Annotated in this window: 104 protein-coding genes, 1 tRNA gene, 1 other RNA gene and 1 pseudogene (1 of these 107 only partly in view); 57 read left to right on the top strand and 50 right to left on the bottom strand. The window is 73.3% G+C overall.

Annotated elements, in window-relative coordinates; translation table 11 throughout:
- On the bottom strand, positions 1–434 hold the start of the coding sequence (pulA, locus tag ACZ6R9_RS21825) for a pullulanase-type alpha-1,6-glucosidase (protein WP_465539723.1). It extends 5,086 nt beyond the left edge of the window; 434 of the gene's 5,520 nt are visible here — the first part of the coding sequence; its start codon is at positions 432–434; its stop codon lies off the left edge, out of view.
- Positions 435–741: 307 nt separating this feature from the next.
- On the opposite strand from pulA, the gene ACZ6R9_RS21820 reads away from it, so the two are divergent.
- On the top strand, positions 742–1,689 hold the full coding sequence (locus ACZ6R9_RS21820; protein ID WP_465539721.1) for a phosphatase PAP2 family protein: 948 nt from the start codon (positions 742–744) through the stop codon (positions 1,687–1,689).
- Between the two features lie 34 nt (positions 1,690–1,723).
- Here the strand turns inward: ACZ6R9_RS21820 and ACZ6R9_RS21815 are convergent, their stop codons facing one another.
- The 3 genes from ACZ6R9_RS21815 to glnA all read right to left on the bottom strand — a co-directional run bounded on the left by ACZ6R9_RS21815 (position 1,724) and on the right by glnA (position 7,375).
- Positions 1,724–4,762 (bottom strand): bifunctional [glutamine synthetase] adenylyltransferase/[glutamine synthetase]-adenylyl-L-tyrosine phosphorylase, encoded by a 3,039-nt coding sequence (locus ACZ6R9_RS21815; RefSeq protein ID WP_465539719.1) that lies wholly within the window; start codon positions 4,760–4,762, stop codon positions 1,724–1,726.
- 319 nt (positions 4,763–5,081) lie between these two features.
- Positions 5,082–5,918 (bottom strand): DUF4231 domain-containing protein, encoded by an 837-nt coding sequence (locus ACZ6R9_RS21810; RefSeq protein ID WP_380481334.1) that lies wholly within the window; start codon positions 5,916–5,918, stop codon positions 5,082–5,084.
- 95 nt (positions 5,919–6,013) lie between these two features.
- Complete coding sequence (glnA, locus tag ACZ6R9_RS21805; protein ID WP_465539716.1) at positions 6,014–7,375, bottom strand: type I glutamate--ammonia ligase; 1,362 nt, start codon at positions 7,373–7,375, stop codon at positions 6,014–6,016.
- Positions 7,376–7,560: 185 nt separating this feature from the next.
- Between glnA and ACZ6R9_RS21800 the strand changes: the two genes are divergently transcribed.
- The gene (locus ACZ6R9_RS21800) at positions 7,561–9,306 is read left to right on the top strand and encodes an NAD+ synthase (RefSeq protein WP_465539715.1); all 1,746 of its coding nucleotides are present in this window, start codon (positions 7,561–7,563) and stop codon (positions 9,304–9,306) included.
- A gap of 195 nt (positions 9,307–9,501) precedes the next feature.
- Complete coding sequence (locus ACZ6R9_RS21795; RefSeq protein ID WP_465539713.1) at positions 9,502–10,296, top strand: putative protein N(5)-glutamine methyltransferase; 795 nt, start codon at positions 9,502–9,504, stop codon at positions 10,294–10,296.
- Between the two features lie 353 nt (positions 10,297–10,649).
- Here the strand turns inward: ACZ6R9_RS21795 and ACZ6R9_RS21790 are convergent, their stop codons facing one another.
- The 3 genes from ACZ6R9_RS21790 to ACZ6R9_RS21780 form a co-directional block, all read right to left on the bottom strand.
- Complete coding sequence (locus tag ACZ6R9_RS21790; RefSeq protein WP_465539711.1) at positions 10,650–11,669, bottom strand: endonuclease/exonuclease/phosphatase family protein; 1,020 nt, start codon at positions 11,667–11,669, stop codon at positions 10,650–10,652.
- Between the two features lie 140 nt (positions 11,670–11,809).
- Entirely contained in the window at positions 11,810–12,451 is a 642-nt protein-coding gene (locus tag ACZ6R9_RS21785; protein ID WP_380481347.1) for a TetR/AcrR family transcriptional regulator, read from the bottom strand.
- Between the two features lie 23 nt (positions 12,452–12,474).
- On the bottom strand, positions 12,475–14,088 hold the full coding sequence (locus ACZ6R9_RS21780) for an MFS transporter (protein ID WP_465539708.1): 1,614 nt from the start codon (positions 14,086–14,088) through the stop codon (positions 12,475–12,477).
- 212 nt (positions 14,089–14,300) lie between these two features.
- Here ACZ6R9_RS21780 and panB point away from each other — a divergent pair, with 212 nt between their 5' ends.
- The 3 genes from panB (at position 14,301) to ACZ6R9_RS21765 (ending at position 17,236) form a co-directional block, all read left to right on the top strand.
- On the top strand, positions 14,301–15,173 hold the full coding sequence (gene panB, locus ACZ6R9_RS21775) for a 3-methyl-2-oxobutanoate hydroxymethyltransferase (protein ID WP_380481351.1): 873 nt from the start codon (positions 14,301–14,303) through the stop codon (positions 15,171–15,173).
- Between the two features lie 252 nt (positions 15,174–15,425).
- Positions 15,426–16,406, top strand: a complete 981-nt coding sequence (locus ACZ6R9_RS21770; protein WP_380481353.1) for an ATP-binding cassette domain-containing protein — start codon at positions 15,426–15,428, stop codon at positions 16,404–16,406.
- Positions 16,403–17,236, top strand: a complete 834-nt coding sequence (locus ACZ6R9_RS21765; protein WP_465539705.1) for an ABC transporter permease — start codon at positions 16,403–16,405, stop codon at positions 17,234–17,236. The genes ACZ6R9_RS21770 and ACZ6R9_RS21765 overlap by 4 nt, the downstream gene beginning before the upstream one ends.
- A gap of 30 nt (positions 17,237–17,266) precedes the next feature.
- On the opposite strand, the gene ACZ6R9_RS21760 is transcribed toward ACZ6R9_RS21765, so the two are convergent.
- Complete coding sequence (locus ACZ6R9_RS21760) at positions 17,267–20,578, bottom strand: ATP-binding protein (protein WP_465539703.1); 3,312 nt, start codon at positions 20,576–20,578, stop codon at positions 17,267–17,269.
- Between the two features lie 158 nt (positions 20,579–20,736).
- On the opposite strand from ACZ6R9_RS21760, the gene ACZ6R9_RS21755 reads away from it, so the two are divergent.
- Entirely contained in the window at positions 20,737–21,552 is an 816-nt protein-coding gene (locus ACZ6R9_RS21755; RefSeq protein ID WP_465539702.1) for a site-2 protease family protein, read from the top strand.
- A 31-nt stretch (positions 21,553–21,583) separates the two neighbouring features.
- Here the strand turns inward: ACZ6R9_RS21755 and ACZ6R9_RS21750 are convergent, their stop codons facing one another.
- Together ACZ6R9_RS21750 and npdG are read right to left on the bottom strand one after the other, a co-directional pair.
- Positions 21,584–21,778 (bottom strand): hypothetical protein, encoded by a 195-nt coding sequence (locus ACZ6R9_RS21750; protein WP_380481361.1) that lies wholly within the window; start codon positions 21,776–21,778, stop codon positions 21,584–21,586.
- Between the two features lie 165 nt (positions 21,779–21,943).
- Positions 21,944–22,645, bottom strand: a complete 702-nt coding sequence (gene npdG, locus ACZ6R9_RS21745) for an NADPH-dependent F420 reductase (protein WP_380481362.1) — start codon at positions 22,643–22,645, stop codon at positions 21,944–21,946.
- Positions 22,646–22,692: 47 nt separating this feature from the next.
- Here npdG and ACZ6R9_RS21740 point away from each other — a divergent pair, with 47 nt between their 5' ends.
- Both ACZ6R9_RS21740 and ACZ6R9_RS21735 read left to right on the top strand, forming a co-directional pair.
- A complete protein-coding gene (locus ACZ6R9_RS21740) occupies positions 22,693–23,271 on the top strand; it encodes a hypothetical protein (RefSeq protein WP_380481364.1) in 579 nt (192 codons plus the stop codon).
- Positions 23,272–23,337: 66 nt separating this feature from the next.
- The gene (locus ACZ6R9_RS21735; RefSeq protein ID WP_465539699.1) at positions 23,338–24,642 is read left to right on the top strand and encodes an MFS transporter; all 1,305 of its coding nucleotides are present in this window, start codon (positions 23,338–23,340) and stop codon (positions 24,640–24,642) included.
- A 36-nt stretch (positions 24,643–24,678) separates the two neighbouring features.
- On the opposite strand, the gene ACZ6R9_RS21730 is transcribed toward ACZ6R9_RS21735, so the two are convergent.
- On the bottom strand, positions 24,679–24,903 hold the full coding sequence (locus ACZ6R9_RS21730) for a hypothetical protein (protein WP_465539697.1): 225 nt from the start codon (positions 24,901–24,903) through the stop codon (positions 24,679–24,681).
- Positions 24,904–25,028: 125 nt separating this feature from the next.
- On the opposite strand from ACZ6R9_RS21730, the gene map reads away from it, so the two are divergent.
- Positions 25,029–25,874 carry a type I methionyl aminopeptidase gene (map, locus tag ACZ6R9_RS21725; protein ID WP_380481370.1) on the top strand — a complete coding sequence of 282 codons (846 nt, stop codon included), beginning with the start codon at positions 25,029–25,031 and terminating at the stop codon, positions 25,872–25,874.
- A gap of 128 nt (positions 25,875–26,002) precedes the next feature.
- Here map and ACZ6R9_RS21720 read toward each other — a convergent pair whose 3' ends face one another.
- Positions 26,003–26,701 carry a bifunctional DNA primase/polymerase gene (locus ACZ6R9_RS21720; RefSeq protein WP_380481372.1) on the bottom strand — a complete coding sequence of 233 codons (699 nt, stop codon included), beginning with the start codon at positions 26,699–26,701 and terminating at the stop codon, positions 26,003–26,005.
- A gap of 404 nt (positions 26,702–27,105) precedes the next feature.
- On the opposite strand from ACZ6R9_RS21720, the gene ACZ6R9_RS21715 reads away from it, so the two are divergent.
- A complete protein-coding gene (locus tag ACZ6R9_RS21715) occupies positions 27,106–27,327 on the top strand; it encodes a hypothetical protein (RefSeq protein ID WP_380481373.1) in 222 nt (73 codons plus the stop codon).
- A gap of 59 nt (positions 27,328–27,386) precedes the next feature.
- Here ACZ6R9_RS21715 and ACZ6R9_RS21710 read toward each other — a convergent pair whose 3' ends face one another.
- Positions 27,387–28,052 carry a PadR family transcriptional regulator gene (locus ACZ6R9_RS21710; RefSeq protein ID WP_380481546.1) on the bottom strand — a complete coding sequence of 222 codons (666 nt, stop codon included), beginning with the start codon at positions 28,050–28,052 and terminating at the stop codon, positions 27,387–27,389.
- A 160-nt stretch (positions 28,053–28,212) separates the two neighbouring features.
- Between ACZ6R9_RS21710 and ACZ6R9_RS21705 the strand changes: the two genes are divergently transcribed.
- The 4 genes from ACZ6R9_RS21705 to ACZ6R9_RS21690 all read left to right on the top strand — a co-directional run bounded on the left by ACZ6R9_RS21705 (position 28,213) and on the right by ACZ6R9_RS21690 (position 30,878).
- Positions 28,213–28,746 (top strand): hypothetical protein, encoded by a 534-nt coding sequence (locus ACZ6R9_RS21705; RefSeq protein ID WP_465539693.1) that lies wholly within the window; start codon positions 28,213–28,215, stop codon positions 28,744–28,746.
- Between the two features lie 59 nt (positions 28,747–28,805).
- Entirely contained in the window at positions 28,806–29,204 is a 399-nt protein-coding gene (locus tag ACZ6R9_RS21700; protein WP_465539691.1) for an ACT domain-containing protein, read from the top strand.
- A gap of 6 nt (positions 29,205–29,210) precedes the next feature.
- Positions 29,211–29,369 (top strand): hypothetical protein, encoded by a 159-nt coding sequence (locus ACZ6R9_RS21695; RefSeq protein ID WP_465539689.1) that lies wholly within the window; start codon positions 29,211–29,213, stop codon positions 29,367–29,369.
- Between the two features lie 477 nt (positions 29,370–29,846).
- Entirely contained in the window at positions 29,847–30,878 is a 1,032-nt protein-coding gene (locus ACZ6R9_RS21690; protein ID WP_465539688.1) for a serine hydrolase domain-containing protein, read from the top strand.
- A gap of 42 nt (positions 30,879–30,920) precedes the next feature.
- Here the strand turns inward: ACZ6R9_RS21690 and ACZ6R9_RS21685 are convergent, their stop codons facing one another.
- Entirely contained in the window at positions 30,921–32,666 is a 1,746-nt protein-coding gene (locus tag ACZ6R9_RS21685) for a SpoIIE family protein phosphatase (protein ID WP_380481383.1), read from the bottom strand.
- A gap of 290 nt (positions 32,667–32,956) precedes the next feature.
- Between ACZ6R9_RS21685 and ACZ6R9_RS21680 the strand changes: the two genes are divergently transcribed.
- A complete protein-coding gene (locus ACZ6R9_RS21680) occupies positions 32,957–33,337 on the top strand; it encodes a DUF7144 family membrane protein (RefSeq protein ID WP_380481385.1) in 381 nt (126 codons plus the stop codon).
- Between the two features lie 69 nt (positions 33,338–33,406).
- On the opposite strand, the gene ACZ6R9_RS21675 is transcribed toward ACZ6R9_RS21680, so the two are convergent.
- On the bottom strand, positions 33,407–33,958 hold the full coding sequence (locus tag ACZ6R9_RS21675) for a GlcG/HbpS family heme-binding protein (RefSeq protein WP_465539685.1): 552 nt from the start codon (positions 33,956–33,958) through the stop codon (positions 33,407–33,409).
- Positions 33,959–34,195: 237 nt separating this feature from the next.
- Between ACZ6R9_RS21675 and ACZ6R9_RS21670 the strand changes: the two genes are divergently transcribed.
- The 6 genes from ACZ6R9_RS21670 to ACZ6R9_RS21645 all read left to right on the top strand — a co-directional run bounded on the left by ACZ6R9_RS21670 (position 34,196) and on the right by ACZ6R9_RS21645 (position 40,926).
- Entirely contained in the window at positions 34,196–35,521 is a 1,326-nt protein-coding gene (locus tag ACZ6R9_RS21670) for a sensor histidine kinase (RefSeq protein ID WP_465539683.1), read from the top strand.
- A gap of 52 nt (positions 35,522–35,573) precedes the next feature.
- Entirely contained in the window at positions 35,574–36,209 is a 636-nt protein-coding gene (locus tag ACZ6R9_RS21665) for a response regulator (RefSeq protein WP_465539682.1), read from the top strand.
- A gap of 303 nt (positions 36,210–36,512) precedes the next feature.
- Positions 36,513–37,424, top strand: a complete 912-nt coding sequence (locus tag ACZ6R9_RS21660; RefSeq protein WP_380481392.1) for a carbohydrate ABC transporter permease — start codon at positions 36,513–36,515, stop codon at positions 37,422–37,424.
- On the top strand, positions 37,421–38,305 hold the full coding sequence (locus tag ACZ6R9_RS21655) for a carbohydrate ABC transporter permease (protein WP_380481394.1): 885 nt from the start codon (positions 37,421–37,423) through the stop codon (positions 38,303–38,305). Before ACZ6R9_RS21660 ends, ACZ6R9_RS21655 begins: the two co-directional genes overlap by 4 nt.
- A 68-nt stretch (positions 38,306–38,373) precedes the next feature.
- The gene (locus tag ACZ6R9_RS21650) at positions 38,374–39,759 is read left to right on the top strand and encodes an ABC transporter substrate-binding protein (protein WP_380481396.1); all 1,386 of its coding nucleotides are present in this window, start codon (positions 38,374–38,376) and stop codon (positions 39,757–39,759) included.
- A gap of 201 nt (positions 39,760–39,960) precedes the next feature.
- Positions 39,961–40,926, top strand: a complete 966-nt coding sequence (locus ACZ6R9_RS21645) for a hypothetical protein (RefSeq protein WP_465539679.1) — start codon at positions 39,961–39,963, stop codon at positions 40,924–40,926.
- Positions 40,927–41,189: 263 nt separating this feature from the next.
- On the opposite strand, the gene rnpB is transcribed toward ACZ6R9_RS21645, so the two are convergent.
- From rnpB to ACZ6R9_RS21630, 3 genes are all read right to left on the bottom strand, one after another.
- An RNA gene (gene rnpB / locus ACZ6R9_RS21640) (RNase P RNA component class A) lies at positions 41,190–41,592 on the bottom strand.
- A 13-nt stretch (positions 41,593–41,605) separates the two neighbouring features.
- Positions 41,606–43,072, bottom strand: a complete 1,467-nt coding sequence (locus tag ACZ6R9_RS21635; RefSeq protein WP_465539678.1) for an MFS transporter — start codon at positions 43,070–43,072, stop codon at positions 41,606–41,608.
- Positions 43,069–44,568 (bottom strand): RNB domain-containing ribonuclease, encoded by a 1,500-nt coding sequence (locus ACZ6R9_RS21630; protein WP_380481402.1) that lies wholly within the window; start codon positions 44,566–44,568, stop codon positions 43,069–43,071. Before ACZ6R9_RS21630 ends, ACZ6R9_RS21635 begins: the two co-directional genes overlap by 4 nt.
- Positions 44,569–44,755: 187 nt before the next feature.
- On the opposite strand from ACZ6R9_RS21630, the gene ACZ6R9_RS21625 reads away from it, so the two are divergent.
- Together ACZ6R9_RS21625 and yaaA are read left to right on the top strand one after the other, a co-directional pair.
- The gene (locus tag ACZ6R9_RS21625) at positions 44,756–45,175 is read left to right on the top strand and encodes a DUF3995 domain-containing protein (protein ID WP_380481404.1); all 420 of its coding nucleotides are present in this window, start codon (positions 44,756–44,758) and stop codon (positions 45,173–45,175) included.
- Positions 45,176–45,301: 126 nt separating this feature from the next.
- Positions 45,302–46,099: a peroxide stress protein YaaA gene (gene yaaA / locus ACZ6R9_RS21620; protein ID WP_465539676.1), complete on the top strand. Its 798-nt coding sequence runs from the start codon at positions 45,302–45,304 to the stop codon at positions 46,097–46,099.
- A 27-nt stretch (positions 46,100–46,126) separates the two neighbouring features.
- Here the strand turns inward: yaaA and ACZ6R9_RS21615 are convergent, their stop codons facing one another.
- From ACZ6R9_RS21615 to ACZ6R9_RS21605, 3 genes are read right to left on the bottom strand one after another with little or no spacing between them, the layout of a single operon-like run.
- A complete protein-coding gene (locus ACZ6R9_RS21615; RefSeq protein ID WP_465539674.1) occupies positions 46,127–47,278 on the bottom strand; it encodes a bifunctional RNase H/acid phosphatase in 1,152 nt (383 codons plus the stop codon).
- 5 nt (positions 47,279–47,283) lie between these two features.
- A complete protein-coding gene (locus ACZ6R9_RS21610) occupies positions 47,284–48,027 on the bottom strand; it encodes a zinc ribbon domain-containing protein (protein ID WP_380481409.1) in 744 nt (247 codons plus the stop codon).
- A gap of 34 nt (positions 48,028–48,061) precedes the next feature.
- A complete protein-coding gene (locus ACZ6R9_RS21605; RefSeq protein WP_380481411.1) occupies positions 48,062–48,898 on the bottom strand; it encodes a Nif3-like dinuclear metal center hexameric protein in 837 nt (278 codons plus the stop codon).
- A 489-nt stretch (positions 48,899–49,387) separates the two neighbouring features.
- Between ACZ6R9_RS21605 and lanL the strand changes: the two genes are divergently transcribed.
- From lanL to ACZ6R9_RS21585, 4 genes are all read left to right on the top strand, one after another.
- The gene (gene lanL / locus ACZ6R9_RS21600; protein WP_465539671.1) at positions 49,388–52,177 is read left to right on the top strand and encodes a class IV lanthionine synthetase LanL; all 2,790 of its coding nucleotides are present in this window, start codon (positions 49,388–49,390) and stop codon (positions 52,175–52,177) included.
- Positions 52,178–52,280: 103 nt separating this feature from the next.
- The gene (locus ACZ6R9_RS21595) at positions 52,281–54,140 is read left to right on the top strand and encodes an alpha/beta fold hydrolase (RefSeq protein WP_465539669.1); all 1,860 of its coding nucleotides are present in this window, start codon (positions 52,281–52,283) and stop codon (positions 54,138–54,140) included.
- A gap of 169 nt (positions 54,141–54,309) precedes the next feature.
- A complete protein-coding gene (locus ACZ6R9_RS21590; RefSeq protein ID WP_380481415.1) occupies positions 54,310–54,453 on the top strand; it encodes a VenA family class IV lanthipeptide in 144 nt (47 codons plus the stop codon).
- An 851-nt stretch (positions 54,454–55,304) separates the two neighbouring features.
- Positions 55,305–55,457 carry a hypothetical protein gene (locus tag ACZ6R9_RS21585; RefSeq protein ID WP_380481417.1) on the top strand — a complete coding sequence of 51 codons (153 nt, stop codon included), beginning with the start codon at positions 55,305–55,307 and terminating at the stop codon, positions 55,455–55,457.
- A 128-nt stretch (positions 55,458–55,585) separates the two neighbouring features.
- On the opposite strand, the gene ACZ6R9_RS21580 is transcribed toward ACZ6R9_RS21585, so the two are convergent.
- Entirely contained in the window at positions 55,586–56,662 is a 1,077-nt protein-coding gene (locus ACZ6R9_RS21580) for an alcohol dehydrogenase catalytic domain-containing protein (protein WP_380481419.1), read from the bottom strand.
- A 228-nt stretch (positions 56,663–56,890) separates the two neighbouring features.
- On the opposite strand from ACZ6R9_RS21580, the gene ACZ6R9_RS21575 reads away from it, so the two are divergent.
- From ACZ6R9_RS21575 to ACZ6R9_RS21560, 4 genes are all read left to right on the top strand, one after another.
- Complete coding sequence (locus ACZ6R9_RS21575; protein ID WP_380481420.1) at positions 56,891–57,562, top strand: class I SAM-dependent methyltransferase; 672 nt, start codon at positions 56,891–56,893, stop codon at positions 57,560–57,562.
- Between the two features lie 221 nt (positions 57,563–57,783).
- Positions 57,784–59,223 (top strand): hypothetical protein, encoded by a 1,440-nt coding sequence (locus tag ACZ6R9_RS21570; protein ID WP_465539666.1) that lies wholly within the window; start codon positions 57,784–57,786, stop codon positions 59,221–59,223.
- Positions 59,224–59,230: 7 nt separating this feature from the next.
- Positions 59,231–60,223 carry an N-acetylmuramoyl-L-alanine amidase gene (locus ACZ6R9_RS21565; RefSeq protein ID WP_465539664.1) on the top strand — a complete coding sequence of 331 codons (993 nt, stop codon included), beginning with the start codon at positions 59,231–59,233 and terminating at the stop codon, positions 60,221–60,223.
- A 205-nt stretch (positions 60,224–60,428) separates the two neighbouring features.
- Positions 60,429–61,403, top strand: a complete 975-nt coding sequence (locus tag ACZ6R9_RS21560) for a hypothetical protein (RefSeq protein WP_380481425.1) — start codon at positions 60,429–60,431, stop codon at positions 61,401–61,403.
- Between the two features lie 109 nt (positions 61,404–61,512).
- On the opposite strand, the gene ACZ6R9_RS21555 is transcribed toward ACZ6R9_RS21560, so the two are convergent.
- The 3 genes from ACZ6R9_RS21555 to ACZ6R9_RS21545 all read right to left on the bottom strand — a co-directional run bounded on the left by ACZ6R9_RS21555 (position 61,513) and on the right by ACZ6R9_RS21545 (position 64,719).
- Positions 61,513–62,592 (bottom strand): prenyltransferase/squalene oxidase repeat-containing protein, encoded by a 1,080-nt coding sequence (locus ACZ6R9_RS21555; protein WP_380481427.1) that lies wholly within the window; start codon positions 62,590–62,592, stop codon positions 61,513–61,515.
- The gene (locus tag ACZ6R9_RS21550) at positions 62,589–63,329 is read right to left on the bottom strand and encodes a class I SAM-dependent methyltransferase (RefSeq protein WP_380481429.1); all 741 of its coding nucleotides are present in this window, start codon (positions 63,327–63,329) and stop codon (positions 62,589–62,591) included. The genes ACZ6R9_RS21555 and ACZ6R9_RS21550 overlap by 4 nt, the downstream gene beginning before the upstream one ends.
- Positions 63,330–63,399: 70 nt before the next feature.
- Positions 63,400–64,719, bottom strand: a complete 1,320-nt coding sequence (locus ACZ6R9_RS21545; protein ID WP_380481430.1) for a glycosyltransferase family 4 protein — start codon at positions 64,717–64,719, stop codon at positions 63,400–63,402.
- Between the two features lie 235 nt (positions 64,720–64,954).
- Here ACZ6R9_RS21545 and ACZ6R9_RS21540 point away from each other — a divergent pair, with 235 nt between their 5' ends.
- The 6 genes from ACZ6R9_RS21540 (at position 64,955) to ACZ6R9_RS21515 (ending at position 71,717) form a co-directional block, all read left to right on the top strand.
- Positions 64,955–65,620 carry a TetR family transcriptional regulator gene (locus ACZ6R9_RS21540; RefSeq protein WP_380481432.1) on the top strand — a complete coding sequence of 222 codons (666 nt, stop codon included), beginning with the start codon at positions 64,955–64,957 and terminating at the stop codon, positions 65,618–65,620.
- Between the two features lie 234 nt (positions 65,621–65,854).
- A complete protein-coding gene (locus ACZ6R9_RS21535) occupies positions 65,855–67,387 on the top strand; it encodes a prenyltransferase/squalene oxidase repeat-containing protein (RefSeq protein WP_465539662.1) in 1,533 nt (510 codons plus the stop codon).
- Complete coding sequence (locus ACZ6R9_RS21530; RefSeq protein WP_465539660.1) at positions 67,384–68,061, top strand: SCO2322 family protein; 678 nt, start codon at positions 67,384–67,386, stop codon at positions 68,059–68,061. The genes ACZ6R9_RS21535 and ACZ6R9_RS21530 overlap by 4 nt, the downstream gene beginning before the upstream one ends.
- 2 nt (positions 68,062–68,063) lie before the next feature.
- Positions 68,064–69,212, top strand: coding sequence for an energy-coupling factor transporter transmembrane component T (locus tag ACZ6R9_RS21525; RefSeq protein WP_465539658.1), 1,149 nt, complete (start codon positions 68,064–68,066; stop codon positions 69,210–69,212).
- A complete protein-coding gene (locus ACZ6R9_RS21520; protein WP_465539656.1) occupies positions 69,209–70,813 on the top strand; it encodes an ABC transporter ATP-binding protein in 1,605 nt (534 codons plus the stop codon). The genes ACZ6R9_RS21525 and ACZ6R9_RS21520 overlap by 4 nt, the downstream gene beginning before the upstream one ends.
- Positions 70,814–70,892: 79 nt before the next feature.
- Entirely contained in the window at positions 70,893–71,717 is an 825-nt protein-coding gene (locus ACZ6R9_RS21515) for an ECF transporter S component (RefSeq protein ID WP_465539655.1), read from the top strand.
- A 259-nt stretch (positions 71,718–71,976) separates the two neighbouring features.
- Here the strand turns inward: ACZ6R9_RS21515 and ACZ6R9_RS21510 are convergent, their stop codons facing one another.
- The 4 genes from ACZ6R9_RS21510 to ACZ6R9_RS21495 form a co-directional block, all read right to left on the bottom strand.
- Positions 71,977–72,291, bottom strand: a complete 315-nt coding sequence (locus ACZ6R9_RS21510) for an antibiotic biosynthesis monooxygenase family protein (RefSeq protein ID WP_380481442.1) — start codon at positions 72,289–72,291, stop codon at positions 71,977–71,979.
- 19 nt (positions 72,292–72,310) lie between these two features.
- On the bottom strand, positions 72,311–72,841 hold the full coding sequence (locus ACZ6R9_RS21505) for a GNAT family N-acetyltransferase (RefSeq protein WP_465539653.1): 531 nt from the start codon (positions 72,839–72,841) through the stop codon (positions 72,311–72,313).
- Positions 72,842–72,999: 158 nt separating this feature from the next.
- Positions 73,000–74,061, bottom strand: a complete 1,062-nt coding sequence (locus ACZ6R9_RS21500) for a CU044_5270 family protein (RefSeq protein ID WP_380481446.1) — start codon at positions 74,059–74,061, stop codon at positions 73,000–73,002.
- Positions 74,058–74,690, bottom strand: a complete 633-nt coding sequence (locus ACZ6R9_RS21495) for an RNA polymerase sigma factor (protein WP_465539651.1) — start codon at positions 74,688–74,690, stop codon at positions 74,058–74,060. The genes ACZ6R9_RS21500 and ACZ6R9_RS21495 overlap by 4 nt, the downstream gene beginning before the upstream one ends.
- 160 nt (positions 74,691–74,850) lie before the next feature.
- On the opposite strand from ACZ6R9_RS21495, the gene ACZ6R9_RS21490 reads away from it, so the two are divergent.
- The 4 genes from ACZ6R9_RS21490 to ACZ6R9_RS21475 all read left to right on the top strand — a co-directional run bounded on the left by ACZ6R9_RS21490 (position 74,851) and on the right by ACZ6R9_RS21475 (position 77,897).
- Positions 74,851–75,603, top strand: a complete 753-nt coding sequence (locus tag ACZ6R9_RS21490; protein ID WP_465539649.1) for a DUF6879 family protein — start codon at positions 74,851–74,853, stop codon at positions 75,601–75,603.
- The gene (locus ACZ6R9_RS21485) at positions 75,600–76,442 is read left to right on the top strand and encodes a helix-turn-helix domain-containing protein (protein WP_465539647.1); all 843 of its coding nucleotides are present in this window, start codon (positions 75,600–75,602) and stop codon (positions 76,440–76,442) included. Before ACZ6R9_RS21490 ends, ACZ6R9_RS21485 begins: the two co-directional genes overlap by 4 nt.
- Positions 76,443–76,588: 146 nt before the next feature.
- Positions 76,589–76,744 carry a hypothetical protein gene (locus ACZ6R9_RS21480; protein WP_380481453.1) on the top strand — a complete coding sequence of 52 codons (156 nt, stop codon included), beginning with the start codon at positions 76,589–76,591 and terminating at the stop codon, positions 76,742–76,744.
- 4 nt (positions 76,745–76,748) lie between these two features.
- On the top strand, positions 76,749–77,897 hold the full coding sequence (locus tag ACZ6R9_RS21475) for a methyltransferase domain-containing protein (protein WP_465539645.1): 1,149 nt from the start codon (positions 76,749–76,751) through the stop codon (positions 77,895–77,897).
- 5 nt (positions 77,898–77,902) lie between these two features.
- Here the strand turns inward: ACZ6R9_RS21475 and ACZ6R9_RS21470 are convergent, their stop codons facing one another.
- Complete coding sequence (locus ACZ6R9_RS21470) at positions 77,903–78,400, bottom strand: anthrone oxygenase family protein (protein ID WP_465539643.1); 498 nt, start codon at positions 78,398–78,400, stop codon at positions 77,903–77,905.
- A gap of 133 nt (positions 78,401–78,533) precedes the next feature.
- Between ACZ6R9_RS21470 and ACZ6R9_RS21465 the strand changes: the two genes are divergently transcribed.
- Together ACZ6R9_RS21465 and ACZ6R9_RS21460 are read left to right on the top strand one after the other, a co-directional pair.
- Entirely contained in the window at positions 78,534–79,481 is a 948-nt protein-coding gene (locus tag ACZ6R9_RS21465) for an AraC family transcriptional regulator (protein WP_380481459.1), read from the top strand.
- A gap of 118 nt (positions 79,482–79,599) precedes the next feature.
- Positions 79,600–80,901 carry a peptidoglycan-binding domain-containing protein gene (locus tag ACZ6R9_RS21460; protein WP_465539641.1) on the top strand — a complete coding sequence of 434 codons (1,302 nt, stop codon included), beginning with the start codon at positions 79,600–79,602 and terminating at the stop codon, positions 80,899–80,901.
- A 24-nt stretch (positions 80,902–80,925) separates the two neighbouring features.
- Here ACZ6R9_RS21460 and ACZ6R9_RS21455 read toward each other — a convergent pair whose 3' ends face one another.
- From ACZ6R9_RS21455 to ACZ6R9_RS21445, 3 genes are read right to left on the bottom strand one after another with little or no spacing between them, the layout of a single operon-like run.
- On the bottom strand, positions 80,926–81,513 hold the full coding sequence (locus ACZ6R9_RS21455; RefSeq protein ID WP_465539639.1) for a TMEM165/GDT1 family protein: 588 nt from the start codon (positions 81,511–81,513) through the stop codon (positions 80,926–80,928).
- Positions 81,510–82,145: an ABC transporter permease gene (locus ACZ6R9_RS21450; protein ID WP_465539637.1), complete on the bottom strand. Its 636-nt coding sequence runs from the start codon at positions 82,143–82,145 to the stop codon at positions 81,510–81,512. The genes ACZ6R9_RS21455 and ACZ6R9_RS21450 overlap by 4 nt, the downstream gene beginning before the upstream one ends.
- A gap of 1 nt (position 82,146) precedes the next feature.
- On the bottom strand, positions 82,147–83,730 hold the full coding sequence (locus ACZ6R9_RS21445; protein ID WP_465539635.1) for a dolichyl-phosphate-mannose--protein mannosyltransferase: 1,584 nt from the start codon (positions 83,728–83,730) through the stop codon (positions 82,147–82,149).
- A gap of 201 nt (positions 83,731–83,931) precedes the next feature.
- On the opposite strand from ACZ6R9_RS21445, the gene ACZ6R9_RS21440 reads away from it, so the two are divergent.
- On the top strand, positions 83,932–84,960 hold the full coding sequence (locus ACZ6R9_RS21440; protein ID WP_380481466.1) for a DNA polymerase III subunit beta family protein: 1,029 nt from the start codon (positions 83,932–83,934) through the stop codon (positions 84,958–84,960).
- 70 nt (positions 84,961–85,030) lie between these two features.
- Here ACZ6R9_RS21440 and ACZ6R9_RS21435 read toward each other — a convergent pair whose 3' ends face one another.
- Positions 85,031–86,308 carry an MFS transporter gene (locus tag ACZ6R9_RS21435; protein ID WP_465539633.1) on the bottom strand — a complete coding sequence of 426 codons (1,278 nt, stop codon included), beginning with the start codon at positions 86,306–86,308 and terminating at the stop codon, positions 85,031–85,033.
- A 141-nt stretch (positions 86,309–86,449) separates the two neighbouring features.
- On the opposite strand from ACZ6R9_RS21435, the gene ACZ6R9_RS21430 reads away from it, so the two are divergent.
- A complete protein-coding gene (locus ACZ6R9_RS21430; protein ID WP_380481470.1) occupies positions 86,450–87,013 on the top strand; it encodes a MarR family winged helix-turn-helix transcriptional regulator in 564 nt (187 codons plus the stop codon).
- Positions 87,014–87,098: 85 nt separating this feature from the next.
- Here ACZ6R9_RS21430 and ACZ6R9_RS21425 read toward each other — a convergent pair whose 3' ends face one another.
- The 3 genes from ACZ6R9_RS21425 to ACZ6R9_RS21415 form a co-directional block, all read right to left on the bottom strand.
- Positions 87,099–88,886: a glycosyl hydrolase family 18 protein gene (locus tag ACZ6R9_RS21425; protein WP_465539631.1), complete on the bottom strand. Its 1,788-nt coding sequence runs from the start codon at positions 88,884–88,886 to the stop codon at positions 87,099–87,101.
- 271 nt (positions 88,887–89,157) lie between these two features.
- Positions 89,158–89,667 (bottom strand): hypothetical protein, encoded by a 510-nt coding sequence (locus ACZ6R9_RS21420; protein ID WP_465539629.1) that lies wholly within the window; start codon positions 89,665–89,667, stop codon positions 89,158–89,160.
- 29 nt (positions 89,668–89,696) lie between these two features.
- Positions 89,697–90,260: a DoxX family protein gene (locus tag ACZ6R9_RS21415; protein ID WP_380481475.1), complete on the bottom strand. Its 564-nt coding sequence runs from the start codon at positions 90,258–90,260 to the stop codon at positions 89,697–89,699.
- Positions 90,261–90,378: 118 nt separating this feature from the next.
- Here ACZ6R9_RS21415 and ACZ6R9_RS21410 point away from each other — a divergent pair, with 118 nt between their 5' ends.
- Positions 90,379–90,696 carry a barstar family protein gene (locus ACZ6R9_RS21410; protein WP_380481477.1) on the top strand — a complete coding sequence of 106 codons (318 nt, stop codon included), beginning with the start codon at positions 90,379–90,381 and terminating at the stop codon, positions 90,694–90,696.
- A 17-nt stretch (positions 90,697–90,713) separates the two neighbouring features.
- Positions 90,714–91,352, top strand: coding sequence for a MarC family protein (locus tag ACZ6R9_RS21405; RefSeq protein ID WP_465539628.1), 639 nt, complete (start codon positions 90,714–90,716; stop codon positions 91,350–91,352).
- A 6-nt stretch (positions 91,353–91,358) separates the two neighbouring features.
- Here ACZ6R9_RS21405 and ACZ6R9_RS21400 read toward each other — a convergent pair whose 3' ends face one another.
- Positions 91,359–91,793 (bottom strand): Lrp/AsnC family transcriptional regulator, encoded by a 435-nt coding sequence (locus tag ACZ6R9_RS21400; protein ID WP_380481480.1) that lies wholly within the window; start codon positions 91,791–91,793, stop codon positions 91,359–91,361.
- Between the two features lie 165 nt (positions 91,794–91,958).
- Here ACZ6R9_RS21400 and ACZ6R9_RS21395 point away from each other — a divergent pair, with 165 nt between their 5' ends.
- Together ACZ6R9_RS21395 and kynU are read left to right on the top strand one after the other, a co-directional pair.
- Positions 91,959–92,786 (top strand): tryptophan 2,3-dioxygenase, encoded by an 828-nt coding sequence (locus ACZ6R9_RS21395; protein ID WP_465539626.1) that lies wholly within the window; start codon positions 91,959–91,961, stop codon positions 92,784–92,786.
- A gap of 17 nt (positions 92,787–92,803) precedes the next feature.
- A complete protein-coding gene (kynU, locus tag ACZ6R9_RS21390) occupies positions 92,804–94,033 on the top strand; it encodes a kynureninase (RefSeq protein ID WP_465539768.1) in 1,230 nt (409 codons plus the stop codon).
- A gap of 73 nt (positions 94,034–94,106) precedes the next feature.
- Here the strand turns inward: kynU and ACZ6R9_RS21385 are convergent, their stop codons facing one another.
- On the bottom strand, positions 94,107–95,456 hold the full coding sequence (locus ACZ6R9_RS21385; protein ID WP_465539624.1) for a choice-of-anchor A family protein: 1,350 nt from the start codon (positions 95,454–95,456) through the stop codon (positions 94,107–94,109).
- A 167-nt stretch (positions 95,457–95,623) separates the two neighbouring features.
- Between ACZ6R9_RS21385 and ACZ6R9_RS21380 the strand changes: the two genes are divergently transcribed.
- Positions 95,624–96,283: a 4'-phosphopantetheinyl transferase family protein gene (locus ACZ6R9_RS21380; RefSeq protein ID WP_380481486.1), complete on the top strand. Its 660-nt coding sequence runs from the start codon at positions 95,624–95,626 to the stop codon at positions 96,281–96,283.
- 1 nt (position 96,284) lies between these two features.
- Here the strand turns inward: ACZ6R9_RS21380 and ACZ6R9_RS21375 are convergent, their stop codons facing one another.
- A complete protein-coding gene (locus tag ACZ6R9_RS21375) occupies positions 96,285–97,208 on the bottom strand; it encodes an SDR family oxidoreductase (protein ID WP_380481487.1) in 924 nt (307 codons plus the stop codon).
- A gap of 264 nt (positions 97,209–97,472) precedes the next feature.
- On the opposite strand from ACZ6R9_RS21375, the gene ACZ6R9_RS21370 reads away from it, so the two are divergent.
- Positions 97,473–97,709, top strand: coding sequence for a DUF2277 domain-containing protein (locus ACZ6R9_RS21370; RefSeq protein ID WP_380481489.1), 237 nt, complete (start codon positions 97,473–97,475; stop codon positions 97,707–97,709).
- On the opposite strand, the gene ACZ6R9_RS21365 is transcribed toward ACZ6R9_RS21370, so the two are convergent.
- The 3 genes from ACZ6R9_RS21365 to ACZ6R9_RS21355 form a co-directional block, all read right to left on the bottom strand.
- Positions 97,678–98,163, bottom strand: coding sequence for a hypothetical protein (locus tag ACZ6R9_RS21365; RefSeq protein ID WP_380481491.1), 486 nt, complete (start codon positions 98,161–98,163; stop codon positions 97,678–97,680). The two genes, ACZ6R9_RS21370 and ACZ6R9_RS21365, sit on opposite strands and share 32 nt — an antisense overlap.
- A gap of 96 nt (positions 98,164–98,259) precedes the next feature.
- Positions 98,260–99,900, bottom strand: coding sequence for an isovaleryl-CoA dehydrogenase (locus tag ACZ6R9_RS21360; protein ID WP_465539621.1), 1,641 nt, complete (start codon positions 99,898–99,900; stop codon positions 98,260–98,262).
- Positions 99,900–100,496 (bottom strand): TetR/AcrR family transcriptional regulator, encoded by a 597-nt coding sequence (locus ACZ6R9_RS21355; RefSeq protein ID WP_380481495.1) that lies wholly within the window; start codon positions 100,494–100,496, stop codon positions 99,900–99,902. Before ACZ6R9_RS21355 ends, ACZ6R9_RS21360 begins: the two co-directional genes overlap by 1 nt.
- Positions 100,497–100,546: 50 nt before the next feature.
- On the opposite strand from ACZ6R9_RS21355, the pseudogene ACZ6R9_RS21350 reads away from it, so the two are divergent.
- Positions 100,547–100,717 (top strand): annotated as a pseudogene (locus ACZ6R9_RS21350) (epimerase); the annotation flags it as partial.
- An 80-nt stretch (positions 100,718–100,797) separates the two neighbouring features.
- Here ACZ6R9_RS21350 and ACZ6R9_RS21345 read toward each other — a convergent pair.
- Entirely contained in the window at positions 100,798–101,478 is a 681-nt protein-coding gene (locus ACZ6R9_RS21345; RefSeq protein WP_465539619.1) for a TetR/AcrR family transcriptional regulator, read from the bottom strand.
- A 65-nt stretch (positions 101,479–101,543) separates the two neighbouring features.
- Here ACZ6R9_RS21345 and ACZ6R9_RS21340 point away from each other — a divergent pair, with 65 nt between their 5' ends.
- The gene (locus ACZ6R9_RS21340) at positions 101,544–102,962 is read left to right on the top strand and encodes an aldehyde dehydrogenase family protein (RefSeq protein WP_465539617.1); all 1,419 of its coding nucleotides are present in this window, start codon (positions 101,544–101,546) and stop codon (positions 102,960–102,962) included.
- A 65-nt stretch (positions 102,963–103,027) separates the two neighbouring features.
- Here ACZ6R9_RS21340 and ACZ6R9_RS21335 read toward each other — a convergent pair whose 3' ends face one another.
- Complete coding sequence (locus tag ACZ6R9_RS21335) at positions 103,028–103,843, bottom strand: S1 family peptidase (protein WP_465539615.1); 816 nt, start codon at positions 103,841–103,843, stop codon at positions 103,028–103,030.
- 313 nt (positions 103,844–104,156) lie between these two features.
- Between ACZ6R9_RS21335 and ACZ6R9_RS21330 the strand changes: the two genes are divergently transcribed.
- Entirely contained in the window at positions 104,157–104,807 is a 651-nt protein-coding gene (locus ACZ6R9_RS21330; protein WP_380481503.1) for an NAD(P)-dependent oxidoreductase, read from the top strand.
- A 71-nt stretch (positions 104,808–104,878) separates the two neighbouring features.
- Here the strand turns inward: ACZ6R9_RS21330 and ACZ6R9_RS21325 are convergent, their stop codons facing one another.
- Positions 104,879–106,444, bottom strand: coding sequence for an APC family permease (locus ACZ6R9_RS21325; protein ID WP_380481505.1), 1,566 nt, complete (start codon positions 106,442–106,444; stop codon positions 104,879–104,881).
- A gap of 292 nt (positions 106,445–106,736) precedes the next feature.
- Here ACZ6R9_RS21325 and ACZ6R9_RS21320 point away from each other — a divergent pair, with 292 nt between their 5' ends.
- A complete protein-coding gene (locus ACZ6R9_RS21320; RefSeq protein ID WP_465539766.1) occupies positions 106,737–107,672 on the top strand; it encodes an acyltransferase in 936 nt (311 codons plus the stop codon).
- Positions 107,673–107,677: 5 nt separating this feature from the next.
- On the opposite strand, the gene ACZ6R9_RS21315 is transcribed toward ACZ6R9_RS21320, so the two are convergent.
- The 4 genes from ACZ6R9_RS21315 to ACZ6R9_RS21300 form a co-directional block, all read right to left on the bottom strand.
- Complete coding sequence (locus tag ACZ6R9_RS21315) at positions 107,678–108,250, bottom strand: class IV adenylate cyclase (RefSeq protein ID WP_465539613.1); 573 nt, start codon at positions 108,248–108,250, stop codon at positions 107,678–107,680.
- Entirely contained in the window at positions 108,247–109,149 is a 903-nt protein-coding gene (locus ACZ6R9_RS21310) for a flavoprotein (protein WP_465539611.1), read from the bottom strand. Before ACZ6R9_RS21310 ends, ACZ6R9_RS21315 begins: the two co-directional genes overlap by 4 nt.
- A 74-nt stretch (positions 109,150–109,223) precedes the next feature.
- Positions 109,224–109,568, bottom strand: a complete 345-nt coding sequence (locus ACZ6R9_RS21305; RefSeq protein WP_465539609.1) for a hypothetical protein — start codon at positions 109,566–109,568, stop codon at positions 109,224–109,226.
- A 106-nt stretch (positions 109,569–109,674) separates the two neighbouring features.
- Positions 109,675–109,746 (bottom strand) — tRNA-Val (locus ACZ6R9_RS21300).
- Positions 109,747–109,925: 179 nt separating this feature from the next.
- On the opposite strand from ACZ6R9_RS21300, the gene ACZ6R9_RS21295 reads away from it, so the two are divergent.
- Positions 109,926–111,179, top strand: coding sequence for a hypothetical protein (locus ACZ6R9_RS21295; protein WP_465539764.1), 1,254 nt, complete (start codon positions 109,926–109,928; stop codon positions 111,177–111,179).
- The last annotated feature ends 66 nt before the right edge of the window (positions 111,180–111,245 follow it).

Here is a 111,245-nt window from a genome sequence, read left to right as displayed (position 1 = left end):
GAGGCGTCCGCCCCCGTGCCCTGCACCGGCTTGTTCTTGAAGATCGGCGCCATCCAGATCGCGGTGGTGCCGAGGTCCTGGATGTAGTCCAGCTTGTCGATCAGGCCCTGCAGATCGCCACCGTGGTAGAAGCCCTTGTCGGCCGGGTCGAAGCCGTTGTCCAGCCGCCCGCCGGTGATCCCCCCGGTGTCGTTGCCGGTGCTGCCGTTGGCGAACCGGTCCGGCAGCACGAAGTAGAACTGCTCCCGGGTCAGGTCGTGCCGGGCCGCGGTCGCCGCCAGCGCCGCGTCCGAGGGCGCGGACGGGGCGGCCGACGCGAGCGGGACGGCGCCCAGCGTCGCGGCGATCAGCGAGGCCGCCACCAGGACGGAGGCCCGTCCGGGACGGCGGTACGGGGTGGTGCGGCGCGGGGAACGGGCTTGGGCGTCGGCCACGGCAGGGCTCTCCCTCTGGGGCGCTCGGGCAGGGTGGGTGGCGTGGAACCTAGCGTCCTGCAAGATGTTTCAGCAAGATGCGAAAGCCCTTTCGGGGACGAGTCATACCGAGTCGTGACCTGCCCCCACTTGGGGTCCGGGCCCCGAACGAGACCCCGGTTCGACCCCCGGTAACCCGCGCGCCACAATGGACCGCATGCGCCTCGAGAACCGATCGACCCCTACCCCCGTAGGGGGACAGTCGGTGAAGAATCCCCGACCAGAGGATGAGCAAGCGGCCACACCTCGTCTGGCAGACTTCTCCTCCATGGGGGAACCGACCGAGATCCACGCAGCCGGCGCCGACCGCGCCGAGCGGAGCGCACGCGACGGTTCCGACCCGGGCACGGACCACACCGCCCACCAGCCCGGCGGAGCCACCCGCGTCGCCCAGCCACCCGCCACCGGCCTCCGCGCCCGCCTGCGCGAGCAGCGGCGCGCCCCGCGCCGGCCGCACCTGTTCTTCGAACTCGCCCTGATCGGCATCAGCTACTGGCTGTACTCGCTGATCCGCAACGCCGTTCCCGAGCAGGCCGCGATAGCGCACAAGCACGCCGACTGGGTCTGGAACTTCGAGCAGACCCTCGGCATCGCCGTCGAGCGCTCGATCAACCACGCCGTCGACTCGGTGACCTGGCTGATCGTCGGGATGAACTACTACTACGCCACCCTGCACTTCATCGTCACCATCGGCGTACTGGTCTGGCTCTACCGCTCCCACCCCGGCCGCTACGCCGCCGCCCGCACGGTGCTCTTCGTCACCACCGGGATCGCGCTCGTCGGCTTCTACTTCTTCCCCCTCGCCCCACCCCGCCTGATGGACGCCGGTTTCATCGACACCGTCACCGTCCACCACACCTGGGGCTCCATGGCCTCCGGCGCCGGCGCGCAGGTCTCCAACCAGTTCGCGGCCATGCCCTCCATGCACATCGGCTGGTCCATGTGGTGCGGCCTGACCATCTTCTTCCTGGCCCGCCGCACCTGGGTCCGCGTCCTCGGCCTCGCCTACCCCCTGGTCACCCTCAGCGTGATCATCTCCACCGCGAACCACTTCTGGCTGGACGCGGTCGGCGGCGAAGCCTGTCTGGTCGTCGGCTTCGTCGCGGCGCGGCTCATCTACCACAACTGGGTCTACCGCCTCCCGCGCAACCCGGACGACATCGCGGATCACGCACTGACGGTTCCGGTCTCCTGGGACACCAAGGTCTCCGCGTAGGGCTCACGCAGGTGTGCTCGCGCCCCTGGTTGCCCTAACTGGTCCCGTAGAACAGCCGCTCCATCGCGTGCCGGGCCCGTCGCGTGACCCGACGGTAGTCGTCCAGCAACTCGCCGGAGTGCCCGGCCCCGTAGCCCAGGTAGCGCGCCACACCCGCCAGTTCCCTCGCGTCGCCCGGAAAGCTGTCCCCGGCCCGGCCGCGCACCAGCATCACGGCGGCCCGCACGCGCGAGGCCAGGACCCACGCGGCGTCCAGCACCTCCGCGTCCTCCCGTTCCACCAACCCGGCCGCCGTCGCGGCGGCCAGGGCCGCCCGGGTCCGGGTGGTGCGCAGGCCCGGGATTTCGTGGCCGTGGCGGAGCTGGAGGAGCTGGACCGTCCACTCCACGTCCGCCAGGCCGCCGCGGCCGATCTTCGTGTGGGTGGTGGGGTCGGCGCCGCGGGGCAGGCGCTCCGCCTCGATCCGTGCCTTGATGCGGCGGATCTCCGTCAGGTCGCGCTCGGAGACGCCCCCGCCGGGGTAGCGGAGGGGGTCGATCAGGTCCCGGAACCGGGCGCCGAGTGCGAGGTCGCCGGCCATCGGTTCGGCCCGCAGCAGCGCCTGGCTCTCCCAGGCGTGCGACCAGCGCGCGTAGTACCCGGCGTACGAGGCCAGGGTGCGCACCAGTGGACCGTTGCGCCCCTCGGGGCGGAGGTCGGCGTCGACCTCCAGCGGCGGTTCGACCGAGGGCGCGGCCAGGAGTGTCCGCATCTCGCCGATCACGGCCTTGGCCGCTTCCGCCGCGTCGTCGTCCAGCACGCCGAGTCGCGGCTCGTGGACGAACAGCACGTCCGCGTCGGAGCCGTAGCCGAGTTCGTGGCCGCCGAACCGTCCCATGCCGATGACCGCGATCCGGGTGGGCAGTTCGCCGTTGCGGTCCTCCCAGCCGGCGGTCGCGGCGCGCAGCGCGCCCTGCAGGGTGGCGGCGGTGATCGAGGTGAGCGCCTCGCCGGCGGCGTCCAGTGCCTTCGCGGGGTCCTCGTCGAGGCGGCCGAGCAGGTCGGCGGCGGCGGTGCGGAACAGTTCGCGGCGGCGCACCGACCGTACCGCGGCCACCCCGGCCGAGGGGCTGTCGGCGCGGCCGACCGCGGCGAGGATCTCCGACTCCAGGGCGGCCCGGCCACGCGGCGTCACCCCGGTGGAGTCGCCCAGCATCGCGACCGCCTCGGGCGCGCGCATCAGCAGATCGGGGGCGAACCGCCCCGCCGACAGCACCCGGGCCAGCTGTTCGGCGGCCGCGCCCTCGTCGCGCAGCAGCCGCAGGTACCAGGGGGTGCCGCCGAGCGCGTCGGAGACCTGCCGGAAGTTGAGCAGGCCGGCGTCCGGGTCGGCGGAGTCGGCGAACCAGCCGAGCAGCACCGGCAGCAGGGTGCGCTGGATGGCGGCCTTGCGGCTGACGCCGGAGGCGAGTGCGGAGATGTGCCGCAGCGCGGCGGCCGGGTCGGCGTAGCCGAGTGCGGCGAGGCGCTGCCGGGCGCCCTCGGGGGTGAGCCCGGCGGCGCCGGGGCGGGTGACCCGCAGTTCGGCGACCGGCAGTTCGGCGACGGCGTCCAGCAGCGGGCGGTAGAACAGCCGCTCGTGCAGCCGGCGCACCTCCAGGGCGTGCCGCTTCCACTCCCGTTGCAGCGCGGTGACCGGGTCGTCCCGGGTGTCGCCGTTGATCAGCGGGGCCATGGTGCGGGCCAGTCGGCGCAGGTCGGCCGGATCGGTGGGCATCAGGTGGGTGCGGCGCAGCCGGTGCAGTTGGATGCGGTGTTCGAGGGTGCGCAGGAAGCGGTACGCGCCGTCCAGCGAGGCGGCGTCGGCGCGGCCGACGTAACCCCCGGCGGAGAGCGCGGAAAGCGCTTCCAGGGTGTTGCCGCTGCGCAGGCCCTCGTCGGTCCGGCCGTGCACGAGCTGCAGCAGCTGGACGGCGAACTCGACGTCCCGCAGCCCGCCCGGGCCGAGTTTCAGCTGGCGCTCCAGCTGGCCCGCCGGGATCGTGTCGACCACCCGGCGGCGCATCTGCTGGACATCGGCCACGAAGTGCTCGCGGGCGGCGGCCTCCCACACCAGCGGGGCCACCGCCTCGGTGTACGCCCGGCCGAGCTCGGCGTCCCCCGCGACCGGGCGCGCCTTCAGCAGCGCCTGGAACTCCCAGGTCTTGGCCCAGCGCCGGTAGTAGGCGAGATGGCTGGCCAGGGTGCGCACCAGCGGACCGTTGCGGCCCTCCGGACGCAGATTGGCGTCCACCGGCCAGATCACGCCCTCGCCGGTGGTCTCCGAGCACAGCCGCATCAACCGCGCGGCCAGCCGGGTCGCCGCCTGCGTCGCCCGCTGCTCGTCCACGCCGTCATGCGGCTCCGCGACGAAGATCACGTCCACGTCGGAGACGTAGTTGAGCTCCCGGCCGCCGCACTTGCCCATCCCGATCACCGCCAGCCGGCACGCCTCGGCCGCCCCCGGGTCCCGGGCGGCGGCCAGCTCCAGCGCCGTCTGCAACGTGGCCCCCGCCAGGTCGGCCAGCTCGGCCGCCGCCTGCGGCAGATCCGTCGTCCCGGACAGGTCCCGCGCGGCGATCGCCAACAGGCACCGCCGGTACGCGGCCCGCAACGCGTCCTCCTCACCGTCTCCCGCCTGCACGCGACGGGCCAGCTCGGCGAGGAAGTCCCCGCTCCCGGGGTGGATGTCCCGCAGCTCGAAACTGACCAGGGCGTGCCAGTCCCTCGGATGCCGGGCCAGATGATCACCGAGCGCGGCCGACGCCCCCAGCACCCCCAGCAGCCGGTCACGCAGCGGCTTCGACGTGGTGAGCGTGTCCCGCAAGGTGTGCCGCTCGTGCGGATCCAGCGCCTCCAGCAACCGCGCCAACCCGAACAGCGCCTGATCCGGATCGGCCGCCCCACCGAGCGCGTCCAGCAGCACCGGATCCCCCGCCAGCCCCTGCAACGCCGGTTCGTCGAGCAGCCGCACCGCCTGGTCGGGGTCGGAGAACCCCCGCCGCACCAGTCGAGTCTCCAGCCGGCTGACCCGGCTCCCGGACCGCTCCTCCACCGCTCCGCCTCCCATGGCTACCCCCAGGTACCCCCTGCCCGAAGCGTACGTTCCCCCCGGGCCCGGGCACCGCCCGTGACGCACCGTCCTCCCCCTCTCATTGGCCCGGACCCTCCCGCACCGGGCTGCGCTTCCCGGCCACCGTACTGGTGGTACGGGACGCCACATGAAGGAAGTGGCGCTGCTCCGGGACGCAGGCGGCGCGTCTGCCGCAGCACCTCGGTGAACGCGGCCAGTTCACTGCGCCGCCCGACGAACCCACTGCGCCGTCGGCGCCGGATCAGCTCCTGCCGCGAGGGCCCCCGCGCGGCGCCGCCGCTCACTGCGCCAGCCCGCCCGCCGGGGCGGTGTCGCGCTGCTGGACCTCGGGCGGCTGCTCCAACTGGAGCTCCTTCTTCCGCTGTTCCTCCTTCAGCCGCTCCACCTCCTCGGCGAAGCACGCCGCCGCCTCCTCGGGCGGCAGCCGCTTGTAGCGCCGGATCCCGAGGTTCAGCGACTGGATCTCCATGTCGAGCGCGTCGGCCGTCTGCTGAAGGTTCATGCTCCGCTCGCGGAACTTGAAGTAGGAGATGACGCCGGCCGAGATGCTCACCGTCGCACTCAGCGCCACCGCGAACCAGCGCCAGCCGCCCTCCTCGGCCGAGGCGGTGGTGGAGACCGAGGCGGTGGTGGAGACCGAGGTCAGAATCGACCCCACCAGCACCGAGACCTGGAAGAAGTTGTGCCGGTTCCGGTACTTCCCGGCTCCCCGCCGGTAGCTGTCCCGGATCTCCACGACCGATTCCCGGTACTCATGGAACGAACTCGCCACGGCCCGGTTCTGCTTCGCCAGGATCGACCTGCGCTCGGACTCCAGCTTCTTCAGCTTGGTCCGGGCCGTGAGGACGGCCCCCCGCAGGTCGAACCACCTCACCGGGGCCCCGACGAGCGAGGCCGCGAGCGGAAGTCCCAGCAGCAGGTTCAGGCCCAACCGCCCCTGCCCGGGCCGCGAGTAGTCGACGAAGACGTTGATCGCGACGATCCCGAGCACGAGCACCGGTACGCCGCCGAACCCCCACAGGATCGACAGCCGCTTCCAGAACATCAGCCGATCGATCTCCGCCTCGGCGTCGATCACCTCGTGCTCCACCACCAGCAACTCACGTGTCCCGGCCACGATCACCCCCGGCGCGGAAGCCTAGCAAGCAGGCCCCGGCCCGGCGCGAAGTCGCAACCGGACCGGGGCCCCAGGTCCCGTCAAAACAAGCCGGGCTACAGCACCTGAAGAATCTTCCGCAGCTCGAACGGAGTGACCTCCGAGCGGTACTCCTCCCACTCCTGCCGCTTGTTGCGCAGGAAGAAGTCGAAGACGTGCTCGCCCAGCGTCTCGGCGACGAGTTCGCTGCGCTGCATGAGGTCGATCGCTTCGCCGAGGTTCTGGGGCATGGGCTGGATGCCGAGGGCGCGGCGTTCGGCGTCGGTGAGGGCCCAGACGTCGTCGTCCGCGCCGGGGGGGAGTTCGAGGTTGTCCTCGATGCCCTTGAGGCCGGCGGCGAGGGTGACGGCGTAGGCGAGGTAGGGGTTGCAGCCGGTGTCGAGGGAGCGGACCTCGATGCGGGTGGAGCCCTGCTTGCCGGGCTTGTACATGGGGACGCGGATCAGGGCGGAGCGGTTGTTGTGGCCCCAGCAGATGTAGGAGGGGGCTTCGCCGCCGGCGCCGGCGGTGCGCTGGGAGCCGCCCCAGATGCGCTTGTAGGAGTTGACCCACTGGTTGGTGACGGCGGCGGTCTCGGCGGCGTACTTGAGCAGGCCGGCGATGAAGGAGCGGCCGACCTTGGAGAGCTGGTACTCGGCGCCGGATTCGTGGAACGCGTTGCGGTCGCCCTCGAAGAGGGAGACGTGGGTGTGCATGCCGGAGCCGGGGAAGTTGGAGAACGGCTTGGGCATGAAGCTGGCGTGGACGCCCTGTTCGAGCGCGACCTCCTTCATGACCAGGCGGAAGGTCATGATGTTGTCGGCGGTGGAGAGCGCGTCGGCGTAGCGCAGGTCGATCTCCTGCTGGCCGGGGGCGCCCTCGTGGTGGCTGAACTCGACCGAGATGCCCATGGATTCGAGCATGGTGATGGCCTGGCGGCGGAAGTCGTGGCCGATGCCGCGCGGGGTGTGGTCGAAGTAGCCGGACTGGTCGGCGGGGGTGGGCGGGGTGCCGTCGCCGGGGAGGTCCTTGAGCAGGAAGAACTCGATCTCGGGGTGGGTGTAGAAGGTGAATCCCTGGTCGGAGGCCTTCTCCAGGGTCCGCTTGAGGACGTAGCGCGGGTCGGCGTAGGACGGGGAGCCGTCGGGCATCAGGATGTCGCAGAACATCCGGGCGGTGCCGGGGTTCTCGGAGCGCCACGGCAGTATCTGGAAGGTGGTGGGGTCCGGCTTGGCGATCATGTCGGACTCGTACACCCGGGCGAAGCCCTCGATCGCGGAGCCGTCGAAGCCGATGCCCTCCTCGAAGGCCTGCTCCAGTTCCGCGGGGGCGACCGCCACGGACTTGAGGAAACCGAGGACGTCGGTGAACCACAGCCGGACGAACCGGATGTCACGCTCTTCGAGTGCGCGAAGCACGAACTCCTGCTGCTTGCCCATGGGGACAGTCTCACCTCTGCTCTTTACGCCCGTGTTACGCCTGACACGCCCTGAACCGGACGCATCGCGCCGTCACCCATCATGGCGGATACCCGCCCGCTTGCCGACCGCGCGAAGACAGCGGCAGCACCCTCGGGGGCCACCCCTCGCCACATAACGTCAGTTAGACGATTACACTCGTGCTCATGCCGAATCTGCGTCTCGCCCTGTGCCAGATCGACCCCTGGGTCGGTGACCTCGCCCGCAACAGCGAGGAGGTGCTGCGCTGGTCGAAGCGGGCCGCCGAGTCCGGCGCGGATCTGATCGCGTTCCCGGAGATGGTGCTCACGGGCTACCCGGTCGAGGACCTGGCGTTCCGCAGCTCTTTCGTGGAGGGCTCGCGCGCCGCCCTGGTGGACCTGGCAGCCAAGCTGCAGGCCGAGGGCCTGGGCGACACCCCGGTGCTGATCGGCTACCTGGGCCGCGGCGAGCCGGGCAGCAGGTACGCGGGCAAGCCGCAGAACTGCGCGGCGGTGCTGCGCGGCGGCGAGGTGGTCACCCGGTTCGCCAAGCACTTCCTGCCGAACTACGGCGTGTTCGACGAGTACCGCTACTTCGTGCCGGGCGACCAGCTGACGGTCCTTCGGCTGCACGGCGTGGACGTCGCGCTGGCGATCTGCGAGGACATCTGGCAGGAGGGCGGCCGGGTCACCGCCACCGGTCAGGCCGGCGCGGGGCTGCTGCTGTCGATCAACGGCTCTCCGTACGAGCGGGACAAGGACGACGTCCGGCTGGAGCTGGTCAAGCGCCGCGCGGCCGAGGCCGGTTGCCCGCTGGTGTACCTGAACATGGTCGGCGCGCAGGACGAGCTGGTCTTCGACGGCGAGTCGCTGGTGGTCGGCACGGACGGTGAACTGCTCGCCCGCGGACCGCAGTTCGAGGAGGCGCTGCTGGTCATGGACCTCGACCTGCCGGCCGCGTCCGAGCCCGGTCTGCCGGACGGCACGGTACTCGCCGACGGCCTGCGCCTGACCCGGGTCGACCTCGGCGGCGAGCCGAAGCCCGCCCCGGCCGAGCCCGTACTGCCGCAGATCGGCGAGCGGCTGGACGACGAGGCCGAGGTGTACGCGGCCCTGGTCGAGGGCACCCGGGCGTACGTCCGCAAGAACGGCATGCGCTCGGTGCTGATCGGCCTGTCCGGCGGCATCGACTCGGCGCTGGTCGCGGCGATCGCGGTGGACGCGATCGGCGCGGAGCACGTGTACGGCGTCTCGATGCCCTCGCGCTACTCCTCGCAGCACTCCCGCGACGACGCCGCCGAGCTGGCCCGCCGCACCGGCCTGCACTTCCGCACCGTCCCGATCGCCCCGATGTTCGACGCGTACATGGGCGCCACCGAGCTGACCGGCCTGGCGGAGGAGAACCTGCAGTCCCGGCTGCGCGGCACCCTGCTGATGGCGATCTCCAACCAGGAGGGGCAGATCGTCCTCGCCCCGGGCAACAAGAGCGAACTCGCGGTCGGCTACTCCACGTTGTACGGCGACTCGGTCGGCGCGTACGGCCCGATCAAGGACGTCTACAAGTCGCTGATCTTCCGGCTGGCCCGCTGGCGCAACGCGCAGGCCGAGGCGCGCGGCGAGGTGCCGCCGATCCCGGAGAACACCATCAGCAAGCCGCCGTCCGCCGAGCTGCGCCCCGACCAGGTGGACACCGACTCGCTGCCGGACTACGACCTGCTGGACGCCGTCCTGGACCGCTACGTCGAGGGCGACCAGGGCCGGGACGCGATCGTCGCCGAAGGATTCCCCGCCGAGGTCGTCGACCGGGTGGTGCGCCTGGTCGACACCGCCGAGTACAAGCGCCGGCAGTACCCGCCGGGCCCGAAGGTCTCGCCGAAGAACTTCGGCCGCGACCGCCGACTGCCCATCACCAACCGCTGGCGGCAGGGCTGACAAAGGGCTGCCGATGGGCTGACAGGACGGGCGCCAGGGGTTTAGGGTGAGCGCCGCGATACGTGCCCGATCATGGACGGCGCGCCGACCGAAGGAGGTGGGAGAGATCACCGTGCAGGTTGTCGAGGTGCTCCCCCGCCGTCGGGCCGCGGTCTGACCGGACGGGGAGCCCGCAAGGCTTTCCGAGAGGTCCCCGTGTCACTCCCCCTTTCCCCCGCCCACCTGGCCGACCAGCTCACCGAGCGGCTGCGGGCAGCCGGCTGCGTCTTCGCCGAGGACGAGGCCCGGCTGCTGCTGTCCGCCGCCGACCGTCCCGACCGGCTCGCCGAGATGCTCGAACTCCGGTGCGCAGGGCACCCGTTGGAGCAGGTGGTGGGCTTCGCCGAGTTCGCCGGGCTGCGCATCGCACTGGCCCCGGGGGTGTTCGTGCCGCGCCGCCGCAGCGAGTTCCTGGTCGAGCGGGCCCTCGCGCTGGGCGCGCCCGGCACGGTGGTGCTGGACCTGTGCTGCGGCTCCGGCGCGATCGCCGCGGCGCTGGCCGACCGGCTCGGCGCGATCGAACTGCACGCCGCCGACGTCGACCCGGCCGCCGTCGCCTGCGCCCGCCGCAACCTGGCCCCGTACGGCGGCGCGGTGCACCTGGGCGACCTGGACGCCCCGCTGCCCGCCGCCCTGCGCGGCCGGGTCGGGCTGCTGGTGGCCAACGCCCCGTACGTGCCGACCGACGAAATACCGCTACTGCCGCCGGAGGCCCGCGACCACGAGCCGCCGGTGGCACTGGACGGCGGCGCCGACGGACTGGCGGTACAGCGCCGGGTGGCGGCCGCCGCGCCGCACTGGCTGGCGCCGGGCGGTCACCTGCTGATCGAGACCAGCGAACGCCAGGCCCCGGCGACGGCCACGCTGATGGCCCACCAAGGCCTGGCGGTCCGGATCGAGCAGGACGAGGAGCGCGACGCCACCGTGGTGATCGGCAGGCACCCCGGCTGACAGCCGGCCGGCAACGGCGCACAAACCGGCCCGCCGCCCGGCCAGCAACAGCACGCGGCGCGGCCGACCGCACGTCAACAACCCCACCCGAGCGGTCGGCCCGCCAGCAACACCCCCGCAAGCCGGACCGCAGCTCAACAACGGGCACGCGGCGCGGCCGACCGCCGGTCAACAACGGCACCCGCGCGGTCGGCTGAAAGCAACACCCCCGCAAGGCCGACCGCAGGTCAACAACGCCACGCAACGCGGCCGACCGCAGGTCAACCACCCCACGCAGCGCCGCCGACCGCAGGTCAACAGCAGCACCCCACCACCGACCGCCAGCGACACCCCGCAGCCCGCCGGCCGCCGTGTCAGTACCGGTACGCGGCGACCAGCGCCAGGTGGTCGCTCGCGTCCGGCGGCAGGGTGCGGGAGTCGGTGGGGACCAGCCCGCCCTTGCTGAGGATCTGGTCGATCCGGGCCATCGGGAAGGACGCCGGCCAGGAGAAGCCGAAGCCGTCGCCGGCCGCGCCCTGCGCGGAGCGCAGTTGCGAGGTGATCGGGGCCAGGCTGCGGTCGTTCATGGTGCCGTTGAGGTCGCCGAGCAGCAGCACCTTGCGCAGCGGTTCGTGTGCGATGGCGTCGCCGAGGGCGTGCGCGCTGACGTCCCGGCGGCCGGCGGTGAAGCCGCTGTCGAACTTGACCCGCACCGAGGGCAGATGGGCGACGTACACGGCGAGCGGGCCCTTGGGGGTGGTGACCTGGGCGCGGAAGGCCCTGGTCCAGCCCATCTTGATGTCGACCACGGTGACGTCGTCGATCGGGTAGCTGGACCACAGGCCGACGGTGCCCTCGACCGCGTGGTACGGGAACGCCTGCGCCAGCCCGGCGGCGTACACGGGGGCGGCGGCGGAGGAGAGTTCCTGCAGGGCGACGATCTGCGCGCCGGAGCCGGTGAGCATCCGGATGGTGCCCTGCGGGTCGTCGTTGGCGGCGGCCACGTTGTGGGTGAGCACGGTGAAGTCGCCGGGGCCGCTGCTCTTGTCGACCAGTAGCGCGCCGAACAGGTTCAGCCACACCGCGGCGGGCAGCAGCGCGGCCAGCACGGCGGTGCCGGACCGCCGCCACAGGGCGAGTACCAGCAGCACCGGCACCGTCACGCCCAGCCAGGGCAGGAAGGTCTCCAGCAGGCTGCCGAGGTTGCCGACGGCGTTCGGCACCTGGGCGTGCGCCACCAGCAGCACCGTGACCAGCACGCCGAGCAGGGTGAGCGGCCATCCGCGCCGCCAGTCGAACCAGCGCCGCAGCCGCTCGCGCCGGGTCGGCGCCTGCTCGTCCGCCGCTGCCACCGGGCCGTCCGCCGCTGCCGCCGGGCCGTCCGCCCGCACCATGCCCGCTCCTCGCCGCCGTGCCTGTCGGCTCCCCGCCGCCCGGTCCGACCTGCTCCGATCAGATTCTCGGCTCAGCCTATGACGGGAGGGACGCAACAAAGTGTGCGAGGAGTTCCACCCCGGACAGGTCTACCGGAGGTCTACCGGGCGGCGAGGCCCTCCAGTGCGGCGGTGACCATCTGCCGGGGCAGGTCCGGGTCCTCCAGCGGCGCGTCGTCCCACAGGACGGTGCGCAGCAGGATCGGTCCCATCAGCATCTCGCAGAGCAGTTCGACGTCCAGGTCGGAGCGGAGTTCGCCCGCCTCGACGCCGCGGCGGACGATCTGCCGGATCAGCTCGCGGCGCGGGTGGACCACTCGTTCGTGGTACGTCTGCTTGAGCTCGGGCCAGCTGTTCATCTGTCCGAGCGCGGACTTGACGATCCACCGGGAGCGCTTGATCAGGCCGCGCCGGCGCATGTAGTCGACGGCGCTGATCAGGTCTTCCCGGTAGGTCGGGCCGACCAGCGGGGGCATCGGCTCCTCCAGCCGGTCCACCACGTCCACCAGCAGGGCTTCCTTGTTGGGCCAGCGCCGGTAGATGGTGGCCTTGCCGACGCCCGCCTCGGCGGCGATCCGTTCCATGGACAGCTCGGCCAGGCCGACGCCGTCCTCCATCAGCTTCTCGACGGCGCCGTAGATCGCCTGCTCGGCGGCCTCGCTGCGCGGGCGGCCCCGCCGCGGAGCGTCCTGCTCCGCGGCGGGGCCGTGGCACGGCTTGAGCGGAGTGTCGGCGCTTGTCATGGCCTTATTCTCCACCCTGGCGGTCAAACCTTGGCAGGACTCGCGTCGGAGCCCGCCCGGCCCTGCGCCTCGGCCCGGCCGGCCGGGCCGCCGGGGGCGGTGGGGAGCTTGCCGGGCAGCAGCACCATCGCGAGCACCGCGCCGAGCACGGTGACGCCGGCCGAGACCGCGGAGACCACGTGCATGGCGTGGATGAACGCGTCCTTGGCCGGGTCCACCAGATCCGGCAGGTGCAGCTTCTCGGCCACCCCGAGGGTGGACTCGATCGACTCGCCGGCCCGTCCGCGGAGCTGCTCCTGCACGGTGCCGAGGTGGTCCTCCATGCCGTTGCGGTACACGGTGGACAGCAGCGCGCCCAGCACCGCGATGCCCAGCGAGCCGCCGACCTGGCGGAAGGTGTTGTTCAGCGCGGAGCCCGCGCCGGCCTTCTCGCGCGGCAGCGCGCCCATGATGGCGACCGTCACCGGCGGCATCACGTGCGCCATGCCGGTGCCCATCACGAAGCCGAGCACGATCAGCAGCCAGATCGGGCTGGTCGCGGTCAGGAACACGTAACCGAGGAAGCCGATGGTGACCAGCAGCATGCCGCCGGCGCAGGTCAGCCGGACGCCGATCCGGTCGACCACCAGCCGGGCCCGGGGCGCGAAGATCAGCTGGGCGACGGCCAGCGGCAGCATCAGCTCACCGGCCTGCAGGGCGCTGTAGCCGCGCACGCTCTGGATGTAGAACACGCCGAAGAACGAGACGCCCATCAGCGCGAAGAACACGATGCCGACCACGCCGATCGACGCGGAGAACACCTTGTTGCGGAACCAGGTGACGTCCAGCGCGGGGTGGCTGGTGTGCTTCTCGAACAGCACGAATCCGGCCAGCGCGGCCACGCCGATCAGGGTCGGCACCCAGGCCTCGGGGGCGGTGAAGTCGGCGAGTTCGCCGCCCTTGATGATGCCGTAGATCAGCGCCACCAGGCCGACCACGGACAGCAGCACGCCGACCGGGTCGAGCTTGCCCGGGTTGGGGTCCTTGGAGTCCGGGACCAGCCAGCCCATCAGGCCGAGCGCCAGGATCACGATGGGAACGTTCACCAGGAAGACCGAGCCCCACCAGAAGTGCTCGATCAGCAGACCGCCGGTGATCGGGCCGATGGCGATCGCCAGGCCCACCGCGCCGGCCCAGATGCCGATCGCCTTGGGCTGCTCGTGCCGCTCGAAGACGTTCATGATGATGGCCAGCGTCGCCGGCATCACGAACGCGGCGCCGATGCCCATCACGGCGCGGTAGCCGATGAGTTCGCCCGGGCTGGCGGCGATCGCGGACAGCAGCGAGCCGAGGCCGAAGACCACCATGCCGGACAGCAGCGTCCACTTTCGGCCGTACCGGTCGCCCAGCAGACCGGCGGTGAACAGCAGGCCCGCGAAGACCAGCGTGTAGGAGTTGATCGCCCATTCCAGGTCGCTCTGGCTCGCGCCGAGGCCCACCGGGGCGGGGGTGGCGATGGTCTTCATCGCCACGTTGAGGATCGAGTTGTCGAGCACGACGACGAGCAGGGCGAGCACCAGGGTGCCCAGGATCCACCAGCGTCGGCGGTGTACGGCTTCCGGCACCCGAGGTGCCGGCGGCGCGGTCGGCGAGGTCATACGAGCAGACTAGCTGCGCTTTCGATACGAGACGGTCCCGTATCGTAACGGTCGGGACACCGTACGGCAAAGACCTCCCCAAGAACCCCTTCGACGGCCGGACACCACTGGACTCCCGCCCCTTTGCTGACGGGCCGTGGCGTGCAAGCATGGAGCCAGATCCGGGGACGCCGCACGGCGCCACGAGACGACACACACCAGGAGTCTGTTCGATGAACGCCTCTCCGCTTCAGCCTGCCCAACCGCAGGACGCGCCCGCCAACACGCTCTACGGCGGGGTCACCAGCCGCCGGGTCACCGTCCGGGACCTCGCCAAGGCCAAGCGCAACGGCGAACGGTGGGCCATGCTCACCGCCTACGACGCCCTCACCGCCGGCGTCTTCGACGAAGCCGGCATCCCCGTCCTGCTGGTCGGCGACTCCGCCGGCAACTGCCACCTCGGCTACGAAACCACCGTGCCGGTGACCATGGACCAGATGGTGATGCTCTCCGCCGCCGTCGTCCGAGGCACCCAGCGCGCCCTGATCGTCGCCGACCTGCCCTTCGGCTCCTACCAGGAGTCCCCCGCCCAGGCCATGCACAACGCGGCCCGCCTGATGAAGGAGGCCGGCGTCCACGCGGTCAAGCTCGAAGGCGGCGAACGCAGCGCCCGCACCATCGAACTCCTCGTCGAGGCCGGCATCCCCGTCATGGCCCACATCGGCCTCACCCCCCAGTCCGTGCACGCCTACGGCGGCTACCCCGTCCAGGGCCGCGGCGACGAGGCCGCCCACCAACTGCTGCGCGACGCGAAGGCCGTCCAGCAGGCCGGCGCGTTCTCCGTCGTCCTCGAAGCCGTCCCCGCCGAACTCGCCGCCGAGGTCACCACCCACTCCGCGATCCCGACCGTCGGCATCGGCGGCGGCCCCGGCACCGACGCGCAGGTCCTCGTCTGGACCGACTTCGCCGGCATGACGGCCGGCCGCGTCCCCAAGTTCGTCAAGCAGTACGCCAACCTGCGCCAGACGCTGGCGCAGGCCGCGAGCGAATTCGCCTCGGACGTCCGCGAAGGCACCTTCCCGGGGCCGGAGCACAGCTTCCAGTAAGGGTTCGAAATCCGGCGCGGGGAACTGCGCGACAAGCGCAAGCCCGTCCGCAAGGTCGCGATCAAGTGCAAGTGACTGTCCCGCGTCGCGATCTTGCGGTTGGGGGCCTTCCGCTTCGCGCAGTTCTCCCCCAGCCCTAGCGGGCCGGGAGGTACCCCCACGCGCCCCTGTCTTCGCACCCACGGTCCGCTGTCATCCAGCCTGACAGCGGACTGACAGTCCCGTGACAGGCGGCTCCCGCACGGTGGTCCCATGACACGAATCGCGGGGAACGCCGTGGAGGTCCACGGCATTGTGAAGCACTACGGGGAGACGAAGGCCCTCGACGGCGTCGATCTGACGGTGCGTGAGGGGACGGTGCTGGGGCTGCTCGGGCCGAACGGGGCCGGGAAGACCACGCTGGTGCGGGTGCTGTCGACGCTGATCAAGCCGGACGCGGGCACGGCGTTCGTGGGCGGGTACGACGTGTTGCGGCAGCCCAAGCAGTTGCGGCGGACGATCGGCCTGACCGGCCAGTACGCCTCGGTGGACGAGCTGCTGTCGGGCTACGAGAACCTCTACCTGATCGGGCGTCTGCTGGACCTGTCCGCCAGGGACGCCAAGGCCCGGGCGGCCGAGTTGCTGGAGCGGTTCTCGCTGACCGACGCGGCCAGGCGCCCGGCCAAGGGCTATTCGGGCGGGATGCGGCGCCGCCTGGACCTCGCGGCGTCGATGATCGGCCGCCCGAAGGTGCTGTACCTGGACGAGCCCACCACCGGCCTGGACCCGCGGACCCGCAACGAGGTGTGGGACGAGGTGCAGCGGATGGTCGGCGAGGGTTCGACGGTGCTGCTGACCACCCAGTACATGGAGGAGGCGGAGCAGCTCGCCGGCTCGCTGACCGTGATCGACAAGGGGCGGGTGATCGCCAGCGGCGGCATCCAGGAGCTGAAGACGCAGGTCGGCGGCCGGAGTCTGCAGGTGCGTCCGCTGCGCCCGGCGGAGCTGCCGGAGATGGCCCGCTGTCTGCGGGAGGCCGGTGTCCCGGCGACGTTCTCCGAGGAGTCGGAGCTGCTCTCGGTGCATCTCACCGCGGAGGATCAACTGACGGTGGTCATAGGGGTGTTGGGCACCCGAGGGTTCGGGATCGCCGGTATCGACACCAAGCTTCCCAGCCTGGACGAGGTCTTCCTGACCATCACCGGCAAGCCGTCCGTCCCCGCCCCGGCCCGTGACAAGGAGCCCGTCGCATGAGCACCGCCGCCCTGACGCCCGCCCCCGCTCCCGCCGCGCCCGCGGGCTCCGCCGACGACGCCCGGATCGGCCTGCGCGCGAGCCTGCGCCACGTGGGCGCGCTGACCCGTCGCAATCTGATGCGGATCAAGGCCGACCCGGAGTCCATGCTGGACGCCCTGCTGGTGCCGGTCATCATGATCCTGCTGTTCGTCTACGTGTTCGGCGGCGCGATGGCCGGCAACCAGCACGACTATCTCCAGTACATGGTGCCGGGCCTGCTGGGCACCACCGGCCTGAACCTGGCGATGGCGCTGGGCACCGGCCTGAACACCGACTTCCAGACCGGCGTGATGGACCGTTTCCGCACCCTGCCGATCGGGCGCTCGACGGTGCTGATGTCGAAGATGATCGCGGAGACTCTGCGGGCCCTGGTCGCGTTCACGGTGCTGATCGGCTTCGCGCTGGTCCTCGGCCTGGAGATCAGAACGGGCCCGCTGGAGCTGCTGGCCGCGGTCGGCCTGTCGCTGGTGTTCGGTTCCTCGCTGATGTGGGTGTCGATGCTGCTGGGCATGGCGATGCGCAGCGCCCAGGCGGTGCAGGGCATGGCGATGATCGTGATGATGCCCCTGCAGTTCGGCAGCTCGATCTTCGCGCAGCCGAGCACCATGCCGGGCTGGCTGCAGGCGTTCACCACGCACAACCCGCTGTCCGCGCTGGCCGACGCCTGCCGCGCGCTGATCAACGGCGGCCCGGTCGGCGGTTCGGTGGTGACGGTGCTGATCTGGTCGGCGGGGATCACCGTGGTGACGGCGCCGCTGGCGGTGGCCCGCTTCCGCAAGCGCACCTGAGCACCCGTCACCGGCTTCGGGGAGCCGGCCTCAGAACTCCCCCGGATCGTTCATCAGGGCGGACGCCTCGTGCAGGGTGAGGCGCCCGCCCTGCTGGTGTGCCGTCGCATAGCCTTCCTCGCCGAGCAGTTCGCGCAGCGCCGCCTCGCAGCGGGCGCGTTCGGCGCGTTCCATGAAGGAGCCGGAGGCGCCGCTGAGGCCGTCGTGCGCGCCGACCAGTTCCGCGCCGCGCCGGGCGGCCGCCAAGGTGCCTTCCTGCCGGGCGAGTTCGGCGAGGACGGCGGCCAGCGGGATGAGCAGCATCATCGCCATGTGTTCGACGAAGACGGTGGCCCGGCCCTCCACCTCGGCCATCGCGCGGCGGCCCTGGCGGATCATCTCCAGGCCGGTGCGCGGGTCGCCTGCGCGGGCCGTCACCCAGCCCCGGATGCAGGTGACGATGCCGGCGAACACCCACGGCAGCGGGCCGCGGGTGGGTGCTTCGGAGGCCAGTTCGTCCAGCGCGGCCAGCGCCTCGGCGTACTGGCCGCGCTGCACGCACAGGTTGCACAGCACCAGCCGGCCGTACAGTCGCGCGCCGTCGGCGTCCCGGGCGTCCACGGCGGCCTCGGCGACGGCGTCGCGGATCATTCGCTCGCCGGCCTCCGGGTCCGACTCGGCGATCACCTCGCCGAGCCGGGCGCGCAGCAGCGGCACCTCCTGGCGGGCGTCGAGCCGGGTGGCCAGTTCGATCGCCTCCCGGAAGGCCCGTTCGGCGAGCGCGCTGTCACCGGACTTGGTGGCGTTCTCGGCCTTCGCGGCCAGCGCGTCGGAGCTGCCCCACAGGTCGCCCGCCGCGGTGTACAGGGCGAGCGCCTCCTCGCTGTCGGCGACCGCCTGCGGCAGGCCGCCGGCCAGGTCGTTGAGCAGCCGGGCGCGCAGCTGCAGGGCGTAGGCCAGGTCGCTGGGGGCGCCGTGGCGGCGGGCGCCGGCCACCGCGTCGTCCAGCACCTCCCGGGTGCGGTCCATCTCGCCGGTGAGGAAGACCGCGAACACCCGGCTGAGCGCCGGGACCCGGTAGGCCTGCGGCAGGTCGGGGGTGTAGACCTCCAGGATCCGGCGGGCGGTGTTCAGCGCGTGGGGGTCGTCGAGCATCCCCAGGTCGCCGGAGAACATGCCGATCAGCCGGTGCAGCCCGAGCTGGCGGCGGCCCTCCTGGAGTTGCTCGGGCGGCAGCGGCGGCGGCTGGTCGAGCGGGCCGGTGGTGAGTGGGACGGGCGTCGGGGCGCCGTCGGCATACGGGTCGGGGCCGAGCGCGGCGACCGTCTCGTACCAGCCGCGGGACTCGGTGCGGTAGTCGCGCAGCGCCCAGTAGCCGGCCATCGACAGCGCCAGCACCAGGGCCTCCTGCTCCTGTTCGGCGTCCACGGCACGGCGCAGCGCGGCCCGGATGTTCTCCTGTTCGCGGTCCAGCCGGGCGAGTTCGTCGAGCTGGCCGGGTCCGCGCAGGCGGAGGGCGGTGGTCCGGGCGAGTTCCCGGTAGTGCCGGGTGTGCCGGTCGGCGGCCCCGGTTTCGGCGGCCTCGGCCAGTCGCTCGGCCGCGTACTCGTGGATGGTCTCCAGCATCCAGTAGCGGGGCTGTTCGCCGAGCCCGGCCACCAGCAGGGACTTGTCGACCAGCGAGAGCAGCAGGTCAGCGACCTCCGTACGGGGCACTTCGGTGTCCGCGAGTACGGCCTCGGCGGCCTCCAGGGTGCAGCCGCCGGCGAACACCGACAGCCGTCGCAGCACGGCGTGTTCGCGCGGGCCGAGCAGGTCCCAGGACCAGTCGACGACGGCGCGAAGGGTCTGCTGGCGGGGCAGCAGGGTGCGGGAGCCGGCGGTGAGCAGGGCGAACCTGGAGTCCAGCCGGTCGGCGAGCTGGCGGGGCGTGAGTCCGCGCAGCCGGGCGGCGGCGAGTTCGATGGCCAGCGGCAGGCCGTCCAGGCGGCGGCAGAGTTCGGCGCATGCCTCCGGGTCCTCGTCGGTGCGGAAGCCGGGGCGGGCGGCGGCACCGCGTTCGGCGAGCAGGCGCAGCGCGGCGGGGTCGGGCAGCGGTTCGACCGGCAGCACGGTCTCTCCGGGGACGCCGAGCGGTTCGCGGCTGGTGGCGAGGACGGTGACGCCGGGGCAGTCGGCGAGCAGCCGGTCGGCGAGGTCGGCGGCGGCCTGGACGAGGTGTTCGCAGTTGTCGAGCAGCAGCAGGATGCGGCGGCGGCCGAGGTGGTCGACCACCCGGCGCACCGGGTCCTTGCGGCCGCCCTCGATCACCTCGGCGACGGTGCCGCCGGTGTGCAGCACGGTCTCCCGCAGGCCGAGCGCGGCGGCGACGGCGTCGGGGACGGCGGCGGGGTCGTCCAGCGGGGCGAGTTCGACCTGCCAGACGCCGCCGGGCCAGTTGGCGGTGTCCTGTTCGCGGCGGCCGGCCTCGACGGACAGCCGGGTCTTTCCGGAGCCACCGGGGCCGGTCAGGGTGGTCAGTCGGCCGGTCGTCAACGCGCCTGCCACGGTGGCGAGTTCGCCCTCGCGGCCGACGAAGCTGGTGCGGCCGGGGCGAAGGTTGCCAGTAGTAGCCGCGACCGGCGGGGCGGGGACGCGCGGGGGTTCGGGCGTGATGGTGAGCAACTCGCGGTGCAGGGCGCGCAGTTCGGGGCCGGGGTCGGTGCCGAGCCGGTCGGCGAGGGTGCGGCGGATCTCCTCGTAGCGGGAGAGCGCCTCGGCGGTGCGCCCGGCTGCGCGCAGGGCGCGCAGTTGGAGGGCCTGGAGCTGCTCGTCCAGCGGGTGGTCGCGGCAGAGTTCGGCGAGTTCGGCGGTGACCTCGGCGGCCCGGCCGAGGGCCAGTTGGGCGGTCAGCCGGTGCCGGCGGGCGTCCTCGCGCTGGGCCTCCAGGCGGGCGGCGGGGGCGGTGCGGTCGGGCAGGTCGGCGAGCGCGGGGCCGCGCCACAGGGCCAGGGCGGCGGTGAGCCGGTCGGCGGCGGCGGCCGGGTCGCCGTCGGCGAGGGCGCGGACGCCGTCGGCGGCCAGGCGCTGGAACTCGGCCACGTCGGTGTGCGGGCCGGTCAGCCAGTAGCCGGCCGGCCCGGAGCCGATCTCGGCCCGGCCGACGGTGCGGCGCAGCCGGCCGACCAGGGTCTGCAGCGCGGCGGCGGCGTCCTGCGGCGGTTCCTGGGCCCACACCTCGTCGGCGAGCAGCTCGGCCGGGACGGGTCGGCCCTGGCGCAGCGCGAGCGCGGCGAGCAGGGCGCGCAGCCGGGCGCCGCCGAGCGCGATCGGCGTGCCGTCGTCGTGGTGGGCGGTGGTGGTGCCGAGGATCCCGTAATGCACCCGCCCATTCTGCGGGACGCGCCCGGAGCCCCGGGCGCACATCCGTACGGAACGCCCGGCCGCTGCCGTGCGTTCATCCTGAGCCGCTTGTCCGGTGCGCCCGGCGCCCGGCATCATCGGACGTCCGCCCGACCCCCATGTTCCGGAGCCTTCTCGCCATGACCTACGCCAGCACCGGCCAGCGCAGCGCGGAGAGCCGGGTCAGCCCGATCTTCCTGGCGCTGGCCGGCACCTTCGTCGCCGCCGGTTTCGCGCTGGCCACCGGCTGGGGCAACGACCGGTTCGGGATCTTCCTGTTCGTGGTGGCGGGCTGGATGGTCTCGCTCTGCCTGCACGAGTACGCGCACGCGCGCACCGCGCTGGCGGGCGGCGACATCACGGTCGGCATGAAGGGCTACCTGACGCTGAACCCGCTGAAGTACGGGCATGTGGTGCTGAGCTTCGTGCTGCCGGTGGTGTTCGTGCTGATGGGTGGCATCGGCCTTCCCGGCGGCGCGGTCTACATCGAGCGGGACCGGATCTCCGGCCGGCTCAAGCACAGCCTGATCTCGGCGGCCGGTCCGCTGGTGAACGCGCTGTTCGGCATCCTGCTGCTGGTGGCGGTCAGCCAGGGCTGGTTCGACAACCCGAACGTGCCGGCCCACTACGACGGCGAGGAACTGTCGTTCTCCCCGCTGCCGGCCGCCCTCGGCTTCCTCGCCTACCTCCAGGTGACCGCGGCGATCCTGAACCTGCTGCCGGTGCCCGGCCTGGACGGCTACGGCATCATCGAGCCCTGGCTGTCGCACCGGACCCGGCGGGCGATCGCCCCGTACGCGCCCTACGGCATGCTGCTGCTGTTCGCGCTGGTGTGGCAGAGCCAGGTCGGCCAGTGGCTGTACGACCTCACCACGGGGATCTTCGACGTGTTCGGCGCGGACTCGCAGTACGCGACGGTCGGCCGGCTGCTGTTCAGCTTCTGGAAGACCTACTGAGCGAGGAGCCGCCGGGCCCGCGCCGCGACGCCTACTGGGCCTGCGGCTGCTGGGCCCGGGCCCGCTCCGCGCGGTCCTTGCGCAGGTAGAACCAGGCGATGTTGCTGGCCACGCCGGCCATCAGGACCCACACCACGCCGAGCCAGTTGCCCTCGACGAACGAGACCACCGCGGCGGTCACCGCCAGGACCAGGACGATCGTGGCGTACAGGGCGTTGCGGGGCATGGCGGGACTCCTCGGGCGGGCGGTGTGGCTCCGCCATTCTCGCCGACCGAACAGCCCGCACCGGCCGGGGGTGGCCGGTGCGCACCGCGGCGTGGGTCACACCGCGGCGCGCGGGGCTCACCCGTCGGCTCGGACGTCGGCTCACCCGTCGGCTCAGAGGTCGGCTCAGACGTCGGTGATCCGCAGGCCGGCGTGCGCCTTGTAGCGGCGGTTGACCGAGATCAGGTTGGCCACCAGCGCCTCCACCTGGTGGGCGTTGCGCAGCCGTCCGGCGAAGATGCCGCGCATGCCGGGGATCCGGCCGGCCAGGGCCTGCACGGTCTCGGTGGCGGCGCGGTCCTCGCCGAGCACCATCACGTCGGTGTCGATCATCTCCACCGACTCGTCCTGCAGCAGCACCGCCGACAGGTGGTGGAAGGCCGCGGTGACGGTGGAGTCCGGCAGCAGTGCGGCGGCCTGCTGGGCGGCCGAGCCCTCCGGGACCTGCAGCGGGTAGGCGCCCTGCTTGTCGAAGCCCAGCGGGTTGACGCAGTCCACCACGATCTTCCCGGCGAGTTCGGCGCGCAGCGAGGTCAGCGTCTCGGCGTGGCCGTCCCACGGCACCGCGACGATCACCACGTCGCTCTCCCGGGCGCACCGCGCGTTGTCGGCGCCGCGGACACCGAGGCCGAGTTGTGTGGCGCAGTCCTCGGCGCGCTCGGCGCTGCGGGAGCCGATGATCACCTGCTGGCCGGCCTTGGCGAGCCGGTAGGCCAGGCCGCGGCCCTGGTCACCGGTGCCGCCGAGGACTCCGACCACGAGCTCGGAGACGTCGGGGAGCTGTCGGCCCGGCGCGGCGGGCGCGTTCACTGAATCGGGTTGCGTCATGCGGAAGATCCTGCCAAACGGCCCGTCCGGGCGGCATTCTGTCGCGCATGGACGCGGTGAGAGTTTCCGCACTCCGGCAGTCGCTGTCCGGCACCGGCTGGCCCGAGCGGGCAGGCGCCTTCGCCTCCGCGCTGCGCGGCTCGGTCACCCGGCGCAGCGCCACCGGCCTGCTGCTGGTCGGCACCCCCCTCTACGAGCCGTGGCACCTGGCCGCGCACCTGAGCGACGAGGCCGCGTACGGCGGGGTACCGGAGCTCGTCCCGACCCTGCTGCGGCACACCGTGCCGGCCGGCGCACCGGACCACCTGGCGTGCGGGCTGCCCCGGCTCGCGGAGGCGCGGGCCGGCGCGACGGTGCTGCTGGTCGCCCCCGCGCCCGCCGACGCGCCCCTGCTGGAACGGCTGGACGGCGCCCGCCGGGCCGGCGCGGTGCTGCTCACCCTGGACGACGGCGACCCCGAACTGACGGCGCTGGCGCACGAACGGCTGACCGTGCCGGACGCCGAGCCGGAACCGTTCGAGCTGGTCCAGCACCTGGTCAGCTCGGCCACCTCGACGGTGCCGCCGCGCTCCCGGCTGGCCCGGCTGGCGGAGCGGCTGACCGCCTCCCCGGTGCTGCGATGGTGACGATCTGACGGGCGGGCAGAAAAACCTGTTGCCCCGTTCCGTCCGCTTCCCGCAGCATCTGACCATGTGACCTCCGACGCCCGGTTCCTCCACAAGTTGATCCCGGACTTGACGCCCTGGCGCGCCTCCCGGGACTTCCGGCTGCTCTGGACGTCGGGCTGCGTCTCCGTCTTCGGCAGCCTGCTCACCTACGTCGCGGTGCCGATCCAGATCAAGCAGCTGACCGACTCGACCTTCGCGGTCGGCCTGGTCGGCGCGTTCGAGCTGGTGCCACTGGTGGTGTTCGGCCTGTGGGGCGGCGCCCTGGCGGACGCACTGGACCGCCGCCGCCTGGTGCTGCTCAGCGAGGTCGGGCTGGCGCTGATGGCCACGCTGCTGCTGGCCAACTCGCTGCTGCCGCACCCCATGCTGTGGCCGATCTACCTGGTGGGGGCCCTGACCGCCGCGCTGGACGGCGTGCAGCGACCAGCACTGGACGCGATGATCCCCCGCGTCGTCCCGCACGAGCACCTGCCCGCCGCGTTCACCCTCATCTCGCTGTACCGCAACGCCGGTTCGGTGGCCGGCCCGGCCCTCGCGGGCGTGGTCGTCGCGGTGGCCGGGGCGCACAGCGCCTACGCGCTGGACGTCCTAACCTTCCTGGTCTCGCTGACGATGATCGTCCGGATGCGCCCGGTCCCTCCCGCCGAGAGCGCCGACCGGCCTTCGCTGCGCAGCCTCGGGCAGGGCCTGAGCTACGCGTGGAGCCGCAAGGACCTGCTGGGCACCTACGCGATCGACACCGTGGCGATGCTGTTCGCGTTCCCCGTCGCGGTGTTCCCGTTCCTGGCGGCCTCGTTGGACGCCGAGTGGGCGCTGGGCCTGCTGTACGCGGCGACGGCGGTCGGCGCGCTGGCGGTGTCGGCGACCGGCGGCTGGCTGTCGCGCATCCACCGGCACGGCCGGATGCTGCTGTTCGCGGCGCTCGGCTGGGGCGTGTCGATGACGCTGGCGGGCCTGGTCGGGAACATCTGGCTGGTGCTGCTGTGCCTGGCGCTGGCCGGCGCGGCCGACCAGATCAGCGGGGTGGCCCGGTCGACGATCTGGAACCAGTCCATCCCCGACGAGCTGCGCGGCCGGCTCGCCGGGGTGGAGGTCCTGTCGTACTCGGTCGGCCCGCAGCTCGGCCAGGTGCGGGCCGGCGGCATGGCCGCGCTGGTCGGCGTGCGGGCCTCGATCTGGGCCGGTGGCGTGATGTGCGTGCTGGGCGTCCTCGCGCTGACGGCGTCCATCCCGAAGCTGCTGGCCTGGGACGCCCGCACCGACCCGCACGCGCTGGCGGTGCGGGCCCAGCACGAACGGCAGGCCGCCGAGGCCGAGGCCGGGGTGTGACGCGGGCCGGGGCCGAGGCCGGGGTGTGACGCGGCGTCAGCCCTCGTTCTCGGGCTCCTCGTCGTTCCAGCGCGGGTCCTGCTTCCACTCCTGGTTGCGCTCGGCGGCGGTCTCCAGGGCGCGCGCGGCCTCCTCGCGGGTGGCGTACGGGCCGAGCCGGTCCTTGGCGGGGCACTCCGGGCCTTCCTCGACCTTGCCGTGCTTGATGCAGTAGAACCACTCCCCCGGCTGCCCGGTGGGCTTGCTGCGGCCGAACACCATCGTCTCGTCTCCCGTTCCGGTGGGCCCCGCGGCGGCGGCCGCGGCAGTCAGCAGTGATCATTCCCGGCGGCCCTGCCGCGCACACGGCCGGGGGCGGCCGGAAGGCGGCCGATACACTCGCGGTCATGGCTCTGGTACCCGGCACCCTGTCCCCCACCCGCAAGGTCCCCGCGCACATCGCGCGTCCGGAGTACGTCGGCAAGCCCGCGCCGACCCCGTACACCGGCCCCGAGGTGCAGACCGCGGAGACCGTCGAGAAGATGCGGATCGCCGGCCGGATCGCGGCGCAGGCGATGGCCGAGGCCGCGAAGCTGATCGCCCCCGGCGTCACCACCGACGCACTCGACGCCGTCGCCCACGAGTACATGTGCGACCACGGCGCGTACCCGTCCGACCTCGGCTACCGGGGCTTCCCGAAGTCGGTCTGCACCTCGATCAACGAGGTGATCTGCCACGGCATCCCGGACTCGACGGTGCTGCAGGACGGCGACATCGTCAACATCGACGCCACCGCGTACATCCACGGGGTGCACGGCGACCTGAACGCCACCTACCTGTGCGGCGACGTGGACGAGGAGTCCCGGCTGCTGGTGGAGCGCACCCGGGAATCCCTCGCCCGGGCGATCAAGGCGGTCAAGCCGGGCCGGCAGATCAACGTGATCGGGCGGGTCATCGAGTCCTACGCCAAGCGGTTCGGCTACGGCGTGGTCCGCGACTTCACCGGCCACGGCATCAACACCTCGTTCCACTCCGGCCTGATCATCCCGCACTACGACAGCGAGCGGGCCACCCAGGTGATCAAGCCGGGCATGACCTTCACCATCGAGCCGATGCTCACCCTGGGCACCTACGACTACGAGATCTGGCCGGACGGCTGGACGGTGGTCACCAAGGACCGCAAGCGCACCGCCCAGTTCGAGCACACCCTGCTGGTCACCGCGGACGGCGCGGAGATCCTCACCCTGCCCTGACCGTTCGGAACGCCGAAGCGGCCCGCCACCCCACCTGGGGGGACGGGCCGCTCTGTCGTTCCTGCGCCTTGTCGTTGCTGCGCCGTGTCGGCTCTGCGCCCGGACCTGCGCCGGGGGCCTGCGGCGGCTCAGCCGATCAGCCACTGCTCCTCGGCGACCGCGCCGACCTCGGTGCACGCGTCGGTCAGGACGTCCAGCACCCGCAGCGGGTCCGGCAGCGGCTGGTCGGGGCCGCGCAGCCAGCGCACCCGGGAGCCGTCGGTCAGCGCGGCCGGCGGGACCAGGGTGTACGAGCCTCGGCAGTGCCAGCGCAGCCCCGGGTGCTCGGAGACCGTCTCGGGGGTGGAGTCCAGCGCGCTGGGCCACCACTCGTCCTCGTCCTGCGGGGTGCCGCGGGTGGCGGTGAAGAACAGGTACCGGTCGCCGCCGACCGCTGCCACCGGGCCGCCCACACCGAGCACGTCCAGCCGCCGCAGCGCCAGCACCCCGGCCTCGGCCGGCACGTCCAGCACGTCGTGCGCGCGGCCCGTCGCGGTGACGAAGTTCGCCTCCGGGTCACGCGTCAGCCAGTGGGCCAACTGCTCGGCGTCCACGGTGGCCTGGGACTGCCAGGCGAACGAGACCGGGTGCTGGGCCGGGGCCGGACAGCCGACCCGGTCGCACGAACACCGGTACCCCTCCGGGTGCGCCGCCGGCGCCACCGGGAACCCCGCCCGGACCGCCCCCAGCAGCAGATCCAGCTTCGCAGCCGTGTCCTCTCCGGCGCCCGGGTCGTCCTGCTTCCGGTCCCGCCGCCACCAGGACGTCCACCTGCTGCTGGCTTCCATCTGGCCCCTTCCGCACCCGCTGAGCTGCCGCGCCTGGTACGGCACGGCCACCTACGCAACAAACGACGCCAACACACGGAGCCGCTCGCTGCTTCCCGAATCGGTGCACCACGTGCGGGGGCGTCTGCCGTCGACCGGGGCCGGGTTCTCCGGCCGGCCGACGTCCGGGGGCGGGTACGGAGTACGAGAGTCGCGCTCGGCGGGCGGGCGCACCTCGGCGCACCTCACCCGGCCCGTACGGGCCCGCGGACCCGGGGCAACCCCCGGGGGCGTACGTAGCAGGATAAGGGTCCCGGAGCCCTCCGAATGACCGTTGGCGGTGCCGTCCCCGTCACACCTGCCGCCGCCGCGACGGACACACCCGCCCGCACCGGGCATCCCGCCCGTCGCCCTACCCTGGAGCGGTGAGAAGCGCCGACACCGCATTCCTCGGCGGCCCGCTGGACGGCAGGGTGCTGCCGATCCTGCTGAGCCCGCTGCAGTCCGTACCGAAGGTCTACCGGGTGCCCGTCCCCGCGCACGGGGACACCCCGGCCGTCACGCTGGTCTACCGGCGGGCCAAGGAGTACAACGCCAAGGGCCGGTTCCGCTGGCGCTACGAGTACGACGAGGCCGCCAGCGGCTGACCTCTACCGCCTCCTGCTGCCGCCTGCTGCCCGCCTGCCGGTTCAGGCCTCCTGCCGGTTCAGGCCTCCTCGGCCAGGATCAGGTACAGCTTCTTCTTCGCCTCGGCCAGCACCGCCAGGCCCTTGGCCCGCTGCTCCTCGGTGCCCGTCATCATCACCTGGCGCACCGCGTGGTCCACCGCCGCGAGCGCGGCGCCGACCTCCTGCACGGCCTCCCAGTCGCCCTGCCGGCCGGCCTCGTCCCACGGGGACTCGGGGCCCTGCTCGGCCTCGGCCCGGCCCTGCTCGGTCAGTTCGAACAGCTTCTTGCCGGACTCCTCGTTGGCCTTGATCAGCCCCTCCTCCTCCAGCAACTGGAGGGTCGGGTACACCGAACCCGGGCTGGGCCGCCAGATCCCGCCGGTGCGCTCGCCGATCTCGGTGATCATCTCGTAGCCGTGCATCGGGCGCTCCCGCAGCAGCGCGAGCAGCGAGGCCCGCACATCACCCCGCCGGGCCCGCCCACCGCGCCGACCGCCGTGCCCGCGCATCCCGTGGCCACCGAAACCACGCCCGCGCGGCCCGAACCCCGGACCGAACGGCGGCATCGGCCGCCCCGGCGCCCCGAACGGCCCGAACGCCGCCCGCACCTCGAACCCCTCACCCTCCCCGGTCACACCCGGCCGCCCCAGGCCCTCGGCCCAGCGACGCCGGCCCTCTTCGCCGTAGCGCTTGTCGTACCTCATGACGGACACCTGCTCTCCATGGTTGTCGGACACTCCGATCGTCGAAGCATCTCGATAACTCGACGATATATCGGTAACTGTCGTTCGACAACCCCTTCCCGACAGTCGGCCGCCGAATAACCGGTCGAGCGGAGCGCCCGTGTGCGCCTAACCTCGCTCCGTGACGAACGCGATGACGAACACGGTCGAGACCGGCGAAGACTTCACCGCCCTGCTGCGGCGCCTCTCCGGACACCTCGCGAACCTCGGCCCGGACGCGCCCGACGTGAACGACGTGCTGCTCCGGTGGGCCGCCACCCTCCCCGACCGGGCCCCGGCCCCCGGCTGGACCGGCCTGGCCGACCAGTTGCTCGGCGCACTCGCCGCACCGCCGGCCGGGCCCGCCGACCCCGCCCCGCTCGGCGACGAGCCGCCGGTGGCCACCCCCGGCGAACTGCGAGCCCGGCTGCGCGCCCTGGCCGCCGACTACGCCCGGGACCGCGCCTGGACGGCGGACCGGCAGGCCCGCGGCCTGTGGGCCGGGGACGGCGGGGGCTGGGCGAGCGGCTCGCTGGCCGGGTTCCTTGAGTCCTGGGAGAGCTGGCTGGGCTCCTCCCTCGGCCGGCCACCGGTCCTTCCCGGCATCCCGCCCCTCGAACCGGTGACCTGGACGTCGATCGCCCGGCAGCTCGGCGCGGCCCGCGTCCACGAGTGACACCGACACGCCCCCGCAGCACTCCCGCCGCGCCGTCCGCAGCCACTACGGTGACGGCCATGGCAGGCGAACGCGATCTTCGACAGCTGCTCTCCGGCTTGAGCCCCATCCTCAACCCGGGCCGCTACGTGTACTGCACACTGCCCGGCCGGGTCCCCGCCGGACTGCGGCCGGTCGTCACGGTGGCCGAACCCGAGGGCGTCACCTTCGTCGTCCTCGAGGAGGAGGCCGAGTCACTCGGCCTGCCGCACGCCTTCACCGCCGCCTGGATCACCCTGCGGGTGCACTCCGCGCTGGACGCCGTCGGCCTCACCGCCGCCGTCGCCGGCGCGCTCGCCGAACACGGCATCAGCTGCAACGTGGTGGCGGGCTTCCACCACGACCACCTGTTCGTCCCGGCCGCCGACGCCGACCGCGCGCTGGCCGTCCTCAATACCCTGGCCACGCAGCACGCCTGACGACCCATGGACTCCACCGTGCGCCACGGGCGACAGCTCGACACTTCGGCCGCACGGCACGCCCAAGGCCCGCCCGCCACCCGGATTCCGCCGACCGGCACCGGCACCGGCACCGGCACCGGCACCGGCACCGAAGCGGGGCGCCGAACCGAGCAGCACCCATGACGCGCCGTCGGCCGGATGTCCTCCGCCGTCCCGCGCGGGCGGGCAACACCCCCCTCGGCGCTCCGCCCGCCACCCGGATTCCGGCGGCCGGCCCGGGCGAAGCCCGATGCGCCAAGCACGCAAGACGCCCGGCGCCTCCGTGACAGCCTGGCCTCCGCCGTCCCGCGCAGGCAGGCAACTCAACGCGACACTCCGCCCGCCACCCGAACCCCACCGACCGACCCGGCAACAGCCCCACGCTCCAAGCACGCAAGACACCCGGCGCCTCCGTGACAGCCTGGCCTCCGCCGTCCCGCGCAGGCAGGCAACTCAACGCGACACCCCGCCCGCCACCCGAACCCCACCGACCGACCCGGGCGAAGCCCGATGCGCCAAGCACGCAAGACGCCCAGCGCCCCGCCCACAGCCTGGCCTCCGCCGTCCCGCGCGGGCGAGAATGCGAACGAAGTCCCCGCCGGTCCGGACGAGAGGGATGCCGTGCCACCCGTTCCGCCGCCGTCCTCCTGGGTGGCCGCCGCTGCTGCTGCCCTCGCCGCCTGCCTCGCCGAGTCCGTGGATGCCGGGCTGTTCCCCGGCGGGGTGCTGATCGTCGGGGAGGCGGGGGCCGGCCGGGTCACCGTCGGGCAGGGCCTGGTTGCCCCCGAGTGCGGCGACGCCCGGCCCGGCGCGCACACCCGCTACGACCTGGCCTCGCTAACCAAGGTGCTCGCCACCTGGCCGCTGGTCGGCGTCGCCGTCCGCACCGGCCGGCTCGACCTGGACGCCCCGCTGCGCGAGCACCTTCCCGAACTGCCGTCCCCTGGCGGGGATTTGACCGCGCGGCAGTTGCTCTGCCACACCTCCGGCCTGCTCCCCTGGACCGGCCTGGCCGGCTACGAGCACACCGGCCGCCCGCTGATCGAGCACCTGTGCGCGGAGCCGCTGGTCAGCCCGCCCGGCAGCCGGTACCGCTACATCGACCGCGGCTTCATCCTGCTCGGCCTGCTGTTGCCCGCCCTGCTGGGCCGCCCGTTGCACCTGCTCGCCGACGAACTGTGGCGCGACCTCGGGCTGACCGCCACCGCCTACGGACCGCTGCCGCGCGACCCGCAGCTCGCCCCGACCGAGCAGCGCCTGCGCGACGCTCCCCGCACCTGGGGTGCCCCGCACGACCCGAGCGCCGCGCTGCTCGGCGGGGTGGCCGGCCACGCCGGGGTGTTCTCCACCGCCGCCGACCTGGCCGTCTACGCCGAGCACCTGCTGGCCGGGGCGAGCCCGCTGGCGGACTGGTTCGCCGAGAGCCGCCGCCCCTGCGCCGCCGTCGAACCCGGACTGCACCGCGGGCTCACCTGGCTGGTCACCGCCGACGACTCGGTGGCCTACCACCACGGTTTCACCGGCACCAGTCTCTTCCTCGCCCCGCACACCGGCCGTTACGTGGTGCTCTGCACCAACGCCGTCTACCACGGCTTCGACCGGACCCGGATGGCCGGCCTGCGCACGCTCGCGCTCCGCTCGCTCACCTCGTGACGGCCGTCATCGGCGCAGCGGCTGCCACCGGCGCAGCGGCCGTCATCGGCGCAGCGGCTGCCACCGGCCGCCGGTCAGCGCGGTCAGCACCTCCTGGCTGCCCGCCTGCCCTGGGCGCGGCCGGGCGGCGGCGGCGAGCAGCGCGATGTCGTCCTCGGCGGGGTCGGGGGCGCCGGCCAGCACCGCGTCCAGGAGCCGTTCCGGGCCGGCCCCGGCGGGAAGCCGCCGGTCGGTGAGTCGTTCCAGCGAGCGGTCGATGTCCTCGCCGCGGCGCTCGACCAGGCCGTCGGTGAACAGCAGCAGGGTGTGGTCGGGCGGGACGGCCGCGTAGCTCGGGACGTAGCCGTTGTGGCCGGTGCCGAGCGGCGGGCCGGGTGCCACCGGCAGCAGCGCTACCTCGCCGTTGGGCCGGACCACGGCGGGCGGCAGGTGGCCGGCGCTGGCGAAGCAGTAGCGGCCGCGGGCGGGCTCGGCGTACACCGCGAGGCAAGTGGAGGGGCGGTAGTCGTGCACATCGCCGGCCAGGCCGTCCATCCGGGCCAGCAGCCGGTCGGCGGAGGGCTCCAGCAGGGCCATCGCGCGCAGCATCGCCTGGTAGTGGCTCATGTCGGCGGCGGCCTCGATGCCGTGGCCCATCACGTCGCCGATGGCCAGCACGGTGCGGCCGTCGGGCAGCGCCACCGTCTCGTACCAGTCGCCGCCGATCAGTGCGCTGGTGCCGGCGGGGCGGTAGCGGAAGGCGACGGTGATGTCGGGGTGCGGGCTGCCGGGTTCGGCGAGCATGGCGCGCTGCAGGTCGACGGCGACGGCGTGTTCGCGGCTGTAGCGGCGGGCGTTGTCGAGGTTGATCGCGGCGCGCACGGCGAGGTCCTGGGCGGCGACCGCCTCGTTCTCGCCGAAGCCCGGGGAGGGGTCGGTGCGCAGCAGGGTGGCGGTGCCGATCCGGTGGCCGCGGGCGATGAGCGGCACCACCATCGCGGAGTGGACGCCGAGCGTCCGGAAGTCGGCGACCCGCTCCGCGTTGGGGGCGGTGCGGCGCGCGTCGGCCTCGGTCAGCCGGTTCTCGATCACCGGGCGGCCCTCGGCCAGGCAGCGCGGGACGGCGGCGTCGGGCCCGTAGTCGACGTACTCGCCGCGTTCGCCGAGCACCCGGACCCGCTCCAGCAGGTCGGGCCGGGCGGTGATGGCGGTGCGCAGCAGTCGGCGGCCGCCGTCGGGGAGGGGGCGGGCGTGCTGGCTGTCGGGGTGCGGCAGCAGTTCGACGGTGGCGGCGTCGGCGAGGTGGTCGGTGAGGAAGGCGGCGAGTTCGCCGCAGGTGGTCTCCACGTCGAGGGTGGTGCCGATCCGGGTGGCGGCGGTGTCGAGCAGGGCGAGCCGGGCCCGGGCCTGTTCGAGTTCGTGCTGCTGCCGGTGACTGGCGGTGACCTCCAGCAGGATGCCGACCAGGCCGACGGGCTGCCCGGCGGTCTCCAGCCGGTGGTAGGCGCCGTACCAGTAGCGGCGGTGCTGCGGGGAGCCGGCCCGGGTGTGGCCGCTGGAGGTGATCTCGCGGGGGCGGCCGTCGGTGAGCACCTCGCGCAGCAGGTCCTCGCGGGCGTCGAGGCCGGGGAACAGTTCGGCGACGGTGTGGCCGAGGTGCTGCTCGGCGGGGAGGCCGTTCATGGCGGCCAGCGCCGGGTTGACGTAGCGGAAGCGCAGCTGGGTGTCGAGGACGGCGACGGCGGCGGGCGTGCCGTCCAGCACGCGGCGCAGCGGCTGCGGCAGGTCGTTCCAGCTGGTGGCGGCCATGGCTTCGGCACCTCCTTGCCGGGCGCCCGGGCACTGTGACCAGTAAACACAGCGCGCGGGGCCGGGGCGATCCGGTACGCGGCGGGGCCGGGACGGGTGGGCCGGGACGGGGGTGCGGGCGGTGCCGGGGTCACCCGAATGGGGTCGTCCGGGTGCCCCGGCGGGTGGACGGGCCGAGGGTCGTCACAGGTCAACTTCGGCCAAGGAGGTTTCCCATGAGCTCGTCCGTCGGCCCGACCCCGGCATCGTCCGGGTCGCTCGGGACACCGGCCCCCGGGAACAGACCCTGGGTGTCCGGGACTGTGCTGTTCGCCGGTGTGGTGATGCTGGTGAGCGGTCTGCTGGAGGTGTTCCGCGGGATCATGGCGATCGCCGAGGACGACATCTTCGTGACCACACCCCGGTACGTCTTCCGGTTCGACCTCACCTCGTGGGGCTGGATCCACCTGGTGATCGGCGCGCTGGTCGCGCTGACCGGCGTGTTCGTGCTCAGAGGCCTGGCCTGGGCCCGGATCGCCGGTGTGTTCTTCGCCGCGCTGAGCCTGGTGGACAACTTCCTCGACATTCCCTACTACCCGCTGTGGTCGCTGGTGCTGATCGCACTGGACATCTTCGTGATCTGGGCGCTGTGCGCCTACCACGCATCCGACCGACCGCTCCGCGAGGTCTGAACCGCCTCGCACCGCTGGGGCCGGTGGCCCGCTCCTCCGGGAGCGGGCCACCGGCTCGTCCGCCGGGCGTCACTTGCTCAACGCGGCGACCCCCGCCTGGGCGAACTGCTCGTCCTGGTCGGCGCTGGGGGCGCCGGCCACGCCGACGGCCGCGATCGGGGCGCCCTTCAGCTGGACCGGGGCGCCGCCGCCGAGGAACAGCGTGCCGGGTATGTCCTTCAGGTTCGGCGCCTGGGCCAGGCGCTTGACCAGCTCGGAGGTCGGGGCGTTCCAGGACACCGCGGTGTAGGCCTTGCGCTGGGCGGACTCGAAGGACTGCGGGCCGGCGCCGTCGCCACGCAGTTCGACGATCACATTGCCGTTCCGGTCGACGACCGCGACGGAGATCTTCTGGCCGGCCTTGGCCGCGGCGTCCAGGCTGGCCTGGGCGGCCTTGGTGGCGGCCTCGACCGTCAGGTGCGAGGTCTCGAAGGTGTTCTTGTTCTGGACGTCGGACGCGGCGGCGGGGGCGACCTGCGGCGTCTCGGCGCTGGCGGAGACGGCGCCGACCACGCTCGCCCCGACCGCGGCCACCGCGACGGCACCGGTGACAACGCGGGTACGAGTGCTCAGCTTCTTCATCTTCGGCTCCTGGATCGGTGGTTCGGTGCCGGACTGCTGGGGTGCTCCGGCCTCGCTCTCCATGGTTCGCGGCCGGACCCCTGCCGCGGATCGGCGAACCGGCTGGACCGGCGGAGCATGATGGACGACAGCCGTGTCAGCCGATCGGTTGATGTGCGAACCGTGATCCGCGGGCACCATCCAAGTGCCGGCACGTACCCGCCGGTGCCGACAGCGTGCGAAAGGAGGTCGGCCGTGATGCGTCTCCCCCTGTCCCGGGCGGCCGACCCGGACGCGGGCTGGCTCGCGATGGTCATGCGGCTGGTGTTCGTGCTGCTGCTCGGCACCTCGCTGACGCGCTACCTGACACACCATCTGGCCAGCCCGCTGACGCCGTGGGTGATCGCGCTGAGCGTCGCCCTCGCCGTCGGGCACCTGTCCGGCCTGTCCGAGCGCCGCCAGGCCTGGCTGGCCGCAGTGCTGGGCAGTTGGGCGGTGCTGGTGCTGATGGCGCCCAGCTTCGCCTGGTGCGCCGTCCCACTGGTGTACACGGTGCTCCGGGCCTTCCCGCCACGGACGGCGATCCCGCTGGTGTCGGCGCTCACCGCGCTGGTGATGGTGTCCCAACTGCGGCTGCCCGGCGCCGATCCGACGCTGGTGCTGCTGCCGCCGGCGGTCGCCGCGCTGGCCACCGCGGTGTTCCTGTACATGCAGCGGCAGGGTGCCCGGCAGCACAAGCTGATCATCGACCTGATCCGGGCCCGCCGGGAGCTGGCCGCCGTGGAGCGCCGGCAGGGCGTGCTGTCCGAGCGGGAGCGGCTGTCCGTCGAGATCCACGACACCCTCGCCCAGGGCCTGTCCAGCCAGCACATGCTGTTGCAGGCAGCCGAGTTGGCCTGGGAGCAGGATGCGGCAACCGCCCGCGGCCACGTCCGGACGGCCGCCGCGATCACCGCCCGGAACCTCGCCGAGGCCCGCCGTTTCGTGCACGACCTCGCCCCGGCCGATCTCGCCGAACAGGGCACGCTGGAGGCCGCGTTGGCCGCCCTCGCCGAGCGGGAGGCCGCGGAGAGCGGCCTGCCGGTCCGCTTCCAACTGGACGGCAGCCCGGCGCCGATGCCCGCCGCCGCGCAGTCCGCGCTGCTGCGGATCGCCCAGGGCGCGCTGGCCAACGTCCGGGAGCACGCCCGGGCCGGCCGGGCCTCGATCACGCTGTCCTACCTGGGCGACCAGGCGGTGCTGGACGTCGCGGACGACGGCCGCGGCTTCACCCCGCCGCCCGGCGGTGCGAGCGGCCCCGGTGCCGGTCCGGCCGGCGGGCGCGGCGGGCGCGGCGGGCCAGTCGACGGACGGGGCGGGCCAGTCGGCGGACGCGGAGGTCCGGTCGGCGGTCCGGCCGGCGGGCGCGGCGGGCGCGGGCACGGGCTGCCGGCGATGCGGGCCCGGCTGCGGCAGTTGGGCGGCACGCTCACCGTCGAGTCGGCCCCGGGCGAGGGCACCGTGGTCTCGGCCGCCATCCCCCTGGAGAGCCCACCCGCCAGCCCACCCGGCAGCCCACCCGCCAGCCCACCGGAGGTCCGCTGACACCACGTCCCAACTGCTCGCACCAGCCCGCACCGCACCGCACGGAGGGTCCATGAACGACAACGACACCGTCAGGCTGCTCATCTGCGACGACCACGCGATGGTCCGAGCCGGGCTGCTCGCGCTGCTGGCCGGTGACGGCGCGATCGAGGTGGTCGGCGAGGCCAGCACCGGCGAGGAGGCGGTGACGCTTGCCGCCCGCCTGCGGCCGGACGTGGTGCTGATGGACCTTCAACTGGGCGCCGGAACAGACGGGGTGGAGGCCACCCGGCGGATCCTGGCCGGCCCGGGCGACAGCCACGTCCTGGTGCTGACCACCTTCGACACCGACGCCGACATCACGCGGGCCATCAACGCGGGCGCAACGGGGTATCTGTTGAAGGCGGAGCGCCCGGCCGAGCTGTTCGCGGCGATCCGCTCGGCCGCGGCGGGCCGGCCGGCGCTGTCCCCGCCGGTCGCGTCCCGGGTGATGGCCCAGATGCGTTCCCCCCTGCCCCAACTCACCGACCGTGAACAGGACATCCTCGACCAGCTCGGCCAGGGCCTCGGAAACCGGGAGATCGCCCGGGCGCTGTTCATCAGCGAGGCCACCGTCAAGACCCACCTCGGCCGGATCTACGCCAAGCTCGGCGTGGACACCCGCTCCGGCGCGGTCGCGATCGCCAAGGAGCGGCGCCTGCTGCGCTGAGCAGACCGGGCAGCGGCCCGGCCCCGGCCCCCACGACAACTGAAGATCAATCGGACGCGTCCGAAGCCTTGCCACGCACAGTGATCGGAAGTCAGTATTCCTACCGGCCGGTAGACCTGACGGAACAACGGCTCCCGGAGGGCGCGGAACGGACGGTAACGGGGTGGCGGCAGCCCTCCTGTCGGATGTGACGCGAACGCGTAATATGCGCGAAACCCTCCGCTCACCCTCTCCTTGCCGACCCGTCGTTCAAGGACGACACGGTTTGGCCGGAACCGACGTCATGAAAGGCGGACGCGCACCATGCCGACCGCATCAAGCCCACCCGAGCCGCGGCGCCGTCTCGGCGAGCACGGGCTCGCCTGGGCCTTCCTGCTGCCCTCGGTAGTGGTCTTCACGCTCTTCATCGTGTATCCGCTGGGGCGCACCTTCTACCTGAGCGCGCACGCCAATGACCTCTTCGGCGCGCCCTCCAAGTACGTCGGGATGAAGCACTACACCGACCTGCTCTCCTCGGCGGACTTCCGCACCACGCTGGTCACCACCGCGCTGTTCGTGCTGTTCACGGTGGTCCCGGGGGTGCTCGGGGCGTTGCTGCTGGTGCTGCTGATGGAGGGTCGGATCCGCGGCGTGCGGCTGCTGCGATCCGCCTTCGCCCTGCCGTTCGCCTTCTCGGTGGCGAGCGCCTCGGTGGTCTTCTCGGTGTTCTACAACCCCGCCAGCGGGGTGCTCAACGGGCTGCTGTCGCACCTCGGTCTGGGCCCGGTGGGCTGGCTGACCGACTCCGACTGGGCGCTGGTGTCCATCGCGATCTCCACGATCTGGATGAACCTCGGCTACAACGTGCTGGTGCTTTCCGCGGGCATCGGCTCGATCCCCGGCGAGATCACCGAGGCCGCCCGGCTGGACGGCGCCTCCGGCCTGCGGCTGGCCCGGTCGATCACCGTCCCGATGCTCGGCCCGAGCCTGTTCTTCCTGGTGGTGATCTCCACCGTGAACGCGCTGCAGAGCTTCGGCCAGATCCACATCCTCACCAAGGGCGGCCCGGACGGCTCCACCCGGACCCTGGTCTACTCCGTGTACGAGAAGGCGTTCGCCTACGGCTCCAGCGACTTCGGCACCGCCAGCGCGCAGGCCGTGGTGCTGATGGTGGTCGTGCTGTGCTGCACCGCCGTGCAGTTCGGAGTCCTGGAGCGGAAGGTGCACTACGCATGACCACCCTCACCAAGACGCCCGCCGTCACCGAGCCCGCCCGCACCGCCCGCCCGCCGCTGCGGGTCCGTGACACGCTGGGCCGGGTCGGGGTCTGGGCGGTGCTCGCCGTGGCCGTGCTGACGGTAGCCTTCCCGGTCTACTACGTCTTCGCCGGCGCCTTCATGCGCCCGGACGAGATCGCCAGCTACCCGCCCGCGATGGTGCCGCACTCGATCACCGGGGAGAACTTCACCGGCGCCGTGCACGCCATCCCACTGGTGCGCCAGTACGGCAACTCGCTGCTGGTGGCGGGCCTGATCACGCTGGCCCAGCTGTTCACCTCGGTGCTCGCCGCATACGCCTTCGTGTTCCTGCCGATGCGCGGCCGGGCTGTGGTGTTCGGCCTGTTCCTGGCCACCCTGATGGTGCCGTGGGAGGCCATCATCATCCCCAACTACCTGACGCTGTCCGGCTGGGGGATGGGGAACACCTACTTCGGACTGGTGCTGCCGTTCCTGGCCTCCGGGTTCGGGACGTTCCTGCTGCGGCAGTCGTTCCGTCAGTTCCCGGGCGAGCTGCGGGACGCCGCCCGGATCGACGGCGCCGGCCACTGGCGGTTCCTGTGGCGGATCCTGGTGCCGCTGAACAAGCCGTCCCTGGCCGCACTGGCCATCTACGTCTTCCTGTCGGCCTGGAACCAGTACTTCTGGCCGCTGATCATCACCCGCACCGCCAACATGCAGACCCTGCAGATCGGTCTGTCCTCGCTGCGGGACTCCGAGATGGCCGACCCCGGCCTGATCCTGGCCGGTGTGGTGCTGTCGCTGCTGCCCACGCTGGCGCTGGTGCTGTTCGGCCAGCGGTTCATCGTCCGCGGTCTGACCGCCGGCGCCGTCCGCTGACGACCACTCAGTTCGCCGTGCCCGTACCACCGCTCCCGGTACCCACCCTCGCAGAAGAGAGAGAACCCGTGAAGAGAAGTGCCCGCGCGCTCGCCGCGCTGCTGGTGTCCGGCCTGGCCCTGACCGCCTGCAGCTCGACCGGCTCCGGCGGCTCCTCCGAGGAGGCCGGCGCCCCGGCCGCCTCCGCCCTGGACCAGGCGTCCGGCGTGACCAGCATCGAGTTCTGGCACTCGATGACCGGCAAGAACGCCGAGCAGCTGACCGCCCTGGTGAACCAGTTCAACGCCGCGCACCAGGGCAAGATCGAGGTCAAGCCGCTGTTCCAGGGCACCTACGACGACCTGATCGCCAAGTACAAGGCCTCGGTGCAGCAGAAGGCCACGCCCGCGGTGGTGCAGGTCTACGACATCGGCACCCGCTTCATGATCGACTCCAAGCAGACCGTCCCGGCGCAGGCGTTCGCCGACAAGGACGGCTTCTCGCTGGACGACCTGCAGGCCAACATCCGCAACTACTACTCGGTCGGCGGCAAGCTGCAGTCGATGCCGTTCAACTCCTCGATGCCGCTGCTGTACCTGAACGACGACGCGTTCAAGGAGGCCGGCCTCGACCCGGCCAAGCCGCCCACGTCGCTCGCCGAACTCGGCGAGATGGCCAAGCAGTTGACCAAGAAGGACGACAGCGGCAAGACCGTCCGGTACGGCTTCGGCGCGGCCATCTACGGCTGGTTCGTCGAGCAGCTGCTGGCCGAGAACGGCGCGCTGTACTGCGACGCCGACAACGGCCGCAGCGGCAAGGCCGGCAAGGTCGCCTTCGACTCCGCCAAGGGCGCCGAGATCGTCCAGTGGTGGGCCGACCTGGTCAAGGGCGGCTACGCGGCCAACACCGGCCGGCAGACCCCCGACGCGCAGGCCGCGTTCAAGGCCGGCACGGTCGCCATGCACCTGGAGTCCACCGGTGTGCTGCGCGGCTACACCGAGGCCGCCAAGTTCACCGTCGGCACCGCGCCGTTCCCGAAGACCGCGGCCGGCGACCAGGGCGGCCCGATCATCGGCGGTGCCTCGCTGTGGATCTCCGGCCCCGGCCACTCCGACGCCCAGAAGCGCGCCTCCTGGGAGTTCGAGAAGTTCCTCACCGCCCCCGAGCAGCAGGCCGTCTGGCACACCGGCACCGGCTACTTCCCGGTCAACTCCAAGGCGCTGGACCTGCCCGCCGACAAGGAGTGGGTGGGCAAGTTCCCGCAGTTCCAGACCGCGATCGACCAGCTGAAGGCCACCAAGCCCACCACGGCCACGGCCGGCTGCCTGCTCGGCGTCATGCCGCAGGCCCGCAAGGGCGTGGAGACCGCGATCGAGCAGACCATCGCGGGCACCAAGACCGCCCAGCAGGCGCTCTCCGACGCCGCCAAGGAGCTCCAGCCCGCCATCGAGAGCTACAACTCCTCGGTGGGCTGACGCCCCGCCAGTACGCCCCGAAGGGCCCGGCCGCCGTCGTGCGGCCGGGCCCTTCGGGGCTTCGGGGCACGGCCGCTGACAGTTCGTGGGAATTCGCGTCGCGCGATGACCACCCCGGCTGCAACACTGTCCGCGGCCGGGTGTATGAATTCTCCGCTGGATTCATCACGGCTCCAGCCATTTCTCTTCGAGGGGGGACCCATGCGTAAGAGCACGTTCAAGCGTGCCGCCGCGCTGCTGATTGCGGCCGGCGCCATGACCGCCGTCACGGTTCCGGCGGCTTCCGCCGCTCCGGCACCCAAGGGCAAGGTCAACACCAAGGTCGCGCCGATCGCGCGGACCATGCCGAAGATCACGCAGAGCAAGGCGGCCCAGGCCGCTCCGGGCGCCGTCATCACCCCGACCTACGCCCTGCTGAACCCGGGCGACACCCTGAAGCCGGGCGACAGCCTCAAGGTCGGCTACAGCACCCTGTCGATGCAGACCGACGGCAACCTGGTGCTCTACTTGACCGCTGACAACGGCAAGCAGCTCCAGGCCCTGTGGTCCAGCAAGACCTGGGGCAACAACGGCGCCTACGCCGTCATGCAGGCCGACGGCAACTTCGTCGTCTACAAGCAGGGTGGCGGCGACGGCCTCGGTGGCGCCCTGTGGTCCACCGGCACCTGGGGCAAGGCGAACCCCGTGTTCGCGCTGGACGGCGGCGAGCTGCTGGTCGGCGCCGCGACCGGCGGCACCCCGTACTGGCGGACCAACACCGGCTTCTTCCCGGCCTTCGTCAACGGCCAGTGGGTCGACCAGCCGGCCGACAGCCTCCAGGGCACCCCGCAGGTCCAGGGCCTGGTGCAGAACACCTGGCTGGAGTCCAGCACCACCATCCTGATCGAGCAGGGTGACGGCAACCTGGTGCTCTACCGCAAGAAGGACGGCGGCGTCATCTGGGCGTCCGGCACCTACGGGCACCCGGACGCGGTCGCGGTCCAGACCGGGGACGGTGCCCTGGCCGTGGCCGACAACAACTACCTGTACTGGGACTCCGGCACCTGGAACAACCCGGGCGCCTACACCAAGGTCCAGTCCGACGGCAACCTCGTCGTCTACCGCCAGGGTGGCGGCCCGGCCAACGGTGGCTCGCTCTGGTCCTCCGGCACCTGGGGCAAGGCCTGACCGTCCCGCGGGTCCTCGGGCCCTGAGGCAGTCCGGTAATCAGTGAGGGGCAGTCGCCGAAAGGCGGCTGCCCCTTCGCCGTCCTTCGGACCCAAAGGGCCGACGAGAACGACTTCAACAGCAGTTGACGGTACGCCGACGAATCATCAGCGGACAGCCCGTTCCTCATTCCGGAATACGGGCCGGGAAATCACGGAGAGTTGGCACACGATCACGCGAGCGCGTATTGCGCGCAATGGGCATGGCGGAGAACCCGAAGGCGGCGGACGAGTCGGCCTGTACGCCGGGTTCTGTCTCCCGGGTTGCTTGCGCGGCCCGGGGAGGCGGCCATCCATCTAGGGCTGCCGTTGCCGACAGCCTCGTGCGGTCTACCCGCGAGCTCGGGCGAGCAGCCCTCGAACACCCGCGCACGACACCCGAGGGTGTCGATCTTGACCTTGCTCCGAGTGGGGTTTACCGAGCCGGCCGAGTCACCTCGGTCGCTGGTGGTCTCTTACACCACCGTTTCACCCTTACCCACCGCCGAAGCGGTGGGCGGTCTGCTTTCTGTGGCACTGTCCCGCGGGTCACCCCGGGTGGGCGTTACCCACCACCCTGCTCTGTGGAGCCCGGACGTTCCTCGGCGGGCCCCCAGAAGGGACCCGACGCGACCGCCCGGCCGGCTCGTCCGCCGTAATGGTCATGGTAGCCGCTCCGCGGACGCTCCCCGTACGCCGCCCGGCACCTGGTGGTCGAAGCGGGCCGCCACCCGGGCCGCCGTGGCGGCCGCCCAGGGGGTGGTGGTGACCAGGCCGAGGACGAACACCGTCAGGCCCAGGCCGGCCACGATCCACCAGCCGGCGTGCGTGGCGGGCGTGAAGCCGCCGGCCGAGGCGACCGCGCCGGCCACCACCGAGCCGATCACCGCGACGCCCAGCGACTGGCCGACCTGGCGGCTGGTGGAGGCCACCGCGGCCGCCACCCCGGCCTGGGCCAGCGGCATGCCGGAGACCGCCGAGTTGGTGATCGGCGCGTTCACCATGCCGAAGCCCAGCCCGAACAGCGCGTACGCCGGCAGCAGCAGGAGGGCCGAGGAGTCGGCCGTCAGCCCCGTCAGCAGCACCCCGCTGGCGGCGATCGCCGCGCCGGCCACCAGCAGCGGCAGACGTGGGCCCCGGCTGCCGACGATCCGGCCGGACAGCGGGGCGGTCAGCAGGGTCAGCCCGGCCATCGGCAGCGTCCACAGACCGGCCACCACCGGGCTGTAGTGCCGCACGTTCTGCAGGTACAGGGTGTTCAGGAACAGGAACCCGGCGAGCGCGGCGAACGCGCACACCGCGGTGACGGTGGCCCCGGTGAACGGGGCGCTGCGGAAGAACCGCGGGTCGATCAGCGGCTCCGGCACCCGCCGCTCCCAGAACGGGAACACCAGCAGCGCGGCGAGCGCGACCGCGGCCAGCGCCAGGATGCCCGGCGAGGTCCAGCCGTGGCCCGGCCCCTCGATGATCGCGGCGGTGCCGCAGCCCAGCAGCAGCACCATCAGCAGCTGGCCGACCGGGTCCAGCCGCCGGGGGCGCGGCGCGCGGGACTCCGGGACGTAGCGTTGCGTCAGCAGCCAGGCCGCCAGCCCGACCGGAATGTTGATCAGGAAGATCGACGGCCAGCCGGCGCTGTCCACCAGGAACCCGCCGATCAGCGGCCCGAGCGCCATGCTGACACCGACCACGCCGCCCCACACGCCGATCGCCCGCGCTCGCTCCTTCCGGTCGGTGAAGGTGTTGGTGATGATCGACATCGCCACCGGGTTGAGCATCGACCCGCCCACCGCCTGCACCGCCCGGAAGGCGATCAGCCAGCCCAGGCCCGGGGCCAGGCTGCACAGCAGCGAGCCGAGCACGAACAGCAGCAGCCCGGTCCGGAACACCCGCTTGCGGCCGATCCGGTCCGCGACCGACCCGGACAGCATCAGCAGCGAGGCCAGCACCAGCGTGTAGGCGTCGATCACCCACTGCAACCCGGACGCGGGCGCGCCCAGGTCGCGCTGGATCGCGGGCAGCGCGATGTTCACCACGGTGTTGTCCAGGCCGACGATGAACAGGCTCAGACAGCAGATGGCCAGGACGATCAGCCGGTGGCGGCGGTCGGGCACAGCGATCGATCGACTCACCCTCCGATCATCGCACCGGCTCCCGAGGCCCCCGCAGGCCTTTGCGCGTCGGGCACCAACGCGAACCGGACGGTGCGGGTCGCCGGGTCGGCCACGGTGAGCCGGACAGTCACCCGGCGGCCCAGCGGCAGCCGGTCGGCCGCGTCGCACTTGGCGACCACGGCGGGACGGCGCAGCTGCACCGTGCCGACGGTGGGCCGGCGCTCGTCCACCTCGACCACCACCGCCCGGAACTCCTCGCCCACCCGGCCGCGCATCAGCTCCGCCTCGACCAGGGCCACGCAGGCGCGCTCCACCTCGTGCGCCCGGCGGTCGCCGCCGCCCATCAGCGCGGGCACCAGCGGCAGGGCGTCCCGCACCCAGGCCGGGACGTCGGTGCCGCCCGCCACCGCGAGGCACACCTCCAGCGCGTACCGGTCGGCGAGCCGGCGCAGCGGCGCGGTGCAGTGGGTGTAGGGCGCGGCCAGCGCGGCATGACCGGGGTCGGCGGGCGGGACGGTGCCACGGGCGGTGTCGAACGCGTGGTAGCCCGCGCCGCGCAGCAGGCCGGTGCACTCGTTCAGGAACGCGGCGTCGGCGGTGCGGGCCGGATCGAGGGAGCGGATCAGCTGCGGGTAGGACAGCCCGTCCGGCCAGGGCACCTCCAGCGCGGCGGCGACCCGGCGCAGCCGCGCGTAGGCCGACTCCGAGGCGGCGGGCAGGGTGCGCAGCAGCCCGATCCCGGCGTCCAGCATCAGCTCGGCGGCGGCCATGCCGGTGAGCAGCGAGAGTTGGGCGTTCCAGCCGTCGGCGGGCCGGGGCGCGCGGTAGCCGAGCCGGTAGCCCCCGTTCACGGCCTCCACCTCCTGCTCGGGGATCGGCAGGCTGACCCCGCCGCGGGCCTGCTCCTGCGCCTCGCGGAGCCGGCCGATCTCGGCGAGCAGGGCGAGCTGCTCGTCGGCGGTGCCCGCGTCGATCCGGCCCTGGACGGTGGCGTAGTCCAGCCGTCGGCGCGAGCGCACCCTGGCCCGGCGCACGTCGGCCAGTAGCAGCGCGCCGTCGGCGTCCAGGTCGAGCTGCCACAGCAGGGCGGGCCGCAACTCGCCCGGCAGCAGGCTGGCCGCGCCCTCGGAGAGCCGGGCCGGGTGCAGCGGCACGTTGCCGTCCGGGAAGTACAGCGTCTGGACGCGGCGGCCGGCCTCGGTGTCGATCGCGCCGCCCGGCGAGACGTAGGCGGCGACGTCGGCGATCGCGTAGTGCACCCGGTAGCCGCCGTTGCGGCGGGCCAGGTGCATGGCCTGGTCGAGGTCGCGGGAGCCCGGCGGGTCGAGGGTGAACAGGTCGAGGTCGGTGGCGTCGAACTCGGGCAGGCGAGGCAGTGCGGCTGCCCGGTCGGCCTCCGCGAGCACCTCCGGCGGCCAGTCGGTGCGGATCTCCAGGTGGCTTCTGAGGTCGGCGAGTTCGGTGTTGATCCTGGCGGTCTGGGCGGCCCGGACGCTGAGATGTCGGCGCGGCATGGTCGCAGCGTAAGGCGCAGTAGCGTGGTTGGTGCACCGGACCGGCCGTGAAACCGGTGGTGGTGCACGGGGATTGGTCGTGGGAAGGGGCGGGGCTGTGACAGATCGGGCGGCCATCAGGCAGACGGAAGCAGCGCAGTGCCGGTGCTGCGGGAGCGAGGCGGACGCGACCGGGGACGGGCGTGGCGTGCGGGTCACGGCGGCGGCCGTCGCGGGCACGCTGGCCGCCTTGGGCGGGCTGCACGCGGTGTGGTCCCGTTCGCCCTGGCCGTGCCGCGACCGCGAGCAGTTCGCCGACCTGGTGGTCGGCGTGGCCCCGGACCAACTCCCGTCCGCGCAGGCCTGCCTGGGCGTGGCCGGACTGCTCGGCGCCGCCGCCTACCTGGTCGCCGCCCGTGGCGGAGCACTCCCCCCGGCCGGCCCGCGCCGCCTCCGCACCGCCGGAACCGCAGCCGTCGCCGGCGTCCTGCTGACCCGCGGCCTGGCCGGCCCCCTCGCCTTCGCCCGCCACACCCCCGCCTTCGTCCGCCTGGACCGCCGCGTCTACGCCCCGCTCTGCCTGGCCCTCGGCACGGGCGCGGCGGTGGTCGCCGCCCGCGGGCGGTAACGCGGACCGGGCAGCAACCGCACCGAGCGGCCGACCGGCGAAAACGTCGGCGGAGGGATTCGAGGTGCACGTGGGCCGGTCGTTAGGGTTGGGCGGGTCTGTCGTGGGTCGTTGAGAGGTGTTGCCGTGCTGGTTCTGCTGCCGCCGTCGGAGGGGAAGGCCGCGCCGGAGGTGGGGGTGCCGGTGGAGGTGGCGGGGCTTTCATTGGCGGGGCTGGCCGGGGCGCGGGAGAAGGTGCTGGCGGCGCTGGTGGAGTTGTGCGCGGGGGACGAGGAGCGGGCGGCCGAGGTGCTCGGGCTGAGCAAGGGGCTGCGCGGGGAGGTGGCCAAGAACGCGGGGCTGCTGACGGCGGGGGCGCGGCCGGCCGGGGAGGTGTACACCGGGGTGCTGTTCGACAACCTGGGTCTGGCGAAGCTGGACGAGGCCGCGTACGCCCTGGCGGAACGTTCGCTGCTGGTGTTCTCGGGGCTGTGGGGCGCGGTGCGGATCAGTGACCGGATCCCGTCGTACCGCTGTGCGATGGGCGTGAAGCTGCCGCCGCTGGGCGCGCTCGGCCCGTACTGGCGGACGGTGATGGACGGCGTGCTCCCGGAGGTCGCGGACGGGCTGGTGCTGGATCTGCGCAGTTCGGCGTACGCGGCGGCGTGGAAGCCGGCCGGTGAGGTGGTGGGCCGGACGGTGACGGTGCGGGTGTTGCAGGAGCGCGAGGTGGACGGGGTGCTGAAGCGTTCCGTGGTCAGCCACTTCAACAAGGCGACCAAGGGCCGTCTGGTGCGCGATCTGCTGGCCGCGGGTCTGGAGCCGTCCTCGCCGGGCGAGTTGGTGGACGCGCTGGCGCAGCTGGGCTACCGGGTGGAGGTCGCGGCGCGTGGCACGGCCCGCAAGCCGTGGCAGCTGGACGTCGTGGTGACGGAGGTGCACTGACCGTCCGCCACCACGACCGAGGCCGTCTCAGCGCAGGTGCGAGGTGTCGTTGAGCAGCCGCAGCGACGCGTTGCCGTCGCTGTAGTACTGGACGGCGCACAGCGAGGCCGCGGAGAGTTCCATCCGGTGGACGGCGTCCGGCGGGGCGCCGAGGGCGAGCCGGACCAGGGTCTTGATCGGGCTGACGTGCGAGACCACCAGGACGGTCCTGCCGGGGTAGCGGGCGAGGATCCTGTCGCGGGCCTGCCCGGCCCGGTGGGCGAGCGTGGTGAGCGATTCGGCGCTGCCGGTGGGCTTGGCCTTGGCGGAGCCGAAGAAGGCGGTCAGGTCCTCGGGGTGGCGTTCCATCACCTCGGCGAAAGTGAGGCCCTCCCAGGCGCCGAAGTCGAGTTCCCGCAGGCCCTCTTCGATCCGCACGTCCAGGCCGAGGCGGCGGGCGACGGCCTCGGCGGTCTGCCGGGTGCGCAGCATCGGCGAGGAGACCACGGCCTGCACGGTGCCGCGGGCGGCGAGCGCCTCGGCGGTGCGTTCGGCCTGCCAGACGCCCTTCTCGGACAGGCCGGGGTCGCTGCCGGTGCTGCCGGAGAACTGCCGGAGCGGGGTGAGCGGGGTCTCGCCGTGCCGCAGCAGCACCAGCGTGGTGGGGGTGCCGAGGTCGGCGGGCCCGGCCCAGCCGACCCGGGGTGCGGGCGCGGCGGGCAGCGGCTCGTCCATGGCGGGGGCGGGAGCGGCGGCCCGGGCGGCCCTGGGCTCCCACTGGCGGCCCTGCCGGCCGGCGTCCATCGCCTCGTTGGCGAGCCGGTCGGCCTCCTTGTTCTTCTCCCGTGGGATCCACTGGTACTCGACCTTGCCGCGCCCGGCGATGCTGCGGGCCTCGGCGGCGAGCGGCTGCATGTCGGGGTGCTTGATCTTCCAGCGGCCGGACATCTGCTCGACGACCAGCTTGGAGTCCATCTCGACCAGGACCGGGGCGTCCGGGTCGAGTTCGCGGGCGGCCTTCAGCCCGGCGATCAGGCCCTTGTACTCGGCGACGTTGTTGGTGGCCCGCCCGATGTACTCGGCGGCCTCGGCGAGGATCTCGCCGGTGCGGGCGTCGAGGACCACCGCGCCGTAGCCGGCCGGCCCCGGGTTGCCCCGGGAGCCGCCGTCGGCCTGGACGATGAACCGGGCTCCGGCCACCGGGGTCAGACGCCCGACTCGCCGGTGCGGACCAGGATCCGGCCGCAGTTCTCGCAGCGCAGCACCTTGTCGGCCGGCTCGGCCTTGATCGCGTTGAACTCGGTGATGGAGAACTCGGTGCGGCAGCCCTCGCAGCGGCGCTGGTACAGGCGGGCCGCGCCGACGCCGCCCTGCTGCTCGCGCAGGCGCAGGTAGGTCTTCATCAGGTCGGCGGGGATGACGGCCGCGACGGCCTCGCGGTCGCGGCGGACCTTCTCGGCCTCGGCGTCGATCTCGGCGAACTTGGCGTCGCGGCGGCCCTCGGCCTCGGCGACCACGACGGCGGAGTGCTCCAGGCGGGCGGTGAGCTCGGTGACCCGGGTCTGCGCGGACTCCAGGCGCTCCATCACCTCCAGCACCACGTCCTCCAGGGCGCCCTGGCGCTTGGCCAGCGAGGCGTTCTCGTGCTGGAGGTTCTCCAGGTCCTTCGGCGAGGTGACCGCGCCGGAGTCCATCCGCTGCTGGTTGCGGGCGGCGCGGGCACGGACCTGCTCGACGTCCGCCTCGGCCTTGGCCTGCTCGCGGGTGGTGTCGCCGAGCTGGGCCTGGGCGGCGACCACCAGGTCCTTGAGGGCGGTGTGGTCGGCGGTGGCCTTGTCGATCTCGGCGTGCTCGGGCAGGGTGCGGCGCCGGTGGGCCAGCTGGTCGAGACGGGAGTCGATGGCCTGCAGGTCGAGCAGGCGGATCTGGTCGGCGGGCGCGGCGTTCACGCGGGATGGCTCCTGTGTGTGGTTCGGCGGGGTGTCAGGGGGTGTACGGCATCGGCGCGTGCGCCGTCCACGGGTCGGTGACCCGGGTGGAGATACGGGTCTCCAGCGGCCAGCCCCGGTCGTTGGCGCGGCTGGTGAGCTCGCGGGCGGCGAGGGTGAGCCAGGGCCACTCGGTGGCCCAGTGCGCGGCGTCGACCAGGGCGACGGGCGCCGCCTCGGTGGCCTCGGACGCGGGGTGGTGACGCAGGTCGGCGGTGAGGTAGGCGTCCACACCGGCCTTGCGGGCCTCGGCGAGGAAGGAGTCGCCGGAGCCACCGCAGACCGCGACCCGGCGCACCGACTGCTCCGGGTCGCCGGCGGCCCGGACGCCCGCCGCGGTGGCGGGCAGTCCGACGGCGACCTGGGCGGCGAACGCGCTCAGCGTCATCGGCTGCGGGAGTTCACCGATCCGGCCGCTGCCGCGGCGTCCCGTCGGGTCGGTCGGGTCGGCCACCAGCGGACCGGTGACCTTCAGTCCGACGGCCTCGGCGAGAGCGTCGGAGACACCCGGGTCGGCGTGGTCGGCGTTGGTGTGCGCGACGTGCAGCGCGATGTCGTGCTTGATCAGGGTGTGCACCACCCGGCCCTTGAAGCCGGTCGCGGCGACCGTGGTGGTGCCGCGCAGGTAGAGCGGGTGGTGGGTGATCAGCAGGTCGGCGCCCCACTCGACGGCCTCGTCCACCACGGCCTGCACGGGGTCGACGGCGAACAGCACCCGGCCCACCTCGGCCTCGGGATCGCCGCAGACCAGGCCCACCGCGTCCCAGGACTCCGCCCACTGCGGGGGGTAGATCTCTTCGAGCACGGCGATGACGTCGGACAGTTTCGGCACCTGTCGAGACTACCGCGTGCCACGGCCCCGCCCGGCCGGGCCCGTCCACCACCCGCGCTGTGGACGGCCCGCACACCTGCGCGTCAACCCGGTGGCGGGCGGCGGGCCGGGCCGCAGGCGGGCACTTCCGGTGGTCGGCGGCGCCGTCCGGGCGGTGGGCGCGTGGAACGCCCTGCCCACACTCGCCGGGCCGAACATATTCGAAAACCAAAACTGATCACCCTTAAGAGTGAAGTGACTCGCCCGGTGTTGAGTCACCCCCGCCCCGAAAGTAACTTCAGTCCTGCGAACGAGAGTTGCCTCGACCGGGGGGTCGAAAGGGCGACCGGCCGAAATTCCCGGTGGAATTCGACCGGCGCGGGCGAGCCTCTCGTGACTTCCGCAGGCCGTGACCGGTCGAGTCCACCGTGAAGGGGTGTGAAGCAGATGGGGGCGGGCACACCGCTGCGCAGGACAGGGGGGCCGGTACCGGCCGACGACGAGCCGGGCGTGGACGGCACGTTGGTGGAGGTGGCGCGGGCGGCCGTGACCGGCAGCCGGGCCCGGGGAGGAGACGGCGACTGGACGGTCGCGGTCGAGGGCTTCTGGTGCACGGTCCGGCCGCCCGGCCGTGAACTGCCCGAGCAGGGGTGGAAGCTGCACGTCGCCGCCGCCTCGCCGGTCGGGGCCGAGGTGCTGGCCGCGGTCGCCGGGGTGCTCGCCGGAGACCCGTGCACCTTCAAGTTCGCCGCCGACCGGGAACGCCTGCACGAAATCAATTCCCGCAACAGCGACCGGGCTTCGGCAGGGAAATTCATCACCGTCTATCCGGACGGCGAGGAACAATTCCGCCGGCTCGCCGAGGAGCTCCACCGGGCCACCGCCCACCTGCCCGGACCGGCGATTCTCTCCGACCGCCCGTACCGCCCCGGCAGCCTGGTGTACTACCGCTACGGCGGCTTCACCGGCCGCGCGCTGCTGGGCCACGACGGCGCGTACCGCGCGATGCTGCGCGACCCGGCCGGCCGGCCGGTCGAGGACGTCCGCACCGCGTCCTACCGCTGCCCGCCGTGGGTGGCCGACCCCGTCGAGGGGGCGGGATCGACCACCCGGGCCGGGTCCGCCCCGGCCGGGCAACGGCAGCGGGCCGGCGTGCTGCTGGACGGCCGCTGGGCCCTCACCGCCGCGCTGCGGCACAGCGCCAAGGGCGGCGTGTTCCTGGGCACCGAGCCCGCCACCGGCGCCGAGGTGGTGGTCAAGCAGGCCCGCGCCCACATCGAGGTGGACCGGGCCGGCACCGACGCCCGCACCGCGCTGCGGCACGAGGCCGAGCTGCTCGGCCGACTGGCCGACACCGGGTTGACACCTCGGGTGCACGCCCTGGTCGAGCAACAGGACTCACTGTTCCTGGTGCAGGAGCGCATCCCCGGCCAGGCGCTCGGCAGCTGGGTGGCCGCCCGGCTGCGGCGCGACGGCACCCCCGACGTCCCGTGGGCCGAGGCCGGTCCGCTGGCGCTGGCGCTGCTCGACCTGGTGGAGCGCGTCCACGGACACGGGCTGGTGCTGCGCGACCTCTCCCCCGGCAACGTGCTGGTCCGCCCGGACGGCACCCTCTGCCTGGTGGACCTCGAACTGGCCGTCCCCGCCGGGACGCCGGCGGGCACCGCCGGAACCCCCGGTTACCGCGCCCCCGAGCACTCCGGCCCGCACCGCACCGTCCGGGCCACCCCCGGTGCCGACCTGTACGCGCTCGGCGGCCTCTACTTCCTGCTCGCCACCGGCCACGACCCGCTGCAGCCCGAGGACCGGCCACTCGCCCGCCCCGTCGCCGAACGCCTCGGCCGCCGGCTGGCACCGGCCGCCCGCGAGGGCCTCACCGCACGCAGGCTCGCACCGCTGGTGCTCGGGCTGCGCGCCGAGGAGGCCGACCGGCGGTGGAGCCTGGCCCGGGCCCGGAAGGAACTCACCGCACCCACGGGGCACCCGCGCGGCGCCGCCCCGGCCACCCCGCCCCCACTGGACCGGCTGCTGCACGACGGACTGCGGCACCTGGCGGCCACCGCCACCCCGGAGCGGCCCGACCGGCTGTGGCCGACCGTCCCCAGCGGGCAGCTCACCGACCCGTGCAACGTGCAGCACGGCGCCGCCGGCGTCCTCGCCGTCCTGGCCCGGGCGGGCCTCGCCCCGCTGCCCGAACCCGTCCGGGCCCAGGCCCTGGCCACCGTCGCGACGGCCGCCCAGTGGATCGAACGGCGCTGCGCCGCCGAGCCGGTGGTGCTGCCCGGCCTGCACTTCGGCCGCTCCGGCGCCGCCTGGGCCCTGTTCGACGCCGCCGACGCCCTCGACCATCCCGGCCTCGCCGAACGGGCCGCCGCAATGGCGATGAGGATCCCGTCGGCCTGGCCCAACCCGGACGTCTGCCACGGCGCCGCCGGGGCCGGCTTCCTCCTGCTGCGCGCCCACCGCGCCACCGGGGCCCGCCAGTTCCTCGACCGCGCCGCGCACTGCGCCCGCACCCTGCTGGCCGCCGCCCGCACCGAGCCGTACGGGACGGTCTGGCCGGTGCCCGCCGACTTCGACTCGGCGCTCGCCGGGGCGGTGCACCTCGGGCACGCCCACGGGGTGGCCGGGGTGGGCGCCTTCCTGCTGGCCTGCGCGAACCGGATCGCCGCCGAGCCAGAACTCTCGGATTCTGCACGGGAGTTGATGTCCGGGGCGGAGCTGGCCGTGCAGACCCTGGCCGCGACCGCGCGGTGGGACGGCGAGGCCGCGTGGTGGCCGCAGAGCCACGGCGACCCGGCGCACGTCCGGCTGGCGCACTGGTGCAGCGGCTCCTCCGGCGTCGGCAGCTTCCTGATCCGGTTCTGGCGGACCACCGGCGACGACCGGGCCCGCCACCTGGCGCAGGCCGCCGGCCGGGCCGTCCTGGACGGCCGCTGGCACAGCGGGGTCTCCGCCTGCCACGGCCTGGCCGGCAACGGCGAATACTTGCTCGACCTGGCCCGGAGCACCGGCGAGGAACGCTTCCGGCGCGGCGCCCACGAGCTTGCCCGCCTGATCGCCGACCGCGCCGCCCTCCGCGACGGCCTGCTCGTCCTCCCCGACGAGACCGGCACCGGCTGCACCCCCGCGTACGGCACCGGCACCGCCGGCCCGCTCGCCTTCCTGCTCCGCCTGCGCCACCCGGGGCCGCGTCTGTGGTCCGACCCGGAGCCGTACCGCGCGGGCGGTTCGGAAACACCTCAACCCGGCCTGTCGGAACCGGAGTTGAGCGAGACCGCGACGGGAGGGCGGCGATGAAGAGGTGCACCGCGCAGCGGCTCACCCCGCGCCGGCGCTGCCCGGGCCGCCGACTCCCGCCCGTGGAACGCCCGTTGCCCCACCGTCCGGCAGGAGGACCCCTATGAGCACGGCGACTGTGCGCACCGCGCCGCAGGCGTTGCGGCGGCTGAGTTTCACCTTCGCAGGGGACGGCTCGCACGCGGCCTGCCTGGCGTCCGGGGCCGACGACGGCTGGTACGTGGAGAGTTGGCGACTGCCGGAGCACGGCGAAGCGGCGCCGGTGGCACTGGCGCCGTCGGACGGGCGGGCGGAGAGCCTGCGCTCGCAGCTGGTCGCGCTGCCGGACGGGCGGGTGCTGGTGTGTCGGCACGACGGCGACCGGCACGCACTGGTGGTGCTGTCCGCCGAGCGGCCCGAACTCCCGCTTGCCGCAATGCGGTTGCCGGGTCTGCGGATGCTGGCGATGCCTGGTCCGGCCGGGGCGGCACACGCACCGGTCGCGGTGCTGCTCGGCACCGACCTCCGCCCGGCGACCACGGTGTGGCTGCTGGCGGCGGACGGTTCGGCGCCGCGCGAGGTGGTCGAGCTGCCGGGGCTGCACGGCGGCGGGGTGTGGCTGGACGCGGCCGGGCGGCTGCTGGCACTGGACCGGGTGGCCGACGGAATGGTCAAGACCGTCGTGCTGGATCTCGAACTCGGCACCGTCACACCCCTGTTGGAGCTGGGCGGGAGCAGCAACGACCGGCTGGTGCTGTTCGACCCGGCGACGGGTTTCGGGATGCTGCGCAGCGACGCGCCGGGCGTGGACCGGCTGGGCTGGGCGCTGATCGGTGGCGCCGAGCCGGTGCGCTTCCCCGACTGCCTGCACCGGCCGGGCCGCCTGCTGCGGCCGATCGCGCTCGCCCCGGACGGGCCGGGCACGGAGCCCCGGGTGGTGCTCCAGGTCGATCACGGCGCGGCGTCCTCGCTGGTGCTGTGGCAGCCGGGCAGCGGGCGGCTCGACGGCTTGGCGGTGCCGCCCGGGCGGCTCGGCGCGATCGGGCACTGGTCCCCGGCGGGCCTGCGGATGCCGTACTCGGCGCCGGACCGCCCGACCGCGCTCGCCACCCTCGACGTGGACGCGCTGCTGACCGGCCCTTCGCCGCTCTCCGGCTGGCGGCTGGACGGTTCGGCCGCGCGCGGCGACGGCGGCCGGTGGCAGTCGGCGCGGTGCCTGGAGCTGGCAGGTCCGGCCGGGCCGGTCGAGGCGGTGGTGTACGGCGGCGAGCAGTGGCTGTCCGCCCCGCACCTGGTGCTGGCGCTGCACGGCGGCCCGGCGGACGCCTGGCGGCTGGAGTTCGACCCGGCGCTCCAGCGGATGGCCGCACAGGGCCTGACCGTCCTCGCCCCGAACCAGCGCGGTTCGGTGGGCTACGGCGCGGAGTTCGCCATGGCGATCCGTGGCGCGTGGGGCGGCCCCGACCTGGACGACGTCCTGGCGCTGCTGGCGGGCGTGGCCGGGCAGCGGGCCGCGCTGGGCCTGGAACCGCCGGCCCTGTTCGGCGTCAGCTACGGCGCGTTCCTGGCGCTGCTGGCAGCGGCGCACGCCCCCGCGGGGACGGTGTCGCGGTGCGCGGTGGTGGCGCCGTTCCTGTCCGGCGCCCGCCTGCTCGCGGAGTCCTCGGCCCCCGTACGGGCGCTCACCACCCGGCTCGGCGGCGACCGGCCGATCGACGACGCCCGGGGCCCGCGCGACGTCCTGCACCTCGCACATCGGCTGCGCACCCCACTGCTGCTGGTGCACGGGGACCGCGACGAGGTGGTGCCGGTCAGTCAGTCCCGGCTGCTGCGGCACGAGTTGCTGCGCCTCGGCCGGACCGAGGGCGCCGACTTCCGCTACGTCGAGGCGGCGGGCGCGGGGCACGAGCTGCTCGCCGAGGAGGGTGCGGCCGTGCTGCACGAACTGCTCGCGGGGTTCCTGCGCACCGGCAGACCCGCCTGACCTTTGCCTTCTTCAGAAGACTTCCCGCCGCGCGCGGGAGCCCGCCGGCCTGCCCGGCTGCGGCCCGGAGCGCGATCGGCGGGGCCGGAACCTGCAACGGGAAACCGCTTTCCGTTTGCAGTCCTCGGACACGCCCGTGCCCGAGGGAGCCCATAGGGGAGGAAACACCATGGAGAACATCACCGCGTTCGAGACCGACCTCGCGGCCCTGCAGGAGCTGCCGGAGCTGGAGTCGGTCGAGCTGAGCGGCCACGGCGCCGGGTGCCAGTTCACCTGCCTGCTGCTGACCTGCCTGGTCTTCACCATCAGCTGACGTCGGGACGCCCGGCCGGGGTCGTGTCCGCCCTCCTTCGCGGGGGCGGGCACGGCCCCACCCGTCCGGTTCCCCTGCACCTGCCCGGAGTTGACTCGCGCGAGGCCGGCGGCCGGTCGCGCCGACGGTGTCGGTACCGCTGGAGGCGGCGACGGCACCGGCCCCGCCCGGGTCGGCAGGTGTGGTCCCGGCCACCGCGGTGGCGGGACGTCCGGGGGCCGGGCGATCGCCGGACCGGCAGCCCCGCTGGTGCTCGGTGCGGCCGCGCCGACACTGGTCCGAGGCGGCCGGTCCGGCGAAGCTGTTGCGCGAACTACCGTACGCGTCACGGCCTTTGGCGTCGGCGGGAGTGCGACGCACTCGACCGCCCGGCCCCGGCGGGCACCCCGGGCCGCATCGCATCCGCATCGCATCCGCATCGCATCCGCATCGGAGAACGTCGGCACCGCCCTGGTCACGGTGCTGTGCATGCGTGGCAGCCCGCGACCTCGCGCGTCCGGGGGCGCGCGCTCGGCGGTGCAGGGCGGGCGGGTGCCCGGACAGGACAAGACGCACCGCGATGCCGAACTGACAGACGCGGCACCGAAGATGGGATCCGACCGGGTGCGGAAGCGGCGCGGGGGCCCGGAGGGCGGGTCGTGGCGGTCGGCGGTGGTGCGGATCACGGGGCGCGACGCGCAGGGATTTGGGTAGGCTCCGGTTCGATTCGGCCGTTATCGTGGCCCCCGCGCGGGCCGACCACGAGGACGGCCTGTTTCCTGCTGTCCGGGTCCCGGGCACACCGGAGCGCTGCGGCGCACCGGTGCACCTTTCCGCAGAGACCGCTCATTCGCACGGAGAAAACTGACCAGATGTCCGAGTCCATCGACGACACCACCGAGCACGACCACCGCGCGCCCGGCGCCGACGAGACCGCCGACGGCGTAACTCACGGCCGGCACCGGGGCACCACCGCCAGCGACGACAGCGCCGACGCGGACCCGCACGGCCGCCACCGCCGCTGACGTTCTGGCCGCCGCGGGCCCGACGGCCCGCCGCACGACCACATCGCACCGCCGACGCCCCCGGCCCGTCACCGTCCTGACGAGCCGGGGGCGTCGGCCGTTCTCCCCCGACGCGAACCGTCAGACCGTCAGACCGTGAGCACGGTCCGCAGGGCCTCGCCGCTGTGCATCTGCCGGATCGCCTCGTTGACCTCGGTGAGCGGCAGGCGGTGGGTGATCATTCCGGCCAGGTCGAGCCGGCCGGCCCGCCACAGGTCGATCGCCCGGTCCGCGGTGCGGCGGACGTCGCCGCCGCCGTACATCGACGGCAGCAGGCGCTTCTCGTTGAAGAACAGTTCGCCCAGGCTGAAGGAGACCCGGTCGTCCGCCGCGCCGGCGCCGATCACCACCACCGCGCCGCCGCGCCGGGCGGCGTCGTATCCGGCCCGAACGGTCTCGGAGCGGCCGACCGCCTCGAAGACGTGGTCGAAGCCTCCGCCGGGGACGCCGCGGGCGGCGGACTTGAGGTCCTCGGGGGCGATCGCCTCGGTGGCGCCGAAAGCGAGTGCCCGCTCGCGGCGGGAGGCCACCGGGTCGACCACGGTGATCCGGGCCGCGCCGCAGATCCGGGCGCCCTGGACGGCGGCGATGCCGACGCCGCCCGCGCCGATCACGGCGACGGCCGAACCGGGCTCCACCTCGGCGGTGTTGATGGCGGCGCCGAGTCCGGTGGTGACGCCGCAGCCGATCAGCGCGGCCAGGTCGTACGGCAGGTCGGCGGGCACCGGCAGCAGGGCGTCCGCCGTGACCACCAGTTCCTCGGCGAAGCTGCCGGTGCTGTAGAAGCCGTACGCGTCGGTGTCGCCGCCGATCCGGAACGTCGGGGTGGAGAGCCGGCGGAGCGAGGCCACGCACAGGTGGCTCCGGCCGCCTCGGCAGGCGGGGCAGCTGCCGCAGGGCGGCATCCAGCACAGCACCACCCGGTCGCCGGCCGCGAGTCCGGTCACGCCCTCGCCGACCTCGACCACCTCGCCGGCGCCCTCGTGGCCCGGCACGAACGGCGCGGGCTGCGGCAGGACGCCGGACATCGCGGACAGGTCGGAGTGGCAGAGGCTGGCGGCGTGCAGCCGGACCCGGACCTTTCCGGGTCCGAAGCCGACCGCTTCGACGTCGTCGCGGACGTCCAGGGTGTCCTGTCCGGTCCTGTGCAGGATCGCTGCGCGCACGGGGGCTGCTCCCGATGGTGAGGGTCACCGCGCGGCGGGCGACGACCCGTCGGCGGCGAAGGGCGGGCAAGGGGGTGGAACACGTTCCACTGCGGGCCGCCCTCTGTATAGCGCATCGAGCTCACCGCCCGGCAGCCCACCCACGGCCACCGGCCGGCCCGCGAACGGACGTTCCTACCATCCAGTAGGGTCCTGGTCAGTCCCCCACCAGCCCGGCAGGAGCGCCCGATGACCGACCTCGACCCCGCCGCCCCGGCCACGCCCGAGCCGCAGGTGCTCGCCGCGTTCCGGGCCGCCACCGGCTTCATGCCCGAGGACGAGGGCCTGGCGCTGTACGCCGCCGCGCTGGACGCCGCCGGGCGAACCGGGCTGCCGGTGCTGGAGATCGGCACCTACTGCGGACGCTCGGCGATCCTGCTGGCCGACGCCGCCCGCCGCACCGGCACGGTCGCCCTCACCGTCGACCACCACCGCGGGTCCGAGGAGCAGCAGCCCGGCTGGGAGTACCACGACCCGACGCTGGTCGACCCGGAGGTCGGCCTGATGGACACCCTGCCGCGCTTCCGCCGCACCCTGCACGCGGCGGGCCTCGAACCGCACGTGGTGGCGCTGGTCGGCCGCTCCCCGCAGATCGCGGCGGTGTGGCAGGGCCGGCTGTCGCTGGTGTTCATCGACGGCGGGCACACCGACGAGCACGCCACCGGCGACTACCTGGGCTGGGTCCCGCACCTGGCCGAGGACGGCCTGCTGGTGGTGCACGACGTGTTCCCCGACCCGGCGGACGGCGGCCAGGCCCCGTACCGGGTGTACCTGCGGGCGCTGGACGAGGGCTTCGAGGAGGTGTCGGTGACGGGCTCGCTGCGGGTGCTGCGCCGCACCGCCGCCCCCGCCGCGTCCTGACCGGGTCGCCACTGCCGTCGGCAACTTTCCGGCCGTGACCGGGAACGATCACGGCCTCCGCGGCGTCGTCCTCACCACGACGCGTTGTGGGACCGCCGTGACCCGCCCCGCCGACGGCCGGTACGGTGTCGGGGCGGCGGACGACGGACGGCCGGTGCGGGGCACGGGTCGCTGCGGCGGGAAGCCATCGGCGGGCCAGTATGCGGGGGCGAGGACACGGCATGACGGAGCAGGGCAGGGCCGCGCGAGCGGTGTGGGATCCGACCGCGAACAACGGCGCGGGCGGCTGGGTCCGTCGGCCGATGGCGGCGGACCCGGCGGCCGCGGGTCCGCCCACCACGGCGATCCCGCTTCCGAAGTTCACGGACGGCCCCGTCACGCCCGCCGCCCCGGTCACCCCGGTCGCTCCGGTCGTCCCCCAGCCGCCGCAGCCCGACGCGCCGCGCACCGCCGCGGTCCCCGGCCCGGCGACGCCGCCGCCCGGCACCCAGCAGCCGGCCGCCCCTGCGCCGCCGAACGCGCAGCAGCCGCCGACCGCGCAGCAGCCCCCCGCGGCCCAGCAGCCGCCCGCCGCCCCGCAGCCTCCGCAGGACGGGCAGCAGACCTTCGGCGGGCAGCAGCAGTTCGACCAACCACCGTTCCCCCAGCAGCAGTTCGGCACCCCGCAGCCCCCGCAGCCCGGCCCGCCGGGCCAGACCTTCGGCGGGCAGCAGACCTTCGGCGGCCAGCCCGGCTTCGGTGGGCAACAGAACTTCGGCGGCCAGCAGTTCCCGTCCCAGCCGCCGCAGGGCCAGACCTTCGGCGGGCAGCAGCAGTTCGGCACCCCGCAGCCCTCGTTCGGCGGGCAGCAGACCTTCGGCGGTCAGCCGGGCTTCGGCGGGCAGCAGCAGTTCGCGAACGGCCCGGGCGGGTACGGCGGTCAGGAGCCCGAGTTCGACTACGAGGACGACCCGCGGAGTCGGCGCACCCCGGTGCTGATCGGCGCGGCGGTGGCGCTGGTGCTGGTGATCGGCGTCGGTGTGGTGTGGGCGGTGAAGAACAGCGACAGCGGCACCTCGTCCCAGTCGAAGGGCGGCAACTCCGCCCCGGCCGCGGATCCGTCGCAGGGCGGCACGGGCGGCGGTGCCTCGCCGTCGGCCTCCGCGTCGAGCAGCGCCGGCCCGTCCCCGTCGGCCTCGGCCTCCGCCTCGGCCGGTCCGGACGCGGCGGCGGAGGCGAAGGCGCTGGACGCGCTGCTGACGAAGGGCGAGAACGCGAAGGCACCGATCGGCAACGCGGTGGCGAAGGTGCGCAGCTGCCCGCCGAAGGCGGAGATCGACAACGCCGCGAAGGTGTTCGACACGGGTGCCCAGCAGCGTGACCAACTGCTCGCCGAGCTCGCCCAGTTGCACACCGACAACCTGCCGGGCGGAGCCGAGGCCGCGGCGAAGCTGAAGGACGCCTGGCAGGCGTCCGGGGACATCGACCGGGCGTACGCGGCGTGGGCGCGCACCGTCTCCAGCCAGGGGTGCGCCAACAACACCGTGCCCAGCACGGCCGATCTGAGCCGCGCCAACGACCTCAACCCGCAGGCCACCCAGTCCAAGAAGGACTTCGTGGCGAAGTGGAAGCCGATCGCCGACACCTACGGTCTGACGGCGCGTACCTGGGACAGGATCTGAGGAACCATTGACCGGCCGCACCACCCCGCCCCCCGTCGAACCCGACCCGTTCTCCGACAGCTCCGAACCGCGCCCCGCGCGCTGGCGGCCGGCCGTGAAGCTGGCGAGCGTGGTACTGCCGGTGTGTCTGATCGGCTGGCTGGGCTGGCAGGCGGTCGCGAACAGCTCGCGGGACGTCAGCGCGCACCCGACGTCCTCGCCGCACTTCGCGGAGGGTGACCGGGTGGACGGGGGCGCTCCGACGGACTCCCCCGCCCCGGACGGCAGTGTGTCCACGGGCCCGGCCGCGCCGTCCTCGCCGTCCGCCGGTGCCCCGGACGCCGGGAAGGGCCCGCTGGCCGGTAAGACGGTGCTGCTCGACCCGGGCCACAACACCGCCAACGGCAAGCACACCACCGAGATCAACCGCCAGGTGGACATCGGCAACGGCCACAAGGAGTGCGACACCACCGGCACGTCCACCAACGCGGGCTACTCGGAGGCCGAGTTCACCCTGGACGTGGTGCACCGGGCCCGGCAGATCCTCCAGGACCGCGGCGCCACCGTGGTGCTCACCCAGGACGGTGACCGTCCGTGGGGTCCGTGCATCGACGAGCGGGCCCGGATCGGCAACGAGGCCAAGGCGGACGCCGCGGTCTCGGTCCACGCGGACGGCGCGCCGGCGTCCGGCAGCGGCTTCCACGTGATCATGCCCGCCAAGGTGGTGGCCGGCCCGGCCGACACCGCCGCGGTCGTCGATCCCTCGCACCGGCTGGGCGTGCTGCTGCGCGACACGTTCAAGGCCGGCACCGGGGAGCCGACGGCGAGCTACATCGGCCAGCAGGGCCTGGACACCCGCGGCGACCTGGGCGGACTCAACCTGTCGAAGGTCCCGAAGGTGTTCATCGAGTGTGGCAACATGCGCAACACCGGCGACGCGAAGCGGATGTCCGACCCGGAGTGGCGCCAGCGTGCCGCCCAGGCCGTCGCCGACGCTCTGACCAGCTATCTCACGGGGTGAGCCGCCGAACAGACCCACCGCTTCAACCCTGTCCTGTCCCCGTGCCGAGCGCCCTGCCGAGCTGTCCGGTTCGTGCCGGATCCGGAGGGCACTGTGCACACGGCGTCGCCTTGGCCCTAGGCTTTTGCCCCGTTGTACCGCTCCGGTACCACGGGGGCTCGGTCACCGCCCGCCGACCACGACTACACCAATGAGGGGAACGTCAGTGAATCTGCGCGCTCTCACCAGGGGAGACGCCGCCGTCGCCGGTGCGGCGGTACTGCTCCTGATTTCGTCCTTCCTGCCTTTCGTGACGATCGACTGCTCCGGCAAGCTCTGCCCGGACGTGTCCCGGAACGGCTGGTCCTCGGACCTGTTCCCGGTGCTGCCCTCGGTCGTGCTGACCGGCGTGATCGGCGCGGTGCTGATCCTGCTGTTCCGGCTCCAGAAGGAGGCCTGGGGCACCAAGCAGGTCGCCGGCCTGCGGCTGGACCAGTGGGGCACGGCGCTGGCCGTGGTCTCGTTCTGGGGCTGCCTGTGGACGATGTTCGGCGTCCCGAAGGGCTTCACCAACGGTGCGGGCGCCTACCTGTCGCTGTTCTCCACCCTGGTGCTGGCGGCCGCGGTGATCGCCGGTCCGCTGGTCCCGGCCCTCCAGGGCCCGCTGATGTCCGCCGCCGCGCCGGCCCAGACCGTGCCGCAGCCGTTCCCGCCGTACGGCGGCCAGCCCGGCGCCCCCGGCCAGGTCGGCCAGCCCGGTCAGCCCGGCGCGTACGGCTACCCGGGCGCGCAGCAGCAGCCGTTCCCCGGCCAGCCGCAGCCGCAGGCCGAGCAGCCGGTTCCCGCTCCCGCCCAGCAGTTCGGCGGCCAGCCGGCCGGCGGGTACGGCTACCCGGCGCCCGCACAGGCGGCCGCCCCGGCCCCGCAGCCGGCCTCGCAGCAGCCCACGGCGGTCCAGCCGGCCATCCAGGACCACGTTCCGCCGCAGGCCGCCGCCGCCCCGTTCGCCCCGTTCTGGTTCGCCGTCCCGGCGGTCCGTCAGCTGGGCAACAAGGACAACCCGGCGGCCCCGCCGGTCGGCGAGCTGGTCCCCGGTACCTGGTACCTGGCGGTCGACCAGCGCGGCGCGGCGCTCGTCGCCCAGCTGCCCGACGGCACCCACGGCGTCCTGAACGACACCGCGGGCATCCAGCGGGGCTGACGCCCGCTCAGCGGGGGCGTGCGCGGGAACGTGCACAACCCCTTGCACACCAAAAGGTCCGCCCGAGGAGGGAACTCCCCTCCCCGGGCGGACCTTTGGGTTTGTCGGATCAACAGCAGTCGCCGACGACCAGCCCCGGCGGCAGGTGCTCCCCGCCGAACACGCTGACCGTCGCGTGGTCGCCGCCGAGGGCCGCGACGGCGAGCAGCAGCGCGCCGGCGGTCCAGGTGGTGCGTTCCTCGGGCCAGATCGCGTCGTCCTCGAAGACGTAGCCGGTCCAGTAGGAGCCGTCCCGGTGGCGCAGGTGCTGGATCCAGCGGAGGATCTCGACGGCGCGGTCGGACTGTCCGGCGGCCCACAGCGCGAGCGCGAGTTCGGCGCTCTCGCCGCCGGTGACCCAGGGGCGGTCGCTGACGCAGCGGACGCCGAGGCCGGGGACGACGAACCGGTCCCAGTCGGCGGCGAGGCGGGCCGTCGCGTCCTCGCCGCGCAGCGCGGTGCCGAGGACGGGGTAGTACCAGTCCATCGAGTAGCGGTCCTTGTCGAGGAACCGCTCGGGGTGGCGGGCGATGGCGTGCTGGAGGCGGCCGGCGGCGAGTTCCCAGTCGGGCTGGGGCCGGTCGAGGTGGTCGGCGACGGCGAGTCCGCAGCGCAGCGCGTGCAGGATCGAGCAGGAGCCGGTGAGCAGCGCGTCGGTGGCGGCGGTGCCGTCCTCGTCCTGCCGCCAGGCGATCGCCCCGCCGGGAAGGCTGAGCCGGACGGTGTGGTCGAGGGCGCGGCTGACGGCGGGCCAGATGCGTTCCAGGAAGCGGTCGTCGCCGGTGGACAGGTGGTGGTGCCAGGCGCCGACGGCGATGTACGCGCAGAAGTTGGTCTCGCGGGCGCGGTCGGTGGCGGTGCCGTCGGCGATGCCGTCCTGCCCGTAGGCGTAGGCGGCGTACCAGGACCCGTCGGGGTTCTGCCGGTCGGCGAGCCACTGGTAGGCGGCTTCGGCGGCGGCGTGTTCGCCGGCGGTGTCGAGGGCCATCGCGGCCTCGGTGTGGTCCCAGGGGTCGAGGTGGCCGCCGTGGAACCAGGGGATCGCGCCGTCGCTCTGCTGCTGGGCGAGGATCGAGCGCACCGTGTCGGCGGCCTGGGCGGCGTCGAGGACGCCCTCCAGCAGCAGGGCCGCAGGGACGGCGGCCGTCACGCGCCGGTCCGGGGCTGGTGCGGCTTGCTGGCGTAGACGACGAAGGATTTGCCGAGCACCGGGTTGAGGGCCTTCTCGGCGGCCTTGGTGAGGGTGGAGATGACGGGGGTGCCGACGATGTCCCAGACCAGCAGCTGGTGGTAGGCGCGCACCGGCAGGGCCTTGTCGTTGTTGACGCCCATGGCGCACTTGATCCACCAGTACGGGGAGTGCAGGGCGTGCGCGTGGTGGTTGCCGTAGGGCTCCAGGCCGGCCTCGCGGACCTTCTCGATCAGTTCGTCGCCCTTGTAGATGCGGATGTGCCCGCCCTCGACCTCGTGGTACTCGTCGGACAGCGCCCAGCAGATCTTCTCCGGCAGGTAGCGGGGCACGGTGACGGCGAGCAGTCCGCCGGGCTTGAGGACGCGGACCATCTCGGCGAGCACGCCCTTGTCGTCGGGGATGTGCTCCATCACCTCGGAGATGATGATCCGGTCGAAGGTGTCGTCGTCGAACGGCAGGTTCAGCGCGTCGCCCTCCATGGCGGTGGCGCTGGCCCCTTCGGGTGCCTCGCCGGCCTGTTCCATGGCGGCGAACCACTTGCGGACCTCGGCGATCTCCTCGCCGTTCTGGTCCAGGGCGACCACGTTGGCGCCGCGCCGGTAGCACTCGAACGCGTGCCGGCCGCCGCCGCAGCCCAGGTCGAGCACCCGGTCTCCTGGGGCGAGCGGGAAGCGGGAGAAGTCGACGGTCAGCACTGCGGGGCTCCCATTCACGAGGGGTGGTACGGGTGTTGACGGCCTGGCGGATTTCTGGCGGGGTTTTCGGTCAGCCGACGTAGCGCCAGCCGGGCCCGGAGCGGGCGGCGGCGCCCGCACCGGTGGCGATGGCGGCCCGGTAGCGGTCGGCGGTGAGTTCGGCGGCCCGGGCCCAGGTGAACCGTTCCAGCACGCGGGCCCGTCCGGCCTCGCCGAGCCGGGCGCGCAGCGCGGGGTCGTCGAGCAGCCGGCCCAGCGCGGCGGCGAGCGCCCCGGCGTCGCCGGGCGGGACGGCCAGGCAGGTCTCGCCGTCGGGTCCGGCGACCTCGGGGATGGCGCCGCCGGTGGTGGCGACCAGCGGGGTGGCGGTGGCCATCGCCTCGGCGGCGGGCAGCGAGAAGCCCTCGTACAGCGACGGGACGCAGGCGGCCTCGGCGGAGCGGTACAGGTCGACGAGTTCGGCGTCGGTCAGACCGGTGCGGAACTCGATGTGCTCCTCCAGGCCGAACCTGCGCACCGCCTCGGCGACCGGGCCGTCGTCCTTCTGCGGCTTGCCGACCACCACCAGGTGGGCCTCGCGTTCGGTGCGGACCTTGGCCAGCGCCTCGACCAGGTGCACCAGGCCCTTCAGCGGGACGTCGGCGCTGGAGGTGGTGACGATCCGGCCCGGCACCCGGGCTATGTCGCCGGACGGCGACCACAGCCGGGTGTCGGCGCCGATCGGGACGACCGAGATGGCGTGCGGGGCGGCGCCGAGGTGCTCGGCGATCTCGCCGCGGGAGCTCTCCGAGACGGTGATGACGTGCTCCAGCCGCCGCGCCACCCGCTGCTGCATCCGGGTGAAGGCGTACCAGCGGCGCTTGCCGAGCCGCTCCAGCCGGCCGGTGGCCGCGTCGATCTCCAACTGCCGGTCCACGGTGACCGGGTGATGGACCGTAGTGACCAGCGGGAAGCCGTGCCGGGCCAGGCCGAGCAGGCCGTAGCCGAGGGTCTGGTTGTCGTGCACCACGTCGTAGCGGCCCTTGTGCCGGGCCAGGTACTGGCGGGCGCGCAGCGAGAAGGTCAGCGGTTCGGGGAAGCCGCCGGTGCGCATCACCGCGAACTCCAGCAGGTCCACCGGGCCGCGGAACTCGCCGGCGGCGGGGGTGCGGAACGGGTCCTCGGCGCGGTACAGGTCGAGGCTGGGCAGTTCGACCAGCCGCACCGAGCCGGGGCCCTCGACCTCGTCGAGCACCGGGTACGGCTGAGCACCGATCACGTCGACGTGGTGGCCGAGCCGGGCGAGCTCCCGGGACAGGTGGCGCACGTACACGCCCTGGCCGCCGCAGAACGGGTCGCCGCGGTACGACAGCAGGGCGATCCGCAGCGACGGCGGCGGCAACGCGGTCATCCGGGGGCCCCTCTTCCCTACTCACCGGGACCGGCGACGGACGTGGCCGCCGACCGGTAAAGTAGATCACGTTTCACAGTGGTGCAGGCTCGCCGTCGGGGAAAGCGGACAACGAGAGACCTCGAAGATTACCGGGCCGTAGCTTGCCGTCAGGAGCCCCGGCAGGTGATTCACGCCACGCTGCGCAACCACCTGGCGCCACCCCGTCCTTCGATCCTCCGCCCCGGGAGTGAACGTGACCGCGAACGCCACCACCGACGGGACGCTGACGCCGCGCCAGGCCGAACGCCGCCGGGGCATCCTGCGGGCCGCCACCGCGCTGGCCGCCCGCGGCGGCTTCGAGGCGGTGCAGATGCGCGAGGTGGCGGAGAGCGCACAGGTCGCCCTGGGCACCCTGTACCGCTACTTCCCGTCCAAGGTGCACCTGCTGGTGGCGGTGATGCGCGAGCAGTTGGAGCGGCTGCACGACCAGGTGAGAAGGCGTCCGCCGACCGGCGCGGACCCGGCGGCCCGGGTCGCCGAGGCGCTCACCCAGGCCTTCCACGCACTCCAGCGCGAGCCCCGGCTGGCGGAGGCGATGGTGCGGGCACTGTCCTTCGCCGACCGCTCGGTGGGCAACGAGGTGGACGAGGTCGCCCAGGTCACCTCGGCGATCGTGCTGGAGGCCGCCCGCCTCCCCGACCCGCCGACCGCCGGCCAGCAGGCGGCGCTGCGGGTGATCGCCCACACCTGGCACGCCACCCTGCTGGCCTGGCTGTCGGGGCGCGCCTCGCTGGCCGAGGTCCGGGCCGACCTGCACACCGCCGCCCGGCTGCTCACGCTCGCCACGCCGGTCGCGGACGAGGACGAACTGCAACCGGTTCCACCACCTGCGAGGGGTGCCGCGCCGGTCGGCGGCTAAAGTCTTGGGGGCGCGGGACGGCCCCCACCGGACCGCCGAACAACTGCATCCGCCTCCGAGGCCGGGGGAAGCCGGTGCGATTCCGGCGCTGACCCGCAACCGTGAGCCGCGCCGCCCGTCGGCGCGACGCAGTCGGACTGCCCGGCCGGAGACGAGCGGCCCTCCTCCGTCGTGGGTCTACGGGCGGCCCGTGCGCACGGGTCCGCTGCGACCGCTCCCGAAAGGCTTTCTCCCATGCTGACCGCTGCCCGCCTGGGCGCCGCCGCACTGGCCGGCGCCCTGCTCGCCGGCGCCGCCGCCGTGCCCGCGCTCGCCGACCCCGATCCCGCCTCCGCCTCCCCCTCTGCCTCTTCCGAGGCGTCCGGCTCCGGCTCCCCGTCCGCTTCGGCCTCCGGTTCGGCGTCCGGTTCGGCGTCGGGGTCCCCGTCCGGCTCGCCCACGGCGGCGTCCGGGGTGCCCGCCGGGCTGTACGGCAAGGGCGACCCGCAGTACGACGGCGTGTGGCGGCAGTCGCTGGCACTGATCGCCCTGCACCAGGAGAAGGTCGAACCCGCCGAGGCCGCCGTGACCTGGCTGCTCGGCCAGCAGTGCGAGGACGGCGGCTGGCCGTCCTACCGGGCGGAGGGCGCGGCCTGCGTCCCCGCCACCGAGGACTCCAACGCCACCTCGATGGCCATCCAGGCGCTCACCGCACTCGGCGGCCACCAGCAGCAGGTCACCCGCGGCACCGACTGGCTGCGTGCCAAGCAGACCGTGGACGGCACCTGGGCGTACAACCCGGGCACGCCCGGCGACGCCAACTCCACCGCGCTGGTGGTGAACGCGCTGCTGGCCGCCGGCCTCGACCCGGCCACCACGGCCACCCCGGGCGGGCAGTCCGCCTACCAGGGCCTGGCCTCCTTCCAGCAGGGCTGCTGGACCCCCGCCGAGCAGCGCGGCGCGTTCATCTACCAGCCGGTCACGGGCTCCCCGGCCGCGCCCAACACGCTCGCCTCCGCGCAGGCGCTGCTGGCCTCCGCCGGCGGACACCTGCCGGTCACCACCGCCGACCGCAAGGGCGCCGCGCCGAAGGCCCTGGCCTGCCCGGACACCCCGGGCGACGGCCCGGTCACGCACGCCGACTCCGCCGAGGCGGACGCCGCCTGGCTGACCGGCAAGCTCGCCGCCAACGGGCAGCGCCTGCTGCTGGACACCCCCGGCGCGGCCGCCACCGCCGACTACAACTCCACCGCATGGTCGGTGCTCGGCCTGGTCGCCTCCGGCCACTTCACCGAGGCCGCCAGCGCCGCCGACTGGCTGGCCGGCAACGGCTACGCCTGGGCCGCGCAGAGCAAGAGCGGCACCGACCCGGCGGCCACCGCCACCCTGGTGCTCACCGCCCGCGCCGCCAAGCTCGACCCGTACAACTTCGGCGGCGCCAACCTGGTGCAGCTGCTGGTCGACTCCGGCCCCAAGCCGAAGGTCGGTCCGAGTGCCGGCGACCCGCAGGCCACCCGCGCGCCCGGCTCGGCGATCACCGAGCCCGACGAGAACAGCGGCTTCTCGGCCGGCTGGCTGATCGCCGTCGGCCTGCTGGTCGGCATCGGCGCGGGTATCCTGCTCAGCCTCAACCGCCGCCGCCACACCCCTGCCGGGGGCTCCGCGACCGCGACCGCTCCGACCGGCGACGGCGCGTCGGACGGGAAGTCGTCGGACCAGAGGCCGTCCGCTGACAGTGCGGCGTCGGGCGAGCAGCCGTCGGGTGAGCAGCCGGAGCAGGGCCGGTGACCGGCCGGGTGCGCCGAACTCCCATACCCGCCGGGGCCGTTGTCGCCCTGCTCGGGGTGCTGGTGGCGCTGCTCGGGCCGGGCGCCGGGTCCGCGCAGGCGGCGGACTACCGGTACTGGTCGTTCTGGAAGGGCGGCGCGGACGGCTGGGCGTTCCAGCAGGTCGGGCCGACCGGGAACGTGCCCGCGGACGGCGCGGTGGACGGCTGGCGGTTCGTGCTCAGCCCGGACGGCGGCCAGGACGCACCCCGGCCGTCGCTGCCCGCCGACTTCTCCGCGATCTGTGCGAACACCGCGCCCAGCGGTGGCCACAAGCGGGTCGCCGTGGTGCTCGACTTCGGCACCGCGAAGGACGCCCCGAACGGTGAACAGCCCGCCGAGGCACGCTCGGTGTGCGCCTCGGTGCCGAGCGCCGCGAACTCGGCGGAGGTGCTGGCCGCGGTGGCCGCGCCGCTGCGCTACGACTCCGGCGGGCTGCTGTGCGCGATCGCGGGCTACCCGCGTGCGGGCTGCGGCGAGCAGGTCGCGGCGGGCTCCAACTCCGGTGCCGCATCGGGCGGTTCGGCCGACAAGGGCGACGGCGGCCCGGACGTCGGCGTGATCGCCGGGGTCGGTGCGGTGGCCCTGCTGGGCGTCGGCGCGCTCTGGCAGGCCCGTCGCCGCCGCACCCGCTGACCATGTCCGTCCACCGTCTGCGCCGCACCGCTCCGACCGCCTCCGGGTCCGCGAACCCGGGGGCGGTGCACAGCCGTTCGCTGCCCCGGCAGCTGCACCCGGGCGCGTGGTGGCTGTGGTCGCTGGGCCTCGCGGCGGCCGCCAGCCGGACCACCAATCCGCTGCTCCTGCTGCTGATCCTGGCGGTGGCGGGCTTCGTGGTGGCGGCCCGGCGCGGCGAAGCGCCGTGGGCCCGCTCGTACGCGGCGTTCCTGCGGCTCGGCCTGCTGGTGCTGGCCGCCCGGTTGGTGTTCGCGATCGTGCTCGGCTCGCCCGTCGGCGGCACCCACGTCCTGTTCACCCTCCCCCAACTCCCGCTCCCCGCTTGGGCGCAGGGCGTCCGGCTGGGTGGTTCGGTGAGCCTGGAGGGCGTGCTGTTCGCGCTGTACGAGGGCCTGCGGCTGGCGGTCCTGCTGGCCTGCGTGGGCGCGGCCAACGCGCTGGCCTCGCCGTCGCGGCTGCTGCGTTCGCTGCCGGGCGCGCTGTACGAGGCGGGCGTGGCGGCCGTGGTGGCGATGACGTTCGCGCCCAACCTGGTCGCGGACGTCCGCCGTCTGCGCGCGGCCCGTCGGCTGCGCGGCCGCACCGACCGGGGTGTGCGGGCGGTGCTGTCGGTCGGACTGCCGGTGCTGGAGGGCGCGTTGGAGCGTTCGGTGGCGCTGGCGGCCGCGATGGACACCCGGGGCTTCGGCCGCACCGCCGACGTGCCGCGCCAACTGGTACGCATCGCAGGCGTGTTGACGCTTGCCGGGCTGCTCGCCGTGTGCAGCGCCAGCTACGGGCTGCTCACCGCGGGCAGCCACGCCTGGGCCCTTCCCGCCCTGCTGGCGGGCGTCGCCGCGTCCGCCGCCGGGCTCGCCCTGGGCAGCCGGCGTTCCGTCAGAACCCGGTACCGGCCCGACCCCTGGGCGCTCCCGGAGTGGCTGACCGCCCTCTCGGGCGCGCTGGTCGCGGCCGCCCTGATCTGGTACGCGGGCCGCTGGCCGGAGGCCCTGACCCCGTCGGTGGTGCCACCGACCGCACCCCGACTGCCGCTGCTGCCCGCCGCGGCCGTGCTGCTCGGCCTGCTGCCCGCCTTCGTCACCCCCGAACCGCCCCGGAGCAACCGGTGATCACTTTCGAGCAGGTCGGCGTCCGGTACGCCGACGCCGCCGAACCCGCCCTTCGCGGCGTCGACCTGACCATTCCCGAGGGCGAACTGTGCCTGCTGGTCGGCCCGTCCGGCGCCGGCAAGTCCACCCTGCTGGGCACCGTCTCCGGCCTGGTGCCGCACTTCACCGGCGGCGTCCTGGAGGGCCGGGTCACCGTCGCCGGCCGCGACACCCGAACCCACCGGCCGCGCGACCTCGCCGACGTGGTCGGCACCGTCGGCCAGGACCCGGCCGGGCACTTCGTCACCGACACGGTCGAGGAGGAACTCGCCTACGGCATGGAGTCGTTGGGCCTGCCCCCCGCCGTGATGCGCCGCCGGGTCGAGGAGACCCTCGACCTGCTCGGCCTCGCCGAACTGCGCGGCCGCGCGCTCTCCGCACTCTCCGGCGGCCAGCGCCAGCGGGTGGCGATCGGCTCGGTGCTGACCGTCCACCCCAAGGTGCTGGTGCTGGACGAGCCCACCTCGGCGCTCGACCCGGGCGCCGCCGAGGAGGTGCTGGCCGTCCTGCAACGGCTGGTGCACGACCTCGGCACCACCGTCCTGCTCTCCGAACACCGGCTGGAACGCGTCGTCCAGTACGCCGACCAGGTCCTGCTGCTCCCCGGCCCCGGCCAGCCCCCCGTGCTCGGCGACCCCGCCACCCTGATGGCCCGCTCCCCCGTCCGGCCCCCGGTGGTCGACCTCGGGCGGCTGGCCGGCTGGAACCCGCTGCCGCTCACCGTCCGCGACGCCCGGCGGCGCGCGGCGACGCTGCGCGAGCGGCTGCCCGCGCCCGTCGTCGTTCCTCCTGCGGCGCCGTCGGACCCCGCGATCGCCACGGTCTCCCGGCTGGTGGTCTCCCGCGGCCCCGTCCCCGCCCTGCGCGGCGTCGAACTCGCCCTGTTCCCCGGCCAGATCGCCGCGCTGATGGGACGCAACGGCGCCGGCAAGTCCACCCTGCTCGGCAGCCTGGTCGGCCTGCACGCCCCCGACTCCGGCACCGTCCGCGTGGACGGCCTCACCCCGCACAAGTCCCGCCCCAAGGACCTGATCCGCTCCGTCGGCCTCGTCCCGCAGGACCCGCGCGACCTGCTGTACGCCGAAACCGTCGCCGAGGAGTGCGCCGCCGCCGACCAGGACGCCGACGCCGAACCCGGAAGCTGCCGAAGCATCCTCGCCACCCTGCTCCCCGGCATCGACGACCAGCGCCACCCCCGCGACCTCTCCGAGGGCCAGCGCCTCACCCTCGCCCTCGCCGTCGTCCTCGCCGCCCGGCCCCCCGTCCTCCTCCTCGACGAACCCACCCGCGGCCTCGACTACGCCGCCAAGGCCCGGCTCGTCGACATCCTGCGCACCCTCGCCACCGACGGCCACGCCGTCCTGCTCGCCACCCACGACGTCGAACTCGCCGCCGAACTCGCCCACCGCACCGCCGTCCTCGCCGAGGGCGAGATCGTCGCCGACGGCCCCACCCCCGAGGTCGTCCTCGCCTCCCCCACCTTCGCCCCGCAGACCGCGAAGATCCTCCCCCCGTACCTCACCGTCCCCGAAGTCGCCCTCGCCCTACGGGACTTGCCATGACGCCGCACCCCCTTCCCGCCACCCGTCCCGTGCCCGGCCCCGTCCCGCCGTACGTGCCTGCCACCCCGGAGTGCCCCCGATGAGCGGCCGGCCGTCCCTCGAACTCGCCCGGCCCGTCCCGCTCGGGCGGCGTTCGGTGCTCGTGCTCGCGCTGGTCTCCGCGATCGGCGTCGCCGCGTTCGGCTGGCCGCTGCTCGCCGCCCGCGACTCCGACCTGGTCGGCCACTCCACCGACGCGCCGTGGCTGTTCGCCCTGCTGCTGCCGCTACTGCTCGCCGTGCTGGTCGCCCAACTCTCCGAGGGCCGCCACGCCACCGGCGCACCCGGCCTGGACGCCAAGGCCGTCGCCATGCTCGGCGTCCTCGCCGCCGCCGGCGCGGCCCTGCGCCCGCTCGGCGCCGGCACCGCCGGACTGGAGCCGATGTTCTTCCTGATGGTGCTCGCCGGACGCGCCCTCGGCCCGGGCTTCGGCTTCGTCCTCGGCGCGCTCTCGATGTTCGCCTCCGGCCTGCTCACCGGCGGCGTCGGACCCTGGCTGCCGTTCCAGATGCTCGCCATGGGCTGGGTCTGCCTCGGCGCCGGACTCCTCCCGGGCGCCGCCCGCCTGCGCGGCCGCGCCGAACTCGTCCTCCTCGCCCTCTACGGCGTCGTCTCCGCCATCGGCTACGGCGTGGTGATGAACCTCCAGGGCTGGCCCTACATCGGCGGCCTGAGCACCTCGATCTCCTTCGTCCCCGGCGACCCCCTCCCCGCCAACCTCACCCGCTTCGCCCTCTACTGCCTCACCACGTCCCTCGGCTGGGACCTCCCCCGCGCCGCCCTCACCGCCGTCCTCTGCCTCACCGTCGGCGGCCCCCTCCTGCGCACCCTGCGCCGCGCCACCCGCCGCGCCGCCTTCCACTGATCGGCCAGCTCCCAGTGCGTCTTCCGCACCTCCGCCGCCGAGACCCCAGCCCGTACGTGACGTCGCGCTCGGTGGCCCACTCCGTCCGCCGGGTGAAGGCGAGTTCGGCCGCCGGTGACCAGCCCCGGAACGACTCCCCCAGGCGAGCTCCGGTGGGCCCGCCCTCCAACCTGCGGCGTACAGACCGGCCTTGACGTTCTGCCGCAGTCCCATGCAGAGGGCCGGCCTCCGCCGAGACCGGCCCTGGTTCCCCGTGTACTTACGCCTTCGGCCCGGCCGACTGCACCACCTCGAACGACCACACCGTCGACCCCGTCGCCGCAGGCTTCGGCCGGTCGCCCCCGCCCTGGTGCGCGGACTTCATCGGGCCCTCCATCCACGCCTGGAACGACTCCTCGTCCCGCCACCGCGTGTACACCAGGTACTGGTCCGTCCCCTCCACCGGCCGCAGCAGCTCGAACCACTCGAACCCGTCCGCACCCTCCACAGCCCCGGCCCGCGAGCCGAACCGCTGCTCCAACACCTCCCGCTGCTCAGCAGGGACAGTCAGCACATTGATCTTCACAACGCTCATGCCGCCATCCTCCCCCACCTCACACCCCCGCACCCGCAGGCCCGCCCAGCTGCCACCTGACCTCTCCGTCCTCCCACTGGTCAGTGGGCGCGAGTCCGGCCGCGGTGGCGACGGCGGCGGACGCCGTGTGCTCGGGGTGGATGTGCGCAACGACCGTGTGCACCGAGAGCTGCCGGAGCCGGGCGACGAGCCCCCGGGCCGCCTCGGCGGCAATGCCGCGCCGTTGCCAGGGCGTTCCCACCACCCAGGCGATCTCCGCGACCGCCCCACAGCCGTCGGTGGTGACCGTCGCCTGGACCGTCCCCACCAGACAGGCCTCGTCACGGAGCCGGATCACCCAGTTGCACCAGGACTCCTCGGGATCGGGCGAGCCGGCCACCCACCGCTCGTAGCGCGCTCGCAGGGCCTGCGCGGTGTCCGGCGCACCGCCGATGAAGGCGTACAGGCCGGGGTCGGTCAGCACGGCGGCCATCTCCTCGGCGTACTCGACCCGCAGGGGCAGCAGGTCCAGTCGGTCGGTGCGGATCTCTTCGGGCTTGAACTGGCTCACGCTGCCTCCGGGTCGGGTCGTCCGACGAGTATCCGGCGGGCAGCCCGCACCCGGACAACGGGGTCTCAGTGCGGAATCCCCGGCCCCTCCCGGCTCGGGTCGAATCGAGTCGGGAGGGGCGGGCGAACGTCCGGGCTCGGGTGACGAGTCCAGGCTGGTCAGGCCGACTGCGCGGAGGTCTGCTTCATGCCGTCGACGATGGCACGGGAAGTGATCGCGTTGGTGAAGATGACCGTGCCGGGCTTGATCAGGCCGCCGCCGGAGGTGCCTTCGACCTGGACGGTGCGTTCGCCGAGGAAGGCGAGCGAGGACTTGTCGAAGATCCACTCGGTGCGCACGCCGGTCTTCTCCTCGAAGCGGGCCACCGCGACCCCGTGGCGGCCGGCGGCGTCGACCGCGTCGTCCACCTTGGTCACGCCCGGGATCTTGGCGGCGGCCTTGTAGAGCGCGGCCGTGAGCTGGGGGGACGGGTAGCTCTCGATGAGCAGGTCGCCGATGGTGGTGAACGCCTCCGCGTCGGGGCCGGGGCCGTGGCCCGCCGTCTCCGCGTAGATCTTCTTCAGCAGGTCGTCGGGGTTGGTGGGCAGGGCGGCCAGGTAGTTGTAGGACGGCGCGTTGAGGGCCGGCGCCTCCGTCGTGTCCAGCGAGATGCCGTCCTTGTTCCGCCGGTCGATCAGCCAACCCTTGTGGCCGTCCACCGACTTCCAGCTCCGCCGGGTGTCCAGTTCCTCGCTGACCGCCGAGTCCTTGCCGTTGACCGACCACACCGAGGTGCCGGCGACCTTCGACTCGATGTAGACGAACTGGCCCGCACGCGCCTGCGGGGCCGTGCTCTCCTGGGCGACCATCGAGATCCGGTCGAGCAGCTGGACGGCTCCCTTCGGGTCGGCGGGGCGGATGTCGGTGGTCAGGACGGGTGCGGTGCCGGGGGCGATGGCCTCGACCGGGTCGCTGCCCCGGCTCAGGCCGGCACCGACCACGACGGCGCCGGCCAGGACGGACGCCGCCACCGGCAGCAGGACCACGCGGCGCAGGAACGGGTTGCGCCGCCGGGGGGCGCGGACGGGGGTGGCGTTGGCGAGGTCTTCGTGGATCTGGGCCATCAGGCGCTCCTTGTGGAACTGGTGGCGACCCGACGGCAGATCCCGCTCCACGGTCGGCAGGAGGCCATCGGCCTCCGTCCGATCAGCCGGGAGCGGCTGGGAGGGGCTGGCGTTCATCGGTTTCCTTCCGGTACGGGCCGGACCGCTGTCGCGCGGTCCCCATTCATCTGTCGAGGACGGCGGGCGGGTTCCCGTTTTCCCGCCGCCAGTTCCGCATGGGCGAGCTTGCGCAGCTTGGTGCGGGCGCGGGACAGCCGGGAACGCACGGTCCCGACCGGAATGCCCAGGGCCTCGGCCGCCTCGGTGTACTCCAACCCCTCCCACAGGCACATCACCAGGACCTCGCGCTCAGCCCGGCGCAACGTGCCCATCGCGGCCATCGTCGCGGCGATCCGCCGCCGGTCGTCCACCTGCCCGGCCACCTCCTCGGCGTGGTCGGGTGTCTCCACCACCGAAGGCCCCGTCGCAGCGAGCGCCGCGGCCGCCGCCCGGTAACGCCGGTTGCTACGACAGTGGTTGCGGGCGAGGTTCGTCGCGATGCCCAGCAACCACGGCCGCAACGACCCGCCCTCGGCCCCCACCTTGCCGCGCAACCGCCAGGCCTCCATGAACGTCGCCGACATGACGTCCTCGGCGACCGACCAGTCCGCGGTCAGCCGGAACGCATGGTTGTAGACGGTCCGCGCATACCGGTCGAACAACTCCCCGAACACACCCGGGTCCCCGGCCCGCACCCGGGTTCGCATATCTGTGATCACCCCTATCCTCTGTCCGGCGCCCGCCCTCGAGTTCCCGTGACCCACATCACGCCCGCCCCTACGGACGAATATTCGCGAATCAGCGCCCCGCCGCGCCTCGTGCGCGGGCATTCTGACGCCGACCGCCAACAGGAGGGAACAGGGAGACATGACCCGTCGACTGCGCTACATCGGCAGCAACTCCGGAAGCGACGGCTGCCCGACGCTGTATGAGGACGAGGAGACCGGGCAGGTGATCGTGCAGGGCGACCTGGTCACGGACCCGGCGGAGGTGGCCCAGTTCCGCAACATCAAGCCCGGCGAGGGGTTTGTGACGGTGCCTCGTGTCCTGCTCGCGGACTTCGCGCCGCGTGCCACCGAGCGCGAGCCGGTGCTGATCAGCTACGACGAGTTCGAGTCGATGTTCCACACCTTCCAGCACACGGCCTTCCGGCTGGAGACCCGCCGCCAGTACCGCTCCGACGAGGAGACCGAGACCTACCGCCGGTTCGTGGCCGGCGAGGACCCCGCCTGGGACATGAACAACGACTGGGCCCGCAACCGCCGTGTGCAGTCCGCGCAGGGCAAGCGGTTCGAGCGAGTGCGGATCATGGACAACCCGCCGACCCTCGGCCAGCGTTACCTGCTCGACAACGCCGAACAGATCGGCACCGTGGGCGAGGACGTCCGCTACCTGTGGCGAGAGGACGCGGATCGCCTGGGTCTCCCGCTGGAAGACGCCTGGGTGTTCGACTCCCGGGTGATCGCCCTGCTGCACTTCGACGCCGACGACGTGCTGACCGACATCGAGGTGATCACCGACCCGGTCCGGGTCAACCGGGCCTGCCAGGAGCGGGACGTCGCCTGGCACTTCGCCGTGCCGCACCGCGAGTTCCGTGCTGGGGTACCGTCCGGCGAGTGACCACCGATTTCCAACAGGCCCGATACGCCCTCGGTCTGCGGCTCCGCGAGCTGCGGACCGAGGGCGGTCTCACAGGTCGCCAACTGGCCGAGCACCTCGGATGGACCCAGTCCAAGGTCAGCAAGCTGGAGACCGGCCGCCAGACCGCCACCCACGATGATCTACGGGCCTGGGCGGATGGCGTCGGACAGCCCGGGGCGGCAGCCGAACTGTCGGCCCGGCTTCGCGCTTTCGAGACGCAATCCCGTTCCTGGCGACGGCAGTTGGCGGCCGGACACCGGCCGGTCCAGGACCGGTTGACGGTCGAGTACGAGCGTTCGTCCACTACAAGGGCCTGGCAGAACGCGATGATCGTCGGCCTGCTCCAGACACCGGACTACGCACGGCACATCTTCGAGGCCTACGTCGGCCTCCACCGCTCCCCCCGCGACATCGACGAGGCCGTCCGGGCCCGCATCCGCCGCCAGGAGTTGCTGTACCGGCGCGGCAAGCGCTTCCACATCGTCATGTGGGAGGCGGCCCTGCGCGCCCGTATCTGCCCGCCGAACGTGATGGCCGCCCAACTCGACCGTCTGAGCGGGGTGATCGGGTTGGACACCGTCACTCTCGGCATCGTCCCGTTCGACGCGCCGGTCGAGCTGCCGCCCGCCAACGGGTTCTGGGTCCACGACGAACGCCTGGTCATCGCCGAGGACTGGCACGCCGAACTCTGGCTGGACGACCCCGACAGCGTCGCGCTCTACCTGCGCGTGTGGGAGTCGCTGAGCCGCGCGGCCGTCCACGGCCCGGACGCCCAGCGGGTGATCGCCCGGTGCCGTCAAGCGCTGAACACCACCTGAGCCCGGGCAGGAATCCGGGCCAGTTTGCGAACTCTTCCCACTCGCAGGGGAATTACCGAGAATCAGGCCCCTCCGCCACACCCGCCGCCACCTAGCGTGAGCATCGGGACGGAAGCCCGTCCCCCAGGCGAGAACAAGGAGGCATCATGCCCGCGTTCGGCGGAAAGCACGGCGGCGGCAGCGGCGACGGATCCGGTGGCGGTCAGCAGGACGACAGCAGCAGCGGCAACAAGCACGGTGGCGGCGGCAGCGACGAGGGCGGGAACACCTCGGACGGCCAGGGCCCGGCGACGGGGCGCTGACGTGGTGACGGCACGTCAGCGCGCGGAGGCCGGTCGCGACCGACTCGCCTCCGCGCTCATCGCCAACGGCTCCCTGCAACCCGACTGGTTCGCGGCCTATCACGCCGTCCCTCGGCACCTGTTCGTGCCGGACACCGTGTGGCCGGGGATGGCGGACGGGGTACAGCAGGGTCACGCGGTGAGCCGGCGGGAGGATGCGGCCGCGTGGTGGCGGGCGGTGTACGCGGACGTGCCGTTGACCACGCAGTGGGACGACGGGGCGAGCACCGGCAACACCAGAGGAACCATGCCGAGTTCGTCGAGTTCGATGCCGACGATGGTGTTCTCGATGCTCGCGGCCCTGGAGGTCGCGCCCGGTCACCGCGTGCTGGAGATCGGCACCGGCACGGGCTGGAACGCCGCGCTGCTCTCGCACCGTCTCGGGTCGGCGAACCTCACCACCGTCGAAGTCGACGCGAGCACGGCCGCCGACGCCCACCGCCGGCTCGCCCGGGCCGGGTACGCCCCCACCGCCGTGGTCGGCGACGGCGCGGCCGGGCACCAGCCGACCGCGCCGTTCGACCGGGTGATCGCCACCTGCTCGGTACGGCGGGTGCCCCGCGCCTGGATCGAACAGTGCCGCCCGGGCGCGGTGATCGTCGCACCCTGGGGGCCGGAGTACGGCGGCGAGGCCCTGGTGAAACTGACGGTGGAACAGGACGGCGGCGCCCGCGGCAGGTTCGTCCACTCGTCCGCGTTCATGCGCCTGCGCGCCCAGCGCGCCACCCGCCCGAACAGCCGCGCCTACCTGTCGGAGCCGTGGCCCGCCGACGGCGTCCGCTCCACCACCACCCTGTCGCCGGACGAACTCGGCGACTGGGCGGCCATGTTCGCGATCGGCAGTCGTGTCCCCGGGGTCTTCCCGCTGACCGAGCGGTACGGGGACGGGTCCTACACGCTCTGGTTGCACGACACGGCCGTCACCTCGTGGGCGACGGCCGATTGGGAGCCGGGCGGGCGGGAGGAGTTCGAGGTGGTGCAGTCCGGACCACGCCGACTGTGGGACGAGGTGGAGGCCGCGTGGCGGTGGTGGAACGAGCGGGGCCGGCCGGGGTTCGAGCGGTTCGTGCTGAGGGTCTCGCCGGACGGCGCGCACACCGTCCAACTGGACTGACCGGATCAGGAGTTGCGGCCCGACAGCGCGAGCGCCCAGGTCAGGCAGGCGAAGGCGGCGGTGGAGGTGAGGGCGCGGACGAGGTTCCAGCGGACCCAGACGTCCTCGAAGGCGGCGCGGACGGCGGCCGGGTCGGTGAGCTTGTCGGGTGCGCCGGCGGCGGCCAGCTTGTCGTTGAGGGGCACGTTGACGGCGCTGGTGATGACGAACATGGCGAGGTGGAGGACGGCGGCGGCGCCGATCCACAGCAGGACGGTGCGGTTGCCGCCGCGCCACTGCAGGATGCCCGCGGCGACGATGAGCACCAGCGCGCCGAGGAAGCTGAGCATGAACCAGCCGTTCAGGATGGCCACGTTGATGCGCTGCATGGTGTCGACGAAGGCGCGGTCCTCGACCTTGGCGAGGCCGGGCATCACCGAGCAGGCGTAGGAGTAGAACAGGCCCGCGCTGAGCCCTGCGGTGAGGGTCGCGCCGATCAGCGTCACCGTGCGAAGAACTGCCATGCCGTGGGCCCCCGTTCGTCTGGTCATGGCGCCCAGTCAACTCGGTGGACGAGCCCAAGATCCATGGCCCAGAAGCTCGTTGACATACGTGAGCGTCCACCCGGCCGGGCGCCGGACGTCTACGCTGGCGGCCATGGACGCGCTCACCGCACTGCTGACCGGCCCCCGGGCCCAAGGGGCGTTCCTGCTGCGGTCGGTGTTCGACCCGCCGTGGGCGATCCGGATCGAGGACCGGGCGCCGCTGACGGTGCTGACCACGGTGCGCGGCGACGGCTGGATCGTCCCGGACGGCGGCCCTCCGGTGCCGCTGCGGGCCGGGGACCTGGCGATCGTCCGCGGGCCGGAGCCGTACACCGTCGCCGACCGGCCGGAGACCGCGCCGCAGGTGGTGGTCCACCCGGGGCAGGTGTCGACCACCCCCGACGGCGAGCGGATGTGCGAGGAACTCGACCAGGGCGTGCGGACCTGGGGCACCGCCAGGGACGCCGCGACGGTGCTGCTCAGCGGCACCTACCAGCTGCACGGCGAGGTCAGCGGACGGCTGCTGCGCGCGCTGCCGCCGGTGCTGCGGCTGCCCGCCGAGGAGTGGAGCTCGCCGCTGGTGGCCCTGCTGGAGGCGGAGATCGGACGGGACGAGCCGGGCCAGGAGGTGGTGCTGGACCGGCTGCTCGACCTGCTGCTGATCTCCGCGCTGCGCTGCTGGTTCTCCCGCGACGCCGCGCACGCCCCGGCCTGGTACCGGGCGCACGCCGACGCGGTGGTGGGCCGCGCACTGGGCCTGCTGCACACCGACCCGGCGCGCGCCTGGACGGTGCACGAGCTGGCCGCCGCGACCGGCGTCTCGCGGGCCGCGCTGGCCCGGCGCTTCACCGACCTGGTGGGCGAGCCCCCGATGGCGTACCTCACCAGCTGGCGGCTCGCCCAGGCCGCCGACCTGCTGGCCGAACCGGACGCCACCCTCACGGCGGTCGCCCGCCGGGTCGGCTACGGCAGCGGCTTCGCGCTCAGCGCCGCGTTCAAGCGGGTCCGCGGGCTCAGCCCCCAGCAGTTCCGCGAGCAGGCGGGCGCCGCGGCCGGCTGACAGACCCGGCGGCCCGGCACATCGCCCAGGGCGCACCCCGGCCCGGGCGTCCCTGTTGCCCCGTGGGATGGTCCTGCATAATCACCCCGTTCGATTCCGACCCGAGGAGGACCGGCCGATGCCGGCAGATCGCTGCCCCAGCTGCGGCACCGTAGGGCCGGCCGGCAGCTGCGCGTGTCAGGCGATCTCCCCGACCGAGCAGACCGCGGTCCTCCCGCCGCTGGACGGCCCGCACCTGGTGCGCCCGTACGTCGCCGACACCCCGGTGATGGAGTCCGGCAACCCTGCCGCCGACCCGTTCGCCACCCAGGTCGTCCCGCCCGCGGTGCAGCCGATCACCTCCCAGGTCGCCCCACCTCCGGTGCAGCCGATCACCCCCCAGGCGCCGATGGCCCAGCCGCCGCACATGCCGATGGCCCAGCCGCCGCAGGCCGCCGGCCCCTTCGCGCCGCCGCCCGCCCCGTTCCCCGACCAGTCGGACGCCGCCGCGACGCAGCTGCTGCCGCCCGTCCAGGCCCAGGACCCGTCGGCGCCCGGACCGTTCGTGCCGCCCGGACAGTCCGTGCCGACCGGGCCGGGCGCCCCGTTCCAGCTCGGCCGGGTGGTCCCCCCGCCGCCGCAGCCCGAACCGCCGACCGCGCTGATCCCCCCGGTGCCCGCCGACTCCGACCCGGCCACCGTGCTGCTCCACCCGGTCCCGGACGGCCCCGAGCGCCCGGCCGCCGACCTGGGCATGTTCAGCTTCCACGAGGACGAGTCGGCCGCACCCGTCAGCCGGACGGAACGCCGTTCGCAGCGGCGGCGCAGCGCCGACCGCAAGCGGCTGGTGATCGCGGGCGGCGCGGTGGGTGTGACCGCGCTGGCCGTGAGCATGGCGATGCTGCTGTCCTCCTCGCCGGACAGCGTCGACCACGCGCTTCCCGCGCCGACCGGCCCGGCGGTGGCCTCCTCCGCCGCGACCACTCCGAGCGCGCCGCCGAGCGCCGAGGCGTCCCCGGACGCGTCCGCGAGCGCGGACAGCCCGTCGCCGACCCGCAGCTCCGCCCGCCCGTCCCAGAGCGTCGCCACCAAGCCGGCGACCGCCCCGACCACCGCCCCGGCCGAGCCGACGTCCGCGCCCCCAACCGGCCCGTCGTCCTCGCCCTCGCCCAGCGCGAACCGGACGCTGCGGCGGAACGACACCGGGCCGGACGTGGTGCAGCTTCAGCACCTGCTGATGAAGGCCAGCTGCATGCCCGTCAACTGGCTCGACGGGGACATCACCGACAAGTACCAGCCGGGGTTCGGCGCCCAGACGCAGAGCGCGCTGATGAATTTCCAGTGGAAGTACCGCGGCAAGCTGAAGGGCATCGAGCCGGGCGTCTACGACCCACAGACCCAGGCCCTGTTGCAGGAGATGGCCCAGAACCCCAAATGCTGAGCCCGGCAGCCGCCTGACGAGGCGTCATCCGGTGATCGCCTTGAACAGGCTGAACCCGGCCAGCGCGATCATCGCCAGCGCGGCGATCCGCACGATGACCTTCATCGGCACGTGCCGCAGCAGCTTCTGCCCGCCGACGATGGCGATGCCGCCGACCGCGCACAGCGCCAGCCAGGAGCCCAGGCCGACGGCCAGCGGATCGGCGTACTTGGCGGCCAGGTTGGCGGTCATGATCTGGGTGAGGTCGCCGAACTCGGCGACGGCGACGATCACGAAGCTGGTGCCGGCCACCTTCCAGAACGAGTTGTTCGCGGGTTCCTTGGCCGCGCCCTCCTCGTCCTCGTCCTCCTTGTGCCACAGCAGCATGCCCGCGCCGACCAGGAACAGCAGGCCGGTGACGCCCTCCACCCAGCGCTGCGGGAGCAGTGCCAGCAGGCTGCCCGCGACCAGGGCGAGCGCGACCTGCACGGCGAACGCGACGGCGATGCCCGCGAACACGTAGCCCGCCCGGTACTTGGTGCCGAGGACCAGGCTGGCCAGGGCGGTCTTGTCCGGCAGTTCGGAGAGGAAGATGATGCCGAACGTGAGCGCGGCGATGGTCAGGCTGTTCATCGGATGCGAAGGTCTCTCGGTCTGCGGCCGCCGGCCCCGGGGCACCCGCGGAAGGGGACGCCTCGGCCCGGCAGCACTGGTTCATGGTCACAGCGCTGCGGCCGAAGGTCTCGCCGACACCCCGTGAGGTGCCCGGGCGCCGGGACGGTGCGGGTCTGGTCGAGGGCGGGCACCAGCGAGGTCGCGGTGAGCGCCCCGCCGATCAGGATGCCCGCGACCGGGATCACGCTCAGGCCCTTCGGCGGCAGCAGCCCGGTGGCGGCCAGCAGGAGCAGCACCGGCAGCACCCCGGCGGTGATCGGCACCGCCGCCCACGCCCACTCCCACCGCCCGCCGGGGGCCGCGCGGCCCTCGCCCATCCGCCGCCCGGCGGTGCGCACGGCGACGGCGAACATCAACAGCACGAACAGCAGGGACGCCCACAGCGAGCGCACCACCCAGGCGATCACCAGCGCGACGACCGCCAGCTGCACGGCCGCCCGCACCCCGGCCCGCAGCACCGCCCGCCCGTGCCCCAGCCCGCCCCGTCCGGCGACCAGCGCGGCCACCGCGAGCAGCAGCGCGCACGCCGCACCGAGCGGCCAGGTGACCGGCAGAAGCTGCGAACTCCCGCCTGCGGCAAGCAACTTCACCTCAGATCCAGCTGGTGAACCACATCCGGGCGCGCCACTCGGACATCGGGATCACCTCCGCCGTGTACAGCGGATAGAAGTACGCGAAGCAGCCGACGATCGCCAGGACGATCAGCCCGGCCCCCGCCGCACCCCACCGCCGGCGGCGCGGCGGGCAGCCCTGAGGCCCGAGCATCGCGCCGAGCAGCTGCGCCACCGCGAGGCACAGGAACGGCACCAGCAGCACCATGTAGAAGGAGAAGGTCGTCCGGTGCTGGTACTGGAACCACGGCAGGTAGACGGCGGCGACGCCGGCCAGGATCGCGCCGGAGCGCCAGTCCCGCCGGAAGAACCACCGGTACAGCGCGTACGCCAGCGCGAAGCACGCCGTCCACCACAGGAACGGGGTGCCCAGCGCCAGGATCTGGCTCGCGCAGCCCTCGGCGGAGTGGCAGCCGCGCTGTCCGTCCGGCACCTGCTCCCAGTACATGGACACCGGTCGGCCCTGCACCAGCCAGCTCCACGCGTTCGACTGGTAGGTGTGCGGGGACGACAGGCCGGTATTGAAGTCGTACATCTGCGCGTGGTAGTGCCACAGGCTGCGCAGCGGCGCGGGCACCCAGCTCATCGACACCTGCGGCAGCGGGATGTCCACCAGCGGTGTGCGCGCCGGGGACAGCCCGGCCCGGCCGTCCGCCCACTGCCGGCCGTAACCGCCCGTGGTCGCGAGCCAGCCGCTCCACGACCCGACGTACACCACCAGCGCACTGCCCACCATGGACAGCGCGGCCGGCCACAGATCGCGCCGCAGCATCGCCCGCCAGGCCCGGTGCGCACCGGCCGCCCGCCGCCCGGCCTGGTCCCACAGCAGCGTCAGGACGGTGAACACGGCCAGGATCTGCAGGCCGTTCCACTTCACCGCGGTGGCCGCGCCCAGCAGCAGCCCCGCCCCGACCCGCCACGGACGCGCCCCGAGCCGCACCTCGTCACCGGCCCGGCCGCCCTCCGCCCGCGCGGCCCGCAACAGCTCCCGGGTCCGGTCGCGGTCGATCAGCAGGCAGCCGAACGCGGCCAGCACGAAGAAGGCGGCGATGCCGTCCAGCAGACCGACCCGGCTCATCACGAACTGCAGCCCGTCCACGCCCATCAGCAGCGCCGCGACGCACCCCAGCAGCGTCGAACGGAACAGCCGCCGGCCGATCCTGGCCAGCATCAGCACACTCAGCGAGCCCAGCACCGCCACCATGATCCGCCAGCCGAACGGATGCAGACCCCAGAAGTGCTCCCCCACCGCGATCACCCACTTGCCCAGCGGCGGATGCGCGACGAACGCGGGCGTCTGACTGAGCGGGATCACCTGCGGCACACCGAGGATCAGCTGGTTCGCGTTGTCCGGCCAGACCGCCTCGTAGCCCTGCTGCAGCAGCGACCACGCGTCCTTCGGGTAGTACGTCTCGTCGAACACGAACGCATTCGGGTACGGCAGGTCCCACAGCCGCAGCACCCCCGCGAACACCGCCACCCCGACCGGCCCCCACCACCCGGAACGGGACCTCGCCGCCGCGGCCTTGACGACCGCCTGCCGGGACTCGACCGCCAGCGCCATACCCTCCCCGTCCGCAAGTTCACGACATGTCCGCAATGTCCGCAATCCTAGCGGCCGTGGGACGGGGGAACGCCAACCGGGGGAGCACGACCGGGCCTGCCCGAACGCAGGTGGGCGCCCACGCCCCTGCTGGTATACCTCCACCACCGAGTTGACCCTCAAGCAGGTCGAGCCCCCAAGGTCTATCGCGTGGAGAACAGAATGCGCAGCATCGGCGAACTGGCCCGCGCCAGCGGCCTGAGCGTCAGCGCCCTGCGGTTCTACGACGGCGCCGGCGTCTTCAGCCCGGCCGTCGTGGACCCGCACTCGGGGTACCGCTGGTACGCGGAGGAGCAACTGCCGGGCGCCCGCCTGCTGGCCAGACTGCGCCGGGTCGGCCTGCCGCTGGCCGGTATCACCAGAGTCCTGACCGGCACCCCGGCCGAGGCCCGCGCCGAGCTGGACGCGCACCTGCGCCGGCTGGAGGACGGCCTCTGCGATGCCCGCCGTGAGCTCTCCACCGTCCGTGCCCTGCTCGATTCGAGGGAGTTCCCCGTGCCGCAGACCCGACTGACCGTCCCCGCCGCCCGCCTCGCGGCCGCCCTGGACGCGGTGCGCTTCGCCGCCCCGTCCGACGCCGCGCTGCCCGCCGTGGCGGGGATCTTCCTGGACGCGGAGGACGGCGTCCTGCACCTGGTCGCCACCGACCGCTACCGTCTGGCGGTCGCCGACTGCCCGGCCGCACTGGACGGCCCGGCCGTCTCCGCCCTGCTGCCGACCGCCCTCGCGGACGCCGCCCGGGCGCTTCTCGCCGACGCCGAGGACGCCGAACTCGTCCTGGACGGCGCCCAGTTCACCGTCCGCGCGGCCGGCCGCGAGCTCTCCGGCGAGCGCGCCGACCACGACTTCCCGGACTACCGCCGCCTGGTCCGCCTGGAGCCCACCCACCGTCTGACCCTGACGGCCGACCAGCTGCGCGCCATGCTCGCCGCCACCGGGCCGTCCACCGTGACCCGCTCCCAGGACGGCGTCGACTTCCCCGTCACCGCCCTCACCGCCACCGCCGCCGATGCCCTCCCCGGCACCGACCCGGCCGAGCTGCTGGTCCACGTCAACCGCGACTTCCTGCTGGAAGCGGTGGGCGGCGCCGACCAGCTCGTCCTCGAACTGACCGGCCCCATCGCCCCGTTGGCCATCCGCTTCCCGTCCCGGGAGGACACCTTCTCGCTCCTGATGCCCACCCGCCGCTGACTCCCGCCCCGAACGGCAATCGCCCGCCCGGGAGAGAGAACCCCTCCCGGGCGGGCGACCGGCGGGGCCGTCAGGCCACCGCCTCCAGCTCCCGCAGCTCGCGCTGCGGAACGTTCAGCACACGGACGTTGTCCTGCGCGGGCGTCAGGAAGCCGCGCAGGCGGACCGCCAGGGCGACGATCAGCAGGGTGCAGATGGCCATCGAGGCCAGGTAGAGCGGCCAGGTGCCGGAGCCGACCAGCAGGACGCCGACGGCGGGGCCGACCGCGACGGCGGTCTGCTTCACCAGCGCGTAGCCGGAGTTGTAGGTGCCGAGCAGCCGCGCCGGGGCGAGGTCCGCGACGATCGGGCCCATGGTGGGGGCGAGCAGGGACTCGCCCACGCCGAACAGGGCGTAGATCCCGACGATGGCGACCGTCGCGGCCAGCTGCTCCTCGCGGATCAGACCGGCCACCAGGGCCATGCCCCAGGCGGCGAGCCAGACCACGCCGGCGGCGGCCATCGCGGTGGTGCGGCGGCGGCGCTCGGTGATCCGGACCACGAACATCTGCAGCACCACGATGGTCAGCGCGTTGGCGCCGATCGCCAGGCCCAGGATGGAGGGCGCGATGCCGACGGTGTGGGTGGCGAACGCGGCGACGCCGGACTCGAACTGGCCGTAGCAGGTGAAGAAGATCAGCCCGGCGAGCAGGCACAGCCGCAGCATCGCCTTGTCGGCGACCAGCGCCCGCAGCCCACCGCCCTTGCCGGAGGCGGCGGCCGCGCCGGCCGGCTCGACCTCCGCCGCGGGCATCTTCGCGGTGCCGGTGACGGCGGCCAGGCCGAGGAAGGTCAGCGCCTCGATGGTGAACAGCCTGGTCAGGCTGGCCGGGTCCGCGGTGTCGACGATCTGGCCGCCGACCAGGGCGCCGATGCCCATGCCCAGGTTGACCAGGGTGAACTGGAGCGCGAAGGCGCGGGAGCGCTGGGCCTTGCGGGTGCAGCGGACGATCATCGTGGCGAGCGCGGGCTGGCAGGTGGTGACGCCGGCGCCGAACAGGAATGAGGAGATCAGCAGCGCGGGCGTGCTCGTGGCCTGGCCGAAGGCGAACGCACCGGCGGAGGCCATCGCGGTGCCGGCCAGCAGCACCGGGCGCGGGCCGTACCGGTCGATGCCGCGGCCGGTGAACGGCAGCACGGCGAACGCGGCGAGCGCGAACACGGTGAACACCGCGCCGGCCGCCGCGGAGCCGAGGCCGCGCACCTCGTTCACGTACACGAACATGTACGGCAGCGTGAAGCCGCTGCCGAACGCGCTGAGCGCGTTGCCGATCTGGACGCGACGCAGTCGGCCGCCCCACTCCTTCACTGGACACCTCTCGAAGACTCCGAAAGCCGGCCCTCTGCGGCCACTGCTTTACCCCGTAAGATTTCAGAGCTAAAGTCTAAGCATAGAAACCTTAACGCGTCAAAGGCTTAACGGCTGCACGGTGCGTGGAACAATGTCCGCATGAGCGCACGCAGAGCGGAGCCCGACTCCGCCACCGAACTCGGCATCGCCGAACAGGTGGCCCTCTACCAGCGGGAGTTCCCCACCGTGGACCCCCAGGTGGAGACCATCGTCTCCACCCTCTCCCGGCTCTCCCGCCGGATGAACGTGGCCTACAGCCGCCAGCTGGCCACCCTCGGCATCACCAACGCCGAGTGGGAGGTGCTCAAGGCGCTGGTGTTCAGCGGCAGCCCGTACCGGCTCGGCCCGGGCGAGCTCGCCAAGCGGCTCGGCCTGACCCCGGCCGCGATGACCCACCGGATCGACCGGATGGTCAGCGAGGGCCTGGTCACCCGGGAGCGCGACGAGGCCAACCGGGTCCGGGTGATCATCGAGCTCACCCCGCTCGGCCGCGACAAGTGGATCGAACTGATGCGGATGGCCGCGGTCTTCGAGGCCGACACGCTCCAGGACGTCCCCGCCGAGGCCCGCCCCGAGCTGGCCGCCACGCTGACCCGGATGCTGCGCCGGATCGAGGAGTCCCAGCCGGACGCCCTCGGCCGCACCGACGACCTCACCTGCTGAAGCGCCCCGGCGGCAAACGCGACGAGGGGCGCGGGGAGGGATCTCCCTGCGCCCCTCGCCGGTCGAGAGGTCGATCAGAAGCCGTTCAGCACGGACCGTTGTCGGTCCAGGTGCCCCACTGGCCGCTCAGGCTCGGGTCCTCGCCGGTGGTCCACCACTTGTTGGTGTAGTAGCGACCCTTCCAGGAGACCTTGGTCGCCGTGGCGTACACGGTGGCCGCGTTCCAGCTCGGCGCGGCGGAGCAGGCACCGGTGGTCGGCGACTGCGACGGCGAGGCGGAGGTGGACGCCGAGGTGGACGGCGACGGGCCGGCCGACTGCGAGGCCGAGGTGGACGGCGACGGGGTGGCCGACTCGGTCGGAGCGGCCGGGCAGTTCGCGGCGGAGCCGTTGGTCGCGCTCACCATCTTGTCGAACAGCGCGGTCTGGGTGCCCAGGTCGTACATCGAGAAGGCGAACGAGCCGCCGAGGCCGTTGCAGTGCGCGTAGTCCAGCTTGGCCTGGATCGACTGGGCGTTCTCGCCCGACCAGAAGGTGTTGCCGTCGTAGAAGTACGCGGCCTTCGCGGCGTCGTCCCAGTAGGTGTACGACGGGTTGTCGACGAAGCCGTTGAGCTCCTTGTACATCCTGATGCCATTGACGTTGCCCGAGTAGCTGCCGCCGGCCGCCGGGCCGGTCGCCCGCTGGAACAGGCCGTGGTTGTTGCCGGCGGTGACGCCGGTCCAGCCGCGGTAGTAGAACGGGACGCCGACGTTGATCTTCTTCGCCGGGAAGCCGCCGGGGATGCCGTACTGCGGGTCACCCACGGTGTACGCCTTGATGGCGTTGTCCAGCGAGTACTTGCCGTTGCCGCCGGGGACGGGGTTCATCGGGTCGTTCGGGTTGGTGTAGATCGGGGCCTGGTGGTTGGTCGGGCCCTGGGCCTCCCAGCCGCCGTGCATGTCGTAGGTCATGATGTCGAGGAAGGTCAGGTACTGACCGATCTTGTCGGTCTCGACGTACTTGATCTTGTCCTGACCGGCGCCGACCGCGGCCGCCAGGCCGTAGGTCTTGCCGTCCGCCTTGCCCTGGGCGTCCAGCTGGCTGCGGAACTCGGCGAGCAGCGCGGTGAAGTTCTGCTTGTCGTTCGGCGAGGAGTGGTTGCCGGTGTGGCCGTTGCCGCCCGGGTACTCCCAGTCGATGTCGATGCCGTCGAAGATGCCGGCGCCGGTGCCCGGGCCGCCGTAGCCGCCCTGCACGGGCAGGTTGCCCTTGATGTACAGGTCCATGCAGGAGGACACGAACTTCTTGCGGGACGCGTCGGTGGCCGCGGCGTCGGAGAAGTACTTGGAGTAGGTCCAGCCGCCGATGGAGAGCAGCACCTTGAGGTTGGGGTTCTTCGCCTTCAGCTTCTTCAGCTGGTTGAAGTTGCCCACGATCGGCTGGTTCCAGGTGTCACCCACGCCGTCGACCGAGATGTCGGCGCCGAAGCTCTTCTGGTAGTCGGCGAAGGAGTCGCCCGCGCCGTCGCCCGCGTTGGGGTCGTCCTCGTTCTGCGAGGCGGCCTTGTTGGCCTCGAAACAGGTGAGGTTGGTGGGGTCGATGTTCCCGAAGTCGTAGATCAGGTAGTCGAGTTTCCCGGCGGCGCCGGTGTCGTTCACGGTCTTCAGGTAGTAGCCGTTGGTGTAGATCGACCACTGGTCGAAGTAGGCCACCTTGATGCCACCGCTGGTGGCCGGCGCACCGGTCGAGTTGGTGGGGGCCGCCTGGGCGGTGCCGCCGGACAGTGCCAGGGTGCCGCCGAGCAGCAGGGAGGCCGCGGTGCCGGCCGCGAGCGCGGCCCAGCCCTTGGGGCGCCGCCGTGTGGGCGGCTGGGGGGAAACGGAACGAAGCATGGCTGCGAGACTCCTGGTTGTGGGGGTCCTGACAAACCCGGATGCGAACCGTGCGAGGTGGGGCCGCACAGCCAGGGGGCATGACAGGGGGAATCGAGCGTTGGCCTGCACAAACGCCAGGTCCGGGATAAGCCGGACCGGCGCCGGTGGTCCGAACCACCGGCGCCGGCCCAGGGGCTCCCTGCACCTGCCAAGTAAAATGGACTAGACCAACTCGACCGTCAAGAGCGAGATCCGATGCTTACGCCACGCTTAAGGTTCGGTGTCCGGCTCAGTACCGCAGCGCATTCGCCACCACAGGCGTCACGGGAGCGGTCAGCGAACGGTTGCTGTGCGCCGTGGCCTGCGCGGTCGCCCCGGGCGCCACCTCCGGCACGCTCAGCACGGTCGCGTCGAGCAGGTTTCCCGACGCGTCGTCGAAGTTGACCTGAATCACGTACTTGCCCGCCTGGGAACCGTGGTTGGTGACCGTCACCGGCACCGACAGCTTCCCGTCCGACTCGGTGGTCACCGTCCCGAGCGTCACATCGCCCTTCACGTTCAGCCCGCCCTTGACGCTCGCCAGCGCGGAGGACGCGGCGGCCTGCGCCGAGGCGCCCAGCGAGGCCGCCGCCGAGCCGAGCGCGGCGGTGGCCGAGGCCAGCGCCGACTCCGCGGCCGAACCCACCGCCGAGGTCACCGCCGGGGACGGCTTTCCGCTCGACGTGCAGCCCGCCAGGGCCGCAGAACCCAGCAGTGCGGCCGCCGCACAGAGCGCGGCCACCCGGATCTGTCGCTTCATCAGTGAATCTCCCTCTCTCGTCGCGGCGCTCAGGAGAGCCCGGTGCCGTCCTCGCGGGCCGCCTCGTCCGCGGCCCTGGCCTCCCGCCTGCGCACCTCGTCCTGACGGCGCGTCACCACCGCGACGGCGCCCAGCGCGCTCGCACCGAACGCCAGCACGCCCAGCCACGGGCGGCCCAGCGCGTGCCCGGAGGCGGCGTCCAGCGAGTAGCAGCCCGGACCGGACACCGCCAGCGCCAGGCCGCAGGCACCCAGCAGCGCCGGGTACTCGTAGCCGCCGCCGTGCGCGAAGAAGCCCGCCGGGGCGTGCACCGCGATCGCGCCCGCCATCGTCCCGGCGACCACCGACCCCGCCACCGGGGTGGCCAGGCCCACCGCGAGCAGCGCGCCGCCGCCGGTCTCGCCCAGGCCCGCCGCCAGCGCGTTGCGCCCGCCCGGTTCGAAGCCCATCTGCTCCATGGCGGCGGCGGTGCCTTCCAGCCCGCCGCCGCCGAACCAGCCGAACAGCTTCTGCGCGCCGTGCGCGAACAGGACACCGCCGACGACCGCGCGAAGTGCCAACAGACCGAGATCCTTGCGGTGCAGACTGGTCATGGTGTTGCCCCTGGTGTGGAAGAGAAGACCGTAGGGCCCATCCCAGCGTGCGCACCGGCCCCGCTCGACCCGGCGAACCCATCCGGGCTACCCGCCCCACCCCGTAGGGAGACTCCCGATGCCCACCGCACCGCAGCCACCCGAGTACGTCCTGCACGGCGACCGGGTCACCGACGAGAAGACCTTCTGGGCCGAACTCGGCCTGGCCGTGCACGCCCCCGACGGCTACTACGGCCGCAACCTCGACGCCCTCGCCGACGTCCTGCGCGGCGGCTTCACCCCCGAGCCGCCGTTCGTGCTGGTCTGGCGCGACGCCCTGGTCAGCGCCCAGGCCCTCACCCGCCGGGTCACCGGCCCCGACGAGGAGGAACGCTCCTACTTCGACGCCCTCCTCGACGTACTGCGCCAGGGTGGCGTCACCGTCCGCCTGCGCTGACCACCCATCATGGGCGCATGTCGGCGATCAACCTGAGCACCGTCTTCGTCACCTTCTTCGCCGTGGTCGGCCCGCCCAAGGTGCTGTTGGCCTTCGCCCAGCTCAGCCAGACCCGCACCCCGGCCGAGCTGCGCAAGCTCACCGTGGTGTCCTCGCTGGTCGCCGCCGTGGTCGGCCTGGTGCTGGCGTACAGCGCGAACGTCATGGCGGCGCTGTTCCACATCTCCGACCAGTCGCTGCAGATCGCCGGCGGGGTGATCTTCTTCATCTACGCCGTCGCCCTGGTGCTCGGCGTCCACCTCGGCGGCGGCAGCAGCGAGGGCCACCTCGCCAACCCCCTCGCCGACGGCATCCGCGAGCTGCTGCTGCCGTACGTGGCCAGCCCACTGGCGATCACCGCGCTGCTGGTCGAGTCGCTCACCCGGGACACCCTCGGCTGGCACTCCACGGTCGCCGCCATGTACGTCGCGGTGATCGCCGTGGACTGCGTGTCCGTCCTGCTGCTCGCCCCGCTGCTGCGGGCCAGCCGGCGCACCTCACTGGAAGTGCTGTCCCGGCTGCTCGGGCTGCTGCTGGCCGCCGTCGGCGTGGAGATGTTCCTGTACGGGCTGGAGAGCCTCGGCGTGCACCTGGCCCCCGCCATGAACGGCTACTGACCCGCCTCAGGACGCCTGGATCGCCCGCCACGGCACCGGGCTGGACAGGATCATCGAGCTGGTCGGCTGCCCGTAGCCGCCCAGCCGGTCGGTCAGCCGCTCGAAGGCCGGCATGTCGGGGACGCCGACCAGCAGGACGCAGCACGCGCCGCCCGTCACCCGGTGCAACTGGAAGACCTCCGGCCAGTGCGCCACCTCCGGGTCGCGCAGCACGCAGCGCGGGCCGTAGCAGCGCACCGTCACCAGGGCCATCACCGCCGCCCCGGCCTTCGCCGGGTCCAGGTGCGCGTGGTAGCCGGTGATCACCCCGTCCGCCTCCAGCCGGCGCACCCGCTCCGCCACCGCCGGCGGGGACAGGTTCACCCGGCGGGACAGCTCGTTGTACGACAGCCGCGCGTCGGCCTGGAGTTCGGCCAGCAGCAGCCGGTCCACCGCGTCCATTCTCGGCTCCTTTGCGTTCGTCAGGCGATCGGGGCGCAGCACCTTGCGAACGGCAGGCCTTTGCCGCCAACCGGGCTACAACGCCCATTCAAGAGCAGGCCGCCGCGCCGCACAATGGTGGCGCCCGCCGCACCCCGGAGCGGGCGGAACCAGGAGGTACCGGCCATGACCGGGCAGACCCACCGGCCCCACCTGACCTTCGACGGCGACCAGGACAGCGGCACATCCACCCCGTACGCCCGGTACGTGCACCTGGCCGAGCTGCACGCGCTCCAGCACCCGCTCAGCCCGGAGCCCTCGGAGTACACGTTCATCGTCACCACCCAGGTGATGGAGCTGCTGTTCGACCTGCTGCACCGCGAGTGGACCGGCGCCCGCGCCGCGCTGCGCGAGGACGACCTGAGCGCCGCGGGCGACGCGCTGCGCCGCGGGCACCACGTGCAGGACGTACTGGTCTCCTCCTGGGACCTGCTGGCCACCATGACGCCCGCCGAGTTCAACGCGTTCCGGCCGGTGCTCGGCGAGGCGTCCGGTTTCCAGTCCTCGATGTTCCTGCTGCTGGAGTTCCTGCTCGGCAACCGGAGCGAGCGCCTGCTGACCATGTACCAGGACTCCCCCGCCGAGTACGACGAGCTGTTCACCGAGCTGCGCACCCCCAGCCTGTACGACGAGGCGCTGGCCGTGCTGTCCCGGCGCGGCCTGGAGATACCCGTCGGCCCGACCGCTGCCCGGCACGAGCACGACGACGCCGTCGAGGCCGCCTGGCGGACCGTCTACACCGACCCGGCGCTGGCCGACCTGGCCCGCCTCGGCGAGGCGCTGCTCGACACCGCCGAGCGGGTCACCCGCTGGCGCCAGCGCCACTACTCCTGCGTCAAGCGCACCATGGGCGGCAAGCCCGGCACCGGCGGCTCCAGCGGCCTGAGCTGGCTCAAGACCGCCGCCGACCAGGACGTCTTCCCCGAACTGTGGTCCGTCAGGAACGAACTGTGACTCTCACCCATGACGCCGTGAAGCCCACCCGCGAGGAGTGCGCGGCCCGCGACGCCGCCGACCCGCTGCACCCGCTGCGCGAGCACTTCGAGCTCCCCGAGGGCGTGCTCTACCTGGACGGCAACTCGCTCGGCGCGCTGCCCCGCCGCACGCCCGGCCACCTGGCGAAGGTGGTGGCCGAGGAGTGGGGCACCGGCCTGATCCGGTCCTGGAACGACGCCGGGTGGTTCCACCAGCCCGGGCGACTGGGCGACCGGCTCGGCGCGCACCTGCTGGGCGCGGCGGCCGGGCAGGTGGTGGTCTGCGACTCGACCTCGGTCAACCTGTTCAAGGTGCTCGGGGCGGCGCTGCGGCTGCGCCCCGGGCGCGGCGCGCTGGTCGCCGAGCGGCACGCGTTCCCCACCGACCTGTACATCGCGGACGGCCTGAGCGGGCTGTACCCGGGCGCCCGGCCGGTGCTGGTGGACTCGGCGGCGCAGCTGGACGCCGTGCTCGACGCGGACACCGCGGTGGTGCTGCTGTCGCACGTCGACTACCGCACCGGCGAGCTGCTGGACATGGCGGCCGTCACCGAGCGGATCCACCGCGCCGGGGCGCTCGCCGTCTGGGACCTGTGCCACACCGCCGGGGCGCTGCCGATCCGGCTGGACGCGGCGGGCGTGGACTTCGCGGTGGGCTGCGGCTACAAGTACCTGAACGGCGGGCCGGGCGCGCCCGCGTTCCTGTACGCGGCCGAGCGTCACCACCCGGCCGCCCGGCAGCCGCTGACCGGCTGGTTCGGCCACGCCCGGCAGTTCGACTTCGAGCCGGGCTACCGGCCCGCCGAGGGCATCACCCAGTTCCTCACCGGGACGCCGCCGGTGCTGGGTCTGGCCGCGCTGGAGTCCTCGCTGGACGTGTGGGAGCTGGCCGACCCGGCGCTGGTGCGCGCCAAGAGCCTGGAGCTCTCCGACCTGTTCCTCGACCTGACGGCGGATCTGGACGTGACGGCGGTGACGCCCCGGCAGCACGAGCGGCGCGGCAGCCAGGTGGCGCTGCGGCACCCGGAGGGCTACCGGATCGTCCAGGCGCTGATCGCCCGTGGCGTGATCGGCGACTTCCGGGCGCCCGACCTGATGCGTTTCGGCTTCACCCCGCTGTACCTGTCCCGGGCGGAGGTGTACGACGCGGCGGCGGCGCTGCGCGAGGTGCTGGCCTCCGGGGAGTGGCGCGAGGAGCGGTTCGCCCGGGGCGGCGAAGTCACCTGAGGTGGCCTCCGGCAGGCCGAACGGCCGGGCCCGGCGGGGGGCTCCGGCCGTTCGGCGGGTCGGGCGCGGGGCGTCAGTGACGACGGCCGCGGCTGCGGCGTGCCAGCACGGCCACCGCGGTGCCGAGGCCCAGCAGCACGGCCGCGGCGCCGGCGATCGGGCCGGCCGCGCCGCTGCCGGTGTTCGCCAGCGGGCCTTCGGGCCGGTGGCTCGGCCCGGGTACGGGGCGTTCGCCGTGCGAGGGCTCGACGCTCTCCGAGGGCGAGGGGCGCTCGCTCCTGGACGGCGACGGGCTCGGGCTCTCGGATTCGCCGGGTGAGGGCGAGGGGCTCTCCGACTCGCTCGGCGAGGGCGAGGGGCTGGGGCTCTGGCCGCAGGTCGGCAGGTCGCCGTTGAACGGGTAGGCGTGCAGCTCCGTCCCGGCGGTGCCGCCCTGCACCAGGTTGCCGGCCAGGTACACGCGGCCGTTGGTGCCCGGGCTGGACAGCGTGACGGTGCCCGCCGGGTTGCCCGCCATGACCGAGCCCTGGAACTGGGCGCCGCCGGTGATGGTCGCGTCGGTGGAGGTGGGGAAGTTCCACATCAGCAGTGGCTGCAGGTCGGTGAGCTGGTCGCCGGGGATGCCGCTGCCGGTGTTGGTGCGGATCAGCACCGGGTCCGGGCCGAGCATGTTGACGATCACCGTCGCGCCGGTCGGGATGCCCGCGAACACCAGGTCGGCGGCGGCCGTGGCGCTGCCGATGTTCCGGTTCACGTGGAAGACCTGGCGCATGCTGTGGCCGTCGCCGGTGAAGGTGTACAGATTGCCGGTGACGGTCAGCTCGCCGGTGGCGGTCTGCTCGGCCATGCACGCCGAGTGGTCCTCGACGACGGTGGTCAGGCCGCGGAACGGGTCGATCGCCGCCGGGTCCCGGCGGGCCGCGCCGGGGCCGGAGAACTCCAGGGTGCCGCTCTCGGTGGTGCCGTAGGCCAGGTTGCCCCAGCGGGCCGGGTCGCCGCCGCCGAGCTGCACCCGGTTGCCGGCGACGACGTCCACCGCGCCGCCGACCGTCACATGGTCGGTGCCGGGCGGCGGCGCGACCTGGGAGCCGACGCCGACCACGCCCATGTTGAACAGGCCGCCGCCGTCCTTGTCGACCGTGAGGTCCTTGACCGTGACGATCTTCCCCTCGGCCTCGGCGGAGCGGCCCTCCACCCGGTAGCTGCCGCCGACGAAGATGTTGACCGTGCTGTCGGTACCGGCGGCGGGCCCGTTGTGCACCGGCGGGAACGGGTTCGGGCAGTCGCCGACGCACGGGCCGAGCGGCGGGGCGAGTGGGTCCGCCTGCCCGGTCGGGGCCAGGGTGACCAGCGGGGTGGCGACGAGCGCCGTCACCGCCGCGTACCGGAGCAGTCGGTTCCTGGGACGAGCGCCGTGTCGCACGGACACCCCTTTCGTTGACGGTGGGTCAGCAGGCAGCAGACCGTCGCCAGCCAAGTGGCGCCTACGGGCGAGATTCGGCCGCCTGACAACTGACACACCGAAAGATCGCTCGAACGGACTAAGTTGCTGGTGCACCAATGACAGCGCCCGCCCGGACAAGGAGACCCGTGTCGAACCACCCGCTCGCCCTGCTCGCCACCACTGCCGACGTCCTCGCCCGGCCGGACGCCGACGAGCGGCTGCTCACCGACGTCGAACGCGAACGCGCCGACCGCTTCCGCCGCCAGGCCGACCGCGACGACTACCTCGCCGCCCACCTGCTGGTCCGCTACTGCGCGGCCGCGCACCTCGGCATCGACCCCGCCGAGATCGCCTTCGGCCAGCAGTGCCCCGGCTGCGGCCGCACCGGGCACGGCCGGCCGCTGCTCACCGACCGCCCCGGCACCCACCTGAGCCTGTCCCACACCGGCGGGATCATCGCCGCCGCGGCCGGCCCCGTCCCGATCGGCGTGGACGTCGAACACCTCGGCCCGCGCACCACCGACCCGGCCACCCTGCGGCACGTGCTCACGCCCGCCGAGGCCGAACTCGTCGCCCGGCACCCCGACCCGACCCGGGCGTTCCTGCGCCAATGGGTGCGCAAGGAGGCGCTGATCAAGCTCGGGCGGGCCACCCTCGACAGCCTGCCCGAGCTCGACCTGTCCGCACTCCCCCTCGACCCGCCCGTCCAGCACCGGCACGGCGACCTGCACTACCTCGAACTCACCACCGAACAGGCGATGTTCACGGCGGCCGCCACCCTGCCGCCGACGCTGGGCACGCTGTGACCTACCGATAGTCCTCCGGGTTCGGCGCGGCACCCGGCTTCTCGGCGTCCACCAGCAGCGCCCAGGAGTCGGGGCGGCTGCCGTCGAGGTCGGTGAAGCCGTAGTGCCGGGCCAGCTCGCCGCTGGAGGTGGACCGGCCGTTCCACCGCGCCCGCTCCGGGTCGGCGGCCAGGTGCGCGATGCCGCGACCCACGTACGCCGGGGACTCGGAGATCGCGAACTGCGGCTCCTGCTCGACGGCCCGGCGCCACGTCTCCTCGGTGACGCCGAAGTGCTCCAGCATGATCTCCGAGCGCATCCACCCGGGCGTCACCGCCACCGCCGTCGCCCCGCGCGGGCCGAGTTCGTGGCCGAGCGCGAAGGCCATCCGCAGCACCGACGCCTTGGCCAGGTCGTAGAAGAGGGACACCCGGTAGCGCGTCGCGTTGTACTCGGCGGTGCCGTCGGTCATCTCCACCACCAGCCCGCCGGGGCGGCGCAGCAGCAGCGGCAGCAGGTGGTGGCTGGTGATGAGGTGCGTGTCGACGGCGCGGTGCAGCAGCTTCAGGCCGCGGTCGAGGTCGTCCTCCCACAGCGGGGAGTCCCAGGCGAAACTGCCCTCGCCGCCCCAGATGTCGTTGACCAGCACGTCGAGCCGGCCCTGCTCCTCCTCCAGCCGGGCGGCGAGCGCCGCGACCTGCGCCGGGTCGCTGTGATCGACCCGCACCGCGACACCCGTCCCGCCGGCCTGGTCGACCAGCGCGGCGGTCTCCTCCAGCGTCTCGGGCCGGTCGTACTCCGAACGCTGCCCCTGCGCGCTGCGGCCGGTGACGTACACCGTCGCCCCGGCGGCACCGAGCTGCACGGCGATGGCGCGGCCGGCGCCACGGGTACCGCCCGCGATCAGGGCGACCTTTCCGGTGAGCGAAGGATGCGAGGACGTCATGGGCTACTCCCTGCGGTGCGACAACGGTGGCCGCCACCACTCTCGCACCCGCCACTGACACAACGGGCTTGGCGCATCCAGGAGTTCACGCGTACCCCCGGCCGGCCCCGCACTCACATCCGCCGCAGCACCTCCAGGAGTCCCGCGTGCACCCCGGACGCGGCGACGAGAGACGGCACGCCGGATCCGCACCCCAAGCGGCTGCTGGGCGCCGCCGCGGCAACTCCCCCGCTGAGTGTCGGTGGGGCGGAGCAGACTGGAGGCATGTGCCGAAGCATCAAGACGCTCCGCCCGCCGATGACGCCCGAGGCCACGCCCGAGGACGTGCACGCGGCGGCGCTCCAGTACGTCCGGAAGATCTCCGGCTTCCGGGCCCCCGCCGCGCACAACCGGGAGGTGTTCGACGCGGCGGTGGCCGCCGTCGCGGCCGCCACCGCCGAACTGCTGGCCGGGCTGGAGGTACGCGGCGTCACGCCCCGTTCGTCGACCCCGGCCGGATGACCATCAGCACCAGGACGACCACCCACAGCAGGTTGAACAGGCCCGCGGTCATCGGCAGCATCTTCAGCATGCCGGTGGCCCGGGTGGTCTCCGCCTCCTGGTTCTCGGTCGCGTCCAGCGCGTCCACGGTGGCCTGCTGGCCGGGCAGCACGAACAGCAGCAGCACACCCGCGGCGACGGCCGTCAGCACGATCGAGGTGATCAGCCAGGCATTGCCCAGCACCCCCATCGCCTGCGCCGTACCGACGCCCAGCAGCGGCACCGCGATCCCGATCAGCGCGTAGAGGTTGCTGATCCGGTGCAGCAACCGCACCGAGGCCTGCGCCGTGGCCTGCTCGGGCCCCGCCACCAGCGCGGCCTTCGCCTTCCGCGGGAACATGCTCACCGCCACCGCGACCGGACCGACGGCCAGCACGGCGACCACCAGATGCAGACTCAGCAGAAACTTGGCCATCGCCGCCGCAACCCTTCAAAACCACGGAAAGAAATCGTCCGCCACGCTAGCAGCGCTTATCCGGGGCCCGGCCGGGCCCCGGACCAGGGCACGGCCCTACGCGCCGGTGGGGAGCGACGGGATGCGGGTGAGGATCGCCTCCGTGTCGACGCCGGTGGGCAGGGTGCCGTAGGCGAGGCCGGAGTGGCCGGCGAGGCGGGTGGTGGTGAAGGCCTCGGCGACGGCGGGGTGGCCGTGCCGGAGGAGCAGGGAGGCCTGGAGGGTGAGGGCGAGGCGTTCGACCAGGTGGCGGGTGCGGTATTCGAGGTGCTCGGGGTCGGCGAGGTCCTTGCGGAGCTCGGCGACGGCGGTGTCGAAGTGGCGGTCGCGTCCGCTCGCGGCGTCGAGTTCGGCGAGCACGGCGGCCACCGACTCCGGCTGCCGGGCCATCGCCCGCAGCGCGTCGAGGGCGGCGACGTTCCCGGAGCCCTCCCAGATCGACACCAGCGGGGCCTCCCGGTAGAGCCGGGGCATGCCGGACTCCTCGACGTAGCCGTTGCCGCCCAGGCATTCGAGCGCCTCGGCGGCGTGCCCGGGGCCGCGCTTGCACACCCAGTACTTGGCGACGGCCAGGCCCAGGCGGCGGAAGCGGGCCTCCTGTTCGTCGCCGGCCAGCGCGCGATCGGTGGCCTCGGCGAGCCGCATGGCGACCGCGGTGGCGGCCTCCGACTCGACGATCAGATCGGCGAGGACGTTGCGCATCAGCGGCTGTTCGACCAGCGGCTTGCCGAACGCGTGCCGGTGAGTCGCGTGGTGCAGGGCGCGCAGCGCACCGTAGCGCATCGCGGAGGCGGCGCCGATGGTGCAGTCCAGGCGGGTCATGTTGACCATCTCGATGATGGTGCGCACGCCGCGACCCTCTTCGCCGACCAGCCAGCCCACCGCGTCCTCGTACTCGATCTCCGAGGAGGCGTTGGACTTGTTGCCGAGCTTGTCCTTGAGCCGTTGCAGGCGCAGCGCGTTGCGGCTGCCGTCGGGCAGCACCCGGGGCAGCACGAAGCAGGAGAGTCCGCCGGGCGCCTGGGCGAGCGTCAGGAACAGATCGGACATGGGGGCGGAGGTGAACCACTTGTGGCCGGTGAGCCGGTAGGTGCCGTCGCCGGCCGGGACGGCGCGGGTGGTGTTGGTGCGGACGTCGGAGCCGCCCTGCTTCTCGGTCATCGACATGCCGGCGATCAGCCCGCGCTTGCCGTGCGGCTCGCGCAGCCCGAAGTCGTACTCCCGGGCGGCCAGCAACGGCTCGTAGGCGGCGGCGAGTTCGGGGCTGGTGCGCAGGGCCGGCACGGAGGCGTAGGTCATCGAGATCGGGCAGGTGTGTCCGGCCTCGACCTGGCCCCAGACGTAGAACTTGGCGGCCCGGGCGGTGTGCGCGCCGGGCCGCTCGTCCTGCCAGGGGGTGGCGTGCAGGCCGTGCTCGACGGCCGTGCGCATCAACTCGTGCCAGTACGGGTGGAATTCGACCTCGTCGATGCGGTGGCCGTAGCGGTCGTGGGTGCGCAGCACCGGCGGGTTGTCGTTGGCGAGCCGGGCCCAGTCGGCGGCCTGCTCGGTGCCGGCCAGCCGGCCGAGGGCGTGGAGTTCCCCGGTGGCCCAGTCGGCGCCGGCCCGGTGCAGGGCGGCCAGCATGGTCGGGTCCTCGGCGACGTCGTGTCCGAACGGGTCGGGCACCTGGTTGGTGACCTCGTGCGTGCTTGCCATCAGTGCCCTCCCAGGGCGCGCAGGGTGAAGGTGACGAGCTCGGGCAGTACGGTCTCCGGCGGCTGCCCGTCGGTGAGCGGCCCGACCAGCGCCTCACCGACCGCGCCGACGATCGCGGCGGCGGTCAGTTCGGCACGCTGGGCCGGGAGTTGGCCGTTCGCCACGGCCCGGTCCACGCAGCCGGCGATCAAGTCCCGGAACGCCCGCCGGAACACCAGACGCTCGGCCTCGACCACCCGGTCGGCCGGTTCGGCGAGCAGCGCGTACGCCAGCCGGGGCGACTTCAGCGCCCGGGCGGCGAAGGTGGCGACCACCGCGGCGACGCCGTCCAGCGGATCGGCGGCACGCTCGGCGGCCTCGGTGACGGCGGCGATCTCCCGGCCGCAGACGGTGCGGAACAGGGTGACGGCGAGATCGGCCTTGCCGTCGAAGTGCTGATACATGCTGCCGGTGGCGATCCCCGCCCGATCGGCGACGGCCGCCATCGAGCACCCGGCATACCCGCGCTCGGCGAGCAGCGAGACGGCGGCCCGCAGGACGGCCTCGCGCTGACCGTCGAGCCGGGCCTGGACGGCGGCGGTGCGTCGGTAGGCCACACAAAGAATTGAAGCACCGATTCAGTGCTTCAGGAAGGACTCGGACCGGAGAGATGAGCACCGCCACCCTCTACGCCCACCGCTTCGACGCGGCCAACGACGAGACCACCGGCCTGCTCGGCGGCACCGAGCCGGGCGTCCCGCCGTACTGGGCCTACAGCGTCGAGATCGCCAAGGCCTGGGAGCGGGCGCAGGAGGAATCGAACACGCCGCGGACCCGTGCCGACCTGGTCCAGGCAGTAAGAGGCGGAGATCAGCGGCCCTGAGGCCGAGGAGGCGGGACCGAGTCTGCTGCCGCTGATCAACTTGGCGCTGAGCGTTCCGCCGTTTCGAACACCGCCTGCCCCCGCCCGCCGACCGCACGCAGCGCGAACGGAAGCAGGCGGTCGGCCACGGCCTGCGCGGTCGCCGCGTCCACCTGGTCGGGGCGCGGCATCAGCAGAAAGCGGCTCATCAGCGGGCCGACCACCACCGCACCGAGCAGATCCACCTCCACCACCGGCGGGATCTCGCCTCGCTCCGCAGCCCGCCGGACCGCCTCGACGACCCGCTGGTGCACGGGCTCCAGGAAGGCGGCGGTGAGGGCGTCGGCGAGGGCGGTGTTCTGCGCGGCCTCGCCGACCAGGGCCTGCATCAGGCGCCCGCCCTCGCCGGTGAGTGCGGCGGCCTTGTCGCGCAGCAGGATCCGCAGGTCGCCTTCGAGGGTGCCGGTGTCGGGCTGGGCGTAGACGTCCTCGACGCGGGTGGTGGCGGCGGCGATCACCAGTTCGTCCTTGGAGGACCAGCGACGGTAGAGGGTGGCGGTGGAGACGCCCGCGCGGGCGGCGACCGCGGCGGTGGTCAGAGCGCCGTAGCCGCTCTCGGCGAGGACGGCCAGGGTGGCGTCCAGGATGGCCCGGTCGCGTGCGGCGTCGCGGGGGCGGCCGCGGCGCGGGAAGGTGCGCGGGCCGTCCGGGGTGGCGGAGGGTGCGATGCGGGTCATGCGCCCAGCCTACGGGTGAACCCAAAACGAAACGAAAACACTTCGTTTCGTTTATGCTCGACGGCATGAACGCTCCCACCGGCGTTTCCACGCCCACCCAGACCGCCGATCAGGCCGACCCGGCCGCGACCGTCGCCCGCCTGAACGCCACCTTCGCCACCGGCCGGACCAGGCCGCTCGCCTGGCGCAAGGCCCAACTCCGGGCGCTGCGCGGCCTGTTGGTCGAGCAGGAGGAAGCGTTCGCGGCCGCTCTGAAGGCCGATCTCGGCAAGAGCCCGACCGAGGCGTACCTCACCGAGATCGGGCTCACCGTCAAGGAGATCGACCACACCCTGCGCCACCTCGGCCGCTGGCTGCGCCCGCGCCGGGTCCCGGTGCCGCTCTCGCTGGCGCCCGCCCGGGCCCGCACGGTGCGCGAGCCGCTGGGCACGGTGCTGGTGATCAGCCCGTGGAACTACCCGCTGCAGCTGGCGCTGACCCCGCTGGTCGGTGCGATCGCGGCGGGCAACTGCGCGGTGGTCAAGCCCAGCGAGCTCGCCCCGGCCACCTCGGCGGCGCTCGCGCACTGGCTGCCGCGCGCCCTCGACCCGCAGGCCGTGGCCGTGGTCGAGGGCGGCGTGCCGGAGACCACCGCCCTGCTGGAGCAGCGCTTCGACCACATCTTCTACACCGGCAACGGCACGGTCGGCCGGATCGTGATGACCGCCGCCGCCCGCCATCTCACCCCCGTCACACTGGAGTTGGGCGGCAAGAGCCCGGCGGTCGTCGAGCCCGGAGCCGACCTGGCCGCGGCGGCCCGCCGGATCGCCTGGGGCAAGTTCATGAACGCCGGCCAGACCTGCGTCGCCCCCGACTACGTCCTCGCGATCGGGGACGCCGCGCCCGCGCTGGAGACCGAACTGGCCGCCGCCGTCCGGGAGATGTACGGCGAGGACCCGGCCGGCAGCCCGGACTACGGGCGGATCGTCAACGAGCGCCACTTCGACCGGCTGACGGCGCTGCTGGCGGACGGCCGGACCGTCACCGGCGGCGAGCACGACCGCGCCACCCGCTACCTCGCCCCGACCGTGCTGGCCGACGTCGCCCCGGACGCGCCGGTGATGCGCGAGGAGATCTTCGGCCCCGTCCTGCCGATCGTCCGGGTGCCCGACCTGGACGCCGCGATCGCGTTCATCACCGCCCGGGACAAGCCGCTGGCGCTGTACGCCTTCACCGCCTCCGCGCACACCCGGCGCCGGCTGACCGCCGAGACCTCCTCGGGGGCGCTGGCCTTCGGCGTCCCGAACGCCCATCTCTCCGTCCCCGGGCTGCCGTTCGGCGGGGTCGGCGAGAGCGGCCAGGGCGGCTACCACGGCCGGTACTCGCTGGAGACGTTCAGCCACACCAAGGCGGTGCTCTCCAAGCCGCTGGCGCTGGACACCCTGCGGGTCGCCTACCCGCCGTTCACCGAGGCCAAGTCCCGGCTGCTGCGCCGGCTCCTGTAGCAGCCCGGAACGCGCGCAGCCACCCGCGGAGGGGATTCGCGGGTGGCTGCGCGCGGTGGGCTCGGCTACGGGCGGGGCAGCACGCAGCCTGCCCGAGTCAGGTCGAGCACGTTGCCGGGGGCGAAGCAGTTCGGGATGGTGTAGGTCTCCTGGGCGTAGCCGATGCCGGGGTGTATGGTCACCGCGCCGTTCTGGTCCACCTCGCACGGGTTGTTGAGCGTGCAGGTCTGGCCGTCCTCGTTGCTGGTGTTGTTCACGGCGACGACCTGGCCGGTGTTGACGTCGACCACCGGGGAGCCGGAAGTGCCGCCGATGATGTTGCAGCCGGAGGTGTAGCGCAGCGAGTCCTTGAAGGTCCAGCTGCTCTCCTTGAGGCGGTAGGCGAAGCCGTCCACGTTGCAGGAGTAGATGGTCTTCCAGTAACCGGAGGGCACCTTGATGGCGCTGCCTGCCACGGGATGGGTGTTGGACATGGTCAGCGGCGAGATCCCGTAGGTGTTCTTGATGCTCGCGTAGCTGGTGGTCAGCCGGTAGATGGTGACGTCGGTGTCGGTCATCGTCGAGTAGACGACCCGGTTGGCGCGCACCGTGCCGAGGCTGCTGCCGCTGCCGCTGAGCAGGGTGAAGCTGCGGGTGGACGCCTTGTTGGTGATCACCTGGCCGGGGGACGGCATGCCGGTCTCCAGGCAGTGGCCGTTGGTGAGGATCAGTCCGGGGTCGGTGTCCACGGAGTTGGGCATCCGGATCAGCGAGCCGGAGCAGTTGCTGAGCGCGACCGTCCCGGCCAGGTTGACGGTGACGGCGGACGCGGGGGTGGCGGTCACCAGGGCGGTCCCGGCGAGCAGGACGGTGCCGAGCGCGCCGATGAGCGGCTTCTTCATGGGGGTGTGCCTCTCAGGGATGTGGGGGTCCCACTGGGGTTCCCCTAAATTGGCGCGCCCATGACACTATGTCAAGAGCCGTCACACGCCCGGATTTCCCGCAAGGAGGCATCAACTCACCCTCCAGCAAAGGCTTTCCACGACAGCAGCCCGCCCGGGGGAGCCCCCCTCGCCGCCCTCGCCTCCCCACCTTCGACCAGCGCCCCCCGGTGTCCGTTTTTCACCACGACCTGTCGGCCCGGCACCTCGCCGACCGGCCAAGCCCCGCCGTACGGTCGAACAGCAGACGGAAAACGGCAGAGGAGACACCCCCATGAGCACCATCACCCTGTACGGCGCCACCGGCACCATCGGCTCCCGCGTACTGGACGAGGCGCTGCGCCGCGGCCACACCGTCACCGCCGTGGTCCGCGACCCGGCAAAGCTGACGGTCTCCCACCCGGCGCTCACGGTGGCGGTCGGGGACGTACTGGACCCGGCGTCGGTGGCCGAGCACGCCAAGGGGTCGGCCGTGGTGGTCAGCGCGGTCGGCGGCGGCGACGGCCCGGGCCACCAGGCCCTGATCGCCCCGTCCGCCAAGTCGCTGGTGGCGGGCCTGCGCACGCTGGGCACCGACACGCCGCGACTGATCGCGGTGGGCGGCGCGGGCTCGCTGCGCACCCCCGACGGCAAGCAGGTGTGGGACACCGAGGGCCTGCCGGAATTCCTGCTGCAGATCATGCACGCGCACGGCGACGCACTGGACTTCCTGCGCACCGTCACCGACCTGCGCTGGACCAGCCTGTCCCCCGCAGCCACCATCACCCCCGGCGAGCGCACCGGCAGCTACCGCGAGGGCCTGGAGGACCTGCTGATCGGCGCCGACGGCGAGAGCCGGATCTCCACCGAGGACTACGCGGTGGCGCTGCTGGACGAGATCGAGCACCCGAAGCACATCGGCGAGCGCTTCACCGTCGCCTACTGAGAGGCCTTGGGAGCGCGAGCTGACGAACGCAGGTGGGTGCGACGACAGGGGCACCCACCTGCCTCGCCGGCTCAGTCGGGGATCACCAGCGCCGGAGTGTCACGCGTAAGCACCTCGCCGCGGAAGAACGCGGGGCTGCGGCGCGTCATCACGGCCATCGCGACCAGGCCGACCGCCAGCAGGCCGGCGCCGACCACGAAGACGCTGCCGATGCCGAACACGGAGCTGCCGCTGCCGTAGGACGGGTCGATCATGTCGACCATCGACTTGCCGAAGATCGCGGCCAGGGTGAGCCCGCCGATCAGCGGGAAGATCACCTTGAGCACCGCGTCACGGACCGAGTTCCGCAGGTCGCCGCGGAAGTACCAGGCGCAGGCGAACGCGGTCAGCGAGTAGTAGAAGCAGATCATCAGCGTCAGCGCGGCGATGGTGTCGGCCAGCACGTGCGAGCTGACCAGGGTCATCACGGTGTAGAACGCGCCGGTGCCGACACCGGCGGTGATGATCGCCCGGCCCGGGGTCTTGTAGCGATCGTTGACCTCGGTGAAGGAGGACGGCAGCGCCTCGTACACGCTCATCGCCAGCACGGTACGGCTGACCGGGATGAACGTGGTCTGCAGGCTGGCGGAGGCGGAGGCCAGCACGGCGACGAACAGCAGCACGCCGAGGACCGGGCCCATCACCGGGCCGGCCAGCACGGCGAGCACGTTGGAGGAGGTCTCGGGGTTGCCCAGGCCGGTGCCGGTGGTGCCGACACCCGCGTACATCTGCACCGCGACGGCGGTGAACAGGTAGGAGCCGACCAGCACCACCATGGCGAGCATCGCGGCCCGGCCGGGGGTCTTGTGGCTGCCGCCGGTCTCCTCGTTGGCGCTCAGACAGGCGTCCCAGCCCCAGTACATGAACAGCGACAGCGACAGGCCGGCCACGAACGCGGTGAAGGAGCTGGCCGCGAACGGGTTGAGCCAGCTCCAGGAGAAGTGCAGCGACCCGGCAGCGCCGTTGCCGGTGGCCTTGACGACCGCCATCACGCCGAACAGGCCGAGGACGAGGAGTTGAAGGCCCACCAGGGCGTATTGGACACCCTTGGTGGCGGTCATGCCGCGGTAGCTGATCATCGTCGCGATCGCGATCAGACCCAGGCAGGTGACCACGTGCACCAGCTTGTTGTCGTTGAGCGCGGCGACCGAGTCGCTGCGGGTGATCTCGCCGAGCAGCAGGTACAGGTACTCGGTGGCGACGCCCGCGAGGTTGGACAGCACGATGATCGTGGCGATCACCAGGCCCCAGCCGCACATCCAGCCGATCTTCGGGCCGAACGCCTTCACCGTCCAGGTGAAGGAGGTGCCGCTGTCGGGGATCGCTTTGTTCAGCTCCCGATAGGCGAAGGCCACCAGCATCATCGGCAGGAAGCCGGCCAGGAAGAGGGCCGGCATCTGCAGGCCGACGGCGGCCACGGTGGTGCCCAGCGTCGTCGTCAGGCAGTACACCGGGGCGACCGTGGACACGCCGATCACGGCGTTGCCCAGCAGGCCCACCGAGTTGCTGTTGAGGCCCTTGGAGCGGACACCGTGCGAAGCGTCCGACCCGGCGACGCCGTCGGCGCCGGCCCGCGGGCGATTGTGGAGCTGAACCATGCGGGAACCGTAACTCCGACTATTTCCGTAGCAGACCACGGCAGAAGCCCGTCGTTCGCCTGCGTTTCATCCGATGATAGGCTCAGTTTCCGTTGATTGCATGATCCCCTAGCGCAATTCGCCTTCGTTTCAGCCCTGCGAACGGCGTATGAACCCGGGACGAAAACCGCACCTCACCCCGTTTCGGCCCTTTCGGGCATCAGTATGAGAAACGCCACATACCTCCCCGGGATCGGAACCGGCCTCCCGGACGACGCGTCAGCGACCGTTCGGACACCTCTGGTTCCCCCGCCTGCGGGCCCCCAGGGTTCCCCCGTCACTCCGGGGAGGGGACCGGTATGACCGGCGCACCGACGTCCGACACCGAAATCCGCACCGTCCGGGCCGGCCGCCCCGACCAGGGCCCCTCCGCTGCTCCGTCGGCGACCTGCTGCTCGCCGACCTCCCCGTCTCCGTCGTCCTCTTCCACGACCGGCCGCTCGACGCCGACGCCCTCACCACCGGCCTCGCCCTCGCCCGGCTCCCCGAATTCGCCGGGCGCCTGCGCACCACCCCCGACGGCGAGCTCTGGATCGACACCGACGACTCCGGCGTCCCCTTCACCGTCGCCGACTCCCCCCATCCCCTCACCGAGGCCTTCGACCGGACGGCACTGCCCGCGAGCGGCCTGGTCGACCACGTCCGCGCCGCCGAAGCCCGGCAGACCCGCCTGCCACTGCTCACCGTCCGGCCCACCCGCCTCGCCGACGGCACCGGCGCCCTCGGCAACCTGCTCGGCGAGATCCGTCTGCCCTGGCGCCCCGGCACCACCCCCGCCCAGTACGCCGCCGAACTGCGCACCGCCGTCGAGGAGTTCACCGCACGGCACCTCTCGCTGCGCAGCAACCAGCGCTTCCTGCAACGCATCGGCCGTGAGCGGATCACCGACTGCGTCCCCGCCGGCTTCGACCCCGCCCGCCGCGCCCTCACCATCTCCAGCTGGTGCCGCCTCGGCCTGCACCAGCTCCCCCTGGCCGGCCACCGCCCGATCGCCTTCAGCCCCGCCGCCACCCTCCAACTCCCCTGGAGCTCCTGGCTGGTCGAGGGCCCCGGCGGCGAAGGCCTGCTCTGGACCCTCGTCCTCCCCACCCGCCTCAGCGCCAGGCTCCGCGGCGCGCACGATCTCCTCCACCCCTACCGCGACGCCTCCGACCTCCTTCCTTCCGTCGGCCCACGCAAGCTGCTGTGAAGGTGTCAGGCCTGGTTTCTCGTCCTGGCCACGGCGTCCGTGTACAGCTCGGTGGTCAGGTCCGCGTCCGCGACACCGAGCCGGCGCAGCGCACGGCGGACGGCCGCCAGCGCGGACGGCAGCTCCGCCGCGTCCGCCGCCGGGGTCTCCACCTCCAGGAACACCCCGGCCAGCTCCGGCACCTCCACCACCGTGGCCAGCAGCGGGCGGCCGTCCTCGGTCAGCTCCCAGTTCCAGCACCGCTTCTCGAACGCGATCGTCTCCACCAGCCCGCTGCCGCGCAGGATCGCCCGCAACGCCACCGGATCGGCCACCACCGTCTCGGTCTCCGGCTTCGACCCCGACGCCTCGTCCACCGCCGCACCCTTGTACGTCAGCACCGTCCGCGTCCCGGCCGCCCCCGTCACCGTCCGCACCCGCAACTCGGCCCCGCCCGCCGTCAGCTCCCCACCCGGCCGGTCGAAGTACACGTCCCGGTACACCTCGGCCCGCCCCGGCGCGCCCGCCCGGGCCGTCAACCGCCCCACCTGCCCGTCCGGCTCCCGCACCCGGGCCTTCAGCTCCGCCTCGATCGTCATCGGCCCGGCCGGTCCAGCAACCCCAGCAGGCACGCCAGCGCCTCCGCCGGGTCGGTCGTCTCCAGCACCGTCTCGGCCCCCTCCCAGGCCGGCGCGGCCAGGACCCGGTAGCCGCCCCGCCAGGCGGCGACGGCCGGGAACGATTCGCTGCCGGCGTCGCGGAAGTCCCGGCTCCTCGACAGGCGCAGCTGGTTCATCGACGTACACGGCCACAGCTCGGCCAACCCGGGCTCGGCGAGGGCCAGGCGCAGCAGGTCGCCCATCGACGTCCCCAGCCAGCCGTGGTCCCACGCCGGACCCCAGTGCTCCGCCAGGGCCGCCCACTCCGCACGGCGTTCCTCCGGCCCGCCCAGCACCCGGTCCACCGCCCGCAGCGCGGCCTCCCACGGGAACGGGCGGGCGTCGCCGGTGCCCGGCTCGTTCGGCACGAAACCGTCCTCGCCGAGCAGGACGTGCACGCCCGCCTCACGCAGGGTCGCCACGCTGCGGGCGAACTGCGGGTGCGCGGCGAGGGCCGTATTCACACACGGCATCACCACCACCGGGATGCCCTTGCCGAGCGCCTCGGCCGCACAGCCGACCACCCAGGAAGTGGTGAGACCGAGCGCCAGACTGTTGAACGAGTTGAACGTCGCCGGAGCGAACAGCACCACGTCCGGCACCGGCAGCACATCCGGCTGCCCCGGCCACCGGTACGCCGACTTCACCGGATACCCGGTCAGCTCCTCCAGCCCCGGCAGCTGCGCCTCCATCCACCCCCGCGCCGCCGGCGTCAGCCCGACCGCCACCTCCCAGCCCCGCCCCCGCGCGTCCCGCACCACGTCAGGGAGCCCGAACACCGCCCCCGCCGCCGCCCCGAACAGATACACCACCGGCCGCCCGGCCCCACCACTCTCCATCCCCCCATGCAACCGGCCCGCCACCCACCCCCGCAATCCCCGCCGCCACTGCTGGGGAACCGCCGGGGCGGGTGTCAGCGCCGGTGAGCAGCTTGGGGCCGGGGCAGCGTCCAGGCCGGGGAGTCGGCGGGCGGTGGCGGGACGATCTGCCAGGTGCTGCGGTCGGGGCTCTGCTCCCAGTACGGCACCAGCCCGCCCTGGCCCTTGCCGTCGTCGTAGTACATGCCGTGGGCCCAGTACTCGGGTTCCTCGTGGCACATCAGGTCGGGGTAGGGGTCGAAGTTCTCGTTTCCCCAGGCGTGGTTCACCCGGGCCACGGCCTCGGCCCTGGTGATGCCGAAGGTCTGGAGGACGTCGGCGATCTCGGAGAAGAACTCCAGCATCCGCTCGTCCGCGTCCATGAGGAACTCGCTCACCATTCGTACCCTCCCTGGTGGGCCCGCCGCCGTGGCCCGACCCGTGCCGCAACGCCGAAGGCCCCTCCACCGGGTGGGTGGAAGGGCCTCTGACCTGCAACTTTCGGAGTGGGCGCAGACGGTTTCGAACCGCCGACATCCGCCTTGTAAGGGCGGCGCTCTACCGCTGAGCTATGCGCCCGCATCGACGTGGACCGGTGGGCCGGTCGCACGACGAATGGACAGACTACCTGGTCCCGGGAGTGGTTCGCCGCCCCTGGGGGGAGGGGGTGTCGTCGGGGGGTGCCCGGCGGGGTGGGTGATCGGGAAGAATGGCGGTGGAGTGGCGGGACGGGACGGAGCAGGGAGCACGTGGTGAGGGTGGCCGGCGGCGGTGGCGGGGGTCGGGGCGGCTGGTGGGGCGGCGGCCGGCGGGACGGCGCGCGCGCGGACGCCAGGGCGGCCCGGGAGGCGGCGCAGGAGTCGTTCTACGAGCTGGATTCGGCGCAGCGGGACGCGCTGCTCGCAGTGGAGACGGTGAAGTCGGCGGGCGAGCCGGCCACCTCCCGCCGGGTGGAGCAGGAGTACGCGGAGCTGGTGGCCCGGATCGACCAGGTGACGGTGGCGTACCTGGGGGCGCTGGACGCGGTGGACCTGGAGGCGGCCGAGCTGGACCCCTCGGCGGCGTTCCGGGCCAAGCAACAGTTGGAGCAGGCCAAGCGTGAGCTGGACTCCAAGCGTGCCGAGCTGGGCACCTTCGTCAGCCGCCTGCAGCCGCTGGTGGAGCACGCCGAGGCGCAGCTGATCCGGGTGACGCCGGCGGTGGAGCGGGCCAAGCAGGCGCTGCTGGCCGCGAGTGTCGCGCTGGATCAGGCCCGGGACACGGGGTTGAAGGCGGACGATCTGGCGGCCCGGCTGGCCGAGCTCGCGCCGGAGCTGACCAGGCTGAACCAGGGCGTCTCGCAGCACGGCGTGCCGGCCACGCTGCAGCGCGCGGAGGACGTGGTGCGGCGGGCGGAGGAGGTGCGGGCGGAGGCGGCGAAGCTGCCCGAGCGGGCCGGCGAGATCGACCGTCGGGTGGGCACCCTGCGGACCAGGATCGACGCGCTGGAGAACCGGGCGGGCACGGTGGAGCCCGCACTGAGCGAGTTGCGGCGGCGGTTCTCGATGGCCTGCTGGCAGGACCTGCAGAACGTCTCGGCGCAGACCGCGGACGCGGTGCGGACGGCCAGGTCGCGGCTGACCGACGCGGTGCGGGCCCGGGGCGACCAGCGCTGGGCGGACGCCACGACGGCGATCGGCACCGTGCGGGCGCTGCTGGAGACCGCCGAGGGCTCGGTGACGGCAGTCAACGAGCGGCTGCGGCAGCTGAACGAGGTGCAGCACGATCCGCAGCGCGAGATCGAACGGGCCCGCTTCGCGCTGCGCGACGCCCAGCGGCTGGCGATGGCCGGCCGCCAGGCGCCGGACCCCCGGCACGCCGGCCCGCTGGACGCGGCGGTGGCCCGTCTGGACCGCGCGGTCGCCTCGCTGGAGCAGGCCGGCCGGCACCCCGACTACTGGCAGTTCCTGACCGAGCTGGCGGCGGTGCGGGAGACGGCGGCCGAGGTGGTCACGATGATCCGCGGCCACTGAGCGAACGCCGGACCGGCAGCCGGGCGGGCGGACGCATGGGCGGCCGGCGAAGCGGCGGCCGGCGAA

Source organism: Kitasatospora sp. NPDC048662, from assembly GCF_055587065.1.
The sequence above is the reverse complement of the archived record's forward strand: the minus strand, read 5'-3'. Positions and strand labels throughout refer to the sequence as shown.

Bases quoted from the DNA above. Each gene is read 5' to 3' on its own strand.
- ACZ6R9_RS21470 (WP_465539643.1), bottom strand. From the start codon at position 78,400: ATGGCAGTTCTTCGCACGGTGACGCTGATCGGCGCGACCCTCACCGCA.
- ACZ6R9_RS21490 (WP_465539649.1), top strand. From the start codon at position 74,851: ATGACCCGTCGACTGCGCTACATCGGCAGCAACTCCGGAAGCGACGGC.
- ACZ6R9_RS21630 (WP_380481402.1), bottom strand. From the start codon at position 44,568: ATGCCGCGCCGACATCTCAGCGTCCGGGCCGCCCAGACCGCCAGGATC.
- ACZ6R9_RS21405 (WP_465539628.1), top strand. From the start codon at position 90,714: ATGTCGGCGATCAACCTGAGCACCGTCTTCGTCACCTTCTTCGCCGTG.
- ACZ6R9_RS21820 (WP_465539721.1), top strand. From the start codon at position 742: ATGGGGGAACCGACCGAGATCCACGCAGCCGGCGCCGACCGCGCCGAG.
- ACZ6R9_RS21445 (WP_465539635.1), bottom strand. From the start codon at position 83,730: ATGGCGCTGGCGGTCGAGTCCCGGCAGGCGGTCGTCAAGGCCGCGGCG.
- ACZ6R9_RS21750 (WP_380481361.1), bottom strand. From the start codon at position 21,778: ATGCCCCGCAACGCCCTGTACGCCACGATCGTCCTGGTCCTGGCGGTG.
- ACZ6R9_RS21310 (WP_465539611.1), bottom strand. From the start codon at position 109,149: ATGGAGAGTGGTGGGGCCGGGCGGCCGGTGGTGTATCTGTTCGGGGCG.
- ACZ6R9_RS21315 (WP_465539613.1), bottom strand. From the start codon at position 108,250: ATGACGATCGAGGCGGAGCTGAAGGCCCGGGTGCGGGAGCCGGACGGG.
- ACZ6R9_RS21375 (WP_380481487.1), bottom strand. From the start codon at position 97,208: ATGACGTCCTCGCATCCTTCGCTCACCGGAAAGGTCGCCCTGATCGCG.
- ACZ6R9_RS21400 (WP_380481480.1), bottom strand. From the start codon at position 91,793: ATGGACGCGGTGGACCGGCTGCTGCTGGCCGAACTCCAGGCCGACGCG.
- ACZ6R9_RS21655 (WP_380481394.1), top strand. From the start codon at position 37,421: ATGACCACCCTCACCAAGACGCCCGCCGTCACCGAGCCCGCCCGCACC.
- ACZ6R9_RS21395 (WP_465539626.1), top strand. From the start codon at position 91,959: ATGACCGGGCAGACCCACCGGCCCCACCTGACCTTCGACGGCGACCAG.
- ACZ6R9_RS21460 (WP_465539641.1), top strand. From the start codon at position 79,600: ATGCCGGCAGATCGCTGCCCCAGCTGCGGCACCGTAGGGCCGGCCGGC.
- ACZ6R9_RS21575 (WP_380481420.1), top strand. From the start codon at position 56,891: ATGACCGACCTCGACCCCGCCGCCCCGGCCACGCCCGAGCCGCAGGTG.
- ACZ6R9_RS21645 (WP_465539679.1), top strand. From the start codon at position 39,961: ATGCGTAAGAGCACGTTCAAGCGTGCCGCCGCGCTGCTGATTGCGGCC.
- ACZ6R9_RS21465 (WP_380481459.1), top strand. From the start codon at position 78,534: ATGGACGCGCTCACCGCACTGCTGACCGGCCCCCGGGCCCAAGGGGCG.
- ACZ6R9_RS21345 (WP_465539619.1), bottom strand. From the start codon at position 101,478: ATGACCCGCATCGCACCCTCCGCCACCCCGGACGGCCCGCGCACCTTC.
- ACZ6R9_RS21525 (WP_465539658.1), top strand. From the start codon at position 68,064: ATGTCCGTCCACCGTCTGCGCCGCACCGCTCCGACCGCCTCCGGGTCC.
- ACZ6R9_RS21660 (WP_380481392.1), top strand. From the start codon at position 36,513: ATGCCGACCGCATCAAGCCCACCCGAGCCGCGGCGCCGTCTCGGCGAG.
- ACZ6R9_RS21740 (WP_380481364.1), top strand. From the start codon at position 22,693: ATGGACGCGGTGAGAGTTTCCGCACTCCGGCAGTCGCTGTCCGGCACC.
- ACZ6R9_RS21335 (WP_465539615.1), bottom strand. From the start codon at position 103,843: ATGAAGAAGCCGCTCATCGGCGCGCTCGGCACCGTCCTGCTCGCCGGG.
- ACZ6R9_RS21765 (WP_465539705.1), top strand. From the start codon at position 16,403: ATGAGCACCGCCGCCCTGACGCCCGCCCCCGCTCCCGCCGCGCCCGCG.
- ACZ6R9_RS21700 (WP_465539691.1), top strand. From the start codon at position 28,806: ATGGCAGGCGAACGCGATCTTCGACAGCTGCTCTCCGGCTTGAGCCCC.
- ACZ6R9_RS21325 (WP_380481505.1), bottom strand. From the start codon at position 106,444: ATGGTTCAGCTCCACAATCGCCCGCGGGCCGGCGCCGACGGCGTCGCC.
- ACZ6R9_RS21695 (WP_465539689.1), top strand. From the start codon at position 29,211: ATGGACTCCACCGTGCGCCACGGGCGACAGCTCGACACTTCGGCCGCA.
- ACZ6R9_RS21570 (WP_465539666.1), top strand. From the start codon at position 57,784: ATGACGGAGCAGGGCAGGGCCGCGCGAGCGGTGTGGGATCCGACCGCG.
- ACZ6R9_RS21515 (WP_465539655.1), top strand. From the start codon at position 70,893: ATGAGCGGCCGGCCGTCCCTCGAACTCGCCCGGCCCGTCCCGCTCGGG.
- npdG (WP_380481362.1), bottom strand. From the start codon at position 22,645: ATGACGCAACCCGATTCAGTGAACGCGCCCGCCGCGCCGGGCCGACAG.
- ACZ6R9_RS21425 (WP_465539631.1), bottom strand. From the start codon at position 88,886: ATGCTTCGTTCCGTTTCCCCCCAGCCGCCCACACGGCGGCGCCCCAAG.
- ACZ6R9_RS21770 (WP_380481353.1), top strand. From the start codon at position 15,426: ATGACACGAATCGCGGGGAACGCCGTGGAGGTCCACGGCATTGTGAAG.
- ACZ6R9_RS21780 (WP_465539708.1), bottom strand. From the start codon at position 14,088: ATGACCTCGCCGACCGCGCCGCCGGCACCTCGGGTGCCGGAAGCCGTA.
- ACZ6R9_RS21720 (WP_380481372.1), bottom strand. From the start codon at position 26,701: ATGGAAGCCAGCAGCAGGTGGACGTCCTGGTGGCGGCGGGACCGGAAG.
- ACZ6R9_RS21440 (WP_380481466.1), top strand. From the start codon at position 83,932: ATGCGCAGCATCGGCGAACTGGCCCGCGCCAGCGGCCTGAGCGTCAGC.
- ACZ6R9_RS21430 (WP_380481470.1), top strand. From the start codon at position 86,450: ATGAGCGCACGCAGAGCGGAGCCCGACTCCGCCACCGAACTCGGCATC.
- ACZ6R9_RS21585 (WP_380481417.1), top strand. From the start codon at position 55,305: ATGTCCGAGTCCATCGACGACACCACCGAGCACGACCACCGCGCGCCC.
- ACZ6R9_RS21545 (WP_380481430.1), bottom strand. From the start codon at position 64,719: ATGACCGCGTTGCCGCCGCCGTCGCTGCGGATCGCCCTGCTGTCGTAC.
- ACZ6R9_RS21410 (WP_380481477.1), top strand. From the start codon at position 90,379: ATGCCCACCGCACCGCAGCCACCCGAGTACGTCCTGCACGGCGACCGG.
- ACZ6R9_RS21785 (WP_380481347.1), bottom strand. From the start codon at position 12,451: ATGACAAGCGCCGACACTCCGCTCAAGCCGTGCCACGGCCCCGCCGCG.
- ACZ6R9_RS21675 (WP_465539685.1), bottom strand. From the start codon at position 33,958: ATGAAGAAGCTGAGCACTCGTACCCGCGTTGTCACCGGTGCCGTCGCG.
- ACZ6R9_RS21360 (WP_465539621.1), bottom strand. From the start codon at position 99,900: ATGGCAAGCACGCACGAGGTCACCAACCAGGTGCCCGACCCGTTCGGA.
- ACZ6R9_RS21790 (WP_465539711.1), bottom strand. From the start codon at position 11,669: ATGGTGCGGGCGGACGGCCCGGCGGCAGCGGCGGACGGCCCGGTGGCA.
- ACZ6R9_RS21685 (WP_380481383.1), bottom strand. From the start codon at position 32,666: ATGGCCGCCACCAGCTGGAACGACCTGCCGCAGCCGCTGCGCCGCGTG.
- ACZ6R9_RS21455 (WP_465539639.1), bottom strand. From the start codon at position 81,513: ATGAACAGCCTGACCATCGCCGCGCTCACGTTCGGCATCATCTTCCTC.
- ACZ6R9_RS21730 (WP_465539697.1), bottom strand. From the start codon at position 24,903: ATGGTGTTCGGCCGCAGCAAGCCCACCGGGCAGCCGGGGGAGTGGTTC.
- map (WP_380481370.1), top strand. From the start codon at position 25,029: ATGGCTCTGGTACCCGGCACCCTGTCCCCCACCCGCAAGGTCCCCGCG.
- ACZ6R9_RS21670 (WP_465539683.1), top strand. From the start codon at position 34,196: ATGCGTCTCCCCCTGTCCCGGGCGGCCGACCCGGACGCGGGCTGGCTC.
- ACZ6R9_RS21370 (WP_380481489.1), top strand. From the start codon at position 97,473: ATGTGCCGAAGCATCAAGACGCTCCGCCCGCCGATGACGCCCGAGGCC.
- ACZ6R9_RS21510 (WP_380481442.1), bottom strand. From the start codon at position 72,291: ATGAGCGTTGTGAAGATCAATGTGCTGACTGTCCCTGCTGAGCAGCGG.
- glnA (WP_465539716.1), bottom strand. From the start codon at position 7,375: ATGGGCAAGCAGCAGGAGTTCGTGCTTCGCGCACTCGAAGAGCGTGAC.
- ACZ6R9_RS21365 (WP_380481491.1), bottom strand. From the start codon at position 98,163: ATGGCCAAGTTTCTGCTGAGTCTGCATCTGGTGGTCGCCGTGCTGGCC.
- ACZ6R9_RS21500 (WP_380481446.1), bottom strand. From the start codon at position 74,061: ATGAACGCCAGCCCCTCCCAGCCGCTCCCGGCTGATCGGACGGAGGCC.
- ACZ6R9_RS21665 (WP_465539682.1), top strand. From the start codon at position 35,574: ATGAACGACAACGACACCGTCAGGCTGCTCATCTGCGACGACCACGCG.
- ACZ6R9_RS21535 (WP_465539662.1), top strand. From the start codon at position 65,855: ATGCTGACCGCTGCCCGCCTGGGCGCCGCCGCACTGGCCGGCGCCCTG.
- ACZ6R9_RS21590 (WP_380481415.1), top strand. From the start codon at position 54,310: ATGGAGAACATCACCGCGTTCGAGACCGACCTCGCGGCCCTGCAGGAG.
- ACZ6R9_RS21340 (WP_465539617.1), top strand. From the start codon at position 101,544: ATGAACGCTCCCACCGGCGTTTCCACGCCCACCCAGACCGCCGATCAG.
- ACZ6R9_RS21305 (WP_465539609.1), bottom strand. From the start codon at position 109,568: ATGGTGAGCGAGTTCCTCATGGACGCGGACGAGCGGATGCTGGAGTTC.
- ACZ6R9_RS21420 (WP_465539629.1), bottom strand. From the start codon at position 89,667: ATGAAGCGACAGATCCGGGTGGCCGCGCTCTGTGCGGCGGCCGCACTG.
- ACZ6R9_RS21415 (WP_380481475.1), bottom strand. From the start codon at position 90,260: ATGACCAGTCTGCACCGCAAGGATCTCGGTCTGTTGGCACTTCGCGCG.
- ACZ6R9_RS21495 (WP_465539651.1), bottom strand. From the start codon at position 74,690: ATGCGAACCCGGGTGCGGGCCGGGGACCCGGGTGTGTTCGGGGAGTTG.
- ACZ6R9_RS21480 (WP_380481453.1), top strand. From the start codon at position 76,589: ATGCCCGCGTTCGGCGGAAAGCACGGCGGCGGCAGCGGCGACGGATCC.
- ACZ6R9_RS21800 (WP_465539715.1), top strand. From the start codon at position 7,561: ATGCCGAATCTGCGTCTCGCCCTGTGCCAGATCGACCCCTGGGTCGGT.
- ACZ6R9_RS21755 (WP_465539702.1), top strand. From the start codon at position 20,737: ATGACCTACGCCAGCACCGGCCAGCGCAGCGCGGAGAGCCGGGTCAGC.
- ACZ6R9_RS21710 (WP_380481546.1), bottom strand. From the start codon at position 28,052: ATGAGGTACGACAAGCGCTACGGCGAAGAGGGCCGGCGTCGCTGGGCC.
- ACZ6R9_RS21595 (WP_465539669.1), top strand. From the start codon at position 52,281: ATGAGCACGGCGACTGTGCGCACCGCGCCGCAGGCGTTGCGGCGGCTG.
- ACZ6R9_RS21330 (WP_380481503.1), top strand. From the start codon at position 104,157: ATGAGCACCATCACCCTGTACGGCGCCACCGGCACCATCGGCTCCCGC.
- panB (WP_380481351.1), top strand. From the start codon at position 14,301: ATGAACGCCTCTCCGCTTCAGCCTGCCCAACCGCAGGACGCGCCCGCC.